Source organism: Herbaspirillum sp. NPDC101396 (assembly GCF_044767365.1).
In the GTDB taxonomy this organism is placed as follows: Bacteria; Pseudomonadota; Gammaproteobacteria; order Burkholderiales; family Burkholderiaceae_D; genus Herbaspirillum.
The window spans coordinates 512,590-627,932 of record NZ_JBIWNT010000001.1; the positions used below are offsets into that span (position 1 = coordinate 512,590).

General features: G+C 62.8%; 87 protein-coding genes (2 of these 87 only partly in view). 59 read left to right on the forward strand and 28 right to left on the reverse strand.

All coding sequences use genetic code 11. From position 1 onward, the window contains the following. Positions 1-64, forward strand: the final stretch of a protein-coding gene (locus tag ACIROY_RS02365; RefSeq protein ID WP_402339318.1) for a PepSY-associated TM helix domain-containing protein. 1,241 nt of this gene lie to the left of the window's left edge; the window shows 64 of its 1,305 coding nt (coding positions 1,242-1,305); its start codon lies beyond the left edge, outside the window; it ends in the stop codon at positions 62-64. A gap of 69 nt (positions 65-133) precedes the next feature. On the opposite strand, the gene ACIROY_RS02370 is transcribed toward ACIROY_RS02365, so the two are convergent. Together ACIROY_RS02370 and ACIROY_RS02375 are read right to left on the reverse strand one after the other, a co-directional pair. Further along, positions 134-571, reverse strand: a complete 438-nt coding sequence (locus ACIROY_RS02370; RefSeq protein ID WP_402271601.1) for a response regulator — start codon at positions 569-571, stop codon at positions 134-136. Positions 572-786: 215 nt separating this feature from the next. Further along, positions 787-1,641 carry an HDOD domain-containing protein gene (locus ACIROY_RS02375; protein WP_402271599.1) on the reverse strand — a complete coding sequence of 285 codons (855 nt, stop codon included), beginning with the start codon at positions 1,639-1,641 and terminating at the stop codon, positions 787-789. Positions 1,642-1,860: 219 nt separating this feature from the next. Here ACIROY_RS02375 and ACIROY_RS02380 point away from each other — a divergent pair, with 219 nt between their 5' ends. Next, positions 1,861-4,260, forward strand: coding sequence for a DUF3141 domain-containing protein (locus ACIROY_RS02380; protein WP_402339320.1), 2,400 nt, complete (start codon positions 1,861-1,863; stop codon positions 4,258-4,260). Between the two features lie 15 nt (positions 4,261-4,275). On the opposite strand, the gene ACIROY_RS02385 is transcribed toward ACIROY_RS02380, so the two are convergent. Further along, positions 4,276-5,394, reverse strand: a complete 1,119-nt coding sequence (locus ACIROY_RS02385; RefSeq protein WP_402339322.1) for a fatty acid desaturase — start codon at positions 5,392-5,394, stop codon at positions 4,276-4,278. A 93-nt stretch (positions 5,395-5,487) separates the two neighbouring features. Further along, the gene (locus ACIROY_RS02390) at positions 5,488-6,114 is read right to left on the reverse strand and encodes an OmpW family protein (RefSeq protein WP_402339324.1); all 627 of its coding nucleotides are present in this window, start codon (positions 6,112-6,114) and stop codon (positions 5,488-5,490) included. Positions 6,115-6,427: 313 nt separating this feature from the next. On the opposite strand from ACIROY_RS02390, the gene hemN reads away from it, so the two are divergent. The 11 genes from hemN (at position 6,428) to ACIROY_RS02445 (ending at position 16,891) form a co-directional block, all read left to right on the forward strand. Beyond that, the gene (gene hemN / locus ACIROY_RS02395; protein WP_402271591.1) at positions 6,428-7,846 is read left to right on the forward strand and encodes an oxygen-independent coproporphyrinogen III oxidase; all 1,419 of its coding nucleotides are present in this window, start codon (positions 6,428-6,430) and stop codon (positions 7,844-7,846) included. A 6-nt stretch (positions 7,847-7,852) separates the two neighbouring features. Then, on the forward strand, positions 7,853-8,644 hold the full coding sequence (locus tag ACIROY_RS02400; protein ID WP_402339326.1) for a sulfite exporter TauE/SafE family protein: 792 nt from the start codon (positions 7,853-7,855) through the stop codon (positions 8,642-8,644). Then, positions 8,641-11,157: a heavy metal translocating P-type ATPase gene (locus ACIROY_RS02405; protein ID WP_402339328.1), complete on the forward strand. Its 2,517-nt coding sequence runs from the start codon at positions 8,641-8,643 to the stop codon at positions 11,155-11,157. Before ACIROY_RS02400 ends, ACIROY_RS02405 begins: the two co-directional genes overlap by 4 nt. A 2-nt stretch (positions 11,158-11,159) precedes the next feature. Continuing rightward, positions 11,160-11,360, forward strand: a complete 201-nt coding sequence (ccoS, locus tag ACIROY_RS02410; protein WP_402271585.1) for a cbb3-type cytochrome oxidase assembly protein CcoS — start codon at positions 11,160-11,162, stop codon at positions 11,358-11,360. 107 nt (positions 11,361-11,467) lie between these two features. After that, positions 11,468-12,895, forward strand: coding sequence for a cytochrome-c oxidase, cbb3-type subunit I (gene ccoN / locus ACIROY_RS02415; RefSeq protein ID WP_402271582.1), 1,428 nt, complete (start codon positions 11,468-11,470; stop codon positions 12,893-12,895). Positions 12,896-12,908: 13 nt separating this feature from the next. Next, the gene (gene ccoO, locus ACIROY_RS02420) at positions 12,909-13,523 is read left to right on the forward strand and encodes a cytochrome-c oxidase, cbb3-type subunit II (protein WP_402271580.1); all 615 of its coding nucleotides are present in this window, start codon (positions 12,909-12,911) and stop codon (positions 13,521-13,523) included. A 9-nt stretch (positions 13,524-13,532) separates the two neighbouring features. Beyond that, entirely contained in the window at positions 13,533-13,727 is a 195-nt protein-coding gene (locus ACIROY_RS02425; protein WP_402271578.1) for a cbb3-type cytochrome oxidase subunit 3, read from the forward strand. Further along, positions 13,720-14,658, forward strand: coding sequence for a cytochrome-c oxidase, cbb3-type subunit III (gene ccoP, locus ACIROY_RS02430; protein WP_402271577.1), 939 nt, complete (start codon positions 13,720-13,722; stop codon positions 14,656-14,658). The genes ACIROY_RS02425 and ccoP overlap by 8 nt, the downstream gene beginning before the upstream one ends. Positions 14,659-14,670: 12 nt before the next feature. Next, entirely contained in the window at positions 14,671-16,059 is a 1,389-nt protein-coding gene (ccoG, locus tag ACIROY_RS02435) for a cytochrome c oxidase accessory protein CcoG (RefSeq protein ID WP_402339330.1), read from the forward strand. 17 nt (positions 16,060-16,076) lie between these two features. Further along, on the forward strand, positions 16,077-16,595 hold the full coding sequence (locus ACIROY_RS02440; protein ID WP_402339332.1) for a FixH family protein: 519 nt from the start codon (positions 16,077-16,079) through the stop codon (positions 16,593-16,595). A 26-nt stretch (positions 16,596-16,621) separates the two neighbouring features. Continuing rightward, positions 16,622-16,891: a hypothetical protein gene (locus ACIROY_RS02445; protein WP_402271570.1), complete on the forward strand. Its 270-nt coding sequence runs from the start codon at positions 16,622-16,624 to the stop codon at positions 16,889-16,891. Here ACIROY_RS02445 and fnr read toward each other — a convergent pair. Beyond that, positions 16,848-17,612, reverse strand: a complete 765-nt coding sequence (gene fnr, locus ACIROY_RS02450) for a fumarate/nitrate reduction transcriptional regulator Fnr (RefSeq protein WP_402271568.1) — start codon at positions 17,610-17,612, stop codon at positions 16,848-16,850. The two genes, ACIROY_RS02445 and fnr, sit on opposite strands and share 44 nt — an antisense overlap. A 214-nt stretch (positions 17,613-17,826) precedes the next feature. Here fnr and ACIROY_RS02455 point away from each other — a divergent pair, with 214 nt between their 5' ends. The 5 genes from ACIROY_RS02455 to ACIROY_RS02475 all read left to right on the forward strand — a co-directional run bounded on the left by ACIROY_RS02455 (position 17,827) and on the right by ACIROY_RS02475 (position 22,103). Then, a complete protein-coding gene (locus ACIROY_RS02455) occupies positions 17,827-18,159 on the forward strand; it encodes an ArsR/SmtB family transcription factor (RefSeq protein WP_402339334.1) in 333 nt (110 codons plus the stop codon). 12 nt (positions 18,160-18,171) lie between these two features. Beyond that, positions 18,172-19,287, forward strand: a complete 1,116-nt coding sequence (gene arsB, locus ACIROY_RS02460; RefSeq protein WP_402339336.1) for an ACR3 family arsenite efflux transporter — start codon at positions 18,172-18,174, stop codon at positions 19,285-19,287. Continuing rightward, entirely contained in the window at positions 19,284-19,709 is a 426-nt protein-coding gene (gene arsC / locus ACIROY_RS02465; protein ID WP_402339338.1) for an arsenate reductase (glutaredoxin), read from the forward strand. Before arsB ends, arsC begins: the two co-directional genes overlap by 4 nt. Continuing rightward, the gene (arsH, locus tag ACIROY_RS02470; RefSeq protein WP_402339340.1) at positions 19,681-20,412 is read left to right on the forward strand and encodes an arsenical resistance protein ArsH; all 732 of its coding nucleotides are present in this window, start codon (positions 19,681-19,683) and stop codon (positions 20,410-20,412) included. Before arsC ends, arsH begins: the two co-directional genes overlap by 29 nt. A 101-nt stretch (positions 20,413-20,513) precedes the next feature. Further along, positions 20,514-22,103: a hypothetical protein gene (locus ACIROY_RS02475; protein WP_402339343.1), complete on the forward strand. Its 1,590-nt coding sequence runs from the start codon at positions 20,514-20,516 to the stop codon at positions 22,101-22,103. Here ACIROY_RS02475 and ACIROY_RS02480 read toward each other — a convergent pair. The 3 genes from ACIROY_RS02480 to ACIROY_RS02490 all read right to left on the reverse strand — a co-directional run bounded on the left by ACIROY_RS02480 (position 22,100) and on the right by ACIROY_RS02490 (position 25,832). Beyond that, positions 22,100-23,059: an alpha/beta hydrolase gene (locus tag ACIROY_RS02480; RefSeq protein WP_402339345.1), complete on the reverse strand. Its 960-nt coding sequence runs from the start codon at positions 23,057-23,059 to the stop codon at positions 22,100-22,102. The genes ACIROY_RS02475 and ACIROY_RS02480 overlap by 4 nt on opposite strands. 17 nt (positions 23,060-23,076) lie before the next feature. Next, the gene (gene dhaK / locus ACIROY_RS02485; RefSeq protein WP_402339348.1) at positions 23,077-24,786 is read right to left on the reverse strand and encodes a dihydroxyacetone kinase subunit DhaK; all 1,710 of its coding nucleotides are present in this window, start codon (positions 24,784-24,786) and stop codon (positions 23,077-23,079) included. An 89-nt stretch (positions 24,787-24,875) separates the two neighbouring features. Beyond that, complete coding sequence (locus ACIROY_RS02490) at positions 24,876-25,832, reverse strand: AraC family transcriptional regulator (RefSeq protein ID WP_402339351.1); 957 nt, start codon at positions 25,830-25,832, stop codon at positions 24,876-24,878. A 141-nt stretch (positions 25,833-25,973) separates the two neighbouring features. Here ACIROY_RS02490 and ACIROY_RS02495 point away from each other — a divergent pair, with 141 nt between their 5' ends. Continuing rightward, entirely contained in the window at positions 25,974-26,342 is a 369-nt protein-coding gene (locus ACIROY_RS02495; protein ID WP_402339354.1) for a hypothetical protein, read from the forward strand. A 10-nt stretch (positions 26,343-26,352) separates the two neighbouring features. Here the strand turns inward: ACIROY_RS02495 and ACIROY_RS02500 are convergent, their stop codons facing one another. After that, positions 26,353-27,237: a LysR substrate-binding domain-containing protein gene (locus ACIROY_RS02500; protein WP_402339357.1), complete on the reverse strand. Its 885-nt coding sequence runs from the start codon at positions 27,235-27,237 to the stop codon at positions 26,353-26,355. 172 nt (positions 27,238-27,409) lie between these two features. Here ACIROY_RS02500 and ACIROY_RS02505 point away from each other — a divergent pair, with 172 nt between their 5' ends. Continuing rightward, positions 27,410-27,697, forward strand: a complete 288-nt coding sequence (locus tag ACIROY_RS02505) for a DUF1330 domain-containing protein (RefSeq protein ID WP_402271548.1) — start codon at positions 27,410-27,412, stop codon at positions 27,695-27,697. Between the two features lie 77 nt (positions 27,698-27,774). Here the strand turns inward: ACIROY_RS02505 and ACIROY_RS02510 are convergent, their stop codons facing one another. Further along, the gene (locus ACIROY_RS02510) at positions 27,775-28,233 is read right to left on the reverse strand and encodes a nuclear transport factor 2 family protein (RefSeq protein WP_116432724.1); all 459 of its coding nucleotides are present in this window, start codon (positions 28,231-28,233) and stop codon (positions 27,775-27,777) included. Between the two features lie 55 nt (positions 28,234-28,288). Then, on the reverse strand, positions 28,289-29,200 hold the full coding sequence (kdgD, locus tag ACIROY_RS02515; protein WP_265213560.1) for a 5-dehydro-4-deoxyglucarate dehydratase: 912 nt from the start codon (positions 29,198-29,200) through the stop codon (positions 28,289-28,291). 500 nt (positions 29,201-29,700) lie between these two features. On the opposite strand from kdgD, the gene ACIROY_RS02520 reads away from it, so the two are divergent. From ACIROY_RS02520 to ACIROY_RS02540, 5 genes are all read left to right on the forward strand, one after another. Then, complete coding sequence (locus ACIROY_RS02520; protein WP_402271545.1) at positions 29,701-30,549, forward strand: NAD-dependent epimerase/dehydratase family protein; 849 nt, start codon at positions 29,701-29,703, stop codon at positions 30,547-30,549. A gap of 539 nt (positions 30,550-31,088) precedes the next feature. Next, a complete protein-coding gene (locus tag ACIROY_RS02525; protein WP_402271542.1) occupies positions 31,089-31,883 on the forward strand; it encodes an amino acid ABC transporter permease in 795 nt (264 codons plus the stop codon). Continuing rightward, positions 31,880-32,533: an amino acid ABC transporter permease gene (locus ACIROY_RS02530; protein ID WP_116432728.1), complete on the forward strand. Its 654-nt coding sequence runs from the start codon at positions 31,880-31,882 to the stop codon at positions 32,531-32,533. The genes ACIROY_RS02525 and ACIROY_RS02530 overlap by 4 nt, the downstream gene beginning before the upstream one ends. Continuing rightward, positions 32,517-33,245, forward strand: a complete 729-nt coding sequence (locus ACIROY_RS02535) for an amino acid ABC transporter ATP-binding protein (RefSeq protein ID WP_402271539.1) — start codon at positions 32,517-32,519, stop codon at positions 33,243-33,245. Before ACIROY_RS02530 ends, ACIROY_RS02535 begins: the two co-directional genes overlap by 17 nt. 48 nt (positions 33,246-33,293) lie before the next feature. Continuing rightward, positions 33,294-34,088 (forward strand): transporter substrate-binding domain-containing protein, encoded by a 795-nt coding sequence (locus ACIROY_RS02540; RefSeq protein ID WP_402271537.1) that lies wholly within the window; start codon positions 33,294-33,296, stop codon positions 34,086-34,088. A 141-nt stretch (positions 34,089-34,229) separates the two neighbouring features. Here ACIROY_RS02540 and ACIROY_RS02545 read toward each other — a convergent pair whose 3' ends face one another. Together ACIROY_RS02545 and ACIROY_RS02550 are read right to left on the reverse strand one after the other, a co-directional pair. Further along, positions 34,230-34,694 (reverse strand): C40 family peptidase, encoded by a 465-nt coding sequence (locus tag ACIROY_RS02545; protein ID WP_402271534.1) that lies wholly within the window; start codon positions 34,692-34,694, stop codon positions 34,230-34,232. Positions 34,695-35,000: 306 nt separating this feature from the next. Continuing rightward, positions 35,001-35,303 carry a hypothetical protein gene (locus ACIROY_RS02550; protein ID WP_402339360.1) on the reverse strand — a complete coding sequence of 101 codons (303 nt, stop codon included), beginning with the start codon at positions 35,301-35,303 and terminating at the stop codon, positions 35,001-35,003. A gap of 355 nt (positions 35,304-35,658) precedes the next feature. On the opposite strand from ACIROY_RS02550, the gene ACIROY_RS02555 reads away from it, so the two are divergent. The 15 genes from ACIROY_RS02555 (at position 35,659) to ACIROY_RS02625 (ending at position 52,160) form a co-directional block, all read left to right on the forward strand. Next, positions 35,659-36,102: a DUF4186 domain-containing protein gene (locus tag ACIROY_RS02555; RefSeq protein ID WP_402339363.1), complete on the forward strand. Its 444-nt coding sequence runs from the start codon at positions 35,659-35,661 to the stop codon at positions 36,100-36,102. A 256-nt stretch (positions 36,103-36,358) separates the two neighbouring features. Further along, the gene (locus tag ACIROY_RS02560) at positions 36,359-38,782 is read left to right on the forward strand and encodes a catalase (protein ID WP_402339366.1); all 2,424 of its coding nucleotides are present in this window, start codon (positions 36,359-36,361) and stop codon (positions 38,780-38,782) included. Continuing rightward, on the forward strand, positions 38,782-39,828 hold the full coding sequence (locus ACIROY_RS02565; RefSeq protein ID WP_402339369.1) for an acyl-CoA dehydrogenase: 1,047 nt from the start codon (positions 38,782-38,784) through the stop codon (positions 39,826-39,828). Before ACIROY_RS02560 ends, ACIROY_RS02565 begins: the two co-directional genes overlap by 1 nt. Continuing rightward, positions 39,816-40,586: a PIG-L deacetylase family protein gene (locus ACIROY_RS02570; protein WP_402339371.1), complete on the forward strand. Its 771-nt coding sequence runs from the start codon at positions 39,816-39,818 to the stop codon at positions 40,584-40,586. The genes ACIROY_RS02565 and ACIROY_RS02570 overlap by 13 nt, the downstream gene beginning before the upstream one ends. 14 nt (positions 40,587-40,600) lie before the next feature. Beyond that, positions 40,601-41,236, forward strand: coding sequence for a methyltransferase domain-containing protein (locus ACIROY_RS02575; protein ID WP_402339374.1), 636 nt, complete (start codon positions 40,601-40,603; stop codon positions 41,234-41,236). Continuing rightward, complete coding sequence (locus ACIROY_RS02580) at positions 41,233-41,913, forward strand: glycosyltransferase (protein WP_402271515.1); 681 nt, start codon at positions 41,233-41,235, stop codon at positions 41,911-41,913. The genes ACIROY_RS02575 and ACIROY_RS02580 overlap by 4 nt, the downstream gene beginning before the upstream one ends. Positions 41,914-42,276: 363 nt before the next feature. After that, complete coding sequence (locus ACIROY_RS02585) at positions 42,277-43,143, forward strand: STAS domain-containing protein (protein ID WP_402271512.1); 867 nt, start codon at positions 42,277-42,279, stop codon at positions 43,141-43,143. Positions 43,144-43,150: 7 nt separating this feature from the next. Next, the gene (locus tag ACIROY_RS02590; RefSeq protein WP_402271509.1) at positions 43,151-43,510 is read left to right on the forward strand and encodes an STAS domain-containing protein; all 360 of its coding nucleotides are present in this window, start codon (positions 43,151-43,153) and stop codon (positions 43,508-43,510) included. Continuing rightward, a complete protein-coding gene (locus ACIROY_RS02595) occupies positions 43,507-43,977 on the forward strand; it encodes an anti-sigma regulatory factor (protein ID WP_402271506.1) in 471 nt (156 codons plus the stop codon). The genes ACIROY_RS02590 and ACIROY_RS02595 overlap by 4 nt, the downstream gene beginning before the upstream one ends. Next, the gene (locus tag ACIROY_RS02600; RefSeq protein ID WP_402339377.1) at positions 43,971-44,981 is read left to right on the forward strand and encodes a SpoIIE family protein phosphatase; all 1,011 of its coding nucleotides are present in this window, start codon (positions 43,971-43,973) and stop codon (positions 44,979-44,981) included. The genes ACIROY_RS02595 and ACIROY_RS02600 overlap by 7 nt, the downstream gene beginning before the upstream one ends. 7 nt (positions 44,982-44,988) lie before the next feature. After that, on the forward strand, positions 44,989-46,407 hold the full coding sequence (locus tag ACIROY_RS02605; protein ID WP_402271502.1) for a sensor histidine kinase: 1,419 nt from the start codon (positions 44,989-44,991) through the stop codon (positions 46,405-46,407). Further along, on the forward strand, positions 46,404-48,323 hold the full coding sequence (locus tag ACIROY_RS02610) for a response regulator (RefSeq protein WP_402339380.1): 1,920 nt from the start codon (positions 46,404-46,406) through the stop codon (positions 48,321-48,323). The genes ACIROY_RS02605 and ACIROY_RS02610 overlap by 4 nt, the downstream gene beginning before the upstream one ends. A 110-nt stretch (positions 48,324-48,433) precedes the next feature. Then, positions 48,434-49,348, forward strand: a complete 915-nt coding sequence (locus ACIROY_RS02615; protein WP_402271496.1) for a Ku protein — start codon at positions 48,434-48,436, stop codon at positions 49,346-49,348. Further along, positions 49,345-51,921: a DNA ligase D gene (gene ligD, locus ACIROY_RS02620; RefSeq protein WP_402339383.1), complete on the forward strand. Its 2,577-nt coding sequence runs from the start codon at positions 49,345-49,347 to the stop codon at positions 51,919-51,921. Before ACIROY_RS02615 ends, ligD begins: the two co-directional genes overlap by 4 nt. Continuing rightward, entirely contained in the window at positions 51,918-52,160 is a 243-nt protein-coding gene (locus ACIROY_RS02625; protein WP_402271492.1) for a hypothetical protein, read from the forward strand. Before ligD ends, ACIROY_RS02625 begins: the two co-directional genes overlap by 4 nt. A gap of 1 nt (position 52,161) precedes the next feature. Here ACIROY_RS02625 and ACIROY_RS02630 read toward each other — a convergent pair whose 3' ends face one another. Both ACIROY_RS02630 and ACIROY_RS02635 read right to left on the reverse strand, forming a co-directional pair. After that, entirely contained in the window at positions 52,162-56,034 is a 3,873-nt protein-coding gene (locus ACIROY_RS02630; RefSeq protein WP_402339386.1) for an ATP-binding protein, read from the reverse strand. 235 nt (positions 56,035-56,269) lie between these two features. Next, complete coding sequence (locus tag ACIROY_RS02635; RefSeq protein WP_402271486.1) at positions 56,270-58,435, reverse strand: putative bifunctional diguanylate cyclase/phosphodiesterase; 2,166 nt, start codon at positions 58,433-58,435, stop codon at positions 56,270-56,272. A gap of 213 nt (positions 58,436-58,648) precedes the next feature. Between ACIROY_RS02635 and ACIROY_RS02640 the strand changes: the two genes are divergently transcribed. Together ACIROY_RS02640 and pip are read left to right on the forward strand one after the other, a co-directional pair. Beyond that, positions 58,649-59,614 carry a threo-3-hydroxy-L-aspartate ammonia-lyase gene (locus ACIROY_RS02640; protein ID WP_402339388.1) on the forward strand — a complete coding sequence of 322 codons (966 nt, stop codon included), beginning with the start codon at positions 58,649-58,651 and terminating at the stop codon, positions 59,612-59,614. Positions 59,615-59,688: 74 nt separating this feature from the next. Then, a complete protein-coding gene (pip, locus tag ACIROY_RS02645; protein WP_402272447.1) occupies positions 59,689-60,621 on the forward strand; it encodes a prolyl aminopeptidase in 933 nt (310 codons plus the stop codon). A 10-nt stretch (positions 60,622-60,631) separates the two neighbouring features. Here pip and clpP read toward each other — a convergent pair whose 3' ends face one another. Continuing rightward, complete coding sequence (gene clpP / locus ACIROY_RS02650; RefSeq protein WP_402271482.1) at positions 60,632-61,249, reverse strand: ATP-dependent Clp endopeptidase proteolytic subunit ClpP; 618 nt, start codon at positions 61,247-61,249, stop codon at positions 60,632-60,634. Between the two features lie 160 nt (positions 61,250-61,409). Here clpP and ACIROY_RS02655 point away from each other — a divergent pair, with 160 nt between their 5' ends. Continuing rightward, complete coding sequence (locus ACIROY_RS02655) at positions 61,410-62,297, forward strand: sigma-70 family RNA polymerase sigma factor (protein ID WP_402271480.1); 888 nt, start codon at positions 61,410-61,412, stop codon at positions 62,295-62,297. A gap of 13 nt (positions 62,298-62,310) precedes the next feature. On the opposite strand, the gene ACIROY_RS02660 is transcribed toward ACIROY_RS02655, so the two are convergent. From ACIROY_RS02660 to ACIROY_RS02670, 3 genes are all read right to left on the reverse strand, one after another. Beyond that, a complete protein-coding gene (locus ACIROY_RS02660) occupies positions 62,311-63,102 on the reverse strand; it encodes an alpha/beta hydrolase (RefSeq protein WP_402339391.1) in 792 nt (263 codons plus the stop codon). A gap of 144 nt (positions 63,103-63,246) precedes the next feature. After that, entirely contained in the window at positions 63,247-64,014 is a 768-nt protein-coding gene (locus tag ACIROY_RS02665; RefSeq protein ID WP_402339394.1) for an anti-sigma factor family protein, read from the reverse strand. Beyond that, positions 64,011-64,526, reverse strand: a complete 516-nt coding sequence (locus ACIROY_RS02670) for a sigma-70 family RNA polymerase sigma factor (protein WP_402339396.1) — start codon at positions 64,524-64,526, stop codon at positions 64,011-64,013. Before ACIROY_RS02670 ends, ACIROY_RS02665 begins: the two co-directional genes overlap by 4 nt. A 210-nt stretch (positions 64,527-64,736) precedes the next feature. On the opposite strand from ACIROY_RS02670, the gene ACIROY_RS02675 reads away from it, so the two are divergent. Then, entirely contained in the window at positions 64,737-65,384 is a 648-nt protein-coding gene (locus ACIROY_RS02675; protein WP_402339399.1) for a DNA-3-methyladenine glycosylase I, read from the forward strand. Positions 65,385-65,449: 65 nt separating this feature from the next. Here the strand turns inward: ACIROY_RS02675 and ACIROY_RS02680 are convergent, their stop codons facing one another. The 7 genes from ACIROY_RS02680 to gabT form a co-directional block, all read right to left on the reverse strand. After that, positions 65,450-66,175 (reverse strand): DUF4088 family protein, encoded by a 726-nt coding sequence (locus tag ACIROY_RS02680; RefSeq protein ID WP_402339402.1) that lies wholly within the window; start codon positions 66,173-66,175, stop codon positions 65,450-65,452. A gap of 245 nt (positions 66,176-66,420) precedes the next feature. Further along, positions 66,421-67,884, reverse strand: coding sequence for an NADP-dependent succinate-semialdehyde dehydrogenase (gene gabD, locus ACIROY_RS02685; RefSeq protein ID WP_402339406.1), 1,464 nt, complete (start codon positions 67,882-67,884; stop codon positions 66,421-66,423). A gap of 11 nt (positions 67,885-67,895) precedes the next feature. Next, positions 67,896-68,756, reverse strand: coding sequence for an ABC transporter permease (locus tag ACIROY_RS02690; RefSeq protein ID WP_402339409.1), 861 nt, complete (start codon positions 68,754-68,756; stop codon positions 67,896-67,898). 76 nt (positions 68,757-68,832) lie between these two features. Next, positions 68,833-70,167 carry an ABC transporter permease gene (locus tag ACIROY_RS02695; protein ID WP_402339412.1) on the reverse strand — a complete coding sequence of 445 codons (1,335 nt, stop codon included), beginning with the start codon at positions 70,165-70,167 and terminating at the stop codon, positions 68,833-68,835. Between the two features lie 109 nt (positions 70,168-70,276). Then, positions 70,277-71,323 (reverse strand): ABC transporter substrate-binding protein, encoded by a 1,047-nt coding sequence (locus ACIROY_RS02700; RefSeq protein WP_402339415.1) that lies wholly within the window; start codon positions 71,321-71,323, stop codon positions 70,277-70,279. 50 nt (positions 71,324-71,373) lie between these two features. Next, positions 71,374-72,501, reverse strand: a complete 1,128-nt coding sequence (locus ACIROY_RS02705; RefSeq protein WP_402339418.1) for an ABC transporter ATP-binding protein — start codon at positions 72,499-72,501, stop codon at positions 71,374-71,376. Positions 72,502-72,560: 59 nt separating this feature from the next. Beyond that, positions 72,561-73,904 carry a 4-aminobutyrate--2-oxoglutarate transaminase gene (gene gabT, locus ACIROY_RS02710; protein ID WP_402339420.1) on the reverse strand — a complete coding sequence of 448 codons (1,344 nt, stop codon included), beginning with the start codon at positions 73,902-73,904 and terminating at the stop codon, positions 72,561-72,563. 104 nt (positions 73,905-74,008) lie between these two features. Here gabT and ACIROY_RS02715 point away from each other — a divergent pair, with 104 nt between their 5' ends. The 14 genes from ACIROY_RS02715 to ACIROY_RS02780 all read left to right on the forward strand — a co-directional run bounded on the left by ACIROY_RS02715 (position 74,009) and on the right by ACIROY_RS02780 (position 113,384). Next, positions 74,009-75,517: a PLP-dependent aminotransferase family protein gene (locus tag ACIROY_RS02715; RefSeq protein WP_402339423.1), complete on the forward strand. Its 1,509-nt coding sequence runs from the start codon at positions 74,009-74,011 to the stop codon at positions 75,515-75,517. A gap of 482 nt (positions 75,518-75,999) precedes the next feature. Continuing rightward, the gene (aspT, locus tag ACIROY_RS02720) at positions 76,000-77,697 is read left to right on the forward strand and encodes an aspartate-alanine antiporter (protein WP_402339426.1); all 1,698 of its coding nucleotides are present in this window, start codon (positions 76,000-76,002) and stop codon (positions 77,695-77,697) included. A gap of 66 nt (positions 77,698-77,763) precedes the next feature. Then, positions 77,764-79,392, forward strand: coding sequence for a bifunctional aspartate transaminase/aspartate 4-decarboxylase (locus tag ACIROY_RS02725; protein ID WP_402271460.1), 1,629 nt, complete (start codon positions 77,764-77,766; stop codon positions 79,390-79,392). 118 nt (positions 79,393-79,510) lie between these two features. Next, positions 79,511-80,071 (forward strand): antibiotic biosynthesis monooxygenase, encoded by a 561-nt coding sequence (locus ACIROY_RS02730; protein WP_402271459.1) that lies wholly within the window; start codon positions 79,511-79,513, stop codon positions 80,069-80,071. Positions 80,072-80,320: 249 nt separating this feature from the next. Further along, positions 80,321-82,531: an autotransporter domain-containing protein gene (locus tag ACIROY_RS02735; protein ID WP_402339429.1), complete on the forward strand. Its 2,211-nt coding sequence runs from the start codon at positions 80,321-80,323 to the stop codon at positions 82,529-82,531. Between the two features lie 171 nt (positions 82,532-82,702). Continuing rightward, positions 82,703-86,707, forward strand: a complete 4,005-nt coding sequence (locus ACIROY_RS02740; RefSeq protein WP_402339431.1) for an SDR family NAD(P)-dependent oxidoreductase — start codon at positions 82,703-82,705, stop codon at positions 86,705-86,707. Beyond that, positions 86,704-97,491, forward strand: a complete 10,788-nt coding sequence (locus ACIROY_RS02745) for an amino acid adenylation domain-containing protein (RefSeq protein ID WP_402339434.1) — start codon at positions 86,704-86,706, stop codon at positions 97,489-97,491. The genes ACIROY_RS02740 and ACIROY_RS02745 overlap by 4 nt, the downstream gene beginning before the upstream one ends. Next, positions 97,488-107,981 carry an amino acid adenylation domain-containing protein gene (locus tag ACIROY_RS02750; RefSeq protein WP_402339437.1) on the forward strand — a complete coding sequence of 3,498 codons (10,494 nt, stop codon included), beginning with the start codon at positions 97,488-97,490 and terminating at the stop codon, positions 107,979-107,981. The genes ACIROY_RS02745 and ACIROY_RS02750 overlap by 4 nt, the downstream gene beginning before the upstream one ends. 323 nt (positions 107,982-108,304) lie before the next feature. Continuing rightward, the gene (locus ACIROY_RS02755) at positions 108,305-108,856 is read left to right on the forward strand and encodes a YcjF family protein (protein ID WP_402339440.1); all 552 of its coding nucleotides are present in this window, start codon (positions 108,305-108,307) and stop codon (positions 108,854-108,856) included. A 102-nt stretch (positions 108,857-108,958) separates the two neighbouring features. Next, entirely contained in the window at positions 108,959-109,735 is a 777-nt protein-coding gene (locus ACIROY_RS02760) for a thioesterase II family protein (RefSeq protein ID WP_402339443.1), read from the forward strand. 13 nt (positions 109,736-109,748) lie between these two features. Then, positions 109,749-110,315: a hypothetical protein gene (locus ACIROY_RS02765; RefSeq protein ID WP_402339445.1), complete on the forward strand. Its 567-nt coding sequence runs from the start codon at positions 109,749-109,751 to the stop codon at positions 110,313-110,315. 15 nt (positions 110,316-110,330) lie between these two features. Then, positions 110,331-110,528: a hypothetical protein gene (locus ACIROY_RS02770; RefSeq protein ID WP_116432771.1), complete on the forward strand. Its 198-nt coding sequence runs from the start codon at positions 110,331-110,333 to the stop codon at positions 110,526-110,528. A gap of 4 nt (positions 110,529-110,532) precedes the next feature. Beyond that, complete coding sequence (locus ACIROY_RS02775) at positions 110,533-112,185, forward strand: cyclic peptide export ABC transporter (RefSeq protein WP_402271442.1); 1,653 nt, start codon at positions 110,533-110,535, stop codon at positions 112,183-112,185. Then, positions 112,182-113,384: a prohibitin family protein gene (locus tag ACIROY_RS02780; RefSeq protein WP_402339447.1), complete on the forward strand. Its 1,203-nt coding sequence runs from the start codon at positions 112,182-112,184 to the stop codon at positions 113,382-113,384. Before ACIROY_RS02775 ends, ACIROY_RS02780 begins: the two co-directional genes overlap by 4 nt. A gap of 18 nt (positions 113,385-113,402) precedes the next feature. Here the strand turns inward: ACIROY_RS02780 and ACIROY_RS02785 are convergent, their stop codons facing one another. Together ACIROY_RS02785 and ACIROY_RS02790 are read right to left on the reverse strand one after the other, a co-directional pair. After that, on the reverse strand, positions 113,403-113,864 hold the full coding sequence (locus ACIROY_RS02785) for a DUF697 domain-containing protein (RefSeq protein ID WP_402339450.1): 462 nt from the start codon (positions 113,862-113,864) through the stop codon (positions 113,403-113,405). 77 nt (positions 113,865-113,941) lie between these two features. After that, positions 113,942-114,715 (reverse strand): 4'-phosphopantetheinyl transferase family protein, encoded by a 774-nt coding sequence (locus ACIROY_RS02790; protein ID WP_402339453.1) that lies wholly within the window; start codon positions 114,713-114,715, stop codon positions 113,942-113,944. A 131-nt stretch (positions 114,716-114,846) separates the two neighbouring features. Between ACIROY_RS02790 and ACIROY_RS02795 the strand changes: the two genes are divergently transcribed. Continuing rightward, positions 114,847-115,343, forward strand: the 5' portion of a protein-coding gene (locus ACIROY_RS02795) for a homoserine O-succinyltransferase (RefSeq protein ID WP_402271433.1). Its footprint extends 475 nt past the window's final position; the window shows 497 of its 972 coding nt (coding positions 1-497); the start codon lies at positions 114,847-114,849; its stop codon lies beyond the right edge, outside the window.

Here is a 115,343-nt window from a genome sequence, read left to right on the forward strand (position 1 = left end):
ACGACCGGCCGTCGCCAAAACGGCAAAGCAAGTGGACGGCCGCGAGAGCACATCCTTGTCGTAACACGATTCAGCTTAAAAAAAGAGCCGCATCAACCTGGTTGAGCGGCTCTTTGTCTTTGCTGGTTCATCTTCATCGCACCGGCAGGTTGCGGGTGGTCCAGTACGACACGGCGTCGACCACGGTATCCATCATCTGGCCTGCATCGGCGGCCTTGTACAGATAGCCGTTGGCGCCCAGCTCGTAGCTCTTGCGGATATCTTCGCGATCGGTTGAGGTCGAGAACATCACCACCGGAATATGTGACGTCGCCTTGTTGCCCTTGAGCATGCGCAGCAGGTCATGGCCGCTCAGGCGCGGCATGTTCAGGTCCAGCAGGATCAGGAACGGATGCAGGTCTCGGCGCGCGGTGTATTCGTGATGGAACAGGAAATCCGACGCCGTCTCGGGATCGTTGAACCAGGTCCATTTTTCAGTAAGCTTCTTGCGCAGGATGGCGAACTTGGTCAGTTCTGCCACTTCGGAGCTGTCGTCCACCAGAAGGATGTCGGATTGTTGTAAGTCTTGCATGCTCATCGCCTTCACAAAATAGGAACTCAACCTGTTGACTGAGTCCATCCACACCGGCAAAGCGCGATACGGCTGGCAACCGCTGCATCTCGTTTACCCGGTGTTCATGAAGCCATTTTGGCACGCACGTACAGAATGGATATCGGGCAATTCCTTAAGACATACTGATCGGTAGGTTTTGTGGGCGTTGTCGTGACGAGAGCACGTGGGCAGGTTTACTCCAGCATCGCATCCAATCCGGCCGTCAACTCCTTCAACGGCGGCATTGCCTTGTCCGGATCGCTCTTGCCGGTGCCTGCGGGGGACCAGCCGGAATCGACGCCAAGGCGCTTGGCCACAGCGGCCGGATAGCTGGCCGCCATGTCTTCGTCACTCAGTTCCAGCACTGCTGCACGTGCGCGCCAGGCGCCCAGGTGGACCCATCCGGCCATCCGGTCGAACGGCGTGGAGGCGAGCGGGGCGGGGATGTCCTTGAGGGCGTTGGAGAGCGTTTCGGGAAAATTCCAGATCTTCGCCAGTTCCGCTGATACGTCGGCGAAGTGGAAGCCCAGTTTCTCTTTTTCGAGTTCGGCGCGGCCTGCGTCGAGCACGTTGAGTTGCTTGTCCAGCGGCGCCACTTCGGCGGCCGCGACGGCATGCAACTGCAACTGGCCGATGCCATGCATCATGCCCAGCGTGAAGGCGGCGTCGCCGTTGTCGCCCTCCCGGTGCGCCAGCCAGCGCGCGGCGCAGGCGGTGTAGAGGTTGTAGCGCCAGAACTGCTGCAGCTCCATGCCCTTGGTGTTCTTGAAGGCGGCCACCATGCCATTGCCCAGCACCAGGTTGCGCACCATCACGAAGCCGAGCATGCGCAGCGCGTCGTCGACCGTGCCGACCGTGCGCGAGACGTGGAAGTAAGCTGAATTGGCCAGGCGCAGCAGCTTGGCCGAGAGCGCCGGGTCGCCGGCGATCAGGTGGGCGATCTCATTGGCGGAGATGTCTTCGGAGTTGAAGCTCTCGATCAGTTGCTGGACGACTTTGGGGACGGTTGGCAGCTTGTTGGGCTGGTCGACGAGGCTCTTGAGTTCCATGCGTTGTTCCCTTGTGTCAATACTGGGTATCGATATTGTGCGTGCGCGGTTCGTACGTGAAGCGTTCCTGCCGATTTCATCAAAACCGAAGCGAGACAGGTCTATGCTTCAATTCAACGAATTGCGGTTTTATTGTCGCAGAGATCAGAGGCTGTGATTGCGTCTTTCTCGGTATGATGTTTCAGAACATTGTATATTCCAACACTCAGGAGCGGACTCATGGCCACGCGCAAGACCCCGGCAGCAACGCGAAAAGACGAAGCAGCTTCATCGCAAGCCGCTCCTGCAGTGGGAATGCCGCAGATGGGCGACGTCAATGCCTACCTGACCGACGCCATGCAGCGCACCTACCTGTTCCTCGACACCTTGCTCGATCGTGGCAACAACTATCTCGAACATCTGGACCAGGGCACGCCTCCGCTGCTGAAGTTCGAGCATGAAGTGGTGATGGATGGCCACGACCTGCCGAACCCCTGCAACTACGCCTTGCTGCGGCTGCAGCCGCCGGCCTCGATGCCGGTCAAGCCCGAAGCGCGGCCGGTGGTGGTGGTCGATCCGCGCGCCGGACACGGTCCCGGCATTGGCGGCTTCAAGTTCGATTCCGAAGTCGGCATGGCCATGCGCGCCGGTCACACGGTGTATTTCGTCACCTTCCGGCCTGAGCCGGAAGACGGCCAGACGCTGCTGACTGTGATGGACACCGAAGCCCTGTTCATCGAAGAAATCATCAAGCGCCATCCGCAATGCCCGGCCAAGCCGGTGGTGATCGGCAACTGCCAGGCCGGCTGGGCCATGATGGCGCTGAACGCACGGCGGCCGGAGCTGTTCGGCCCGCTCATGATCGTCGGCGCGCCGGTGTCGTACTGGGCCGGCAGCTCGACGCTCAATCCGATGCGTTACAGCGGTGCTTCACTGGGAGGATCCTGGCTGGCGTCGATGACCAGCGACCTTGGCGCCGATCGCTTTGACGGCGCCTATCTGGTGGAGAATTTCGAGAAACTCAATCCCGCCAACACCCTGTGGAACAAGTATTACAACCTCTGGGCCGGCGTCGACACCGAAGCCGAGCGCTTCCTTGAGTTCGAGCGGTGGTGGGGCGGCTACTTCCGCATGACCGGCAGCGAGATCGAATCCATCGTCGAGAATCTCTTCGTCGGCAACAAGCTCGCTCGCGGCACCATGATGGCCGGCGACAAGGCTATCGACCTGCGCAACATCACCTCGCCGATCGTGGTGTTCGCCTCCTGGGGCGACAACATCACGCCGCCGCCGCAGGCGCTCAACTGGATCATCGACACCTGGGGCGACGAGCGCGCGATTGCCGCTGCGGGCCGCACCATCATCTACGTGCTGCATGAAAGCGTCGGCCACCTCGGCATCTTCGTCGGCGGCTCGATTGCGCTCAAGGAGCACGATCAACTGGTGACCTCGCTGGACGTCATCGAAAGCCTGCCGCCAGGCCTGTACGAAATGAAACTCGAAGCCAAGGCGGGCAAGGACGAACAACGCTGGGATCAGCTGGAACCGGGCGACTACACGGTGCATTACCAGCACCGCACCATGGACGACATTCGCAAGATCAATCCGGAAGGGCGCGAAGAAGAAGAAATGTTCTCGACCATCGCGCAATGGTCTGAATTCAACGCCAACCTTTACAAGACCTATGTGCGCCCGTGGGTGAAGATGAGCGCCACCCGCGAGATGGCCAACGCCATGGTCAAGATGAACCCTTTGCGCATGCAGCGCCAAATGTTCTCGGACAGCTTCTTCATGGCGCCGTTTATCCGCCAGAAGGCGGCGGAAGCACGCGCTGAGCGAGCTACAGTTCCCGAGGACCATCCGCTGAAGCAGCTGGAAAAGAAAATGGCGCAGCAGATCACCGACGAACTCAACCTGTACCGCGATCGTCGCGACGAGCGCACCGTCAAGATGACGCGGCAACTATTCGGTCCCACGGGACTGGGCGCATGGCTCAAGCCGCACGAGCCGGATGCCGTCGTCGCCCATGAGCGCGCGTTGCGGGAACTCGACGTCTATCGCGAAAAGGCGCTGGCGCACATCGCCGAAGGTGGTTTTGCCGAGGCAGTGTGCCGCATCGTGGTGTCGGGGATGATCTCGATCGGCGCATTTGAACGACGCAGCCTGCGCCTGGCGCGTCTGCTGGCGCAGCTGCCGATGCATGCGAGCGTGTCGCCCAAGACCAACTGGGTGCAATTGCTGAAGGATCAGGCGCGCCTGACGGCCGTGGCGCCGGTGGAGGCGCTCAATGCCCTCGAACAATTATTGCCCGATACGGCTACGCGCGAGCGTGCGCTGGCGGTGTCGGCGGCGGTGATGATGATCGAGCCGACGCTGGCCAATCCGCGCTCGGAAATCATCGAATTCCTGATCGGTACCCTGGGTGTCGATCCGCAACGCGTGATCGGGTTGGCGCGCAAGTTGACGGATGCGCTGGAGAAGCCGGAGGCCAAACCGGCGCCGGCGAAGAAGTCCGCCGTCAAGAAGGCGGTTGCAAAGCCGGCTGCAGCAAAGCCGGCATCGAAAAAAACGACAGCCGTAAAAAAAGCTGCCGCCAAGCCCAAAACAGCAAAGGGCAAGGCGACAGCAAAGGCGGCTTAGCGCCTTCGAAAATTGCTAAGCCGCTTCCACAACTGCTCTTTGCACGACCGCCCTTAACGGTTCGCTGGTCGGACGTCCCTTGAAGTCCGTCCAGCACAGGCGATCGAAGTCATACAGCTTGCAGCGCCGTGCGGTATCGAAATACCAGCGCCACGAAAATTGTTGGATCACGATGCGGCCCGGCAGCATCGTCTCCAGCAGCTTCTGCGCCTTCTTCAGGCGATACAGCGGCACGCTCATGTCGACGTGATGGGCGGTGTGCTCCATGATGTGATGCAGCGCCGCGCCGACGCCATGGCGGAAGGTCAGGTGCACCGTGGTCGAGACGAACGGTTGCGCCGCCGACCATTCCGACTTGTCCTGGTACCAGGCCACGCCGACGTGGGTGTGATGGACGTAGACCACGAAGCCGATCATCGCCTTCCAGAACAGCACCGGCACCACGAACGCCGTCAGCAGCAGTGTCCAGAACGATTGCCCGCCGGCCTGCGCGGCCCAGGCCAGTCCGCCTATCCAGATCGCGGCGGCGAAGGTGACCAGCACGCCGTCCCAGATGAATTCCGCACGGCGCGTCGGCATCTGCTTGCGCGACGGGAAGTACATCTTCTTCCACCACATGTCCACCGTGTAATACAGCCAGGGCGCCCAGCCGCTGCGGTAGAGGCGCTCGAGCTTCTGGCGCCAGCGCGGCAGCGCCCGGAACTCCTGCAGCGAATGCGGCTGCCAGACGAAGTCGAAGCCTTTCAGGTTGGTATAGCCGTGATGCACCACGTTATGCCCGACCGCCCACAGGCTGTATGGCGTCAGCGAAGGCATGAACACCAGCCGGCCGAGCCAGGTGTTGAGCCGGCGGTTGGCGGTGAAACTCTGATGGCAGGCGTCATGCCCGAGAATGAACAGGCGGCCGATGATGAAGCCGGTCAGCATGCCCAGCAAGACTTTTGCGACGAAGCTGTCGACCGCAATCGTCGCCGCCAGCGCCAGGCCGAACAGGCAGAAATCCAGTACCACCAGCGCAATCGCCAGCGGCGTGCTACGCGCGACGATGGGCGCCAGCCAGGAACGGATGACCTTGCGATGCGGCATGGGGACGTGCGGATCGACGGGCGTCAGTGTTGAATCATGATGCTGCATTGGATAAGACCTCAAAACATGGATGAGACGTTTCTTGCCGGTGTCGCATTCGGGCTGACGAGACCGCGTCGCGGCGGCGTCAGCCCGTCAGACTCAGAAGCGATAGCCGACGCCGACGCCGATCAGCCACGGATCGATCTTCACCGTGCTGAGCTTGGTGCCGTTGGCGGCCAGCACATCGCTGCGGATCTGCACTTTCTTGATGTCGAAGTTGATCAGCCAATTGCGATCCAGCTTGACGTCGAAGCCGGCTTGCAGGGCACCGCCGATGCTGTGGTTTTCCAGGCGGGCGCCGCCGTTGAGCAGGTTGACGTCGGAGATGCGCGTGTAGTTGATGCCGGCGCCGACATACGGGCTGAAGGTCGAAGCGGGCGTGAAGTGATACTGCGCCAGCAGGGTCGGCGGCAGGTGTTTGAAGCTGCCGATGTTCTGGCCATCCAGGCGCACGTCATGTTTTTGCGGATAGGTCAGGACCAGTTCGGCAGCCCAGTTGGGCGTGAAGAAATAGCTGATGTCCACTTCCGGGATGGTCTTGGAGCTGACGGTCAGGCGATCCGAGGCGCCGACGCCGCCGACCGGATCGGATTTGTTGTCGGGGCTGATGTTGACGGCGCGCACACGCACCAGCCAGGGGCTTTCTTGCGCTGCAGCGAAGGGAGCGGCGACAGACAAGGTGGCGACGATGGCGACTGGTGCCAGCAGAATTGCGATCTTTTTCATGATGGATTCCCCGCGCCTTCTCTCGATGAAAGCGCATTGTTGTGAATGAAGTTGCGACGCAGCGAAATGTACGCGTGATGACGGCCGCAAGATTTGATGTCGATCAAAAAGAGAAAAAGAAGCGTCTTGGGCGGACTCGCCAATCGGCGGCAATGCCCTGATTCATCAGCGTTTGCGCGCCTCTTGATGTAGGTCAAGGTATATGGGGGTGCGACTCCTTACACTTGCACCGTTTGGGTCGTAGTCCGTCCTATCTCATCTTCAACTCGCTCATTTCATTTTTTCGCTGCGACCAGCCTCTGGAGCTAACAACATGGTGGTATCCGCAATGACGATGGTCGCTGAACCGTCAGTCGAATTCGACGCCCGGCTGATTCGCAAGCTGAGCCAGTCAGGCCCGCGCTACACGTCGTATCCCACCGCAGACCGTTTCAGCGACACGTTCGGTTATCGCGACTACCTGCAGGCGGTGGCGGGGCTGCGCACGCGCGGCAGCCGCAATCCCTTGTCGCTGTATGTGCACATCCCGTTTTGTGAAAACATCTGCTACTACTGCGCCTGCAACAAGATCGTCACCAAGAATCGCGACAAGGCCGGCATCTACCTCAGCTATCTGAAGCATGAGATTGAAATGCAGGGCAAACTCTTCGACGGCATGAACCAGATCGAGCAGTTGCACCTCGGCGGCGGCACACCGACCTATATTTCCGATGCGCAGATGGGCGACCTGATGGCGCATCTGCAGCGCTGGTTCCGTTTTGCTTCGGATGAAGTCGGCGAATACTCGATCGAAGTCGATCCCCGCACGGTCTCGGCCGAGCGCGTCGCCAGCCTGCGCGCGCAGGGCTTCAATCGTCTCAGCCTGGGCGTGCAGGATTTCGATCCGCTGGTGCAGCGCGCCGTCAACCGCGTACAGCCGGAACACCTGACCATCGACATCATCAAGGCCGCGCGCGCACAGCGTTATCGCTCGGTCAGCATCGACCTGATCTACGGCCTGCCGGGACAAAACGTGATCAGCATGGCGCAGACGCTGGCCAAGGTCATCCAGGCCGGGCCCGATCGCATTTCTCTGTACAACTACGCGCATCTGCCGCACCTGTTCAAGCCGCAGCGCCGCATCCTCGAGGCGCAGCTGCCGGGCGCGGAAGCCAAGCTCGACATGCTGGCGCTGGCGATCCGTCGCCTGACCGACGCCGGCTACGTCTACATCGGCATGGATCATTTCGCGCTGCCAACCGACGACCTGGCGATCGCGCAGCAGCAGGGCCGGCTGCATCGCAACTTCCAGGGGTATTCGACGCATGCCGAGTCGGACATGGTGTCCTGCGGCGTGTCGGCCATCAGCGCCGTGGCGTCGACCTACAGCCAGAACGTCAAGACGCTCGACGCCTACTACGACGCCATCGACAAGAACGAACTGCCGATCGTGCGCGGCCTGCGCATGAACATGGACGACGTCCTGCGGCGCCTGATCATCCAGCGCCTGATGTGCAACTTCGAGTTGTCGATCGCCTCCATCGAGACCGCGTATCCGATCACGTTTTCTTCGTACTTCGAGGGGGAGATGGAGGGATTGCGCCGTCTTGAGCTGGATGGGCTGGTGGTGATCGACGAAGAGTGGATCACGGTCACCATGAAGGGGCGCCTGTTGATTCGCAACATCTGCATGGTGTTCGATCGCTATCTGCAATCGCGGCCGGACGAGCAGCGCTATTCGCGCACCATCTGAGTCGCCATGACCGGCCTGAGTCTGATCCCCGTCTTCATGATCGGCCTGCTCGGCAGCGTACATTGCATCGGCATGTGCGGCGGCATCGTCGGCGCGTTCTCGATGGCGCCTGTGACGGTCCGGACGAAGCCGTTTCCCTTGGTGGTCAATGTCATGAAGAGCGAAGCCAACGGCACGCTGCTGTTGCGCACGCTCTCTTATAACCTTGGCCGCATCGGCAGCTATGCCGTCGCCGGGGCACTGGCGGGCAGCGTTGCCGGCGGCGCCCGGCTGCTGGCGGACATGCAGGTATGGCAGGCCGGCGCTTATGCGCTGGCGCACGTGATGCTGGTGGTCCTGGGGCTGTATCTGATGGATGCCTGGCGTGGTCTGGCCAGGGTGGAAGCATTCGGCAACATCCTTTGGAAACGCCTGCGGCCATTGACCGGCTTGCTGCTGCCTCTCGATAGCCCGTTCAAGTTGGTGCTGGCCGGCGGGCTGTGGGGTTGGCTTCCTTGCGGCATGGTCTACAGCGTGTTGCTGACGGCGTTGTTGAGCGGTTCGGCCCTGTCGGGTGCGGCGGTGATGCTGGCGTTCGGTCTCGGGACCTTGCCGGTGCTGCTGGCGGCCGGCATGTTCGGCGCGCAGTTGCGCGGCGTCCTGCAGCGACGCAGTGTCCGCTTGGCCAGCGGCATGGTGGTGTTGCTGTTCGGCGTGTTCGGCCTGCTGCGTGCGCAACATGGCCTCACGCCTGACTGGCTGGCGGCCTTGTGCATCACGCCCACGCATGTCGCGGGATCTGCGGCGGGGCAGCCATGATTGCCGTCGAGCGCGGCGTGAGGGACGTGATTGGCGGGGCCGATGCGGCCGGCACCGCCTGTTTCCACTGCGGCTTGCCGGTGGCTTCGGAAACGGCATGGCGCGTGACGATAGACGGCGCCGAGCGCGCCATGTGCTGCCCCGGATGTGAGGCGGTGGCACGCAGTATTGTCGATAGCGGCTTCTCCGATTACTACGCTTCGCGCACCGGCTTTGCCGCCACGGTCGACGAACGGGAGTTGATGCCGCCTGAACTGCTGCTGTACGACCATGAGTCCGCAGCTGCAAATTCCGCAACTTCGGCAACGGATGCGCATGCCGCAGCGGCGATCTATACGGTGTCCAATATTCGTTGCGCTTCCTGCATTTGCCTCATTGAGCTGCGTCTTGCGCGCGTGCCCGGCGTACTGAGCGCCGAGGTCAATGCGGTGACCGAGCGCCTGCACGTGCGCTGGCGTACCGATGCATGCAAGCCCAGCGACATCCTCGCCGCCATGCGGGCAATCGGATACCCGTCCTATCCCTACGATCCGGTGCGACACGGCGAGCAGTTGGAACGCGCGCGCAAGACGCTGTTCCGGCAACTCTTCATCGCCGGCTTGTCGATGATGCAGGTGATGATGTACGCCGTGCCCGCCTACCTGGCGGGCGAGGGCGGCATGGATGACGACATGGCAAGCCTGATGCGCTGGGCCGCCTTGCTGATGACCGTGCCGGCGCTGGTGTATTCGGCGCAACCGTTCTTCCTCGGCGCCTGGCGCGACATCCGCAACCGCGCGCCGGGCATGGATGTGCCGGTGACGCTGGGCATCATTGCCGCATTTGCTGGCAGTGCGCTGGCGACATGGCGCGGAGCGAGCGGGGGCGAAGTGTACTTCGACTCGGTGACGATGTTCATCTTCCTGCTGCTGTGCAGCCGATACCTGGAGCTGACGGCGCGGCGCAAGGCCGCTTCGGCGCTGGACCGGCTGCAACGGTCGCTGCCGTCATCGGCGCTGCGCGTACTGGCCTATCCGCAGCCGGATGCCGAGCTGGTGGCGGCCGCACGGCTGTGCGCGGGCGACGTCATCCTGGTCAGGCCCGGCGAGGCATTGGCAGCAGATTGCGTCGTGCTCGCAGGATCATCGTCGGTCGATGTGTCCCTGCTGACCGGCGAAAGCCGGCCGGTGCACAAGAAGGTCGGCGACGCCATCCCCGGCGGCGCCGTCAACATCGCACAGGCGCTGACCGCGAAAGTCGTGCGCACCGCCGGCGACAGCACGCTGTCGGCACTGGTCGGCCTGGTCAACCGGGCCGGGCAAGCCAAACCAAAACTGGCGCTGTGGGCCGACCGCGTAGCGGCTTGGTTCGTGGCGGCGCTGTTGCTGCTGGCGGTCGTGGTGTTTTGCGCCTGGTACGTGATCGACCCGGCGCGCGCGTGGCCGGTGGCGATTGCCGTGCTGGTGGTGTCCTGTCCTTGCGCCTTGTCGCTGGCGACGCCGACAGCCCTGGCGGCGGCCACTGATCGCCTGCTGCGGCAAGGCATCCTGGCAGTGCAGCCGCATGTGCTGGAAACGCTGCATCGCGCCACCCACATCGTGTTCGACAAGACCGGCACGCTGACCGTCGGCAAGCCCGCGCTGCGAGAGATTTTGAAGCTGGGCGCCTTGTCCGCGGCTGACTGCCTGCGCATTGCGGCCGCCATGGAGCGCACCAGCGCGCATCCGCTGGCGCAGACCATCCTGCAGGCGGCAGCGGAGCAGCAACTGCACGATATTCCGGAAGCAAGCACGCTACGCCATGCGGCCGGACAGGGTGTGGAAGCGACCGTTGACGGGGTGCTCTGCCGGCTCGGCAATTTCGCGTTCGTACACGCATTGATTCCGACTGCGTCGAGCATGCCGGCAGCCGATGCCGACGAGCAGGCCGAGGCCAGCTACGTGTTCCTGGCGTCGAGCAACGGTTGGCTGGCGCGCTTCGATATCGCCGACGCTCTCCGACCGGAAGCGCAGGCGGTGGTCGCGTATTTCCAGGGGCAAGGCAAGAGCCTGGTGTTGCTGAGCGGCGATCGCCATGAAGTGGCACAACACGTGGCCGACCGGCTCGGCATCCAGACTGCGCTCGGTGACTGCCTGCCTGAAAGCAAGCTGTCCTTCGTGCGAAGGCTGCAGCAGGGCGGCGCCATCGTCGCGATGGTAGGCGACGGCGTCAACGACGCCGCCGTGTTGCGCGCCGCCGATGTCTCCTTCGCGATGGGCAACGGCGCCGCGCTGGCGCAGACCAGCGCCGATTGCGTGCTGCTGTCGGGGCAACTGTCGGCGCTGTGCGAAGCCGATCGCGTCGCCACGAAGACGCTGGCCGTAATCCGCCAGAACCTGGCCTGGGCCACGCTCTACAACGCAGTGGCGATTCCGGCGGCGGCGCTGGGCTGGATCAACCCGTGGCTGTCGGGCGTGGGCATGTCGCTGAGTTCGGTGGTGGTGGTGCTGAACGCGCTGCGTCTGCGCCGGGCCGGGAAAGGGACGGGGAACTGACGATGGAAGCACTCTACCTGCTGGTGCCGCTCAGCATTGCCATCGTGTTCGCGGCGATCTGGCTGTTCTTCCGCATGTCCGACGACGGCCAGTTCGACGACCTGGTGAGTCCGGGCTGGCGCATCCTGCAGGATGACGACAAGGCGCCGCCATCGTCCATGGCGAGTGAAATTCCCCTTGAGGACGACGCCGTCTCCCATTGATGCCGGTCCTTTTGATGCACATCAAGGACAGTGACGGCGGATAAAACTACTCTCTCCCCATCAACATCGCCCATGGTCGACATGGGCGAAAAATTCCGGGAGAGGGTGTGGACAAAGAACTCAATTACAACTACAGGATCGTGAAGCAGTTCACGATCGCCACCGTGGTGTGGGGCGTCATCGGCATGCTGGCCGGCGTCTTCATCGCAGCGCAGCTGGCATGGCCGGCGCTCAACTTCGACATTCCCTGGCTGACCTATGGTCGGCTGCGGCCGCTGCACACCAACGCGGTGATCTTCGCGTTCGGCATTTGCGGACTGTTCGCGACGTCTTACTACGTCGTGCAGCGCACCTGCCAGGTCCGGCTGTTCTCGGACAAGCTGGCCGCCTTCACGTTCTGGGGCTGGCAACTGGTGCTGGTATCAGCTGCAATCACCTTGCCGATGGGATTCACGCGCGGCAAGGAATACGCCGAACTGGAGTGGCCCATCGCCTTGCTGATCACCGTCGTGTGGGTCAGTTACGCGGTGGTGTTCTTCGGCACCCTGATCAAGCGCAAGGTCAAGCACATCTATGTCGCCAACTGGTTCTTCGGCGCCTACATCATCGCGGTGGCGCTGCTGCACGTCGTCAACGGCGCCGCCATGCCGGTGTCGATGTGGAAGTCCTACTCGGCCTATGCCGGTGTCCAGGATGCCATGATCCAGTGGTGGTACGGTCATAATGCGGTCGGCTTCATCCTGACCGCCGGCTACCTCGGCATGGTGTATTACTTCATCCCCAAGCAGGCCGAACGTCCGGTGTACTCTTACCGGCTGTCGATCGTGCACTTCTGGGCGCTGATCTTCACCTACATGTGGGCCGGTCCGCATCACCTGCATTACACCGCGTTGCCGGACTGGACCCAGTCGATCGGCATGGTGTTTTCGCTGATTCTGCTGGCGCCGTCGTGGGGTGGGATGATCAACGGCATCATGACGCTGTCGGGCGCGTGGCACAAACTGCGTTCCGATCCGCTGCTGAAGTTCATGATCGTGTCGCTGTCGTTTTATGGCATGGCCACCTTCGAAGGCCCGATGATGTCGATCAAGACCGTCAACTCCTTGTCGCACTACACCGACTGGGGCATCGCCCACGTCCACTCGGGTGCGTTGGGTTGGGTCGGCTTCATCACCATGGGTTCGATCTATTACCTGATCCCGCGCATGTCCGGCAAGCGCGAGATGTGGAGCGTGCGCCTGGTCGACCTGCATTTCTGGGTGGCCACCATCGGCGTGGTGCTGTACATCGCCTCGATGTGGATCGCCGGCGTGATGCAAGGACTGATGTGGCGCGCGGTCAATGCCGACGGCACGCTGACCTACACCTTCGCGGAAGGCGTCAAGGCGACCTATCCCTACTATGTAGTCCGCTTCACCGGAGGCCTGTTGTATCTGACCGGCATGGTGATGATGGCCTACAACACCTTCATGACCATGCGGGACGGGCAGCCGGTTGAGGCACGCATCCCGGCATTGTCCACCACCCACGCATGAGCAGGAGCATCGAATGAAATTTTCCCATGAATGGATCGAGAAGAATCCCTGGCTTCTGATCGCGCTGGTGGTGCTGGTGGTCAGCGTCGGCGGTCTGGTGGAGATCGTGCCGCTGTTCTTCCAGCGCTCGACCACCGAACCGATTGCCGGTCTGAAGCCGTACTCGCCGCTGCGCCTTGCAGGTCGCGACGTCTACATCCGCGAAGGCTGCTACAACTGCCACTCGCAGATGATCCGGCCGTTCCGCGCCGAGACCGAGCGCTACGGTCACTACTCGGTGGCGGGCGAGTTCGTCTACGACCATCCGTTCCAGTGGGGCTCCAAGCGCACCGGGCCCGACCTGGCGCGCGTCGGTGCACGCTACAGCGACGAATGGCATCGCATCCACCTGAACAATCCGCGCGACGTGGTGCCAGAATCCAACATGCCAGGCTATCCATGGCTGGCCAGGACCAAGCTCGATCCGAAGAGCATCGCGCCCAAGATGCGCGCGCTGCATCGCCTCGGCGTGCCGTACTCGGACGAAGAGATCAACGCCGCATCGGCCGAACTGGTCGACAAGACCGAGGAAGACGCACTGATCGCGTACTTGCAAGGCCTCGGCACGCAAATCAAGACAAGAAACTAGGGGAAACAAATGGCTATCGACAATTTCACGATCCAGGCCAGCAGCGTGATGACGGTCATCAGTCTGACCACGTTCATCGGCATCCTGTGGTGGTCGTTCAGCAAGCGCCGTGACGACGATTTCGCGGAGGCAGAGCGCATCCCGTTTGCCGACGACTTCATGGACGCGCCCTCGGCAGAAGCCTCGGAGAGCCGCCATGTCTGATTTCACGAGCGGGTTCTGGAACATCTACATTACTGGCCTCACCATCATCAGCATCATCGGCTGCGGCGTGCTGCTGTGGTCGCAGTCGAAGGTCAAGGTCGAGAAGAAGCCCGACCAGGATCCCGCGACCGTCGGCACCACCGGCCATGTCTGGGACGGCGACCTGACCGAGCTCAATACACCCATGCCGCGCTGGTGGATGTGGCTGTTCTACCTCACCATCGTGTTTGCACTGGTCTACCTGTACCTGTATCCGGGGCTGGGTACGTACGCCGGCAAGCTCGGGTGGAAGTCCAGCGAGGCCTACCAGGGCGAGTTGAAAAAGGCCGACGCCGACTACGGTCCGCTGTTCAACAAATACCTGCAGCAAGACATCAAGACGGTCGCCGCGGATCCGCAAGCGCATGTGATGGGCGAACGCCTGTTCCTGACCTACTGCGCGCAATGCCATGGTTCGGACGCGCGCGGCAGCAAGGGCTTTCCTAACCTGACCGACAAGGACTGGCTGTACGGTGGCGATCCGGAGGTGATCAAGACCACCATCCTGCACGGCCGCAACGGCCAGATGCCGTCGATGGCGGCGGCGCTGGGTTCGGACAAGGACGTCGAGAACGTTGCGCACTATGTCCTGAGCCTGTCGGATTCGACGCATGATCCGATCAAGGCGGTGTTCGGCAAGTCCAAGTTCGCGGTCTGCGCCGGCTGCCACGGCGCCGGCGGCACCGGCAACCAGGCGCTGGGTGCGCCCAACCTGAGCGACAAGATCTGGCTGTATGGCGGCGGCGTCGAAACCGTCATGGAAACCATCCGCAAGGGCCGCAACAACACCATGCCGGCATTCGAGAGTTTCCTCGGCGAAGCCAAGGTACACGTGCTGGCCTCCTACGTCTGGAGCCTGTCGAACGCGCCGTCCAACGCTGACCAGAAGTAGGGACGCACGACCATGGACAAGCCGCCGCCGGACATTGCCGTCGTCAAGATGTACGCCGCCCGCGAGGACATCTATCCGCGCGAGATCAAGGGGCGATACGCCAGCCTGCGCTGGGTCTGCCTGTGGCTGACCCAGCTGGTGTTCTACGGCGTCCCGTGGCTGCAGTGGAACGGCCGCCAGGCGGTGCTGTTCGATCTTGGCGCGCGCAAGTTCTACATCTTCGGCATCGTGCTGTGGCCGCAGGATTTCATCTACCTGGCGGCGTTGCTGATCATCTGCGCCTACGCGCTGTTCCTGTTTACGGCAGTGGCGGGGCGCGTGTGGTGCGGCTTCTCCTGCCCGCAGACGGTCTACACGGAAATGTTCCTGTGGATAGAGCGGCGCATCGAAGGCACGCGCAGCGCGCGCATGCGGCTGGACCGCCAGCCGTGGGGGGCGGAGAAGTTGTTCCGGAAGGGCTCCAAACACGCAGTGTGGATTGCGTTGTCCTTGTGGACCGGCTTCAGTTTCGTCGGCTATTTCACACCTGTCCACTACCTGATGCACCTTGTCACCTCGCTGTCGCTGGGGCCGTGGGAGACGTTCTGGATTCTGTTCTACAGCTTCGCCACCTATGGCAACGCCGGCTGGATGCGCGAGCAGGTGTGCAAGTACATGTGTCCGTATGCCCGCTTCCAGAGCGCGATGATCGACAAGGACACGCTGATCATCACGTATGACCGCGAGCGCGGCGAACCGCGCGGCGCAAAAACCAAAGCAGCGCAGAAGACCGGCGATTGCATCGACTGCTCGATGTGCGTGCAGGTTTGCCCGACCGGCATCGACATCCGCAACGGCCTGCAATATGAGTGCATTGGCTGCGCCGCCTGCATCGACGCCTGCAACGGCGTCATGGCCAAGGTCGACTTGCCACCCGGGCTGATCCGCTATTCGACCGAGCGCGCGCTGACCTTGCATTTGTCGCTGCAGGAAATGCGCCGGCGCGTTTTGCGGCCGCGCGTGCTCGCTTACACGGCGCTGCTGGTGTTGATCGTGGCCGGATTCTGCACTGCGCTGGCGCTGCGCACGCCGCTCAAGCTCGACATCATCCGCGATCGCGGCATGATGGCGCGCGAAGTCGAAGACGGCATGATCGAGAACGTCTACCGGTTGCAGATCATGAATACCGGCGAGACGCCGCATCGGTTCCGCATCAGCGTGTCCGGCATTGCCGGCATCACCCTGGCAACGCCGGCCGAGATCGACATTGACGGCGCCGCCACACGGGCCGTCCCGGTGCGGGTGCGGGTGCCGCACGGCGCGGGTGAGCACGGCACCAACAAAGTGGCGTTCGAACTGAACGCCGTCGACGATCCGCTGTTGCAGGTGCAGGAAAAAGCAGTCTTCTACGTGCCGCGCTGACAATGAAAAGGAACATCATGCAAGCTACTCCGACAATGCGCCCCTGGTACACGCACCGCTGGCCCTGGCTGCTGATGCTGGGTCCGGCGCTGGTGATCGTGGCCGGCTCCTTCACGATCTGGCTGGCGGTGACGCGCGAGGATGCCATGGTGGTGGGCGACTACTACAAGGAAGGCCGCGCCATCAACCAGGACTTGCGTCGCGACCGTGTGGCGACCTCGCTGGGCGTGGCGCTGCATCTCGCTTATGACGCCGCCTCGGGAAAACTGATCGGCAACGTAAAGACCCATGCCGGACCGCTGCAAGGCAAGCTGCAATTGCACCTGGCGCATCCGACCCGGCCCGAAAAGGACCTGCGCCTGCCCATCGAGACTAACGAGCGCGGCGACTTCAGCGTCGCTTTGCCGATGCTGGAACTGGCGCGCTGGCAGGTGTTGCTGGAGAACGATGCGCGCGAGTGGCGCGTGGCGGGTGTCTGGCACTGGCCGCAGCAGCGCATGCTGGACCTGATCGCGGACCAGCCGGCGGCCGGCTGAAAACGGAATTCACGAAGGAGATTGCCATGCAACGCATCGTGCCGAATATCCTGTGGGCCTCGTTCCTGGCGGCGATCGCAGCGGAGGGGTGTTTCTTTGCCTGGTTCGATCCGAATGAATTGCTGAATCTTGCCGACCAGCGCGAGCGGCTGGCGGCTTATACGGTGGGATTCTTTTTCCTGTGGCTGTTTTGCGCGCTGTCCGCCGGGCTGGCATTCCTGCTCAACCTGCCGGGCCAGCGCGAGTATCTGGTCAGGCCATCGGACAAGTCTCGGTCCCGGCGGCAAGAGCCTTGATGCGGACCGGGTCGAGCAGCTGGATCTCGCGCTTGTCGACGCCGAGCCAGCCGAGCTTGCGGAACTTGGAGACGAGCCGGCTGATGCTTTCGATGGTCAGGCCGAGATAGTTGCCGATGTCTTCGCGCGACATGCGCAGCTGGAAACTGGTGGAAGAATAACCGCGCGCCGCATAGCGCGACGACAGGTTGATCAGGAAAGCGGCGAAGCGCTGTTCCGCGCGCATGTTGCCGAGCAGGAGCATGGCGTTCTGCTCGCGGGTGATTTCCTGGCTCATGATGCGGTGGAAATGGCGCAGCAGCATCGGGATCACGCCAAACAATTCCTCCAGTCGCTGGAACGGAATCTCGCACACTTCGCTGTCTTCCAGCGCGGCGACGTCGCAATGATGCTTGTCGGTGCTGATGGCGTCCATGCCCATGAGTTCGCCGGCCATCTGGAAGCCGGTGATCTGCTGTTCGCCGCCGGCATTAAGCTGGTAGGTCTTGAAATGGCCGAGCCGAATCGCATACAGATTCTTGAACGGGTCGTCCATGCGATACAGGCTCTCGCCGCGCGCCACCCGGCGGCGACGGCCGATGATCTGGTCCAGCCGGTTCATGTCGGAGTCGTCCAGTCCCATTGGCAGGCACAGCTGGTGCATGCTGCAATTGACGCAACTGGTCTTCATCGCGTGGAGGGGCGACGGCAAGGGCCGCTGGATCTGTTGAAGCTCGCTCATGGCAGTGGACGTGTGGACGCCTGTCGTTGTTTTGCCAAATATAGCGCAGGGCGAAGCCCGGGAGACAGCGTACGGCGGGGTTTCTGGACACTCCTTGATCTGGATCAAGCAGCGCGTGGTTAATCGGTCGGGCCCGGATGGCACGATGATCATGTTGCTTGCATCAATCCAATAATTCAATAATAATTGAATTATTGAATTGATCGAGATCGCCATGGACAACAAAACCGCCATCACCGCGCTGGCCGCGCTCGCCCAGGAGTCGCGCCTGGCCGCGTTCCGCCTGTTGGTCCAGGTGGGACCGCAAGGCCTGGCCGCCAGCAAGATCGCCGAGCAGCTGGAGGTGGCGCCGTCGGCGCTGTCCTTCCACATGAAAGAACTGTCGCATGCCGGCCTGGTCACTGCACGCAGCGAAGGGCGCTTCGTCATCTATTCGGCGAATTTCGACCGGATGAACGGCCTGCTTGGCTTCCTCACCGAGAACTGCTGCGGCGGCAATGTGTGTTCGCCGGTGCAGGAATGCCGTCCCGGTGCGGAAGAGAAATAGGGCGGAACAGTCATGAACATCCAATCTGAACTTGCCGCCCCTGAGAAGGCGGCGGTCATCCCGCTGAGCCTGTTCGAACGTTATCTGACGCTCTGGGTGGCGCTGTGCATCGTCATCGGCGTCGTGCTGGGGCAGGCCTTCCCGTCGACCTTCCGGATCATCGGCGGCATGGAAGTGGCCCGCGTGAACTTGCCGGTTGGCGTGTTGATCTGGGTGATGATCATCCCGATGCTGCTCAAGGTCGACTTCAGCGCCTGGCGCCAGATCGCCGGACACGGCCGCGGCATTGCCGTGACGCTGTTCGTCAACTGGGCTGTCAAGCCGTTCTCGATGGCCTTGCTCGGATGGCTGTTCATCCGGCACTGGTTCGCGCCGTATCTGCCCGACACGCAGCTGGATTCCTACATCGCCGGGCTGGTATTGCTGGCGGCGGCGCCGTGTACGGCGATGGTGTTCGTCTGGAGTCGCCTGACTGGCGGCGATCCTTATTTCACCTTGTCGCAGGTGGCGATGAACGATCTGATCATGGTGTTCGCCTTTGCCCCCCTGGTCGGCCTGCTGCTGGGCGTGTCGAGCATTACCGTGCCGTGGGCCACGCTGCTGACCTCGGTCGGACTCTACATCGTCGCGCCCGTCATCATCGCGCAAGTCTGGCGCCGGTCGCTGCTGCGTGGCGGGCAAGCGCGGCTGGATAGCGCGACTGCACGCATACAGCCGTGGTCGGTTGCGGCGTTGCTGGCGATGCTGCTGTTGCTGTTTGCCTTCCAGGGCGACGCCGTGATCAGGCAGCCGCTGGTGATCGCCTTGCTGGCGGTACCTATCCTGATCCAGGTCCTGTTCAATTCCGCTCTGGCGTATTGGCTCAACCGCGCGGTGGGCGAAAAACATGCGGTGGCATGTCCTTCGGCGCTGATCGGCGCTTCCAACTTCTTCGAGCTGGCCGTTGCCACCGCGATCAGCCTGTTCGGCTTCGAATCCGGCGCGGCGCTGGCGACGGTCGTCGGCGTGCTGATCGAGGTGCCGCTGATGCTGCTGGTGGTCGGCGTCGTGAACTGCACGCGGGGCTGGTACGAGGACGGCCCCGGAGCATCTTCGCTTAAACACCATTCAACCCGGGAGCCATTATGACCATACGCATTTATCACAACCCCGCCTGCGGCACCTCGCGCAATACGTTGGCGCTGATACGCAATTCAGGAGAGGAGCCCGAGGTCATCGAGTACCTCCTGCATCCGCCATCGCGCGAAACCCTGCTCGCCCTGATCGGTGACGCGGGCCTCACCGTGCGTGACGCGATCCGCCAGAAGGGGACGCCTTATGCCGAACTCGGCCTCGACAATCCGCAGCTGAGCGACGACCTGCTGCTTGACGCGATGCTGGCGCAGCCGGTGCTGATCAACCGGCCCTTCGTGGTTACGCCAAAAGGCGTGCGTCTGTGCCGCCCCTCGGAGCTGGTGCTGGACATTCTCCCCAATCCGCAGCAAGGTCAGTTCACCAAGGAAGATGGTGAAGTCGTCATCGATGCGGAGGGACGCCGTGTCGCTTCCTGATCTGCCCAACATCGACGCCGCACTGTTCCATACGCCGCAGGCGAGCGACTTCGCTGCAGTCGGTCGCGCCACGCATGCGCCGCGCTTTCTGCTGCTGTACGGATCGCTGCGCGAGCGTTCCTACAGTCGCTTGCTGACGTTGGAAGCGGCGCGTTTGCTGCAAGCCATGGGTGGTGAAACGAAGATTTTCGATCCACATGGTTTGCCATTGCCCGACAGCGAGCCGGAGACCCATCCCAAGGTGCAGGAGTTGCGCGAGCTGGCGCAATGGGCCGAAGGTATGGTGTGGTGCTCGCCCGAACGGCACGGCGCCATGACCGGCGTCATGAAGGCGCAGATCGACTGGATCCCGTTGTCGTCCGGCGCCATCCGGCCGACGCAGGGCAAGACGCTGGCAGTGATGGAAGTCTCCGGCGGATCGCAGTCGTTCAACGCCGTCAACCAGATGCGCATCCTGGGACGCTGGATGCGCATGCTGACCATCCCGAATCAGTCGTCGGTGGCCAAGGCATTCCAGCAATTCGACGAGTCCGGCCGCATGCATCCTTCCGCGTACTACGACCGCGTGGTGGATGTGATGGAAGAGTTGATGAAATTTACTTTGCTGACACGCGACGTCTCGCCAACGCTCGCAAATCGTTACAGCGAGCGGAGGGAGAGTGCGGAGATGTTGAGCAAGCGGGTCAATCAGGGCACCATCTGAAATTGCGAGCATAAAGTTCCAGCAGCATCGACCGTAAAGCAGCTAGCGGATGTCCTGATCCCGGATGTCCATTTACCACTTCTTTGCTGTTACTTGTTGCCATGACAAACTTATCCGCAGTGAGCACCTCGGTGCCGGTCACGCCGGTGACGACGACACGCAACGCCTCGGCTCAGAGCGCGGCGTCGAACCAGAGTCTCGCGCAATCCTATACGTCCGTTACGCTGGGCGGCAGCAATGCGGCCGCGAGCGCGCAACTGTATTCCATGTCCGGCACAGCGCCTTCGACGGACAAGACGCCTTCGTGGCTGAACAAATCCAACGACGCCGTCAGCACCATGATGGCGGGGAATTTTTCTTCGTCATCGCTGGGCGCCCGGTTCAAGGGACTCGGCGCGGCGCTGCTCAATCGCTTCGATAGCGACGCAGGCAATTTCTCGCAATCGGTGGTGGCGCTGCCGGCCGGCACGCCGAAGGGATCGGCGTTGGAAACGACGTTGCGGGCACAGACCGATGCCCAGAGCGACAACAAGATTTCACTGACCATCGTGACGGCTTCCGGCGCGCAGGTCGACCTGACGTTGTCCAATCAGGAAGACGGTCTGTCGGTGCAGGTGCAGGTCAGCAAGGGCAAGCTGACCGACGCCGAACGCGGCGCGCTGCAAAAGCTGTCGGACGGATTCCAGACCGCCATCGACGGCATTGCCGCCAGTCCGCCGAGCCTGAAGCTGGATGGCCTGACCCAGTTCGACACCAGCCTGTTGGCGTCGGTAGACCTGCATGCGAGCGTGCAGGTCGGCGGGCAGTCGCAGACCATCGACTTCCATGCCGACAGCAAGCAGCGCACCGTGAGCGCGGCCGGACCTGCGGGTACGCTCAAAGTCAGCGTCGACCTCAGCAACCTGGCTATTGTCGGCACGGCCAAGCAACAGGGCGAGGCCATCAAACGTTATCTGAAGCAATTCGACGACGCACAGAGCCGCGGTCATGGCGACGCCTCGCTGGTGGCCATGTTCAAGGATGCTTTCAAGGAAATGAACAGCAACGTCACCAACGCAGCGCAACAGGCGCGCGCGCAGTCGCCGGCGGCGATCTGGCTCAACAAGGCCGATCAGAGCATGACCACCGGGCTGGCGGATTTCAGCGCCTCGATGACGCAGGAAGTGACGTCGCCGAACCCGGCGCGTCAGAATGAAAACGACACCTTCTCGTACCAGACTTCACAGAGCAGCAATGTCAGCGGCAATGGTCAACTCAACCGCGCCATCACGCAGCAGCAGGAGTCGCATCTGAGCGCGAGCTACCACGAGTCGCTGTTGGCGGACGTGCCGCTCAGGCTGACCACCGACAAGAATTCGCAGAACTACACGTATCACCAGATCAAGGACGACGCCAGCAGCAAGGCCACCATCGCCTACGACAAGGGCGTGCTGGTCAAGGCCTCGCTGCAGCAGTCGGCCAGCCAGTCGACGCGCGTGCAGAAGTACATCATGGGTGAGATGATCAGCGATCAGACCACACCGCAGAATGCCACGCTGTCGCGTGACTTCCTCGACCTGCTCAAGCCGCTGCAAAAGAAAGAGGGCGCCACCAGCGCAGCCGATATTTCCAAACTCGATCAGGCGCTGGCGACCATCAATAATCTGGTCTATCTGCAACCCGATCCGCTGACACTGCGCAGCGAGCGCTAGTTCGCGTCCGCTGCGGCGGCGATAGTTTGCAGGAAGGCGACGGCGGCCTGTTCCAGTTGGGCGATGCCGGGTTGCTCGATGGGGAAGTGGCCGCAATTGTGGAGCAGGACCAGCTCCTTGCGTCCCTTGATGCGATCGAAGAACGGCCGGCTCGAGGCGATGGTGGTCCATTGATCGGCGGCAGGATGCGCGAGCAGCACGGGACAGGCGTCGAAGTCATCGGGTTCGACGTCCGGTTTCACCGTAAATATCGACGCCATGAATCCGACCGGCACGCGCGCGCCGCCGCCGCAAGGATCGGCCGCCACCAGTCGGGCCAGCGTCCGGTCGTTGGACATGGCGTGCATCTTCGTGAACCATTTGACCGGTAACCGGAGTCTCCCGCCGAGTGCGGCGAATACCGGCATCAGCGGCATCAATCCATGGCGGACCAGCGCATTGCGCGCGAACTGTTCTTTCGTCAATTCCAGACGCGGATCGGCCAGCGTCGTGGCGATGACGCCGGCAATCGCGCCGCGCGGCATTTTCGCTGCACACAAATAAGCCAGATATCCGCCCAGGCTGCCGCCGAACAATACGATGCGACGGCTGCTGCGTTGACGTTCGGTAGCTGCAATGTCGGCCAGCAAATCAACCCAAGCGTCGTAGCGAATCAATTTGGACGGCGCATCGCTGAGTCCGTAGCCGGGCAGGTCGGGTGCAATCACTTCATAACCTGCCTTGTGCAGCAACAGCGCCAGCGGCGCGAACAGGCGACCGTAGCCGCCGCCGCCATGCGCCAGGATCACGGTCAGCGGCGCGTCGTCGCGGCGATAGCGATCCAGGTGGATATCGGCGCCGCGCCAATGCAGCCATTCCTCGTCAGGCGCATTGGCGGCGTCGACGCGGGCGTGCGGCGGAAAGAAGCGCTGATACTGCTGCCAGTAAGTGATCGCGCGATAAGTCTTTTTCTGCATGCGCGTGCCGGTGTCAGTCAGCGCGAAGCAGCCAGCGCGTCGCGCACCGCCGCCAGCCACAGGGCCACGGCATGGGCGCCCGGATCGGCGAAACCCAAGGCACGGTCGCCCAGGTAGCTGGAGCGGCCACGTTTGGGCGTCATCGAGGCGGTCTTTGCGGCGCCGTCAACTGCGGCGTCCACGGCCGCACTGATTGCCGCGTCTTCATTTTTGCCGCTGTCGAGCGCAGCTTGCAGCGCCTGTGCGGCAGGGTGCAGTGCATCGATCATGGTGCGGTCGCCGGGATGTGCGCCGCCCAGCTCCGAAACGCCTTCGACTGCCGCGCTGAAGGCGGCACTCCAGGCGCGCACGTCATTTGTTTTTACATTGTCGAGCGTCGCCGCAGCGCGCATCAGCAGGATGGCGTAAAGCGGGCCGGAGGTGCCGCCGACCACGCGGCGGATGGTCGCCGACATGGCGCGCAGCACCGCGGCCGGATCAGTTTCTGCGGGCCATTCGTCGATTTCGTCACGGATGCCTTGCGCCGCGCGCGTCATGCTGATGCCGAGGTCGCCGTCGCCGACGCGCTGGTCCATGTCGGTCAGTACGGCTTCGGCGCCGGTCAGGCAAGCGCAGACGGCTTCAATGACCCGACGCAAGCGCGCATCGGCGGCCATGCGGTCGCTGCGTTTGGCATGGGGTGCCGCCGGAGCCGGTTTTACCGGCGTTTTTGCCAGATGGCCGCCCAGCGTCGGCCAGGCGCTGGTGAGCGCGGGTGCGTCGAGCAGGCTGAGGAGCTGGTCGTGCACGCGCACGACGGTCAGCGATATGCCGGCCATGTCGAGCGCACTGAGGAAGGTGCCGGCCCAGGCGCGCTCGACTTCGACGCCGCGTGTACGAAGGTCGCGCAGGGCGGCGTCGGCGACGATGTCCAGCTCACTGGCGGGCGTGCCGCCGAGGTTGTTGACCAGCAGCGCAACACGGTCGCCGCGCTGGAGCTTGAGGTCGCCGGCGATCTGTTGCAGCAGGCGCGCTACGATGGCGTCGGCCGGCACCAGCGCGCCGCGTTCGATGCCGGGTTCGCCGTGGATGCCCAAGCCCCATTCGATTTCATTGTCGGCCAGCGTGAAGCCGGGCTTGCCGGCGGCGGGCACGGTACACGGCGTCAGCGCCACGCCCATGGTGGCGAGCGCGGCGATGGTGTCGCGCGCGACCTGGGCTACTTCAACCAGCGATGCGCCTTGGGCGGCAGCGGCGCCGGCGATCTTGTGGACCAGCACCGTGCCGGCCAGGCCACGTCGTCCGGCATGTTGGCCGTGGGCGGAGAGGGCGACGTCGTCGGCCACGATCACCATCTCGACCGGGATGCCTTCGGCGCGAGCGATCTCGGCGGCAAGGCCGAAGTTGAGGCGGTCGCCGGTGTAATTCTTGACGATCAGCAGCACGCCCGCCGGACCGGCCACCGCGCGGATGGCGTCGAGCACGGCATCGGTCGAGGGTGAGGTGAAGACTTCGCCGGCGACAGCCGCGCTCAGCATGCCGGCGCCGACATAGCCGCCATGTGCCGGTTCATGACCGGCGCCGCCGCCCGAGATCAGCGCGACTTCGCCGCGCGACGCCGCCTGCGCCGCATCGGCGCGCACCACGATGGTCTTGCCTTGCAGCAGCGCCAGATGCGGATTGAGCGCGACCAGGCCGTTGAGCATGTCGGGCACTACTTGCGAAACGTCGTTGATGAGCTTTTTCATGGGTCTCCAGTCGGTGAAAGTGGGGCGGCTGTTCTTGTTTTTGCTCGCCTTGGGGATGCAGGGATTCTATGCGATTCGGGACAATCGTTTCAGGAGGCCTCGGCGACAACCTGTTTTGCCTGGCGCCGATAGCGTCCGGGGCTGACGCCGGTGCGGCGCTTGAAGGCCTTGTTGAAGGCGGCCTCGGATTCGTAGCCGACGACTGTGGCGATCGCCGCCAGCGCTTGCTCCGAGTGGCGCAGCATGCCTTGCGCGCGGAACATGCGCCAGTGCGCGAGGTAGTCCAGCGGCGGCCGGCCGACCTTGTCGCGGAAGCGCTGGGCGAACGCCGAACGCGACATCCCTGCGGCTACCGCCATCGACTCGACCGTCCAGCCGGCGGCAAGGTCGCGATGCACCAGCCGCAGCGTGGCGCCGATCTTGTGGTCCGCCAGTGCTGCCAGCCAGCCGGTGGCGCCGTCCGTCGCCAGGGATTGGACATGAGCGCGCACCGCCTGCGCGAACAGGATGTCGGCGAGGCGGCTGACGATCAGCCCGGAACCGAGGCCCGGTTGGCTGGTTTCCAGCGCCAGCAACTGCAGCGAAGACTGCAGCACGCGCGTGCGTGCGTCGTCCATGCGGACATGCAACAGCGGCGGCAATAGTTCGAACAGCGGGCGTGCGCCGTGCGGATCGACGTGGAACCAGCCGCTGAGTACGGTTGCCCGGTCTTTTTCATTCCTGCCCCCTTCGTCTTTATCGCCGATCACGACCACGCCGTCCACGCTGTTGCGCACGGCATCGACGCAATTGATGGTGGGCGAACTGAGCTCGTCCTGCAGCGTATAGGCGGCGCCCTGCGGGATGAAGAAGCAATCGCCCTCGGCCAGTTGCACCGGCTCTGCGCCGTCCATGCTCAGCCAGGCGCGGCCACGCAGCATCAGGCCGAAGCGGGTGGTGCCGTCGATACGGCGCGTATGCAGGCCCCACGGGGCGGTTGCTTCGAGCCGGGCGTGCAGGGCTTGTTCGACGCGCATGGCGGCGAAGACTTCATCGAGCGGATCCATGGCGGACAATGATTTGGACGAACGGACAATAAATATACCCGGTCAGGCATGGTTCGTCTTGTTCCTGCCATTTAGGATGGCGCATCGATCAAGGGTCCGGAAATTCTCCGGTCTCGTCGGCACCTTTTTCAGGACGTCAAGATGACCCTTCAGGCACAAGAACTGGCGGACCGTTATGCGGCCGCATGGAATCAACCGGACGCCACGATCCGCGCCGCCGAAATCCGCGCCTTGTGGACGGAGAACGGCGAACACTATGTCAAGGAGCGCGAAGTCCGCGGCTACGAACAACTGTACGTGCGCGTGGCCGGCTCGTACGAAAAGAACGTGCTCGGTAACGGCTTCCGCTTTCGCGCTGCGCGCGATGCCCGGAAGCTGCGCGACGTGGTGACGTTTCATTGGGAAATGATCCGGCCGCAGACCGGCGAGGTGCTGGCGACGGGACTGGAAGTCTTGCGGCTTGATGCCGACGGAAAAATTCTGGTCGATTACCAGTTCATTGTGGGGTGACCGGAAACGCTCACCCCAGCCGCTCCAGCACGAAGTCGACGAAACTGCGCACCTTGGCGCTGGGACGGTTTTCCGGCCGGCGCACGATGTGCAGTGCCCGGGTCGGCAGTCGCCAGTCGGGCAGCAAGGCTGTCAATCGGCCGGCGGCGATGTGTTCTTCCAGCAGGGTATCGGTCTGAACGAGTACGCCCATGCCGGCCAGCGCCGCCGCCAGCAACGCCTGCCCGTTGTTGCTGGCGAAGCTGCCTTGCACCGGCACGTGGACAGTCTCGGCGTCGCGGCTGAAGCGCCATGTATGGCCGGGTTCCAGCGCGCCGAAGATCAGGCAGTCGCGGCGAGCGAGATCGTCCGGATGTCCCGGCGTACCGCGGCGCGCCAGGTAGGCCGGGCTGGCCGCGATCAGCATGCGCGCCGGTCGCAGCGGCCGCGCGATCAGGCCATCATCGGATAGTGGGCCGGAGCGCACCGCGACGTCGACGGCTTCTTCCGCGAGGTCAACCACGCGGTTGTTGAGCGCCAGATCGATGTGAACCTGCGGATGGATGGCGGCATATTCGCCGATCACCGGCATCAGTCGCTGCAAACCATAGGAAACCGGGGCGCTCACGCGCAGCACCCCCTGCGGCACGGCGCGCAAGGTCTCCGCCACGCGGTCGGCATTGTCCACGCTGGCCAGCACATCGCGGCATAACTCCAGGTAGCGCGCGCCGATTTCGGTCAGGGCCTGTTTGCGGGTGGTGCGCTCCAGCAAGCTCGCCCCCAGTTGCTGCTCAAGCGTTCGTACGTGTTTGCCCACCATGACCGCCGAAATATCGAGTAGTTGCGCCGCGGCGGCAAAGCTCTCTGCCGTCGCCGCCGCCACGAATACTTCCATGCTGCGTAGTTTATCGCTCATTTTTATCGCCCATTTTGTGCTCTTCTCCGCAGTATTCCGAACTAAAAGTTCTGAATGATCGAATAATTATGCCATTTATCGGTTCACGGCTTCTATTGATAATGGCCCCAAGACGATCTCGCCGCCATCCGGCAGGCGGGAAGTACGTCGGTTTTTCGACAGGAGAGCAAGCATGGCTGCCTATGCAATCGGCGCGCTGACAGTGCGCAATACGGACTGGCAAAAGGAATATGGTGAAAAGATGGCGCTGCTGATCAGGAAGTACGACGGCAAGGTTATCGCCAAATCGGCGCCGCAGGTGCTGGAAGCGGTGAATCCCACGCCCGATGCGGTGGTGGTGATCGAGTTTGCCTCGGCTGAGCAGGTGCAAGCTTGGTACGACGATCCGGATCATGCGCCGCTGAAGCAGCTGCGTCGCAGCGGCAGCGACATCGATTTGTTGCTGGTCAAAGGCCTGTAACACAGGCGACGCCCATAAAAAAACCGAAGCCGAAGCTTCGGTTTTTCATTTCAGCATGTCAGCGTTGCAGACCAGGATCAGGTCGGCGCCGCAAACCGCACTGCCTGGCGCGCCAGCAGACGCCATTGGCCGCCGGTCTTTTTCCAGACCATCAGGATCTTCAGCGACACGTTGCCCGGCTTGCCTGAGTCGTTGGTCGCTGCCGTCAGCGTGTGGCGGACCACGGCGACGTTTTCCTGGACGTTGACGGTTTGCGCCGTCAGGTCAATCTTGACGAAGGTCGATTCGCCGCTGACCAGTTGGCCGATGAATTCAGCCTTGGTCTGCACCACGCCGTTCGAGTGGCCGTAGCTCAGTTGCTCTTCGGTCAGCGCATCCAGTGCGCCGCGGTCGATCTGCGACGTCATTGCCACGCGCAGCTTTTCAACCGCTGTCGCCACTGCCTGTTCGTCGGCGCTTGGGGCAGCCGCTGCGCCTTGGGCGATCACCATTGAGCACACCATGGCGCTGGCCAGATACATCCATTTCCTGAACATCTTGTCTCCTTGAGTAGTTGTGGTTGGGTAAGACTGATCATGGCTTGTTGTTCTGTCATTGCGGACCCAGCTTGGCGATCAGCGCGCCGAGTGCTTCGCATTCCGCGGCGTTGAGGTCGGTCAGCGGTGCGCGCACCGGACCGGCATCGTGGCCGACCAGGCGGGCGCCGGCCTTGACGATGCTGACCGCATAGCCTTGCATGCGGTTGCGGATCTCCAGGTAGGGCATGAAGAATTCGCGCAGGAGGTGATGCTGGGTGGCGAGGTCGTCTGCGGCGACGGCGTGGTAGAACTCCATCGCGGTTTTCGGGATGAAGTTGAACACCGCCGACGAATACACCGGCGTGCCCAGCGCCTTGTAGGCCGCAGCATAGACTTCGGCCGTCGGCAGGCCGCCGAGGTAGGCAAAGCGGTCGCCCATCTTCATGTAGATCGAGGACATCAGTTCGATGTCGCCGATGCCGTCCTTGAAGCCGACCAGGTTCGGGCAACGCTCGGCCAGGCGCGCCAGCGTGGCGGGCGTCAGGCGGCATTGGCCGCGGTTGTAGACGATGACGCCGAACTTGACGCTCTTGCACACTGCTTCCACGTGTGCAGCCAGGCCATCCTGGCCGGCTTCGGTGAGGTAGTGGGGCAGCAGCAGGACGCCGTGGGCGCCGGCTTTTTCCGCGGCCTGGGCGCATTCGATGGCGTAGCGGGTCGGGCCGCCGGCGCCGGCGATGATCGGCACCTTGCCGCGGCAGGTGTCCACCGCGGTCTTGATGATGGTCGGGTATTCGTGACCGGTCAGCGAGAAGAACTCACCGGTGCCGCCGGCGGCGAACAGTGCGCTGGCACCGTAGGGAGCCAGCCATTCCAGCCGTTCGGCGTAGCCGCGCGCATTGAAGTCGCCGTTGGCGTCAAAGTCGGTCAGGGGAAACGAAAGCAGGCCGGAGCCCATGATGGTTTTAAGTTCTTGTGGCGTCATGATGGCGTGAAGTTGGCTGAAGAAGTGTCTCGGGAAGGCGTTGTTATTGATGCGTTACTATTATTTGTTATCAGTCATCATACAATGTGAATTCTGAATTTGCCAATGGCTACTTGCAACTATTTTTGAGAACAGTGGGCAGGAGCGGAGGAGGAACGGAAGGCGTTGTGCATCGCGGTGAAGCGGTCCGAGATTACGGATTCATTCATTCTATTTCACTTTATATATCTTCCTCAATGCATTGTATTTAAACGACTATTATTATTTAAAATAGTTAATGTAATTTCTGAAGAGTGCGATTTTTTTGATGCTGTTCTTGGTTATCTTCTGCTGCATTGCGAAACGAATTATTTTTTGAATTTTCAACGACTTCGTTTGACAAGGAAACGAGGCGAAGTCGATAATCCTTGCTTTCGTTATAAGACAACGTATCACGCGGCGCAACATTTCCACCCGTTGGAGCAGCGCGCCGCCACAGACTGATCAATTGGAATACAACCATGGCCGACCAAGCATCACGGGCAGCAGAAGACAAGAATCAACCCAAACTGGGCCGCCTGTTGCTGACCGGCGCTGCCGGCGGCCTCGGCAAGGTACTGCGCCCGCGATTGGCGGCGTTTGCCGACGTGCTGCGGGTATCCGACCTGGGCGCCGCCCTGGGCAACGATGCCGCGCCGCATGAAGAAGTGGTGGCCTGCAACCTGGCCGACCGTGCGGCCATGGATGCCCTGATCGCCGGCTGCGACGCCATCGTCCATCTGGGCGGCGTGTCGGTCGAGCGGCCGTTTGAAGAAATCCTGGAAGCCAATATCAAGGGCGTGTTCCACGTCTATGAAGCGGCGCGCCGCCATGGTGTCAAGCGTGTAGTGTTCGCCAGTTCCAACCATGTCACCGGCTTCTATCGCCAGGATGAGCGCATCGATGTGCGCGACCTGCGCCGTCCGGATGGTTATTACGGCCTGTCGAAGTCCTATGGCGAAGACATGGCGCAATTCAATTACGACCGCTACGGCATCGAGACCGTCAGCATCCGCATCGGCTGGTCGTTCCCGGAACCCAAGGATCGCCGCTCGCTGGCCAGCTGGCTGAGCTACGACGACCTGACCGAACTGATGCGCTGCTGTCTGTTTACGCCGGATGTCGGCCACACCGTCGTATATGGGATGTCGGATAATCCATCGACCTGGTGGGATAACCGCTACGCCGCGCATCTCGGTTTCAAGGCGCGTGACACGTCCGACATCTTCCGCGCCAAGATCGAGGCGCAGCCGCTGCCGCCGGCCGATGATCCGGTGCGGGTCTATCAGGGCGGCATCTTCACGGTTACCGGTCCTTTCGAGCCGAAGTAACAGATATCGGGATTGCAGCAAGGTAACGCGAAAACGCAAAAAAAGTTATCGCGCCCGGTTCTACATTCTGGATTGTATGTTATCGTACATCTATGTTATCTTTGCTGCCGCCTGAAGTTCGGACGCCGCGAAATAGAGTGAATGCAGCCGTGAAAGCCATGGTGCAAACGGGCGCCTGAACAGGTTGCGACAAGAGATGACGGCAATAGCAATAACGAGCAACACAGGCTGGTAACAATACAGCCGCCTTGTCCGGCAACCCGGCGGAGACAGCGCAACGCGCCGGCGTTTGACAAGGTGAAGGGAGACGGTAGTAGTGACGGTGAGCGACAGTAAGCAAAAACAATAACGCACACACCGCAGGCAGCGACGCTATCGCAGAGGGTGCAGCACAGACCTCGCTGATGACGCCGCAAGCTCAGGGAAAAATCGATTAGTTTCGTTCCACGGTGGATCGCCTTGTTGTCGGTCGGCTCCTCGTGTCCTCCACTGTCATTACATCGCCGAACTAAACGCCACGTATAAAGGGCATCATCGGCATGGGTTTTTCACTTAATTTCGCTCCTCTGGCGCCATACTGGCCGGTCTTCCTGACCGGCGCGTGGCTGACGCTGAAGATGACGACGGTCGCCATTGTGGTCGGCGTCTCGATCGGTACGCTGATCGCCTTCCTCAAGCGCGGCAGCAATCCTTATATCGCCAAAGCCTGTTCCGCCTATATCGAGGCGGTCCGCAATACGCCTTTCCTGGTGCAGATTTTCTTGCTGTACTTCGGCCTGGCCAGCCTCGGCATCCACATGCCGACGTTTGCCGCTGCGGTGCTCGCGATGATCATCAACATCGCCGCCTATGCCGCTGAAATCATCCGCGCCGGCCTGGAATCGGTGCCAAAGGGCCAGATCGAAGCAGCCGAATGCCTCGGCCTGTCGCGCTGGCGCATCGCGTGGCACGTGATGCTGCAACCGTCGATCGAGCGCGTCTATCCGGCGCTGACCAGCCAGTTCCTGCTGATGATGCAAGCCTCCGCCATGGCTTCGCAGATCTCGGCCGAAGAACTGACCGCGATCGCCAACACCGTGCAATCCGACACTTTCCGCTCGCTGGAAACCTATATCGTCGTCGCCTTCATGTACCTGGCGCTGTCGATCCTGGTCAAGCTGCTGGCATGGGGCTTCGGCGAGTACCTGTTCAAGCGCCGCCGCATCATCCGCCGCGCCGCGCTGGAAGCCGCTCGCCGCCGTCCGCCTGCGATTCCGCCGTTCAAGCCGGGTGTCGCGACTGCAGCCGCTACAGCTACGAACACGACTAACACCACCAACGGGAGCGCATCATGATCGGCAGTTTCTCCTGGGGACATTTCTTCTATCTGGTGCAGTCGATCTGGTGGACGCTGGTGCTCTCCGGCCTGGCCTTCATCCTCGGCAGCATCGGCGGGTTCGGCGTGATGCTGGCGCGCATTTCGCCGCGCCGCTGGCTGTGGATGCCGACACTGGTGTACATCGAGTGCATTCAGGGCATTCCACTGCTGATCCTGCTGTTCATCGTGTATTTCGGCCTGTCGGTGTACGGTTTCGCCTTGCCGGCTTTGGTGGCCGCGGGTCTGGCGATGATGGTCTACACCAGCGCCTATCTGGGGGACATCTGGCGCGGTTGCGTCGAAGCCATGCCGCGTCCGCAATGGGAAGCCGCCGAATGCCTGTCGCTGACGCGCTGGCAGACGCTGCGCCTGGTGATCATTCCGCAGGCCTTCCGCCTGTCGCTGCCGCCGACCGTGGGTTTCCTGGTGCAGGTCATCAAGATGACTTCGCTGGCGTCCGTAATCGGCTTTATCGAACTGACCCGCGCCGGTCAGATCATCAACAACTCAATTTTTCAGCCTTTCCTGATTTTCAGTCTGGTAGGGGCGTTCTATTTTGTACTGTGCTACCCGCTCTCGCGCTGGAGTGAATCGATGGAGAACAAGCTCAATGTCAGCAATCGTTAAACTAGATCAGATTTACAAGAGCTTCGGCTCCAACCAGGTACTGAAGGGCGTTTCCTTCGAGGTGCAAAAGGGCGAGATGATCGCCATCATCGGCGCCAGCGGCTCCGGCAAGAGCACCGCGCTGCGCTGTATCGACCGCCTCGAGAAGATCGATTCCGGCACCATCGAAGTCTGCGGCATGCGCGTCGACGACCCGGCCATCGACCTGCACAAGCTGCGCCAGGAAGTCGGCATCGTGTTCCAGAGCTACAACCTGTTCCCGCACCTCACGGTGCAGGAAAACATCATGCTGGCCCTGCGCCACGTCAAGCAGCAGCCCAAGGCGCAAGCTTTGACCGTGTCCATGGCGGCGCTGGAGCAGGTCGGCCTGGGCAACAAGGCCGATGCCTATCCCGAGCAACTGTCGGGCGGCCAGCAACAGCGCGTGGCGATTGCCCGCTCGCTGGCGATGTCGCCCAAGGTCATGCTGTTCGACGAAGTCACCTCGGCGCTCGACCCGCAACTGACCGGCGAAGTGCTGCGCGTGATGGAAGACCTCGCCGCCGGCGGCATGACCATGCTACTGGTCACGCACGAAATGGCCTTCGCCAAGCGCGTGGCCGACCGCATCATCTACATGCATCAGGGCACCGTATGGGAAGTCGGCCCGGGCGAGATGCTGGACAACCCCAAGACACCGGAATTGCATGCCTTCCTGAACAACGGCCTGTAATTCCTACGTAGCTTTTCATTGCAACACAATCAAACCAAGGAGACCTGCATGAAACTGAATCACATCTTCGCCCGTACCTGCATCGCTGCACTGCTGACCGCGGGCCTGGCCCACGTCGCCATGGCCGATCAGCTCGACGACATCAAGAAGGCCGGCAAGGTGCGCGTGGCGATTGCCATGGGCACGCCGCTGTTCAGCTTCGCCGACGCCAACCTGCAACCAGCCGGTTCCGACGTCGAAACAGCCGAACAATTCGCCAAGGACCTGGGCGTCAAGCTGGAAATCGTGCCGGTTACCAACGCCGCGCGCATCCCGACATTGCAAGCCAACCGCGCCGACGTCGTCATCGCCGACTTGTCGATCACGCCTGAGCGCGCCAAGGTGGTTGACTTCTCCGTGCCTTACGCCGTCATCACCATCATCGTCGGCGGTCCGAAGAACATCCAGATCAAGGATTACAACGATCTCAACGGCAAGCGCATCGGTCTGACCCGCGCTACCGTCAACGACACGCTGACCACGGCGCAAGCCAAGGGCGCTGAAATCGTGCGCTATGAAGACGACGCCACGCTGATCACCTCGATGGTGACCGGCCAGGTCGAAATCTTCTCCAGCACCCCATCGAACCTGGGTGAAATGATCAAACGTGCACCAGGCAAGAACCTGGAACTGAAATTCGCGCAAAAGGACTTTGACCTGGGCATCGCCTTCAACCAGAACCAGCCGCGCCTGAAGGAATGGATCAATAACTGGGTCCTGACCAACATGCGCAGTGGCAAGCTGGACCAGATCTACGTGAAATTCCACGGCCGTCATCTGCCGGCTTCGGTTGCCAAGCAATAAGCAACAAGAAACAAGCAGTTGCAAACAAGTTATAAGCGATAAAAACAGCCGTACCTTATTGTTCCTGCTTTGGCAGGGACGAACTGAAAGCCGCTCCTCGGAGCGGCTTTTTTATTTGGATCGCGACACGTGGAATCAGGATCAGGATTGCGGCAAGCGTCGCGCTCCCTTGAAGCGGCTCTTCCAGTAAGGCTCGTTGAGCCGGGATTGGTAGATCACGCCATGCTTGCGCGAGGCATGCACGAAGTTTTCGTCGCCGACGTAGATGCCGACATGCGCGATGCCACGCTGCGCATTGCGAAAGAACACCAGGTCGCCCGGCTGCAGGGCGGCGACATCGACGGCGGCGCCGACTTCGCTGATTTCACGGGCGGTGCGCGGCAGCTCGCCGCCGCCGGCGTCCCTGTACAGAAGCGCGATGAAGGCGCTGCAGTCGAGGCCACTGTCGGGATCGGTGCCGCCGAACTTGTAGCGGATGCCGCTGGACAGGCTGCTGACCGCACGGGCGGCAAAGCGCTCCGAAGATGGCGGAGTTTCGCCCGCACAAGCGATGGTATTGATGAGACACAGCAGCGGCAACAGCCATCGGCGTGGAAAAATCGGCATGAGCGAACTCCCGAGCGCAGTCCGTGAGGACGCGACCTGATGAAGATGGATAAGTGGAAGGCGCATGTGCGCCGGACGACGAAGCGAAAAGATGAGACGAAGCGAAGCGAACGACTGCAGGCAGTGTAGGGGGAGGGCGTCCTGCAAACTATAAGAAAACTCTCAAAAGCAGTGGTAAGAAGGCAGGAAAAATACAAACCGCAATAAGAAAGCCGCCCCTGAAGGGCGGCTTCTTGCTTATCCCCGCATGGGATAGGACCTAAGAATAAAACCTAAGAACGTCGAACAGGCAGCGCAGGACTGCGCCTAGGTGTTCCTATGGCTTTGGCGGCCGGAGGCGGCATGTTCCTCGCTGGAGCCGCCGCGCGTGCCGGAACCGGAAGCTGAGCTACCCGAATTCGACCCGCTTGCATTCTTGTGGCCTTGCTGACCTTGACCTGCATGCATCTGCTGGTTGTGCGAACCGCTGCGCGGTGATGGCTGTTGCTGATGTCCGTTGTTCTTGTGACTTTGCTCGCCCGCCCGGACGTGCTGATCTTGGTTACCGCCGCGATTCTGATTGGATTGTGTAGTCATCATGTTTCCTTTTTCAAAAATGGAAAGGCTCATTGAAGCTGTCACCGCCCGGCGTCAGGAAAGCCGAAAACGACGCCGAACGATCATCCCCGGAGGACGCCACGCAAGGAGGAGGGGCCTGCGCCGCGCCGATATCCGGGAATGAGCAACCATGGTAGGCCTTCAGCGTGGCCATGCCTATGTGGCATCCTCCGATTCGGGCGTGGGAGGATGTTGTCGGACCTGACAGAGAGACTCTGTAGCCGATGACGACAATCAGGCCCCGTGGCGGGCCTGGACCTGAAGACTGAGCGAGGAGGCGAAGTCCCACAAGCCAATCAGCGCAGTCCTACTGCGCCAGGCTTCGGCAGGGGATATGATCAAAGTGTCGCCACTCCCACCGGACGCCATGTTTCCACAAGACCTGATTGTCGACCGCCTGCAGCATTCCGCCTTCCGCATGCGCTTTGCGCTGAAGCCGCCGGAGTACCGTTATCTGCAGGAGCACGGTCTGGAAGAAGTATTGCAGCATGCCGAGAGTTTCGTTGCGACGCGTCTCGCGCCTGCGCATCCCGACAAGGACGGCAAGCAGACGCCGTTTCGCGGTCATCCGGTGTTCGTGGCGCAGCATGCGACCGCGACCTGCTGCCGCTTCTGCCTGGAAAAGTGGCATGGCATCGGCATGGGCCAGGCGTTGACGACGCTGCAGACCCAGCACGTCATCGACATGCTGGCGCGCTGGCTGCAAGACCAGAAGGCGCCGGTGGACATCCCGCGTCCTGCGCGCAAGAAAGCCGCAAAGCCATCTCCCCGCAATGCTCTCGCCGACGAACGCCAAGGCGTATTGTTCTGAAGCGGTTCTGAAGCGGTTCTGAAGCGGTTCTGAAGCGGGGCGCGCTTCCCGCATGCAGTTCCGCCCTTCATCTCCTTCCTGCATCCGCTTCCGTATTTCCCTCCGCCGTCTTCAAAAAATCTGACGCCCGAACAGGGCGTCCGCTTATGTCGCCCGCATCGCTTTGTCGCTAGGCTCGTCCTTGGCTAGCGTAGTAGCGCGTCTTCACGGTGTGCATGCGCTGTTTTTCGAGTGCATACATAAAGAGGTTTTCATCATGGCAGTAAAAAAATCAGGTAACGGCGTTAATGAAGCCGCAGGGTCCGTGCTCGGCACCATGTCGGGCGCGGCGGTGGTCAGTTCCAACAGCGGCAAAAAAGTCTTACCGGCGGACTTGCTGAAAAAGGTCGTCGGCGGCGCCGATCTGGCTGCCGCCATCACGCATAACGCCTCCAAGCCGGACGAATTCCTTCGTCCCGGCGACGACACACCGCATATTCCCGACGCCGGCACCATCGCTGCACCCGGCTCGCCGCAGGCCACTGCCGGGACCATCAGCGAAGCCGTCATTTCGGACAAGACGGGTGGCGCTGCGGTCCCCAGTCACAATGCGGTCGGCGGCAACCTGGATCGCGTGCGTGTCGACTCCGGCGCACAGGCCCTGACCACCAACCAGGGCGTCGCCATCGCCGACAACCAGAACTCCCTGAAAGCAGGCGTACGCGGACCGACCGCACTGGAAGATTTCATCCTGCGCGAAAAGATCACCCATTTCGACCATGAGCGCATTCCCGAGCGCGTGGTGCATGCGCGCGGTTCGGGCGCGCATGGTTATTTCGAATGCTACAAGGACCTCAGCGCATTGACCCGTGCCGCGCCGTTCTCCGGCGATGGCAAGCGCACGCCGGTATTTACGCGCTTCTCGACGGTGGCCGGTGGCGCCGGTTCGGCCGACACCGTGCGCGATGTGCGCGGCTTCGCCGTCAAGTTCTACACCGACGAAGGCAACTGGGATCTGGTGGGCAACAACATCCCGGTATTCTTCATCCAGGATGCGATGAAATTCCCGGACCTGGTCCATGCGCTCAAACCGGAACCGCATTTCGGCATGCCGCAGGCCTCCAGCGCGCACGATACCTTCTGGGACTTCGTCTCGCTGATGCCGGAGTCGACCCACATGCTGCTGTGGCAGATGTCGGACCGTGCGATTCCACGCAGCTATCGCATGATGCAGGGGTTCGGCGTGCACACCTTCCGCCTGGTCAACGCCGCCGGTGAGTCGGTGTTCTGCAAATTCCATTGGACCCCGGTGGCCGGTACGCATGCTCTGGCCTGGGATGAAGCGGTCAAGATCGGCGGCGCCGATCCTGATTTCCATCGCCGCGATCTGTGGGAAGCGATCGAATCCGGTCATGCGCCGGAGTGGGAACTGAGCCTTCAGGTTTTTTCGGAAGAGCAGGCCGAGGGTTTCGATTTCGACGTGCTCGACCCGACCAAGCTGGTGCCGGAAGAACTGGTGCCGCTGACGCCGGTGGGCAAGATGGTGCTCAACCGCAATCCCGACAATTTCTTCGCAGAGACCGAACAGATTGCGTTCTGCACCGCGCATATCGTGCCGGGCATCGACTTCAGCAACGATCCCTTGCTGCAAGGACGCATCCATTCCTATCTGGATACCCAGATCAGCCGGCTCGGGGGTGTCAACTTCCACGAGCTGCCGATCAATGCGCCGCTGGCGCCGGTGCACAACAACCAGCGCGACGGCATGCATCGCCAGGCGGTGCACCGCGGCCGCGTCTCGTACGAGCCCAATTCGCTGGGCGGCGGCTGTCCCTTCCAGGCCGGTGCCGCCGGTTTCACCAGCTTTCCGCAGCCGGTGGAGGGCGACAAGGTGCGTGCGAAGCCCGAGAAATTCGCCGAACATTACGCCCAGGCCAAGTTGTTCTGGAGCAGCCAGTCCGCCGCCGAGCAACGCCACATCATCAAGGCTTTTCGCTTTGAGCTGACCCGTGTGCAGACGCCGGCGATCCGACAGCGCGTGGTGTCGCTGCTGGCCAATGTCGACGATCTGCTGGCCGAAAGCGTGGCCGAAGGCCTCGGCTTCAGCGTGCCGGACCCTGCACCCGATGTGGGGCCGGTGGTCAAACCTGTTTATGCGCCGTCACCGGCCCTGTCGCTGACTGCCTATCCGGGCGACGGCAGCATCCGTACGCGCCGCATCGCCATTCTTGCGTCGGACGGCGTTGACGTCGAGGCTCTTTCCAAAATCTGCGATGTGTTGTTGCAACAAGGCGCAGTACCCCGGGTGCTGGGATCAAAGCTCGGCGCAATCAAGGGTGCGGACGGCAAAGCCGCAAGCGGCTGGCAAGCGGACGTCACCATCGAAGCGGCGCCCTCGGCGCTGTACGACGCACTGATCGTTGCGCCGGGTGAAGCCTCTACTATCAGCCTGTGTGAAAACGGCCTGGCAATCGAATTCGTAAAGGACCAGTATCGCCATTGCAAGCCGATTCTCGTGATCGACGGCGGTGCCGATCTGCTCGACCGAGCCGGATTGCCGGCGGTGCTGCCAACCGGCGACCCCGACTTTTCGCTGATCGACGTGGCCCTCGATCAGCTCGATGAAGGGCTGGCGCAATTTATCCAGGCCCTCGGCGGGCCGCGCGAACTGGATCGTGAAACCGATCCGCCGGTGGTCTGATGAATACGTCCGCTAAAGATAGCGTCGACGGCATCCGTCGCTTTCTCGCGGCGTTGCCGGAGCGGCCTGATGCCGGGCAACTGCTGTGCGAGATGGTCGACGCCGGGCTGGATCGCCTTAGCCTGCCGGGCTCGGGACAGACGCTGCAGCGTTGGCGCACGCTGGCGGCAGTGGCGGCTTATGACCTGAGTCTGGTCAAATTGTACGAAGCCCACACCGATGCGCTCGCCATCCTTGCCGAGGCCGACGCCGACATCGCACCGCCGCTCAGTGTCTGGGGCGTGTGGTGCGCCGAACCGCCCAAGGCGCGGCTCGACATCCACGTCGCCTCTGCCGAAGATCCGGGACGCGTCATCGTCGACGGCGTCAAAGCGTGGTGCTCCGGCGCCAATGCACTCAGCCATGCCATCGTCAGCGGCTGGAATCCCGACGGCCATCCTTGCCTGGCGGCGGTCGACCTGGATCAGCCGGGCGTGACGGTGACCGACGAAGGCTGGAACGCCGTCGGCATGGCCGAGACCATGAGTGTCAACGTGCATTTTGACAATGCCCGCGGCACGGCCGTCGGCGGCGCTGATTTCTATACCGACCGGCCCGGTTTCTGGCAGGGCGGGGCCGGCGTCGCGGCATGCTGGCACGGTGCAGCCGCGCAACTGGCAAGTTATCTGCGGCACCAGCTGGCCGGCCGCGACGATGCCCATGCGTTGGCCCATCTAGGGCGTGCCGACGTGGCGCTGAGCGCATCGGCGGCAGGACTGCGCGCCGCAGCAGAAGCCATCGATGCGGCGCCGAGCGCGGACGGCTATCGGCTGGCCATGCGGGTGCGGCTGGCGACCGAGCAGGCCGCCGTCGAGGTCATGCAGGCGGTGGGACGCGCGCTGGGCGCTGCGCCGCTGTGCCGCGACCCCTGGGTCGCCCGCATGATGGCGGACTTGCCGGTGTTCCTGCGCCAGAGCCACGCAGAACGCGACCTGGCGGCGCTGGCGCAATCGACGCTGCAACAGGCCGAACACGAGAACGCGGGAGAAGAAGAATGGCGACTCTGACAGAAGAAACACGCGGCGAGACCGATCTTCCCGCCACCGATGAAGCGCGTTGGCGCGACGACCCGCAACTGGCCAAGGTGCCGCAAGTCCATCCCGAAACCCTGGTATCGCCCGATTCGCGCGCCGTTATCGTTGCGCCCCATCCTGACGACGAGGTGCTCGGCTGCGCCGGCCTGTTGATGCACCTGGCGGGCAGCGGGCATGAGATCCTGCTGATCGCGGTGTCCGACGGCGAGCACAGCCACAGCAACGAGTCGGCGTTCAGCAGCGACTTGCTGTCGCATGTACGCCCGGCCGAAACCAGTGAAGCCCTGACCGCGCTGGGCGTTTCCAATATCACCATCATGCGCGCGCAGCTGCCCGACAGCAGGGTGGGAGAACATCAGCGCAAATTGCAGGACTTGCTCGGCGCCTATCTGCAGCGCGGCGACACCGTCTTCGCCAGCTGGCATCGCGACGGTCATCCGGACCATGAAGCAGTTGGCCTGGCCAGCCGGGACGCCGCGCGCGCCATCGGTTGCCGGCTGATCGAAATCCCGATCTGGATGTGGCATTGGCGCACTCCCGAGCATCACGAAATTCCCTGGCAGCGCGCACGCAAACTGATGCTTGGCCCGGACATGCGGGCCCGCAAGAAGGCGGCGCTGGAATGCTATCGCAGCCAGCTTGAGCCGGATCATTCGACCGGCAACGCCGCGATCCTGCCGCCCGAGGTGCTGGCGCATTTCCATCGGGACTTCGAAATTTACTTCGTCTGAACGGACAGCACGCCATGCGCGCCTCTTCACAAGATTATTTCGACGCGCTCTATGAAAGGAGCGACGATCCCTGGCGCATCGCCGGCAACTGGTACGAGCAGCGCAAGCGCGGCCTGGTCACGGCCGTGCTGCCGCGCTTGCGCTTCCGCCACGCGTTCGAGCCGGCCTGCGGGAGCGGCGAACTCTCGCTCGAGCTGGGGCGGCGTTGCGACCGGCTCCTGTGCAGCGATTTTTCGGCCACGGCGGTGGAAATCGCGCAAGAACGGTGGCAGCAAGCCGGCGCCGGCAGCCGCGGTGCGACCTGTGACGCCCGCTTTGTCCGCATGGCGGTGCCCGAGGAGTGGCCGGAGCAGCTGGGGCCGGCGTTCGACCTGATCATCCTGAGCGAATTCGGCTATTACCTCGCCCCCGACGCCCTGAACACCTTGCCTGCGTTGGCCAATGCTTCGCTGGCGGCCGACGGCGTGCTGGTGGCCTGCCACTGGAAACACGACTTCGCGCAGCGCGTGCACAGTGCGGCGGCCGTGCATGCGCTTTTCGACGCACTGGACGGATTGCACCGCTGTGGGCATTACGAGGACGCCGATTTCCTGCTCGACGCCTGGAGCCGGGAGCCGCGCTCGGTGGCGACCCTGGAGGAATTGACATGATCGGCGTCGTGATTCCCGTGCACAACGAAGAAGATTATCTGCGCGCCTGCCTGGCGTCGGTGCAGTTGGCGATTGCGCATCCGGGTTTGCCTGCCGAAGAGGTGCGCGTCCTGGCGGTGCTGGATGCCTGCAGCGACGGCTCCAGCGGCATCGCGCAGGGGCTGGACATCGATTTCCTCAGCATCGACTCACGCAATGTCGGCCTGGCACGGGCAGCGGGCGCCGCTGCATTGCTGGAGGCGGGCGCGCGCTGGCTGGCATTTACCGACGCCGACAGCGTGGTTGCACCGGCCTGGCTGGCGACCCAGCTCGCCCTGTCGGTACAGGACGCAGCCGATGCTGTCTGCGGCACCGTCGCGGTGGACGACTGGTCGGCGCATGGCGAGCGCGCCCAATTCCTGCGCAAGCACTTCCAGTCGACCTATTTCGACCAGGATGAGCATCGCCATATCCACGGCGCCAACCTGGGCGTGTCGGCGGCGGCATACCGGCTCGCCGGCGGCTTTGCGGCGCTCACCTGCGGCGAGGACGTGGCGCTGGTGCAGGCGCTGCTGGCCTGCGGCGCCCGCATCGCCTGGAGCGCCGCCCCGCGCGTGACCACCAGCAGCCGCATCGCCAGCCACGCGCGGGGCGGCTTCGGCGATACCTTGTCCGCCGTGGCAATGCGCGGCGCATAGGAAGACTTCCGTTTGTCCTACAAGAAAATCGGTGTTCGGCCACCTCCTCAAATCCTGCGGCGATGAGGATACTCGCTGCTTGCGCTTTGCAATTACTTGCGCAAGGAAAACTCCGTCGAAAAATAGTGCCACAGGGTACAAAAATGCGGGCAATCCGTACAGGGGAAGGGGATGCACATCACTATCGAAGCATGGTTTCCGCGCGGCTCCACGCCGGCGCGACCGGGACCTTTCTGCCAAATTCAGATCCTCCGGACGAACACATTCACGCCCCTTTGCGGACGCCATAGGCACGCGTGCAGCTAAAGCACCCGGCAATCCCATTGACTCTTTTCAATTTCATACAAGACCCCAAGGAACAGCATGCCGACCAACAATGACGCCGCACAATTGGCAACGTTGATACAAAAATTCCACGAACCGATCCTTCAGAGCTGGTTCGAGCAACTGAAGTCGAAGGCAATGACCTTCGATTCCGGCGCCGGCGACACCACGCGCAAGCAATGCGCACAGTTGCTGAGTCTGCTCGGCAGCGCCGCCCAGCGCGGCCAGCTGGACAACATCGAAGGGCGCGAATGGGATGAAGTGCGCCAGTTGCTGGCCGAAGTGTCGCAGAATCGCGCCCGCCAGGGCGCCACGCCCAGCGAAACGGCGATCTTCGTGTTTTCGCTCAAGCAGGCGCTATTCCCGTTCCTGCGCAGCGAACTGGAAAAACAGCCGGAGGTGCTGGCCAGCACCACTTGGTCCATCACTGGCTTGCTTGAACAGCTCGGCCTGTACACCGTCCAGGTGTTCCAGGAGAGCCGCGACCGCATCATCGCGCGCCAGCAACAGGAACTGCTGGAGTTATCCACGCCCGTGGTCAAGCTGTGGCAAAACATCCTGGCGCTGCCGCTGATCGGGACGCTCGACAGCGCGCGCACGCAGGTGGTGATGGAAAACCTGCTGCAAAAGATCATCGAGACCGGCGCCGCCATCGCCATCATCGACATTACCGGCGTGCCCACCGTGGACACGCTGGTCGCCCAGCATCTGCTCAAGACCATTGCGGCGGCGCGCCTGATGGGTGCGGACTGCATCATCAGCGGCATTCGTCCGCAGATCGCGCAGACCATCGTCCACCTCGGCGTCAACCTGGAGGATGTGATCACCAAGGCGACGCTGGCCGACGCCTTCCTCATTGCGCTGGAACGCACCGGCGCCAAAATCACAGTGGACAACAAGGGGTAAGCCAGGCATGGAGCGCATTCCCATTCTTCGCATGGGCAACCTGCTGCTGGTCACCATCCAGGTGGACATGCACGACCGGCTTGCCATGACCTTGCAGGACGACTTGACCGACCGCATCGTCAAGGACGAGGCCAAGGGCGTCCTGATCGACATTTCCGCGCTGGATCTGGTGGATTCCTTCATCGGCCGCATGATCAGCAACACTGCGGCAATGGCGCGCGTGCTTGACGCCAGCACGGTGGTGGTCGGCATGCAGCCGGCGGTCGCCATTACGCTGGTCGAACTCGGCCTGACGCTGACCGGCGTCAAAACGGCACTCAACGTTGAGAAGGGCGTGGCGTTGCTGGAAAAGAGCATGCGCAGATGAGCGGCTATGCGGTGCCGGCATTTGAATTTGCCCCCAGCCTGCTCCCCGTCGGCGGAGCGGCGGTCCAGCAATCGCAGAGTTTGCCGCTGCATTCGGACGAGCACGTCGTCATGCTCAGGAAAGTGGTGCGCGAGCGCGCCATCGAACTGCAGTTCGGCCTGGTCGATCAGACCAAGCTGATCACCGCCGCCAGCGAAATTGCGCGCAACACGCTGAAGTACGGCGGCGGCGGTGAAGTGCGCCTGCAAAACCTGGTCACTGGCGCAAAAGTGGGCATATGCCTGACCTTCGTCGACGACGGCCCCGGCATCGTCGACATGGAGCGCGCCATGACCGACGGCTACACCAGCGGCGGCGGCCTGGGACTTGGACTGGGCGGTGCACGCCGGCTGGTCGATGATTTTGAAATATGTACACAACCGGGGAAAGGCACAGCTGTGATTCTGATCAAGTGGAAGCGATGCTGAGCAATGGGCAGCAAGCCTTCACGATTGCCCATTCCAGCGATATCTCCTCGGCGCGCCGCTATGCGGCGCTGCTGAGTTCGTCGCTTGGCTTCGGCGAAGTGCAGGCCGGCCGTCTGGCGATCATCGTCACCGAGGCGGCAACCAATATTCTCAAGCATGCCGGCGACGGACTGATGCTGGTCACGCCGGTGTCCGATGGGGCCCGGCAGTCGATCGAAGTGCTGGCGCTGGACCGCGGCAAGGGCATCGCCAACCTCGGTGAAAGCCTGGCCGACGGCGTCTCCACCAGCGGCACGCAGGGTACGGGACTGGGCGCCATCCGACGACTGTCGCGCACGTTCGACGTCTATTCTGCGCCGGGCAAGGGCAGCGCCTTCTATGCGGTGATTGACCATGTGGAGGCCCAGGCTGCACCGCTGCGGCCGGTCGAACATGCCGCCATTTGCATCCCGATCGCAGGCGAGGACGAGTGCGGCGACGCCTGGGCTGTGGAAATCGACGACACCGGTGTTTCCATGATGGTGGCCGATGGCCTGGGGCACGGGCCTGAAGCGGCGCGTGCATCGGGCACGGCAGTCCAGGAGCTCAAGTCCCGCCCCGGACTGGCCCCGGCGGTCGCCATGGAACACATCCACAAGGCCTTGCGACCCACACGCGGCGCCGCGATCGCCGTAGCGCGCCACGCCTTGGGCAGCGAGGAACTCGTATTCGGCGGCATCGGCAACATTGCGGCCGCCGTGATGGGACCGGAGTCGCGCAAGCAAATGGTCTCGCACAACGGCATCGTCGGGCACAACATGCGCAAGGTGCAGGAATTCGCAGCACCATGGCCGCAGGAAGCGGTCTTCATCATGTGTTCGGACGGCATCACCACGCAATGGGACATCGCCGGCTATCCCGGTTTGTTTGCGCGCCATCCGGCGGTGATTGCAGGCGTGATTTACCGCGATTTTTTGCGCGGTCGCGACGACGCCACCGTGCTCGTCGTCAAAAAAAATGCATAGGCAAGTCATGATCCATCCACTTTTCAGCCTCGGCATCGGCAGCGAGCAGGACATCGTCACCGTCCGCCAGCGCGCGCGCGAAGTATCGGCCATGCTGGAATTCAGCGGACAAGACCAGGTACGCGTGGCGACCGCCGTGTCCGAGCTGGCGCGTACGATTTTTGGATATGCGTCAGGCGGGCAGGTCGAATTTGAAATCGGCAGGGCCGGTTCGCTGCCGGCACTCTACATTCGCATCAAGAGCAGCGGCGGCGGGATTCGCGCGGCCACTGCCGATAGCGCGGCCGCCAGAAACATGCCGTGGCGCCAGGACGAAGCGCTGGACGCCGCACTGGTCAGCGCGCAGCGCCTGATGGACGGGTGCGATATCCGCGAAGAAAGCGGTCGCATGCTGGAAATCGCCTTGCACAAGTACATGCCGTCAAGCGTGGTGCTGACGCCGGAAAAAATCGTGGAAATCGTCCGTCTGGAAGCCCGCCGGCCGGTCACCAACACCTATCAGGAAGTGCAGTTGCAGAATCGCGAGTTGCTCGACACGCTGGCCGAGTTGCGCGTCAAGCAGGACGATCTGCTGTCGCTGACGCAAGAACTGGAAGACACCAACCGCGGCGTGCTGGCCCTGTACGCAGAGATTGAAGAAAAGGCCGAGCGCCTGCGCGAAGCCGACGCCATGAAATCCCGCTTCCTGTCCAACACCAGCCATGAGCTGCGCACGCCGCTCAGTTCCATCCGTGCGCTGTCGCAGATATTGCTTGATCGTATCGACGGCGAACTGACCGGTGAACAGGAAAAGCAGATCCAGTTCATCAACCAGGCGGCCACCAATCTGTCGGATCTGGTCAACGACCTGCTCGATCTGGCCAAGATCGAATCCGGCAAGACCGAGATCAACAGCAGCAGCTTCACCATCGGCAACCTGTTCAGCACCTTGCGCGGCATGCTCCGGCCCCTGTCGGAAAACGCCACTGTGGAACTGTTCTTCGAAGAGCCGGGATCGCTGGAAATGGTCACCGATGAAGGAAAACTGTCGCAGATCCTGCGTAATTTCATTTCGAACGCGCTCAAATTCACCGAGGAAGGTTCGGTGCGCGTCTCCGCAAGTGCGGACGCCGGACTGCAAACCATCCGTTTCAGCGTGGCTGACACCGGCATCGGTATTTCACCCGAGAACCTGCAATTCGTCTTCGAGGAATTCAGCCAGATCGAAAGCCCGCTGCAACGCCGCGTTAAGGGCACCGGCCTCGGCCTGCCGCTGTGCCGCAAGCTGGCCGCATCGCTGGGCGGGCACGTCGAACTGGCCAGCGAACCGGGCAAGGGCTCGGTATTTTCCGCCGTACTGCCGCTGGTATATCGTCCCGCACCGAACGACGGCGCCCGTCGCGCCGAGCCTCTCATCACAGCATCATCCGTAAAAGGCTCACCATGACCTCGCCCACGAACCTGCCGTTTCCGGCACTGATCCTCAACGTCGACGACGACGACGGTGCGCGTTACGCCAAGACGCGCATCCTGCAAGTCGCCGGCTTCAACGTCATCGAAGCCGCCAACGGTGCCGACGCGCTGGCGCTGGTGCAAAGCCGGACGCCCGACCTGGTGTTGCTGGATGTGAAGTTGCCCGATATTAACGGCCTCGAAGTCTGCCGTCGCATCAAGGCCGCGCCGGCTTCGGCCACGGTACTGGTGCTGCAGACCTCGGCCGCGCTGACCGGTCGCGCCGACAAGGTGCGCGGCCTGGAAGGCGGCGCCGACAACTACCTGGCCGCGCCCATCGGCGCCGACGAACTGGTCGCCAACGTCAACGCCTTGCTGCGGTTGCGCCACACCCAGGCGGCGCTCGTGGAGTCGCAGGAACGCTTCCGCGAGCTGGCCGAAAATATCACCGACGTGTTCTGGATATTTTCGCTGGGCGACCACGCCTTGCAGTACGTCAGTCCGGCCTATGAACTGCTGTGGGGGCGCACGCTCGATACGCTTGCGGACGATGCCGGTTCGTGGCTGTCGGCGGTGCATCCGGACGACGTCATTCGCATCCGCAACAGTTTCGACGCCATGTTCAGCGAGCAGCGTTTCGACGAACAGTACCGCATCACGCTGCCGTCCGGCCAGTTGCGCTGGGTGCACGACCGCGGTTTCCCGGTGCGCGACGCCGCCGGCGAGTTCTATCGCATGGCGCGCATCACCAGCGACATCACCGCCACCAAGGAAGCCGAACGGGCGCTGCGCGAAGCCGACTTGCACAAGGACGAATTCATCGCCACGCTGGCGCATGAGCTGCGCAATCCGCTGGGCCCCATCCGCAACGCCATCGCCATCATGCGCCAGGTCGCGCCGCCGGAGATCAAGCCGTTGTCGGCAGCCTATGGCGTGGTGTCGCGACAGGTCGACCACATGGCGCACCTGATCAACGATTTGCTGGACGTGGCCCGCATTTCCCACGGCAAGATCGCGCTCAGGATGGCGCAAATCAGCGTTGATAACATTCTCGATGCAGCGCTGGAGACATCGGCGCCCTTCATTGAAGAACGCGGCCACGTACTGGAAGTGAGCAGGAATCACGGCAACGCCATCCTGCACGGCGATGCCATCCGGCTTGCGCAAGCCGTAGGCAACCTGCTCAACAACGCCGCCAAGTACACGCCTTACGGCGGCTCGATCAAGGTCTCTACCGCCGCGGGTCCTGGCAGCATGGTCAGCATTACCATCACCGACAATGGCATCGGTATCCCGGCCGAGCGCACCACCAGCATCTTCCAGATGTTTGCGCAAGGCGACACGGCGCCCGATCGTGCACAGGACGGGCTCGGTATCGGCCTGCCGCTGGTCAGGCAGATCGCCGAACTGCACAAGGGCGCGGTGCGCGTGGAAAGCCGTGGAACAGGGCAGGGCAGCACCTTCACCCTGGTGTTGCCGGCGGAACATCCGGTGCGCGAGGACAGCCCGGCCGAGAACGCACTTGACGGCGCCAGCGCCGACGCCTCGGTGCGCAAGGTGCTGATCGTTGACGACAATATCGACGCTGCGGAAATGATGGCCATGCTGCTGTCCTCCTATGGACACGAGGTGCAGACGGCCGGCGATGCCGAGTCAACGCTGCGCATCGCCAACGAATTCGTGCCGGATGTGATCCTGCTCGATATCGGCTTGCCGGGCACGGACGGCTATACGATCGCGCGCATCTTGCGGCGCGATCCGCGTTTCCATACCACCACGCTGATTGCCTTGACCGGCTATGGGTCGGCGCGTGATCGCGAGCGCTCGATGGAAGCCGGATTCGACCATCACGTAGTCAAGCCGGCTCAGGTTGACCAACTGCTGTCGATGATCGGGACGCCGGAAGAGTAACGTCGGCGCCTTTCGCGTCAGCGCCCGTCTGACAAGGCATTCAGCCGATTGCTGACTGAATCGGCGGCGACTTTGCGCGATACTTTTTTCCATTACAGGGGAAGGCTATCATGCGACGAGCACTGTGGAAGGGCGCGATCAGCTTCGGGCTGATCAACATACCGGTCGAGCTGTTCACGGCCGAGAAGCATGACGAGCTTGATTTCACCATGCTCGACAAGCGCGATCTGTCGCCGGTCGGCTACAAGCGCATCAGCAAGAAAACCGGCAAGGAAGTGGTCTGGGACAATATCGTCAAAGGCTACGAATATGAAGACGGCAAGTACGTGTTGCTGTCCGACGAAGACTTGCGTCGCGCCAACGTCGAAGCCACTCAGACCATCGACATCGAATCCTTCGTCGATGCGATCCAGATTCCGATCACCTACTACGAACAGCCGTATTACCTGGCGCCCCTGAAAAGCGGCGCCAAAGCCTATGCCTTGCTGCGCGAGACGCTGCGCAAGAGCGGCAAGGTGGCGCTGGCGCGCATCGTCATCCGCACGCGCCAGCACATCGCCGCGCTGACGCCGTTCGACGACATCATCAATCTGATCACTCTGCGCTATCCGGCGGAGCTGCGTGCGCCGGACGACTTGCCGGTGCCTGATGCCAATCCGAAGAAAGCCGGTTTGAGCGCCAGGGAAGTGGAGATGGCGCAATCGTTGGTGGAAAGCATGTCGGGCGACTGGGACCCGGAATCGCTGCGCGACACCTACCGCGACGACATCCTGGCGATGGTGCAAAAGAAGATCAAGAGCCGCCAGACCCACGAGATTGCCGAGCCGGAAGACGATGAAGACAGCAAGCCGCGCAGCAGCGCCAAGGTCATCGACCTGATGGCCTTGCTCAAGCAGAGCATCGACGGCAAGGGCGACGGCAAGAAAAAGCCGGCTGCCCCGGCCGCAAAACGCGCCAAAGCAACAGCCAAGCCTGCCGCCAAGGCCCGCACCCGCACCGCGCCGTCGGCGCGCGCCCGCGCATGAGCCTGGCACGTTACCGCGCCAAGCGTGATTTCAAGATCACGCCCGAGCCGCCGCCTGCCCCGGTTGTGCGCCGGGCCGGCAAGACGCTCAGCTACTTCATCCAGCGCCATCACGCGCGCGCCTTGCACTACGACTTTCGCCTCGAGGTCGGCGGCGTGCTCAAGAGCTGGGCGGTGCCCAAAGGGCCGAGCCTGGATCCGCACGACAAGCGTCTCGCGGTGCACGTGGAAGACCATCCCTACGACTACGGCAGTTTTGAAGGCCGCATCCCGGCGCACCAGTACGGCGCCGGCGAGGTGGTGCTGTGGGATCGCGGCGAATGGCTGCCGCTGGGCGATCCGGTGGCCGGTCTCAAGAAGGGGCACCTGGAATTCGAATTGCGCGGGGCCAAGCTGAACGGGCGCTGGAACTTGGTGCGCATGGGCAAGCCGACGGACAAGGATGGCAAGGCCAAGGAGAACTGGCTGCTGATCAAGGAAAAGGACGACGCCGCACGCGAAGGGAAGCAAGCCGATATCACCAGCTTGCGGCCGGAAAGCGTGGCGAATGCATCGGCGGACACAGCTGAAAAGAGCATTGAGAAGCCTGCCGGATCTACGCCGAAAAAACGCAAAGGCCGTCGCGCCGCGATACCCGACAAGGTCGGCGTACAACTGGCGACCTTGGCCGAGCACGCCCCCGCAGGCGACGAATGGCTCAGCGAAATGAAGTTCGATGGCTATCGCGGTCTGTGCCGGATCGAAGGCGGCAAGGCGCGCATCTTCACGCGCGAACATCTGGACTGGAGCAAGCGCTGGCCGCAACTTACGCAGGCGCTGGCGGCGCTCGAGGTCGATGAAGCCTGGATCGACGGCGAAGTGGTGGCCCTGCTCGATGACGGCAGCATCAGTTTCGAAGCGCTGCAGGATCAGGCCGGCTATGACGGCGTCACGCTGGCGATGTACGTTTTCGACCTGCTGTGGCTGAACGGCGAAGACCTGCGCGACATGCCGCTGCTGGAACGCAAGCGCCTGCTGCGCGAAGTGGTGCCGGGCGTGGATGACAGCGGCCTGATCCGTTTCAGTGAACACATCGTCGGCGATGCCGCTGACGTCTATCGCCACGCCTGCCAGCACGGCATGGAAGGCACCGTAGTCAAACGCGTCGACGCCGCTTATGCAGGACGGCGCGACCGCAGCTGGCTCAAGCTCAAATGCGCCATGCGTCAGGAATTCGTGATCGCCGGCTACACCGATCCGGGCGGCAGCCGGGTCGGCTTCGGCGCGTTGCTGGTGGGCGTGCATGACGCCGCCACCGGGGAGTTGCATTACGCAGGCCGCGTCGGCACCGGTTTCGACGACCGCAAGCTGACACAGTTGCTCAAGCGCTTCAAGACCTTGGAGCGAGATCAACCTGCCTTCGTCGATCCGCCAAGAGGTCGCTTGGCGCATGGCGTGCACTGGCTGGCGCCCAGGATGGTGGCGGAAGTGAAGTTTGCACAATGGACCAAGTCGGGCATCTTGCGCCACGGTGCGTTCGTGGCTTTGCGCGAAGACAAGAAGGCGGAAGAGATCGTGCGTGAAAAGGCGCCCCCGACGTCAAAAACGAAAACAAAAGCGGACGAAAAACAATCGTCTCAAACCGCCTCGAAAACCAAGGCAGCGCGGAAACCGGCTTCCGGCTCCGCCACCGACACCTTCGACGGCACGCGCCTGACGCATCCCGACAAGGTGCTGTTTTCCGATCCCGACCTGACCAAGCGCGACCTCGCGCACTATTACGCAAGCGTCGCCGATTGGTTGCTGCCGCATGTGCAGCGCCGCCCGATGACCATGGTGCGCTGCCCCGACGGCAGCGTCGGCAAGTGCTTCTTCCAGCGCCATATCGGCCAGGGTGTTCCTGCCGCGGTGGAAAAGATCGAGGTGCCGGAAGGCGAGGGCAGCGCCGACTACATGATGGTCAACGACCTCGCCGGGCTGGTCGCCACCGTGCAGATGGGAGTGCTGGAGCTGCATACCTGGGGCGCGCGGGAGGGCAAACTGATGCAGCCCGATCGCGTGACTTTCGATCTCGATCCGGCGCCCGACGTCCCTTGGAGCAAGGTGGTCGACGGCGCCAGGCTGGTGCACGGCCTGCTTGAGGAGATCGGCCTGCGCAGTTTCGTCAAAACCTCCGGCGGCAAAGGCTTGCACGTGGTGGTGCCGATCGTGCCGGAACATGACTGGGACATCGTCAAGGAATGGTCGCGCAGCGTCGCCGAGCATATGGCGCAAGTGCTGCCGGACTATTTCACCGCAAAGATGGCGAAGGCGGCGCGCCATGGCAAGATCTTCATCGACTACCTGCGCAACGCGGCGGGGGCGACCACGGTTGCCGCGTACTCCCCGCGTGCCCGGCCCGGCGCGCCGGTATCGGTGCCGTTGACCTGGGACGAACTGGGCGGCAAGTCACGCGCGGAGAGTTTTACCGTGGCCACCGTGCCGAAGCGGTTGGCTTCGCTCAAGCGCGATCCCTGGCACGACTACGCCGGCACGAAGCAACGTCTCACCAAAAAAATCCTGTCGCTGTTCAAAACCCAAAAGGAGTCATCATGACCGTACCCATCGATCTGCCCGGCGGCGAGTATTTGCCGGAGCTCAGCAGCCCTTCCTTGCAAGCCGGCATTGCGCGTCTCGGCCCGTCGCGCTACCGCGGCATCGTGCTGGTGGACGGCGGCTATCAACCCAGCTATAGCTGCTTGGAAGTGCGCGCCACAGAGATGGCGGCGATCTGCGATGCGCAGGAATTCATTGCCATGCAGGCCGCCGAGACTTGCAAGCAGCGCCGCGCCTGACTCAGGCCGGATCCGCTCCGGCAGGGGTGCCGACCGCCACGCTGCCGGGCAGGTCGGCAGCCGGCGTCGCGGCCGATTCGGCCAGTGTGCTGCGGATCAATTCTTCCACCACATCGATGTCCACCGGCTTGACCAGGTGATGATCGAAGCCGGCCTGCAACGAACGCAGTTTGTCGCTGGCCTGGCCGTAACCCGTCAGCGCGATCAGGCTGATGCCCTGCAGATGCGGCATGGCGCGCAAATGGCCGGCGACTTCGTAACCGTCCATGATCGGCAAACCGATATCCAGCAAGGCGATGCGCGGGGTGAAATGCTTGACGATGTCGAGCGCGGACGGCCCGTCGTAGGCGATGCGGATCTCGTGTCCCTGCATCGTCAGCAACTCGCCGAGGATCTGGGCGGCGTCAAGGTTGTCGTCGACGATCAGGATGGCGCAGCCTTCGTCGACCGGTTGCAGCGCCTGCATGTTCTCGCTGGTCAACGGCAGCAGGATCGGCGTCGCATCGCTGAGCACGGCCGGCAGTCTGATCGTGAAGACGCTGCCTGCACCAGGGCCGGCGCTGAACACGTGCACCGAGCCGCCATGCAGTTCCGTCAGGCTGCGCACGATCGCCAGGCCGAGGCCGAGGCCGCCGCCGGCGCGGTCGATGGCCTGGGTTTCCTGGGCGAACATTTCGAATACGTGCGGCAGCATGTCGGCACGGATACCGATACCGTTGTCGCGCACTTCCACCACGATCTGGTTGTTGTCGAGCATGGCGTCGACACGAATGTGGCCGCGGTTTTCAGTGTACTTGCAGGCATTGGTCAGCAAGTTGGCGAGGACCTGGGTCAGGCGCTCCGGATCGGCATGCACCTGCAGGCCTTGCGCCGACACGTTCAGGGTAAGGCGATGCTGGCGCTCTTCGAGCAGCGGGCTGGCGGTTTCGATGGCCTTCGAAATGATGTCTGCGATCTCGAGTTTCTTTTTCTGCAGGTTGATCTTGCCTTGCGCCACGCGGGACACGTCCAGCAAGTCGTCTACCAGCCGCACCAGGTGGCGCGCCTGGCGTTCGATCACGCTGCATTCCTTTTCCATGCCGCCGCCACCGCGCAGGCGCATCAGATGCACCGCCGTCAGGATCGGCGTGAGGGGATTGCGCAGCTCATGGCCGAGCATGGCGAGGAATTCGTCCTTGGTGCGGTTGGCGACTTCGGCGGTCTGGCGTGCGCGCGTCAGTTCGGTGACTTCGAAGGCGACTACCGCAATGCCTTCGATGCTGCCGTCGGTCTTGAGCATCGGCTGGTAGACGAAATCAAAGAAACGTTCTTCCGCCGCGCCCGGGCTGCGCCGCAGCATCACCCCCTGCGAACGGCCGATGTAGGGCTCGGCGGTACGGTAGACGTTGTCGAGCAGGTCGAGCACGACCTGGCCTTCCAGTTCCGGCAGCGATTCACGTACGGTGCGGCCGATGATGGGGCGATTGCCGACCAGCTCCTGGTAAGGCGCGTTGGCCAGTTCGAAGACATGATTGGGGCCGCGCGTGATGGCGATGGCCACCGGCGCCTGCGCGAAAATCGTCGCCATGCGGTCGGCATGGCGCTTTTCCATGGCGCGGATCTGCGAACGCAGCAGCATGGATTCGATGCGGGCGATCAGCTCGCGGCTGGAAAACGGCTTGACCAGGTAATCGTCGGCGCCGGCGGCCAGTCCCTCAAGCCGCGCCTCTTCGCCGGAGCGTGCGGACAGCAGGAAAAACGGGATGTCCTTGCTCGCATCATCGCTGCGCAGCGCAGTGAGCAGGCCGAAACCGTCGAGCTGCGGCATCATGACATCGGACAGGATCAGGTCGGGCGGATTGGCGCGTACGGACTCCAGCGCCTCGACGCCGTTGCCGACCGCTTCAATGCGCCAGTGCGATTGCAGCAGATTGCACAGGTAGTCGCGCATGTCGGCGTTGTCGTCGGCCACCAGGATGCGGGCGCCCGCGGACAGGGCCTGGTTGGCGCGCGTTGGCTCGGCGGTGATGACTTCATCTGGTTCGGAGGTATTGATCGTCTTCACGCCGCCCCAGCGGTTTGCTTCGGCGGTGTAGGCGTCGGCCAGCGCACTTCTGCTGGAGTTGACCGTTTCGATCGAGTCGACCACACGGTCGGCCGGCAGGTGTTCGCGTCCGGCCGGAATCGTCAGCGTGAACGACGAACCCTGCTGCAGGTTGCTGTCGACCTCGATCAGGCCTCCCTGCAGCGTGACGAGGTCGCGCACCAGCGCCAGCCCGATGCCCGAGCCTTCATGGGTGCGCGACTGAGAACCTTCGATGCGATGGAAACGCTTGAACACCAGCGGCAGTTGCTCGCTGGCGATGCCGACGCCGGTATCGATGACGGTCAGGCTGATGTGGTCGCCATGGCCCCTCAGACGGATGCCGATCTTGCCGGCGAAGGTGAACTTGTAGGCGTTGGAGAGCAGGTTGAGAACGATCTTTTCCCACATGCCGGGGTCGACGTAAGTCGTTTCAGCCAACGGCGGGCAGTCCACCTCGAACGTCAGTCCCGCGCCTTCGATGGTCGAGCGGAAGGTGCTTGCCAGGTCGGCGGTGAACGCCGCCAGGTCGATCTGTACATAGGAGGCCTGCGTACGACCAGCCTGGATGCGCGAAAAATCGAGCAGGGAATTGACCAGGCGCTGCAGGCGCAAGGCGTTGCGCCGGAGCATTACGGCACGCTCCTGCTGCGCCGCCGGCAGGCTGTGTTCCTTGTCGGCCAGCATGTCGTCCAGGGGACCGAGTATCAGCGTGAGCGGCGTGCGGAATTCGTGGCTGACATTGCTGAAAAAAGTAGTCTTGGCCTGGTCCAGTTCGGCCAGCAAGTCGGCGCGCTGCTTTTCGGCTTCGACCGTACGGGCGTTCTGGATGGCCATGCCGACCTGGCCCGCCAGCAAGTCGAAGAAGGTCGCGTAATCCTCATCCAGCGGGCGGGTCGGGTTGACGCCGCAGATCAGCACCCCGAGCGGATGCTCCTGTCCGGGCGTTTGCAGCGGTATCATGACGGCCTGGCGCAGCCGCTGGTCGGCCAGTCCGAGCGGCAGCGTATCGACGCCGCTGACGTCCACCACGATTTTTTCGCCGCTGCTCAGTACCTGATTGAACGGCCAGAACGCGCTGTCGTCGCTGTCGCAAATGTCAGCGCTGTCGGGCGCCACCAGGTTCAGCGGCAAGACGTTCACGCTTTGCTCGCGCAACACCTGGCGGCGACCGCAATCGGTCAGGTACAGCAGCGCGAACGGAATGTCGTCCGGATTATGGGCGAGGATGGCAGCGGCCGTGGCGCAGGCACCGGCGGCGGTTTTTTCGATCAGGGCGCGTTGGGCCAGGTCGGACAAGGTGCGCAGGCGACGCGCATTGAGATGCTTGGACGTCATCTCGGCATTGGTGCAAAACAAGCCGGCGACTTTGCCCGATTCGTCGCGGATCGGGCTGTACGAGAAGGAAAAGTAATTTTCTTCGGGGCCGTAGTCGCGGCGCATGAACAGCCGGATATCGTCCACCAGCGGCGCTTCGGTATGCTTGAACACGCGTTCGGCCAGCGGTCCGCAGATATCCCAGATTTCCGCCCATACCTCGGTGACCGGGCGGCCCAGCGCCCACGGATGCTTGGATTCGCTGAGGATGGCAATGTAGGCGTCGTTGTAAAAGAAGATGGCGTCTTCACCCCAGCCCAGCCACATCGGCTGGCGCGAGTTGATCATCAGGCTGATGGACGTTTTCAGGCTCTGTGGCCAGTTGTCGATCGGGCCCAGCGGCGTGGCGGACCAGTCGTGTTCCAGTATCAGTTGTCCCAGGGTCCCTGTGCCCCGGAGAAAACTGTACTGCGTCAATGTTGCGTCAAGCTTCATGTGCAGCCTCTGTATTCACCTTGGTGGAGCATTTTTTTTGGATTTTGAATAGTGAATCTTCTGACCTGAGGAATCAGTCTCCGGTCGAACGGCTGGTGCGGAAGGTTCGGACAACAGAGGGATTTCTTCGCCTGCTATGTTACGAAGATTTTGAAGAAAAGGGGGAGATCGCCGCGAGCGCAGCGAACTTTCTTACCGGGGATTCAGTGTTTGTCCTACATGAAACGTTGTCATTTCAGACAGTCTTTGCGGCGCGCTCCCATTCACCCAACCAGGCGCCCAGCGCATCAGCCGGCATCGGTCGTGCGATGCCGTAGCCTTGCGCCAGTTCGCAACCGATCTTGAGTAGCTTGGCGGCGTGCTGCTCGGTTTCCACGCCTTCGGCAATGACCTTGCGCCCGAACGCCTTGGCCAGGCCGATCACGCCGCGCACGATGGCCAGGTCTTCGCGGTCGCTCAGCATGTCGCGCACGAAGCTCTGGTCGATCTTCAGCATGCAGGCCGGCAAGCGCTTGAGGTAAGTCAGCGACGAATAGCCGGTGCCGAAGTCGTCGATGGAGAAGTGCACGCCAAGCTGGCGGCACGACTGCATTACGCGCGAGACCGCTTCGATGTCTTTCATGGCGCTGGTTTCGAGGATCTCGAGTTCAAGGTCCCCGGGCGCGACATGCGGATGCCGCGCCAGCAACTCGCGCAACACCGCCGGGAAGCGGGCGTCCTGCAACTGGTTCGGCGCCAGGTTGATGCTGACCGGCATGCGGATGCCGGCCTGACGCCATTGTTCCATCTGCGCCAGCGCGCGGCCGGCCACCCAGATACCGATATCGTCGTTGAGATGATGTCCTTCGATCAGCGGCAGGAACAGCGCCGGCGCCAGCAGGCCGCGCTCCGGATGCTGCCAGCGCAGCAGCGCTTCGACGCCGACCACCGCGCGGGTCTTCATGTTCACCTTGGGCTGGTAATGCAGCACCAGTTCATTGTTCTCTATGGCCTGGGTCAGGCGGCGCACGTAGATATGGCGGCTCTTGTCTTCGGCCTCGCGGAAGGCGTCGAACAGATGGTAGCGATTCTTGCCGGCCTGTTTGGCTTGGTACATGGCGAGATCGGCGTGGCGCATCAGCTGATCTTCGCTGACCTCGTCGTGCGGATAGGTTGTCACGCCGATGCTGGCGGTGACTTCCAGCCGCTTGTCGGCGATATGGACCGGGATGGCGCAGGCCCTGAGAATACGGTCCAGCACGCGTTTGAGCTTTGTATTGCTGTCGATGTCGACCAGCACCGCGACGAACTCGTCGCCGCCGATGCGTGCCAACGTGTCGGTGTCGCGCAGGGTGTCGCCAATGCGTTTTGAAATCGCCATCAGCAATGCATCGCCGACGTCATGACCGTGCTGGTCGTTGATCTGCTTGAAGCCGTCGAGGTCAAGGTATAGCACCGCAAGCGGTTTGCCGCTGCGCTTGCTCAGGGCGATCGCCTGGCGCAAGCGGTCCGACAGCAGCAATCGGTTGGGCAGGTCGGTGAGCGCATCGAAATGCGCCAGGTGTTCGAGCTGTTCCTGATGGCGGCGCAGCATGCTGATGTCGCGCGCGATCTTGGATGCGCCGACAATGTTGCCCTCGCGGTCGCGGATCGGCGAGATGGTCGCCGACACGTGGATGCGATTGCCGTTCTTGTGAATGCGTACGGTTTCAAAGTGTTCGACCTTTTCACCGGCGAGGATTTTGCCGAGGATGAAGCTTTCTTCCTCGATGCGATCCTGGGGAAACAGGCGCAACATGGGCTGGCCCAGCATTTCCTTTTCGGTATAGCCGAAGATGGCTTCAGCGGCACGATTCCAGCTGCTGATGCGGCCCTGCAGGTTTTTCGAGATGATGGCGTCGTCGGAACTGTCGACCAGGGCGCGGAACTGCTCCGCGGCAACTTCGAGATTGACCTGTTTGCTGATGTCACGGGCGATGGTGGAGGCGCCGATGACATCGCCATCCTTGCCGCGCACGGGAGAAATCGACACCGACACATGTACCTGCGAGCCGTCCTTGTGGATGCGCACGGTGTCGAACGGCGCCACATGCTCGCCGTTGAGGAGGCGTTCAAGGATGTAATACTCCTCGTCCAGCCGCTCGATCGGGAACAGGCGTAGCAGCGGCCGGCCCAGCATTTCCTTTTCGGTATAGCCGAACAGGCGCTCGGCGCCTTCGTTCCAGCTGGTGACGATGCCGTTCAAGGTCTTGCCGATGATGGCGTCGCCGGACGATTGCACGATGGCCTGGAAGCGGTCGTCTGCGAGATTGCCGCCGATCGAAACGACCACCGGTTTGAGCCGCAATTTTGGCGGGCGCCGGTGTTGCATGCCGCCGTTGGTCCGGGCTGCAGAGACGCTGTCACACTGATGAGTTTTCATGGAAGCGGTCCTTTGCAAGGCAGTCGGCGTACGGAAGGGGACGGTGTAGAGGACATGGTACGTGCGCATGTCCGGCACCAGTATCGGGATTTTCCTGAACAGGGCGCGCATGCCTGCAAATGCGCCTCCCGGTTGCATCGGCAAAAATGTTTTACTATCTGAAAAGCAACAAAATCGCGCCTACCCGCACATGCAGCCACTTACGGAGACAACATGCCAGAGCTTCCCGATTACAACGACGTGGTCGCCGCCGCCGGACGCATCGCCGGCCATGCCAACAAGACGCCGGTGCTGACGTCGCGCACGGTCGACGCCGAGATCGGCGCTCAGGTGTTCTTCAAGTGTGAAAACTTCCAGCGCATGGGCGCGTTCAAGTTTCGCGGCGCCATGAATGCCTTGGCGCGCTTCACGCCGGAGCAGCGCAACGACGGTGTCGTGACGTTTTCATCCGGCAACCATGCGCAGGCCATCGCCCTGGCCGCTCGCGAACTCGGCATGCCGGCCACCATCGTCATGCCGGAAGACGCGCCCGAAGCCAAGGTCGCCGCCACGCGCGGTTACGGCGGCAAGGTGGTGCGCTTTAATCGCTATACCGAAAACCGCGAAGAGATTTGCGCCGCACTGGCCGAGAAACACGGCCTGACCATGATTCCGCCCTACGACCATCCCGACGTGATTGCCGGGCAGGGCACCGCCGCCAAGGAACTGATCGAAGAAGCCGGGCCGCTGGACGCGCTGTTCGTCTGCCTCGGCGGCGGCGGACTGCTGTCGGGCTCCTTGCTGGCGGCCAAGGCCTTGTCGCCGGATTGCCTGACCTACGGCGTCGAGCCGGAAGCCGGCGACGATGCGCTGCAATCGCTGCGCGCGGGCAAGATCATCCACATCGACACGCCCAAGACCATCGCCGACGGCGCTCAGACCCAGCACGTCGGTCATTACACTTTCGAGATCATCCGCCGCGACGTGGCCGACATCCTGACCGTCAGCGACGACGAGCTGGTGGCGTGCATGCGCTTCTATGCGGAACGCATGAAGATGATCGTCGAGCCGACCGGCTGCCTCAGCTTCGCCGCCGTGCGCAAGATGAAGGACCAGCTCAGGGGCAAGCGCGTCGGCGTGATCGTCAGCGGCGGCAATGTCGACCTGGCCAAGCTGTCGGGCTACTTTGCCGCAGCCTGACGCTTTTCACTATCTTTAGCAGACATCAAGGAACAGGAATAATGAGCAACACCAACGACACCGCATTGCGCACGCTGTATCCACCCATCGCGCCGTATGAGAGCGGCATGCTCGACGTCGGCGACGGCCACAGCGTGTATTGGGAAACCTGCGGCAACCCCAAGGGCAAGCCGGTGGTGTTCCTGCACGGTGGCCCGGGCGGCGGCTGCGGCCCTTCGCACCGGCAACTGTTCAATCCGGAGAAATACCGCATCGTGCTGTTCGATCAGCGCGGTTGCGGCCGCTCGCAGCCGCATGCCAATCTCGACGCCAACACCACCTGGGACCTGGTGGCCGACATCGAGCGCTTGCGTGTGCTGCTGGGTATCGACAAATGGCAGGTGTTCGGCGGCTCATGGGGCAGCACGCTGGCGCTGGCTTATGCCGAGACGCATCCGGAACGCGTCAGCGAACTGGTGCTGCGCGGCATCTTCCTGTTGCGTCAATCCGAGCTGGACTGGTACTACCAGGAAGGCGCGTCATGGCTGGCGCCGGATCGCTGGGACGAGTTCCTGGCGCCGATTCCGGAAGCCGAACGCGGCGACCTCATGAGCGCCTATCGCAAGCGGCTGGTCGGTGACGACGAAGCTGCCAAGCTGGAAGCGGCGCGCACCTGGAGCCGCTGGGAAGCCAGCACCGTGACGCTGGTGCCCAATGAAGGCATGATCGCCGGCTTCAGCGACGCGCACTTTGCATTGGCGTTCGCGCGCATCGAGAACCACTATTTCGTCCATCACGGTTTCATGGAAGAAGGCCGGTTGCTGGCCAACGCCGGCCGCCTGAAGGGTATTCCGGGCGTGATCGTGCAGGGTCGCTACGACATCGTGACGCCGGCCAAGTCGGCATGGGATCTCCACAAGGCCTGGCCGGAGTCGACCCTGCACCTGGTCGGCAGCGCCGGCCATGCCTACAACGAGCCGGGCATCCTTGACCAGTTGATCCGCGCCACCGACGGTTTTGCCGACTGACGAAAATTCTTCATTCCGGACGCGTCTTGTGCGAAACGACTTCGTCGATCAGGCCGTACTCACGAGCACGTTCGGAGGACATGAAGTTGTCGCGCTCAAGGTCGCCGGAGACACGCTCCAACGGCTGTCCAGTGTGATGGGCCAGGATGCTGTTGAGGCGCTCGCGCAGGTAGAGGATTTCGCGCGCCTGGATTTCAACGTCGCTTGCGGTTCCCTGCGAGCCGCCGGACGGCTGGTGCACCATGATGCGGGCGTTGGGCAAGGCCAGCCGCTTGCCGGGCGCGCCGGCCGCCAGCAGGATGGCGCCCATGCTGGCGGCGAAGCCGGTGCACAGCGTCGACACCTGCGGCCGGATGAACTGCATGGTGTCGTAGATCGCAAGCCCGGCATAGACAACGCCGCCGGGCGAATTGATGTAGAGGGAGATGTCCTTGTCTGGATCCTCCGATTCAAGGAACAGCAACTGCGCCACGATCAGGTTGGCCGATTGATCGGTGACCGGACCGACCAGGAAGATGATGCGCTCGCGCAGCAACCTCGAGTAAATGTCGTAGGCGCGTTCGGAGCGTCCCGATTGCTCGACGACCGTGGGGACCAGGTCCAGAGCGCGAGGGGAAAATGCAGGCATGGCGTGTCCTTTTTCGATGAAGAAGTTGATGTAAGGACATGACGGCTGCCGGCGGCCTCCCGTGACGGAATGAAAATATTTTTCGCAAGCTGTCACGTTTCGGCCGGCCCGGACGTCAACAAGGAGCAGTCGCTCGGCGCTGCATACATGGAGAGATCACATGACAAGAACCCCGATCAGCGCCACCGCCACGTTCGAAGCCGCACGGCGACGGCTGCTGTCGATCGCCTATCGCATGCTGGGCAGCGTGGCCGAGGCCGAAGACGTCGTCCAGGAAACCTGGATCCGCTGGCATGAAGCGCAGGAGTTGGCGTTGAAAACACCGGTAGCCTGGCTGACCACGGTCGCCACGCGGCTGGCGATCGACCGCCTGCGGCATCTGCAGTACGAGCGCGCGACCACCGCCGTGCCCTGGCTGCCGGAGCCATGGATGGACGAGCACGCGCCGTCGGCCGAAGATGCCGTGTCGATGTTGTCTGACTTGTCATACGGCGTGCTGCTGATGCTGGAGCGCCTGAGCCCGGACGAGCGCGCGGCCTTGCTGCTGCATGAAGTGTTTGATTGCCAGTACGAGGAAATCGCGCGCACGCTGGACAAGACGCCGGTGCATTGCCGTCAGCTGGTGCGACGGGCGAAGGAACGCGTCCAGTCGGATCGCGTACGCCGGGTCACGGATGAGCAGGCATGTCGCGAGACGGCGCGAGAATTCGTGGCGGCGATCTGCCGTCAGGACAAGCAGGCCATGCTGCAATTGCTGGCGCCGGATGCTGTGGTGATGGGCAATGGCGGCATTGGCGCCCAGGCTGCGAGCAGCTTTGTCGACGGCGTCCTGTCGATGCAGGCGAGCGGCATGCAGGTCGCTTGCGCCGGCATCAACGGCGGCTGGGGTGCGACATTCTTGCAGCACGGAAAAATTGCGCTCGTCCTCAGCTTCGAGATGGACGGACCGGCGATCCGTACGGTGTACGCGATCGCCGGTTCGGGCCGGCATGGACAGAGCTGTCCACCGGCGGCCATGCAATTACTTCAAGAGGCTGTTTTGGCCTGAGGCCGTGTGCGGATCAACGCTTTTGGCCGGCCGCTTCCAGAATGAGGCTGGAGATTTCATCCGGGTGCGACAGCATCGACACGTGGCTCGACGCGATTTCGATGGTCTTGGCCTTCATGCGTTGCGCCAGGAAACGTTCCATTTGCGGCGAGGTGGTGCGATCGTTGGTCGACACGGCGTACCAGGTCGGCTTGCTGCGCCATGCCGCCTGGGTGGTGCGTGAAGCGAACAGCGTTTCCGAGATGCGGCCTTGCACGGCATACATCGCCTTGGCCTTTACCGGATCGATGTCGCCGGCGAAATCACGTACGAAGGCTTCTTCGTTCAACTGGGCATAGCCGCCCGACTTGACCAGTCCGGCGCCGGCCGGCGCAGGCGGGAAGGTCCCGGCCAATGCCGCGTAATCTTCGCCTGCGTCCGGCGCACGCGCTGCCACATACACCAGACCAACCACCTTCGGATCGACGCCGGCTTCACTGATCACGGTGCCGGCCCAGGAATGGCCGACCAGGATGGTCGGGCCGTCCTGCAGCGCCAGGATGCGGCGTGTGGCGTCGACGTCGTCGGCCAGCGACGATAGCGGGTTCTGTACCGAGGTGACGTGCAGGCCGGCTTTTTGCAGGCGCACGATGACTTCCGACCAGCTGGAGCCGTCGGCGTAGGCGCCGTGCACGAGGACCACATTTTTTACCGGAGCGGCGACAGGTTTGATGACTTCCTGTGCGCTGGCGGCGTGAGCAAGCAGCACGGCAAGCGAAGCAGCGCCGGCCAGGGTGGAGCGGATGAAGTTGCGTTTGTTGAGCATGGTGTTCCTCAGTGGTGGATGAATAAGTAAATGAACAAAGGCGAGCGGCGAATTCATGCGACGTGCCGCTGCCTGGTCGAAAAGCAGCACGCACGTCTCCATCCGCTCCGGTCAGCGGTTGTGTTTTACAACGGGGAAGTCAGATCAGGACTGTGGTCGGTTCGGTTCTACCGCGCGTTGCACCGGCAGCGCCGACGGTGAATCGGCCGGGCTGACCACGGCGTAGAAGTAACGCCCCTGGCGCCAGTACTGCGTCAGCAGGTTGCCGTCCTGGCGATTGCCGGCGCCGAAGTTGAACAGTTCGCCGGGCGGGCGCACGTAATACACGATGGCCTGGCCCTGGTCGTTCACGTACGTCACCATCGCCGCGGCACCCTTGTCGCTGGCCATCAGGCGTCCGCCCACAGGACGGAAACCATAGGCGCTGAAGTCCGGCATCGGCGCCGCCTGGACGAAGTGATGGTTGAGCCAGGATTGCAGCTGCGCCGGCTGGTCAGTCTTCATGTCGACCTTTTGCGCCATGTCGCCGATGGCGAACAGGCGATAAGCCTGGGTGGCATCGGCCATCGGCAGGTACGTTTTGCGCATCGACATGTCGCGCAACTGCCAGCCGCCCAGCGTGCCCAGGCTCAAGGTCAGCACCAGCGACGCGGCGATTGCCATGCGTCGCTGTGAGCGCGCACGCAACTCGCGACGGATGCGAAACGGATCGAGGCGGGCCGGTGTTTCCGTGGCGGGGATGTTGTCGAGCGCAGCGCGCAGACGCTGGCTTTCCTGGCGCAGCAGTTCGACTTCACGCGCCGCTTCGGGATGGGACTCCAGATACAGCGCGATCTGGCGGCGCAGCGTCTCGTCGACCTGACCGTCGGCATAGGCCTGCAGATCGTATTCGGAAGGAGAGAAGGCGTTCATTTCAAAATCCGTAGTGGAGGAGTGACAGGCTTGCCATCATTGAATCCACGCAGCGCCTTGCGGGCGCGCGACAGGCGCGACATTACGGTGCCGAGCGGGATGTCGAGGGCGTCGGCGGCTTCCTGGTAGCTGAGTCCTTCGACCGATACCAGCAACAGCAGCGCGCGCTGCTCGGCCGTCAGCTTGCCGAAATCCTGCAGCGCGGCGCGCGACATGGCGACGTCTTCGGCTGAGGGCGCCAACTCTTCTTCGCGGCCGGCGAACAGCGACAGCAAGCCGGCATAGCGTTTGGCGCGGCGCTCGCCGTCGAGGAAGCGGCGGTACATGATCTGGAACAGCCACGCCCGCAAGTCGCCGTCTTTGCGACGCCGGTCGCTGTGCGAGAGCGCACGTTCCAGGCAGGACTGCACCAGGTCGTCGGCGCTGTTTTCATGGCGCGTCAGCGACAGCGCAAAGCGCCGCAGCCGGGGCAGCAGTTCGCGCAAGTCGTTGTCGTTGAAATCGGTGCTCATGTGCAAATGTTGTCAGTGGCGGTCAAGCGCGTCATATCGTTCGTGCACAGTAAGACGAACGGGCTCCGGGCTTATTCCCTTGCCGTGCAATTATTTTTTGAGCAGCGACAGACGAGCAATGGATTAGCAATAAATTAGCAAGAAGCGCCGTGCGCGCCGGCTTGCTTTGTCGCATCATAGCGGCTTGCCAGCGGCGTTCCTATTATTGACATGACAACAAACACCAGCAGCGACGTGCCCGGACTGATCACGACGGAAGATGGAACAACATATTGCGCCTGGCATGCAGCCATGCCCGAGTACCACGGCGGCGAATGGGGCAGGCCGGTGGCTGACGATGTGCGACTGTTCGAGAAAATCTGCCTGGAAGGATTCCAGTCGGGCCTGGCGTGGATCACCATCCTGCGCAAGCGCGAGAATTTCCGTGCGGCGTTCGACGGTTTCGATTTCCACCGGGTGGCGCGTTATACCGAGGCAGACATTGAACGCCTGCTCGGCGACGCCGGCATCATCCGCAACCGCGCCAAGATCGTCTCGGCCATCAACAATGCCCGCCGCGCCATCGAACTGATCGACGAAGCCGGTTCGCTGGCCGCCTGGTTCTGGCAATTCGAACCCGCCGCCAAAGATCGGCCCAAGACGCTCACGCTCGATTACTGGCAGGCCAATCCCACCTCGGAAGCTTCGGTGGCACTATCGAAGGCGCTCAAGAAACGCGGCTGGACTTTCGTCGGCCCGACCACCATCTACGCCTTCATGCAGGCGATGGGGCTGGTCAACGATCACCTGACCGGCTGTGCCTGCCGCACCATCGTCGAAGCGGAACGCAAGGCGTTCCAACGGCCGAAAGCCCTTTAAATGCAAAGAAAAAGGCCCGTGGAGCATGCAGCGCCAAGGGCCCGGAGAACAACATTCCCGAAGGATCAGGCGAATACGCTGCGATACCAGGCGAGGGCGCGGCCGAGGAAGCCATCGGCATCCTCTTCAAACAGATAGGGTTTCTTGGCGCGCAGGCGGTCGAGGATTTCCTTCTCATCTTTTTCCTTGACCGTGCCGTAGGCGATGCCGAGCGTCAGCAGCGTACGCAGTGAGCCCAGTTTTTCCTTGGCGACTGAGCCGCGTGCATGTTCGACGGCGATCTTGGCGTCGTGCAGTTGCTGCGCCCATGAACGCGCCAGGCGCCATGCCGGTGTCTTCAATGCTTCTTCGGCCTTGGCGATGCTGATGGCCGCCGACTTGATTTGCGCGGCGAGGACGTCGATCTGCGATTCGTCGCCCTTGGCTTGCTTGACGATGGATGTCGCCCAGGCCTTCGACGCCGCGGTCAGTTCGTCAACGGTCCAGTCGTGCTGTACGGCGATATGGAAACCGAAGTTGGAAGCCTGTGAAATCAGGATCGCGACCACGTCGGGAAAGTCTTTGTCGAGCGCGCGCTTGGCCCACGCATATTGACCTGAGAGCATCAGGTGCTGCACGGCGGCTTCGGTCAGGAAGGTGGTGTTGTCCGAGAGTTTCGCCAGCATGAAGCTTTCGAAGGTGGGCGAGACAAATCCGGGGTCGCACTTCAGCGAGAGGCGATTGAAGTTTTTGTAATCGCGGTCCAGCAATTCATAAACCTCATCCTTGAGGTTGAGATTGAGTTTTTTCATGTTGTTCCCTGGTGCCCTGGCGTGTTGTCGGATCGACATGCATGTCGTTGTCGAACACCGAAATTCTAATCGCAAATCAGCCGCTGCATGGAATTCGCAGCGACAGGGCGTAGATGCATGAGGGGTTAACGGCAGGAATCGGGAAAACTTTTCCCTGGGCAATAACACGGCAGACAAGACATCGGCGACCGGTCGCCGAAGCGCAGCGCGAGGCGTTCAGGCGGCCGGCTTCAGCGATCAGGCAATCAGATCCCGCCCATGCACAGATACTTGATGACCAGGTAATCGTCGATGCCGTAGTGCGATCCTTCGCGACCCAGTCCGGATTGCTTGACGCCGCCGAACGGGGCGACTTCATTGGAGATCAGGCCGGTATTGATGCCGACCATGCCGCTTTCGAGGCCTTCAGCGACGCGCCAGATGCGGCCGATGTCGCGCGAATAGAAGTAGGCGGCCAGTCCGAACTCGGTGTCGTTGGCCATGGCAATGGCGTCTTCATCGGTGATGAAGCGGAACAGCGGCGCCATCGGGCCGAAGGTTTCTTCCCTGGCGATGATCATCTGCGAGGTCACGTCGGCAATCACGGTCGGCTCGAAAAAGCTGTGACCGAGTGCGTGGCGCTTGCCGCCGATGAGTACGCGACCGCCTTTGTCGCGGGCGTCGGCGATGTGCTGCTCCACCTTCTTGACGGCTTTGTCGTCAATCAGCGGGCCTTGCGTGACGCCGTTCTCGATGCCGTTGCCGACCTTCAGCTTGCCGACGGCGGCCACCAGTTTTTCGGCGAAGGCGTCGTACACGCCATCCTGCACATAGATGCGGTTGGCGCACACGCAGGTCTGGCCGGCGTTGCGGAACTTGGACGCGATCGCGCCTTCGACCGCGGCATCGAGGTCGGCGTCGTCAAACACGATGAAGGGCGCATTGCCGCCCAGTTCCAGCGACAGTTTCTTGACGCTGGACGCGCATTGTTCCATCAACAGCTTGCCGATCGCGGTGGAACCGGTGAAGCTCAGCTTGCGCACCAGCGGATTGCTGGTCATCTCGCCGCCGATCAGCTTGGCGGAGCCGGTGACCACGCTGAACACGCCGGACGGCACGCCTGCGCGCTCCGCCAGCACCGCCAGCGCCAGCGCCGAGAACGGCGTCGCTTCGGCCGGCTTCAATACCATCGGACAGCCGGCCGCCAGCGCCGGACCGGCCTTGCGCGTGATCATCGCCGCCGGGAAATTCCACGGCGTGATTGCCGCACAGACGCCGATCGGCTCCTTGGTGACGATGATGCGGCTGCTCGGCGACGGCGATGGAATGGTGTCGCCATAGGTGCGCTTGGCTTCTTCACCGAACCATTCGATGAAGGACGCGGCATAGGCGATCTCGCCCTTGGATTCGGCCAGCGGCTTGCCTTGCTCGGTGGTCATGATCAGCGCCAGGTCGTCGGCGTTGGCCAGCATGAGGTCGTTCCATTTGCGCAGGATGACGCTGCGTTCCCGGGCGGTTTTCTTGCGCCAGCCGGCCCAGGCGGTTTGTGCCGCCTCAATGGCGCGGCGCGTTTCGGCGGCGCCCATGTCGGGAATGGTGCCGATCTTGTCGCCGGTGGCGGGATTGTGCACGTCGTGCGTGCCGCCGTTGTCGGCATTGCACCAGGCGCCGTTGATGTAGGCTTGCTGGCGCAACAGGGTCGGATCTTTGAGGTGTTCGGATAACAGCATGGAGTTTTTCCTTAAAATTTGGCCGCCGCCTTATTGCGACCACGTAACCACTCCAGCACCAGCAACAGGCAGGTGGAGAAAATGATCAATATGGTCGCCAGCGCAGCGATGGTGGGGCTGATGTTGTCCTTGATGCCGGCGAACATCTGGCGCGGCAAGGTGGCCTGGTTGGGGCCGGCAACGAACAGCGTCAGCACGACTTCGTCGAAAGAGGTGGTGAAAGCGAACAGTGCGCCCGAGATCAGGCCCGGCGCAATCACCGGCAAGGTAATGCGGAAGAAGGTGCGCAACGGGCTGGCGCCCAGGCTCAGGCTGGCCCGCACCAGGTTGTGATTGAACCCCTGCAGTGTCGCCAGCACGGTCGTGACCACAAACGGCGCACCCAGCGCCGCATGCGCCAGGATCAGCCCGGTGTAGCCGTCCGACAAGCCGATTTGCGCGAAGAACAGATAGACTCCGACGCCGACCACCACCACCGGCACGATCATCGGCGAAATCAGGATCGCCATCAGGATGCCTTTGCCGCGGAAGTCGGCCTTATTCAGGCCCACGGCAGCGAGCGTGCCCAGCACGGTGGCGATCACGGTCGCGGCGGGCGCAACAATGAAGCTGTTACGGGCGGCGCGCATCCAGTCGTCCGACGCGAACAGGTTCTGGTACCAGCGCAGCGAGAAGCCCTTGATCGGATACATCAGGAAGCTGCTGTCGCTGAACGACAGCGGGATCATCACCAGTATCGGCAGGATCAGGAAGACCAGGATCAACACGTTCAGACTGCGCGAGACGAAGAACCACGCGCGCTCAGGCAGCGACATGTAAGGTGGGAAGGCCGGCAAAAGCGAGGAGACCCGCAGTGATGACATGTTGATCATGGCGTTATCCGATAACCAGTGTGATGTTGTTGTGCGCGTTAAGTTGCATGACAATGTGACAAGGCGACGGTGCTTGTTAGGCAATGCCGACGTCGATCCTGGCGAAGCGCCGGTAGACGCCGTACAGGATCAGCGTTCCCGTCAGCAGCAATCCGCCCAGTGCGCACGCCATGCCCCAGTTGATGGTGGTATTGATGAAATAGGCGATGAAGTAGCTCACCATTTGTTCATTCGGCCCGCCCAGCAGGGCCGGCGTGATGTAGTAACCGCCCGCCATGATGAACACCAGCAACACGCCGGCGCCGATGCCCGGATAGGTCTGCGGGACATAGACGCGCCAGAACGCCGCAAACGGATGGCTGCCGAGTGAAATGGCCGCCTTGAGATAAGTCGGCGGTACCGATTTCATGACGCTGTAGAGCGGCAGGATCATGAACGGCAGCAGGATGTGCGTCATCGAGATGTACACGCCGATGCGGTTGAACACCAGTTCCAGCGGCGCATGGATCACACCGCTCAGCATCAGCGCGGTGTTGACCAGCCCTTCGGATTGCAGCAGCACGATCCACGCCGCCACGCGCACCAGGATTGAGGTCCAGAACGGGATCAGCACCAGGATCATCAGCAGGTTGGCGCGGCGCTCAGGCATGGTCGAGAGCCAGTAGGCCAGCGGATACGCCAGCAGCAGGGTGAACAAGGTAACGGCCGCACTCATCCACAAGGTGCGGCCGAAGATGGCGCGGTAGATGGAAGCGTCCGGATCGACCTGGACGATGTCGCCGACGGCGTTCTGCTTGAGATCCAGCGAGGCCAGCAGGTAATAGGGAGAGTAGATCGAGCCGTTGCGGGCGATCACTTGCCAGCTATCGAGCTCGGCCCACTGCGGGTTCAGCGCGATCATGGCTTCCCTGATCCGGGCAGCCTGCGCCGGTTGTGACGGTTGCAACTCCTTGCCGTCGGCATCGTGCAAAGGCAAGGCGCGGGCGGTTCCCATGATCAGCGAGCGCGCGCCGGAAAGTTCGGTATTGATGCGGCGGGCCAGCGGGCCGGCGGTACTGTCTTTTTTCGCTTGCAGCAGGTCGGTTGCAATCGCGGCATAGGCCTGGTCCGGCGGCGGGCTCTTGCGATCCCATTTGGCGAGCGCGGTAATGGTGTTGGGCAAGGTCGAAGCGATCTCGGGGTTTTCCACCGCGCGCACCAGCAACACCACGATCGGCGCCACGAAGGTCATCAGCAAAAAGAGGGCAAGCGGCGCAATCAGTCCCAGTGCGGCGAGACGCTTTCGCGTTTCCGCCTTGCGCAGATCGCGCTTGAGCTGCTGCGGCGTCGGATCTGCAAGCATGGAATTCCTGGCTTCGGCGTCTGTAGCGGTAGGCATGACTGCGCTCGGACTGGTGGCGAGAGTATTCATCGTGACTCTTGATTCTGAATGCTGCCTGACAATGGAAAACGGAAATCGGATGCGCAGACAACTGTCGCCTGCGCATCCTGGCTAGGTGACTAGCCGGCGAGCGTCGGCCTTACTTGGCAACCCAGGCGGCAAAGCGTTGTTCCAGCTCTTCGCCGTGGTCGGTCCAGAATTGCTGGCTCAACTGGATCGCATCCTTGGCGTTGGCCGCGGAAGTCGGCAAGTTGGACAAGGTCTTCGCGTTGAGCAGTTTCAGCGTGTTCTTGTTGACCGGACCATAGGCGATGTTGTTGGCATAGACCTTCTGGTTCTCGGCAGTCGTCGCAAAGCTGATGAATTTTTCTCCCAGCGCCTTGTTCGGCGAACCCTTTGGAATCACCCAGTAATCCAGGGTATAGACGCTGCCGGCCCAGACCACCTTGAGGTTCTTGCCTTCGCGCTGCGCCGCGTCGATGCGGCCGTTGAAGGCGGTCGACATCACGACGTCGCCGGACACCAGGAACTGCGCCGGCAATGCACCTGCTTCCCACCACTGGATATTCGGCTTGAGCTGGTCGAGCTTCTTGAAGGCGCGATCCACGCCGCCCTTGGTGCTCAGCACCTTGTAGACGTCCTTGGTCGCCACGCCGTCGGCCATCAAGGCGAACTCCAGGGTGTACTGGGCGCCTTTCTTCATGGCGCGCTTGCCGGGAAATTTCTTGGTATCCCAAAAGTCCGCCCATCCTTGCGGCGCAGTCTTGAGCTTGTCGCCGTTGTAAGCCAGTACAGTCGACCAGACGAAGGCGCCCATGCCGCACTCACTGTTGAGCGACTCCGGAATGTAGTCGTCCTTCTTGATGGTCTTGATCAGGTCGAGCTTTTCGATCAAGCCGTCTTCACAGGCGCGCGCCAAGTCGCCGCCATCGATTTCCACCACGTCCCAGGTGACTTTCCTGGCTTCGACCATGGCCTTGACCTTGGCCAGCTCGCCGTTGAACTCGGCGGTGACTATCTTGGTGCCGGTGCTTTTCTGAAACGGTTCGACGTAGGCGACCTTTTGCGCGTTGGCATTGGCGCCGCCGAAATTGACCACGGTCAGTTCAGCTGCCTGGCTGATACCGGCTGAGAACAGCAGACCTAAAGCAAGCGGGGAGAGCAGAGCGAGAGTGTGGCGTTTCATGTGTTCCTCTTTGGTTGTGGTTCTTGGTGACGAAAATGAAAAAACGAAATTCAGGCAAATACGCGCAGGCGTTCAGGTGCGATCTGCAGACCGACGTTGCTGCCTTCGGCGAGGTCGGCCAGCGCCGGGTCGCTCAGCGACAGCTTGACGAAGCAATCGTCCTGTCCGCTGACCACGCAGCGCACGCGCACGTGATCGCCGAAATAGATCAGGCCGGCGACGCTAGCCTTGATCAGGTTGCCGCCGTCCTGCGAAGACAAGGGCTGCAAGCGGATGCGCTCCGGGCGCACGCAGGCAACCACGCCTTGTCCGGCCTGCGCACGATGCACGTTCAGCCCGGAGAGTGTTGCGCCGTCAGGCAGGCGGATCGTGCAACGCTCGCCATTGATCGCTTCGACGCTCGCCTTGAAACGGTTGTTGTCGCCGATGAAGCCGGCCACAAACAGGTTTTCCGGAAATTCGTACAGGTCTTCCACCGGCGCCAGTTGCTGGATCACGCCCTGGTCGAACACGGCGACGCGGTCCGACATGGTCAGGGCCTCGCTCTGGTCGTGGGTCACGTAGACGAAGGTTACGCCCAGGTGCTTGTGCAATGCCTTCAGTTCCAGCTGCATGTGCTCGCGCAATTGCTTGTCGAGCGCACCGAGCGGCTCATCCATCAGCACCAGTTGCGGATCGAACACCAGCGTGCGCGCCAGGGCGACGCGCTGCTGCTGGCCGCCCGACAACTGCGTCGGATAGCGATCGCCGAACTTGCCCATCTGCACCATGTCCAGCGCCTGCTTGACCTTGGCCGCACGCGTGACGCTGTCCATCTTGCGCACGGAGAGCGGATAGGCGACGTTCTGGGCAATCGTCATGTGCGGGAACAGCGCGTAGTTCTGGAACACCATGCCGATGTTGCGCTTGTGCGGAGGCACGCGGTTGAGCAGCTGGCCGTCCAGCCGGATCTCGCCGCTGGTCGGATACTCGAAGCCGGCCAGCATCATCAGGCAGGTGGTCTTGCCCGAGCCGGACGGCCCCAGCAAGGTCAGGAACTCGCCGCGGCGAATCTCCAGGTCGAGGTTCTTGACGATCAGGTTTTCACCGTCGTAGGTTTTCTTGACGCCGCAGAACTGCACCAGCGTGTCGGCCGCTTGCAGATGCTGCGGCGCTGTCTCCATCGCATTTGTTCTCATGCTTGCTCTTTCCGGTTGTGTTTCCGTTGCCTTGATCGGATGCCGTGACGAAAGCGAAATCAGGCGCGGGTGTCGTGGATCGCCTTCTCCAGGATGACCAGCGCTTCGTCCATGACGGTATCCGGAATCGTCAACGGAAACAAGAAGCGGATTACGTTGCCGTAGCTGCCGCAGGTCAGCAGCAGCAAACCGTTTTTCAGCGCATTGGCCTGCACGCGCTTGGCGAACTCCGCATCCGGTTTGTCGCTGCCGGGCTGGACGAATTCCACCGCGACCATTGCGCCGAGGCCGCGTACTTCACCGATGGCCGGGGTGGTGGCGCCCAGGCCGATCAGGAAGTCCTTGAGCGCTGAACCCAAGCGCGCGCCGCGCACCACAAGGTTTTCTTCCGCGATCACGTCGAGCACCGCCAGCGCCGAGGCAACCGCCAACGGATTGCCGGCATAGGTGCCGCCCAGGCCGCCGGGCGCCGGGGCGTCCATGACTTCCGCGCGCCCGCACACCGCCGCCAGCGGCATGCCGCCCGCCAGGCTCTTGGCCATGGTCATCAGGTCGGGCAGGACGTCGTAATGTTCCATTGCAAATAATTTACCGGTGCGGGCGAAACCGGTCTGCACTTCATCGGCGATCAGCAGGATGCCGTGCTCGTCGCAGATTTTGCGCAGGCCGCGCATGAAATCGGCCGGTGCTGCGTAGAAGCCGCCTTCGCCTTGCACAGGTTCGAGGATGATGGCTGCCACGCGCTTCGGGTCGACATCGCTCTTGAACAAGCCGTTGACGGCCGCCAGCGCATCGTCGCTGCTCACGCCGTGCAGCGCCGTCGGGAAGGGCGCGTGATACACCTCGCCGGGGAAAGGACCGAAGCCCAGCTTGTAAGGCGCAACCTTGCCGGTCAGCGCCATGCCCATCATCGTGCGGCCATGGAATCCACCGGAAAAGGCGATGACGGCGGCGCGGCCGGTCGCGGCGCGGGCAATCTTGATGGCGTTTTCCACCGCCTCGGCGCCGGTGCTGAACAGCGCGGTCTTCTTGGCGTGCTCGCCCGGCGTGATGGCGTTGATGCGCTCGGCCAGCTCGACATAGCTCGCATAGGGAACGATCTGGTAGGCCGTATGGGTGAAGCGTTCCATCTGGGCGCGGATCGCTTCCATCAGTCTGGGATGGCGATGGCCGGTATTCAATACCGCAATGCCGGCGGCGAAGTCGATGTAGCGGCGTCCTTCGACGTCCCACAGTTCCGCATTCAGGGCGCGTTCGGCATAGAAGTCGCACATCACGCCGACGCCGCGCGGGGTGGCGGCGTTCTTGCGGGCTTGCAGTTCAGCGTTGGAGGGGACGTTCGCCGAAATGGCAGCGTTAATTGATGTGATGGGGGCGACGCTCTTGAGTGCATTGGATGTCATTGCTTGCTCCGGTATCCGCTTTGGAAAAATCTGGGTTGGAGCAATACTAAATCTGCAATGGACCTGTAATATAGAGCCAATTGAGAATATTTGATGGAGCCACTTTGCGCATCGCCTCCTTGTCGGATTATTTGCTGCTACGCGTCAATCGCGCTCCTGCAAGCCAGGAAAGTGCTCGCATCCCGCGCACGCCCGTCAATCGTCAGATTTATCAGCTGATCCGAGAAGCGATCCTTGCACAAACGCTGCCGGTCGGCCTGCAGTTGCCATCCTCGCGCGACCTTGCCGGCGAACTCGGCCTGTCGCGCAACACGGTCACTTACGCTTACGAGCAATTGCTGGCCGAGGGCTACCTCGAAAGCCGCGCCGGCGCCGGCACCTTCGTCGCCGACACGGCGCCCGACCAGATTCCGGAAACGGTCGAACGCAACGTCCCGCTCACCGATCCCTCCGGCAAGTCCGAACTGTCTGCACGCGGCGCCATGCTCACGCGTCAGGCCGGCGTCAGCGACAAGCAGTGGGGCGCTTTCATGCCGGGCATTCCCGACGTCACCGAATTCCCCAGCAAGGTCTGGAGCCGCCTGCAAAACAAGCACTGGCGCCGCTCGCAGGCAGAGATGCTGACATACGGCCCGGGTGCCGGCTATGCGCCGCTGCGGGAAGCCATCGCCGAGTACCTGCGCATCTCGCGCTCGGTCAACTGCAATGCCGGCCAGGTCCTGATCACCACCGGCATCCATCAATCGCTCGACACCGTCGTCAAACTGCTGGGCGAACACGGCGACGCCGCCTGGATCGAAGACCCGTGCTACTGGGGTACGCGCAGCGTGTTGAACTCGCTCGGCATCGAATCCGTACCGATCCCGGTCGACCAGGAAGGCATGCGCATGCGCCTGGCCAACCTGCGCCGTCCGCCGCGCTTCATCTGCACCACACCCTCGCATCAATATCCGCTCGGCATGGTCATGAGCCTGTCGCGCCGGCGCATGCTGCTGGAGTACGCCGCCGCGCACAAAGTCTGGATCATCGAAGACGACTACGACAGCGAGTTCCGCTACGGCGGCCGTCCGCTGGCGTCGCTGCAGGGCATGGACACGCACAACCGCGTGCTCTACATGGGCACCTTCAGCAAGATCATGTTTCCGGGATTGCGCATCGGTTTTCTGGTGGTGCCGGAGGCGCTGGCGCCGGCGTTCAGCACGGGCATGGCCGAACTCTACCGGTCCGGCCAGGTATTCCTGCAGGCGACACTGGCCGACTTCATGGCGGAAGGGCATTTTTCGTCGCACATTCGCAAGATGCGCGTGCTGTACGCCGAACGACTGCGCCTGCTGCAGCAAGCGATCCATCGCAACTTCGGCGACGAGATGAACATCACCGGCGGTGAAGCCGGTTTGCACCTCACCGTCTCGCTGCCGCCCGAATGCAATGACAAGCTGGTATGCGAAGACGCGCGCAAGGAAGGCATCATCGTGCGGCCCCTGTCGACCTACTACATGTCACCCAAGACCGCGCGCAGCGGGCTCCTGCTCGGATACGCCAGTGTGCCGGACGAGGCGATCGGTCCGGCTTTCGACAAGCTGGCGAAAGTGATTCGCCAACACGTCTCGTAAATCGATTGAGCGAGTCTCGAATTTCGTGATGCCGCGTATCACGCATCAAACATTGATCCAGCGCATTGACGACGATCTTTTTATCGCGCATCCTAGCGACTCCACATAGCCATGCGGCAATATTTTCTTGGATGAGTCAGGGATCTCATCCGGCACCTTTGATCTACCTGCCCTAGCAAGTAACGCGGACACCATCACTGCAAGTCAACGCATCGAGACCGGCAACGGTCGTCGATGCGAACAACATCTTGTCATGGGGCGCTTATGCTGACTGCAGTTTCTGGTTGTTTCACACTATTCATCTTCATCTCCGGTGCCGTGGTCGGCTCCGGAAAATCTCCGGTCCGTCACACGGCATCTTGCATCGCTATCCACCGATACATCGGCAGGTTTTTGCGGCATCGCGCCCATGCGCTTGCGCAAAGTGCCGTATCGGCATTTGTCTTCGTTTAACACGCTCTTCGCACTGAAAGGTGAACATCATGGAATGGCTGCATCACTTGTTCGCGCGCTCTCCCGAGATCGCATTGTTTCTCTCGCTGGCGGTCGGCTACTACGTTGGCAAGATCCAGTTCGGCAAATTCCAGCTCGGCGGCGTCGCCGGCTCGTTGCTGGTGGCGGTATTGGTCAGCCAGGTCGGCGTGACCGTCGACCCCGGCGTGAAGTCGGTGCTGTTCGCGCTCTTCATCTACGCGGTCGGCTATGAGAGCGGCCCGCAATTCTTCAACTCGCTGGGCAAGCAATCGATACGCGAAATCATCCTGGCCGCCGTGCTCGCCATCACCGGCCTCGCAACCGTGGTCATCATGGCCAAACTGTTCGGGCTGGACAAGGGACTGGCGGCAGGAGTCGCCGCCGGCGGCCTGACGCAATCGGCGATCATCGGCACCGCCGGCGACGCCATCACCAAGCTGGGGCTGGCAGCCGATGAAGTCAAGCGCCTGCAGGGCAATGTCGCAGTCGGGTACGCCGTGACCTATGTGTTCGGTTCGTTCGGTGCGATCCTGGTGTGCGTGAACCTGTTGCCGAGGCTGATGGGGCGCAGCATCAAGGAAGACGCCGTACGCGCCGAAGCCGCCATGCAGCAGGGCGTGCAGGTGCTGGCGCCGGGCCAGCTGGACGCCGCGCCGGACCTGGTCGGACGGATCTACCAGATCGGCGGCGGCACAGGCGCCGCCGGCCTCACCGTCAACAAGCTCGAACATGAGCACGCCGCCCATGGCATCACCATCGAACGCGTCAAGCGCGCCGGCAAGATCATCGAAGTCACGCCCGAACTGGAACTGCAAGCGGACGACATCGTGCTGGCGGTCGGGCGGCGGCAGGCGATGGTCAGTATCGCACCGGTTTTCAGCAAGGAGCTGTACGCCGTCGAAGGCATGGAACTGACCATGGAACGGCGCGACATCGTGCTCTCCAACAAGGAATATCAAAATCGCACGATCGCCGATATCCGCACCAACACCTCGCAGCAGGTGCGCCACGGCATCTATGTCGTGCAGCTGATGCGCATGGGAAAGGTCCTGCCGATGCAGGAAAAAACCATCGTACAGATCGGCGACGTGGTGTCGGTATTCGGTTCCGAGCAGGACGTCAAGCGCGTCTCCTCGCTGATCGGCTACGTGATCGTGCCGAGCGCCAAGACCGACTTCGTCTATCTCGGCGCCGGCCTGGTGGTGGGTTTGCTGGTCGGGCTGCTGACGGCGCGCGTCGGTTCGATCCCGCTGACGCTGGGCAGCGGCGGCGGGGCGCTGCTGTCGGGCCTGCTGTTCGGCTGGCTGCGCGCCAAGCGCCAGACCTTCGGTGCGATGCCCGGCGCTGCGGTGCAGATATTGAAGGACCTCGGGCTGGCCGGCTTTGTCGTCGTGGTCGGTTTGTCGTCCGGCCTGCAGGCGGTGCAGACCGTCAAGGCACAGGGACTGACCCTGTTCGGCGTCGGCGTGGTCGTCACGATCTTGCCGCTGGTGTTGACCATGCTGATCGGCCGCTATGTTTTGCGCTATGAAAACACGGCTGTTTTTGCAGGTGCGCTGAGCGGTTCACGCAGCGCCAATCCGGCCTTCGGTGAAGTGCTCGACAAGGCCGAAAACGCCATTCCCACGGTTCCCTTCGCGATCACCTATGCGCTGGCCAACGTTTTCCTGACCTTGCTGGGGCCGCTGATCGTGGCACTGGTGTAGCGCCATAACGGAAGAGCGGAACGATTCATTTTTACTTTGCATGTTCATCAATAAAGGAGCAACACCATGGATTTCAGCGACCCGGAAAAACTCGCCCTGCTAAGCCCCTTCGAGCTCAAGGACGCACTCATACAGAGCGCGCTGAAGAATAACAAACTCATGCTCAACGCCGGCCGCGGCAATCCCAATTTCCTGGCCACCACGCCGCGCCATGGCTTCTTCCAGTTCGGCCTGTTCGCCATGAGCGAGGCCGAACGTTCCTATATCTATATGGACGGCGTGGGCGGCTTCCCGCAGCGCGACGGCATCGAGGCGCGCTTCGAACTGTTCGCCAAGAACCACGCCGGCGTGCCCGGCATCCGGTTCATCGAAGCAGCGGTTTCGTATGTCCGGGACCAGCTGGGCATGTCGGCCGGCGACTTCATCTATGAGATGTGCGAAGCCATCCTCGGCTGCAACTATCCGGTGCCGGACCGCATGCTGCGCATGACCGAGCGCATCGTCGGCAACTATCTGCACAAGGAGATGATCGGCACGCATCCCTTCGTCGGCCATTTCGACATGTATGCAGTGGAGGGCGGCACCGCCGCGATGACCTACCTGTTCGGCAGCCTGAAGGCCAATCACGTCATCAAGGAAGGCGATACCATCGCGCTGGGCATGCCGATCTTCACGCCGTATATCGAGATCCCGCATCTGGCAGAATTCAACCTGGTCGAGCTGGTCATCGACGCACCGCAATCGAACAACTGGCAGTACACCAAAAAGGAACTCGACAAGCTGCTCGATCCCAAGGTCAAAGCCTTCTTCCTGGTCAACCCGAGCAATCCGCCTTCGGTCAAGATCGACGACAAGACGCTGGCCTACATCGCCGAGATCGTCAAGAAGCGGCCGGACCTGATCATCCTCACCGATGACGTCTACGCCACCTTTGCCGACAACTTCACCTCGCTGTTTGCAATCTGCCCATACAACACCATCCTGGTGTATTCGTTTTCCAAATACTTCGGTGCGACCGGCTGGCGCATGGGCGTGGTCGCCACGCACAAGCACAACGTCATCGACGAGCTGATTTCAAAATTGCCGGAAAAGACCGCTCGCCAGCTCGACGAGCGTTACAGCTCCATCACCACCGCGCCGCGCACGATCAAGTTCATCGACCGGCTGGTGGCCGACAGCCGCACCGTGGCACTGAACCACACCGCCGGCTTGTCGACGCCGATCCAGGCACAGATGAGCCTGTTCTCGCTGTTCTCGCTGATGGACGAAGCGGGCAGCTACAAGGCCTCCATGAAGCGCATCGTCCTGCGTCGCAAGGAAGCGCTGTATCGCGAGCTCGGCCTGCCCATGCCTCACGATCCCAACTCGGTGCGCTACTACCATTTGCTGGACATGGAATCGCTGTCCGCGCAAATGCATGGCGTCGAGTTTTCAAAATGGCTGCTGAAGCGTCTGAAACCGAATGAGGCGCTGTTCCGGCTAGCCGAGGAAACCGGCGTCATCCTGCTGCCGGGACGAGGCTTCGGCGCCGCGCATCCATCCGGTCGTGTCTCGCTCGCCAACCTCAACGAGTACGATTACGCCAACATCGGGCGCGCGATCAGGAAGATGGCGTCAGAGTACTTTGAATTGTTTGAAAAAGAGAAGGGCGGGGGGAAGGCCAAGACCGCCAAAACGACGAAGAGCAAGCGCTGAACGTGGCTTGATCCACTCCTGACGGCAAAAAGAAAAAGCCCGGCGAGACCGGGCTTTTCGCATGCATTGGCGAGGCTTTCCCTTAAAATACGCTCACTCAGGATCGAAAGCACACAATATGAACAACAAGCCGCAACCCGATATGGTCACCATCGTGATCCAGCACGACATCCGCGCCGGCGCCCATGCCAGGTATGAGGAATGGCTGAAGCACATCGTGCCGCGCGGTGCATGCGCGCCGGGCCATCGCGGCGTCAACGTGATCAAGCCCTCCGACGGCGGCAACCGCTATACCATCACGCTGCGTTTCGACAGCCTGGAATATGCCGAGCAATGGCTAGGCTCCGCCGCCCGGCGCGAACTGATCAGCGACGTGTTGCCGATGCTCGAACAGGAAGAAAAAATCGACACCGTCACCGGCATGGAATTCTGGTTCACGCCGCAGGGACAAGCGCAGAAGCGCGCCAAGCCGTACAAGCAATTCCTGCTGACGCTCTCCGTCATCTACCCGCTGACGCTGATCCTGCCGTGGATCCTGGCGCCGCTGTTCGACGCGGCGCCGGTGCTGCAGCACCACCTTCTCAGCCGCCTGATTGTGGCGGCAATCATCGTCGGCCTGATGACTTACGTGATCATGCCGCGCTATTCCAAACTGGCGCAGAAGTGGCTGTATAGCTGAACTGCCGCCGTCACACCACAAAAAATGCCGATTGGTCTGTAGCGCAAACGTGCTACAGCGCCGCGGCGCAAGCCGATTGACTTGTCGGGACCGGAAATGGAGACTGATCGGCTTCGGCAGATCCCGCCCAATTGCCGGCTTTTAAAAAAATAAACGGAAAGTGAGACAGGCGGTCAAGCCCGTGAAGAAACATCCATTATCCTGACGACAAAATCACCAGACACGTCGTACAAGGAACCAGCGGGCAGCATGAGCAAACAAGAACAACGGCGGCAGGCGGTCAGCAGCGGGCGTCTGACGCTCCTGAAACCGCTGACACTCCTGGCGCTGGCATTGTCAGCGGCGCTCGCGACGATGAGCGAGGGGCGCGCCCAGAACGTCGGCAATGCGGGCAACGTCAACTCCAGCTCCCTGTGGCTCGACAACGGTTCCGGCGCGATCACCAGCGTAACCAATAGCGGCACCGTCGTCGCGCGCCTTGGCGTCATCGCCAACGGCGGTACGATCGGCAGCGTGGACAACAGCGGCACCCTCGCCACGTATGGAAGAAGTACCGCCATCCTCAACACCGGGTCGATCGGCAGCATCACCAACAGCGGCAGCATCAGCGGCGACTATGTCTTTGCCAGCTTCGGCAGCACCGGCATCTCCAACAGCGGCACCATCGGCAATCTGAACAACAGCGGCGAGCTCCGGGGAACCACGGCGCTCTATCTGGCGCCGGGCAGCACGCTGACGTCGTTTACCAATTCCGGCACGATTTACGGCGCCATACTCAACAGTTCGGCAGCGCCGCTCACCATCAACGGCGGCACCGGCGCCAGTGTCGGTACGTTGACGGGAAACTCCCGCGACGGCCGCGAGGTGGGTCGCATCAACAGCGAAGCGGGCGTTATCTTCGCCAGCGGCAATCATCTGCTCAACGACATCATTGACGCTGGGTCGGGTACCGTCACCAACGCCGCCACGTTGCAAATCAATAATCCGATCGCCATCTACGGCAACTTTGTTCAGAATGCGGGCGCGACGCTGATTTTCGGCGGCGGCGATTCGTACGGTTTCGGCAGTGTGCTGGTGAATGGCAACGCGACCTTCGCCGCCGGCTCCACCATCAGCCTCAAGCCGCTCAACTACCATTTTGCCCAAGGCCAGCGCTACGTCGTGGTCACCGCAAGCGGGACCGTGACCGTCAATGGCGTCACCTATTCGGCGCCCGGTTTCAGTGTCAGCGGCGCGGTCCAGGACAATTCGCTGGTGCTGACGCTGGGGCGCTTCGGGCTGGGCAGCGGCGGCAGCGTCCCCGTCAACAGCGCCACCAACGACGATGCGGCGTCCTCGTTGCACGGACTGTTCAATTACAGCGGGACGAATACGTCCCTGTTGGCCTTGTTCAATCCGGCGGCGGCACTGGATACGGCGGATGCCGCCAACAAGGCGGGCGAGATGTTGAGCCCCGCGTCGATCAAGGGCGCCGCCAACGATGCCCAGGGAGTACTCAACCAGGTCATCGGCAACGTGGCGAATGATCACATGGACGGCTTGCGCGTGGCCCAGGGCAACGGCAATAGCAGCAATAGCGGCGTCGCCACCGGCGAGGCCGTTCGCGACTTTACGCTGTGGGGGCAAGTGTTCGGCGGCGGCGCTTCACAGGGGCTGCGCGACAACATCTCGGGATATCACGCCAATTACCGCGGCTTGCTGATCGGCGGCGACAGCATGGTCAGCGATACGCTGCGCATCGGTGCGCTGGTCAATGCCGCCAAGACCTCGCTGGCCAGCGACGGCGACAATACCGGCAGTTCGGTCAATATCAACAACTACGGAGTGACTGCGTACGCCAGCTACAGCGGCTCGCCGTGGTACGTCAACACGCAGGCCGGTTTTGCCCATCAGCAGTACAGCACCACGCGCGTCATCAATTACACCGGCTTCAACGGCGTCGCCAGCGGCAGCTTCAATGGCCGTCAATACATGACTTCGGTGCAGGCCGGCTATCCGCTCGCCCTGGATGCCTGGCTATCGGACGCTACCCTGACGCCGATTGCCGGCTTGAGCTACAGCACGCTGCGTCAGGATGGCTATGTCGAAACCGGCGGCAACGGCGCAGCGTTGAAGGTCGACGCATCGTCGGTCAATTCGCTCAAGAGCGAACTGGGAGCCAAGCTGGAGCGCGGTTTCGAGACCTCGTCCGGCAAACTGGCGCCGTCGCTGCAACTCGGCTGGCGGCACGAGTACCGGGGTGGCCGGACACATGCCGGCGCCAGTTTTGCCGCCGACAGTACCGGCTCAACGGCTTTTGTCACGCAAGGCGCCGCGCCGGTTGCCGATATCGGCGTGCTCACGCTCGGGATGACGCTACTGCAGGGAAAGCAGCTGAATCTGACCGCCCGGTACACGCTGGAATCCGGCGGCGGCTACAAGGCGCAGACCGGCAGCCTGCAGGCGCGCTGGCAGTATTGATATTTGCAGCACCATTCGGGTTGCAATAAGGAAATTTTTTTCAGGCTACGCAGCGTGGCGCGCCAATCCCCAGGATTATTTTGAAAATGTGAGACAAGATGTCAATTCCGGATGCCATTCAATGGCACTATGGCAAGCAGAAAATCGCCTCGTTTTTTTAACAGGGAAAAGATGAAAAGCGCAGCAATGCTGGCCATGACCGGCAGCGCTCAGGGGAGTGGGATGCTGGAACGTACGACGCCGGAAAACACGATCATTGCGACACTCAGGACACAACTGCTGGCGGTGCCTGCGGTCGCGGCCGTTCACCTCGTCGCAACTGCGGCGCAGGCCGGTGCCAACGCTACTGTCTATGTGGTCGGCGGCCAGCGCAAGGCGCTGGAGACCGTCATTGCCGAGGCCGGCTATCCGGGCCGGATCGCATTGGTGCGCGTGCACGCCTTGCCGTTGCGATCTGACGGCGCTGTGGATGAAGAAGCCCTGGCCGCATTGCCGGCATGGGATGATGCATCACTACCGATGACGGCGGTTTACCGTCCGATCGCACCATTGCGCCCGCGCGTGCATCTGGCCGATATGCTGCCGGATTACCCCTTGCTGACCTCCACGGTGCAGGAGATTGCCGTTGTCAGGACTCCCATGGCCGGTGCGGCAAGCACACCGGCCGTTTCCGTTCTCAAACCGCTTCCTGCACAACCCTGGATGCCGGCCAGCCTGGCCGCAGCGTTGGAACGCGCGGCGCAGCAACCGGAACTCGGCATCGTCCATGTCGCCGCCGACATGAGCGAAACCCGCGTCAGCTACGCAGAACTGTTCGATCAGGCGCGCCGGATGCTGGGCGGTCTGCGCTCGCAAGGCCTGCGTGACGGCGATCCGGTCATGGTCGATGCCGGCGACAGCCGCAGCTTGTTGCCGCTGTTCTGGGCCTGCCTGCTCGGCGGCATGGTGCCGGCGCCGTTCAAGGTGGCTGCCGCAGCGGCCGGCGGTGCGGCGTTGAAACGTCTGCGCGACTCATGGGAAGTCTTGGGACGGCCGCTGATTGCCGCCGACCCGGTGAGTTTGCAGGCCTTGGTGCCGCTGGGCGCGGAGGCGCTGGAGGGAATGACATTCCTGGATGCCGGCTTGCTGGTTGAGAACGAATACGTCACGCCCGCGCCGGCCGCCGACCTGCAGGCCCTGGCCATGATATTCATGACCTCCGGCAGCACCGGTCTTCCCAAAGGTGTCATGCTGAGCCAGGCTAATGTGCTGGCGATGATAGGCGGTGCCGCGGAGCGCGGGAAAGCATTGACGCCGGGAGCAACCAGCATGAACTGGATGCCGCTCGATCATGTCGGCGGCCTCGGTTTCCTGTCGATCTTGCCGCTGGCGCTCGGCATGAACCAGATCCAGGTGGATACCGCGACCGTGCTGGCGGCGCCCACACGCTGGCTCGACCTGGCGCACCGGCATCGCGTCTGCATGGTCTGGACGCCCAATTTCGCATTCGACGTATTGCTGCAGGCAGCATCTGCGCCGGGTGCTGCGCGCGACTGGGATCTGTCGAGCCTGCGCATGATCCTCAACGGTGGCGAGGCGATTTCCGACAGCGTATTGACCGCATTCGCTGCACGCTTCGCAGAAAACCAATTACCCGCCGGCGCGATCTGGCCTTCGTTCGGCATGACGGAAACCGTCAGCGGATTTTCCATGTCGCAGTGGGCGCCCGGCCATGGCGAAGTAGTTTCCCTCGGGACGCCGATTTGCGGCGCTGCGCAGCGTATTGTCGATCAGCACGGCGAGGTGGTGCCGGAAGGTCTTGTCGGCGCCGTCGAGTTGTCCGGCGCGTCCCTGTTCATGGGCTATTTCGGCCGCGACGACCTGACCGCCGAAGTGAGGCACGGCGAGTGGTTCCGCACCGGCGACATGGGCGTCATCCGCAATGGCGAGCTGTTCGTGGTCGGCCGCATCAAGGAAATGATCATCGTCAACGGCGCCAATTTCTACAGCAGTGAAATTGAAGAAGTCGTGGCGCAGACCGACGGCGTCGAACGCCTGAGTGTGGCCGCCATCGGCGTGCGCGCACTTGCTGCGCGCACGGACCAGTTGGCCTTGTTCTTCGATGCTCCCGCTGCGCACGACGACGTTGCGCTCAGGCGTGTCATGCAGGACATGCGCATGCGCCTGGGCAAGCAGTTGTCGCTGATGCCGGCGTATTTCATCCACGTGCCGGCCGATCGGTTGCCGCGCACCAATTCGGGCAAGGTCCAGCGCCTGGAACTCAGGCGTCTGCTGGAAGCCGGTTCGTTCGACGCCGAAATCAAGCGGGCAGCCTGCCTGCTGGAGACGGCGGACACTATTCCCGGGTGGTTCTCCGAACCGTACTGGAAGCCTTGCGCCATCGCCGCAAATGAGCCTCGGCGCGGGCAAAGCGTCGCGGTCCTGGGAGATGCCTCGCCCGGCGACGCCGCCATCCGGAGGACGCTTGCCGATGCCGCGGTCGATATCGACTGGCGACAGTTCGTGCTTGAACAGGATGATCCGGATGGCGTCGTTCATGCGATGGCGCAGCAGGGAAGACCGGACGTGATTCTCGTATTGCCCGGCTGGGCTCGCTTGCCGCGGCTGTTGCTGTTGTGCCAGTCGCTGGCGACGACTCCGCGCGCCAACCGGCCTGCACGGCTGATCGTGGGCGGCGCTGTGGAAGATGCCGCCGAGCACGCAGCCGCCGCGGCTTTTTTGCGCACCTCGGCAGCGGAGCTCGACGGCGTGCATTGCATGCATATCCAGTTTTCCGGTAAAGGCCTTGGCAGCGACGCCGGCATGATTCTCGGCGAGCTGCGGGGCTTGACGCGCGAAACCGAAGTGGCGTACATCGACGGCCGGCGTCATCTGCGCCGCTGGCGCAACGTCGGGTTGTCGAAGCCGGATGCCCGCGCATTGCGTTGCGGCGGCCTGTACCTGATCAGCGGCGGGCTCGGCGGCGTCGGACTGGTGCTGGCGCGCTATCTGCTCGACCGTCATGAAGCAAAATTGTTGATCGTCGGCCGTACGGCGCAGTCGCAACTCGACGACGCGCGCGCCAGGGCGCTCGGTGAACTGGAGCGCAGCGGCCGTGTGCTGTACGCCGGCGCCGACGTCGCCGATGGCAATGCCTTGCGCATTGCCGTTAACCAGGCGCATGCGCGCTGGCAATGCAATCTGGATGGCATCCTGCATCTGGCAGGAGAGGGCCGGCAAACTGAATTGATCCATGAAACTGCGGCAACGCTGGCGCAGATGCTGCACGCAAAAGTAGCCGGAAGTCTCGCACTGCATGCACTGCTCGGAGAGCATCCCGAGGCGTGGTTTGTTCTGGTCGGCTCCTTGGCCGGCATGGTGGCGGGCCGGCAGGACGCCGCCTATGCTGCGGCGAACGCTTATCAGGCGGCGTTGGCCGAACAACTGACGGCATCCGGCAAATTACGTTGCCGCTACCTGGGATTTTCATCCTGGCGCGACACCGGCATCAGCAAGCATGGCGCAGCAGTGTCAGCCGTGGAAGCGGCAGGATACTTTTCGCTGCAGCCGGACAATGCCGTCGCCAGCTTCGAGATCGCGCTATCCGCATCCCGGCCGGTCGTGGCAATCGGGCTCGATCTGCAGCACGCGCGCCAGGCTGCGCTGCAAGACACAGCCATTGCCGTGGATGAACCGGTGGTGTTTCAAACGGACGACGCTGTCGACGGGTGCATGATTTTGCACGACCACTTCGGCCGCCGCTTGCCGGTTCCCGTGATGACTGTGGATGCAATACCCCACGATCCCTCGGGCGCAATCGATCACGATCAACTGTCCCGGCTGGCCGGAGGATTCCTGCATGCGGGAAGACCGGGCAGCGAATTCGAGGGTTACATGGCGCAACTGTGGCGACGGATACTTGACTTGCCCACTTGCGGCGTGCACGACGACTTCTTTGCGCTCGGCGGCAATTCGCTGCGCGCCGCGCAAATCGCGGCAGCCACGCGCGAGCGCTTTCGCCTCGACGCGGCCATGCCCGATCTCCTGCAACATCCCACCGTGGCGGGATTCTGTGCGCATGTGCGGCGCGGCGAAAGCAAGCCCGGCATCACCGAAGCCATCGCCCGTCGCTGGCTTGAGATCGAACAAATGACAACCGAACAAAAAGCGGCACGTGTTGCTGCGAGGACTGTATGACAACACCCGACATGTCGGCGATGGATGACGGACTGGATGCGGCGCTGCTTGCCGAGTTGCTGGCTGAAGACGGATTCGAATTGCCGTCGGAAGGACCGGCGATTGCTCGTCGCGCTGCCTCTGCACGCGTGCTCGCCACGCCTGCCCAGCAGCGCCTGTGGACGGTGGAACGCATCGACGGCGTGACCGGCGAATTCAATCTCGGCCTGGATATCCGCTTCAATGCACCGGTCGATGTGGCCGCGCTGGAGCGCGCCTTGCTGGCGCTGCTGCAGCGTCACGAAGGCTTGCGCGTCCGCTTTTCCGATCAGGATGACGGCGTCATCGAGCAGAACTTCACGCAGGTCAACAGCATTTCCTTGCCGCAGCATGCCGTAGCCGTCGCGCTGTGGCCATCGCATTTGCGCGACACCGTGGCGCAGCCTTTCGACCTGGCTGCCGACCTGTTGCTGCGTGCGCAGGTGCTGCACGACGATAAGTCAGGTGAAAGCGCCTTGTTGCTGACCTTCCACCACAACATCATCGACCTGTGGTCGGGACAACTATTGCTGCGCGAACTGGTCACGCTGTATGCGCGCGAACTCGGTGAAACGGCGGCGCTGCCCGAGCCGGTGCAGTTCGGCGACTACGCGGTCTGGTTGCGCGAGCCGCAGCAAGTCGCCGCGCGCGAACAGTTGCACGCTTACTGGCGGAAGCGCCTGGCGCAATTGCCGGTAGCGCTCGAGATACCGTTTTCCGGTCCACGCGGACAAGCCGGGTCAGCATTGTGCGAACGCATTCCGGTATTGTTGCCGGCATCGCTCACGGCGGCCGTCAAACGCTTTGCCGAGGCGGTGGGGACCACGCCGTTTGTGGTCGTACTGTCTGCGTTCCATGCCGTACTGGCGCGCTATTCCGGCATGGACGACATCGCCATCGGCGTGTCGGTGGTCAACCGTGCGCAGCAACAGACCCAGGCCATCGTCGGCTTCCTGGCCGAGAACATGGTGTCGCGCAACGTCTCGGAAGGCAGCCAGAGCTTCCAGGCCCTGACCGAACAGGTACGCGATCACATGCTGGAAGACATGCGTCACCAGGAACTGCCGTTCGACGAGGTCGTCAATCTCGTCAATCCGGAGCGACGCAAAGGTCTGGCGCCATTGTTCCAGGCGATGCTGGTGTTCCAGACCATGGCGCCGCTCGAAGCGCAAGCCGGTGCAGTACACGCGCACGCCATGCCGGTTCCGCTGCCTGCCGCCCGGGCCGATCTGGTGCTGGAACTGGATGCCGGCGCAGAAGAGATCGCCGGCGGACTCGAATATCGCTGCAATTTCGTCGATCCCCGGCTTGCCGCCGCGATGGCGGCGTCGCTGGAGGTCTTGCTGGAAGCCGGGATGGCCGATCCGCAGCTGCCTCTGTCGCAATTGCCGCTGCAACGCCAGGCCGAAGCGCGCGATATGCTGGCCAAACTGAATCCGCCGTTGCCGGCGGCGTCGCCGCGCACAGTGAGCGCCTGGTTCGTGGAGCAGGCGGCGCAGATGCCGGAGGCCGTAGCGCTGATTGAGAATGACCGGGAAGTCACCTACGCCGAACTCGATCTGCGCTCTGCCGCGTTGGCGGCGCATCTGTCGCAGCTGGGCGTCGCTGCAGAAACGCCGGTCGCAATTTGCCTGCCGCGTTCGGTCGACCTGGCCGTGGCCATCCTGGCGACCATCCGCGCCGGCGGCGCCTTCGTCCCGATGGATCCCGAATTTCCGACCGAGCGTTTGCTCTACATGCTCGGCGCCAGCAGCGCAACGGTGCTGATTACTGCAGGAGCGGGAGAATGGCTTCCGGCCGACTCGGCCGTGAGACTGGTCGATCCTGCGCAGGCATTGCCGCAAGTGTCAGCGCCACAGGACCTCAATCACGCAGACAGCCTGCTGTACATTCTTTTTACGTCCGGATCGACAGGGCGGCCGAAAGCCGTGATGGGCTTGCATCAAGGCGCAGTAAATCGTATTGCCTGGATGTTGGAGCGCTATCCATTCGAGCCGACTGACCGCTATTGCCAGAAAACCACGCCGACTTTCGTCGACTTTGTCTGGGAGTTGTTTGGCCCGTTGCTGGGCGGCGTGCCATCCGTGATTTTGTCGGCAGCCCAGGTGCGCGATCCGCGTGCGCTGGCGTCGGCGATTCAGCGTCACGGGGTCACGCGCCTGACGTTGGTGCCATCGTTGTTGAAATCGCTGCTCGATCATGTTCCCGATGTCGGCAACGTCCTCGGCGGACTGCGTCATTGCATCTGCAGCAGCGAGACTTTTCCGGGCGATCTGGCGCGCCGCTTCCGGCGCTGGTTGCCTGACTGCCAGCTGCTCAATCTCTACGGCTCTTCGGAAGCATCGGCGGATTCAACCTGCCATGAAGTAGATGTCGCTGACGGAGCGCAGGTGCACATAGGCCTGCCCATTCCGGGAAATCTTCTGGCGATTCTCGATCCGGCCGGCAATGTGCTTCCCATGGGCGCCGCGGGCGAGATCGTGATCGGCGGCATCGGCCTTGCGCGCGGTTATCTCAATCAAAACGACGGCGAACCGCGCTTCATCAACTTGCCGGCGGACGTCGCCGGCGGGCGGGCATTCCGTTCAGGCGACATCGGACGCTGGCGTCCTGACGGCAACATCGATTACCTGGGCCGGCGCGACCGTCAGGTCAAGATTCGCGGTGTGCGCATCGATCCGGAAGAAGTCAGGGCGGCATTGCGCCGATGCCCCGGCGTGACGGACGCGGTTGTGGTGGCGCGCGAAATCGGTGGCGACCTGATTTTGATGGCCTATGTCGTGGCGAAAGAAACCGTGGAGGCGGCCATGCGACGATGCCTCCAGGATATCTTGCCGACCGCGCTGCAGCCTTCACGCTACGTGTTCATGCCGGCCTTGCCGCATAACACCAATGGAAAAATCGATTTCCTGAGCTTGCCCGCCCTCGATTCGGAATCACCTCAGCCGGCGCAGGAGCAGCAGCAAGAGATCGCTCTGACGCTGGAAGAAAGCCTGCTGGCCGATATCTGGCGTCAGATCATCGGCCATCGGCCGCGACAAGCCGATGCCAATTTCTTCCAGTCGGGCGGACACTCGTTGAGCGCAATACGCCTGGTCGTCGCAATTGAAAAGAATCTCGGCGTACGCTTGCCGGTGACGGCCGTCTTTGACGCGCCGACCTTGCGCGCCATGGCGCTGGAAGTGCACCGCGCGCAACCCGGGGCCGACGTGCCGGAGCCGGTGGCCGGCGGTCCGCACCGGCGCGCGCGGGCGTCGTTCAATCAGGAGCGCCTCTGGCTCATCGAACAATCCGGGCAACAACGCGGCGCCTACAACCAGGCGGTGGCTTACCGCTTGCGCGGCCGCCTCGATATCGCACGCCTCGAACTGGCGTTCCGGTGCGTGATGCAACGCCATGAAGCGCTGCGTACGCGGCTGGTCCTTGCCGATGGCGACTTATGGCAGGAGGTGGACGCCTCTCCCGAATTTATCCTCAAACGAATCGACGCCGACATTGATGCGGCCGAACGGCAGATGAAGGAATTCAGCGAACGAATTTTCTCGCTGTCGGACGACCTGCCGTTGCGGGCACAGCTGATCCGGCTCGGGCCTGACGATCATTTACTGGCAATCGTGGTCCATCACACGGCCTTCGACGGCGGTTCAGGACGCGTGATCGTCGAAGAACTGGGGCAGGCTTACGGCGGCACGTTGGATGCCGCACCTGCAGCATTGCAGCAGATCGATTTTTCGACATGGCAGCGGGATTGTGATGAACAGGGCGCTTTCGAAGCGCAAGGCAATTACTGGCGCGATCAGCTGGCCGGCGCTCCCGCCGTCCTCGGCCTGGCGTTGAGCCGGATGCCGGAGCAACGCGACTTCCGCCTTGGACGCGCACCGCTGGCGCTGGGACGGGAGCGCAGCCAGCGTTTGCAGCAGGCGGCCAACGCTGCCGGAGTGAGCACGTTCGCGCTGTTGCTCGGCGTATGGGGATTGACGCTGGCGCGCTTCGGTGACGAGCACGAGGTTGTCGTCGGTATTCCGGTAGCCGCTCGCAGTCGTACCGGGCTGGACGGTGTGGTCGGCTTTCTTGCCAATACCTTGCCGATGCGCCTGGATTGCCGGGCCGCCAACCTTGCTGAATTCGGACGGCGTGTGCAGCAGCGTGTCGCCGGGGGATTGCAGCATCAGGATATTTCCTTCAGCCGTATCGTCGAAGCCGCCGGCGTCGAGCGCGTGCCTCAGCGCCCGCCGTTGCTGCAGGCGATGTTCGTGCTGGCCGATCTGCGCCAGTGGCAATTGCAGCTGGACGATATCGACGCAGTGGCCCAGCCGGGGTCGGCGCCGCTGGCGCGTACGGATCTCAGCATGGCCTTGCAGGAGGACGAACAAGGCATCGCTGGCGAGATGGAATATGCGGCTGACATCATTGCGCCCGCACTGGCCGAACGTATCGCGGCGGGCTTCGTGCATTTGCTGGACGCCTTGCTGGCGCAGCCCGACGCACCGCCTTTGTCACACTCGCTGCTGGATGCACAGGCGCGCACTTTGCTGATGCAGTTCGGGCGCGCGCGCCGCGTCTTGCCGCCGGCAACCCGGCCCTTGCGGTTGCACGACCTGTTGCGCGCCAGTGCACAGCGCAACGGCGATGCAGCGGCGCTGGCGACACCCGAGGGCGAGGTCAGCTATCGGCAACTGGATGATCTTGCCGGCGCCTTTGCGCAGAGTCTGCGTGCGGCAGGCCTGAATCCGGGTGCGCGCATCGCGCTGATCGGGGAGCGGTCCGTCGGCCTGATCGCCGCGTTGCTGGGCATCTCCAAAGCCGGCTGCATCTTCGTACCGATTGATCCTACTTATCCGGCGCCGCGTATTGAACAGATGCTGCTGGATGCCGAAGTTGCGTTGGTGGTCGGTGATTGTCCCGCTGCGTGGGACGAGGCGCGGTGGATGCGCCTGCCTGCACTGCGAGACTTGCCGTCTGCGCAGGAACCTGATGAGGCCGGGCATGGCGATATTGCCGACACGGACTTCGCGGCAACCGCGTGCATCATCTTCACGTCCGGCTCTACCGGTCGTCCCAAAGGGGTGGCGCTGGCGCATCATGCCTTGTGCCGCCTGGCGTCGAGTGCCGTGGAAGAGTTTTCGGTGCGGCAGGACAGCCGCATCCTGCAACTGGCTGCCTTCGGTTTCGACGTCGCAGTGTCCGACATCGTGTTTGCGCTGGCGGCCGGCGCCTGCCTGTGCCTGGCGCCGCGCGAGCGTCTCTTGCCCGGGTCGCCGCTGGTGCAGACGCTGGACGCAATGAACATCAGCCACCTGCAGATTCCGGCGTCGTTGCTGGCGGCAATGCCTGCCGCGCCGCTACCTTTGTTGCGCACGCTGATCGTGGGCGGGGAGTTGTGTCCGGCGTCGGTGGCGGCACAGTGGGGGCAAGGCCGTGACCTGTTCATCGCCTACGGCCCGACGGAAACCACCGTGACCGTGACCGCCGGTCGTTACCTCGGTCCGGATGCGCCTTTGCAGATCGGCCGTCCGGTGGGCGACGCCCGCATCTACGTACTGGACGGGCAGGGCGCACCGGCGCCGGTCGGCGTCGTGGGCGAATTGTGCATCGGCGGATCCGGCGTGAGCATCGGCTACCTCAACAATCCGGTCTTGACGCAAGAGCGATTCGTACCTGATCCGTTTTCCGATGATCCCCAGGCCCGCATGTACCGCAGCGGCGACCGGGCGCGCTGGCGTGAAGACGGGACGCTGGACTTCCTCGGCCGCAGCGACCGCGAGTTCAAGCTGCGCGGCTTCCGTATCGCACCGGCTGAAATCGAAGCCGCTTTGTCGCAGCAGGCCGGCGTGACGCAGGCCCTGGCGATGCTGCGTCCCGATGGCGCCGGACAGACCCGCCTGGTGGCATACGTGGTCGGCACCGACGTGAATGCAGCGGCGCTGCGCGCAGCATTGCGACATGCCTTGCCATCCTTCATGGTGCCTGATTTCATCTCTGTCCTGGACCGCATGCCGCTCACAGGCAACGGCAAGATCGACCTGAACGCCTTGCCGCCGCCGGTGTTCGGACGCGAGGGAGGCGCAGTTGCTCCGGGTCGCGATGCAGGCGATTGTCTGACGCGCGTTACCGGCCTGTGGCTTCAGGTGCTCAACCTCAGCGACGTCGATCCGGACGCCAACTTCTTCGACGTCGGCGGGCATTCGCTGCTGCTGGTCCGGCTATACGACATGGCCGTCGCCGAGTTTGGCGCGGTGCTGTCGATCAGCGATCTGTTCCGTTTTTCCACGATCCGCAGTCTCGCCGCGCATTTGTCCAGTCGTGGCGAGATAGCCAAGCCCGTGCAGCCGGCGCAAGCGCCTCTGCCTGTTCAAGCGGAAATTGCCGTTATCGGCATGGCGTGCCGTTTTCCGGGGGCGCCGGATGTCGACGCGTTCTGGCAGCTTCTGGTCGAAGGCCGGGAAGGCATCAGCCGCCACGATGCGGCGTCGCTGGCAGCCGCAGGGCGGCCCGGCAACGTGCTTGACCACGCCAACTTCGTCGCCGCCGGCGGCGAGATCGATCACGCCGACTGCTTCGACGCCGACTTCTTCGGCCTCGGTCCGCGCGATGCCGTGACGCTGGATCCGCAGCATCGGGTGGCGCTGGAATGCGCCTGGCACGCGCTCGAGCACGCCGGTTACGCCGCGCCGGAGTCGCGCGGCGATGTCGGCGTATTCGTAGGGGTGGGCGTCAATACTTATCTGCAGGGACAGTTGTTCGCCGCCGGGCCGATGCCCGAAGGCGCCGACAGTTATCACGCGATGTCCGGCAACGACAAGGATTTCGGGGCCACGCGGATTGCCTATCACCTTGATCTCAAGGGGCCGGCGCTGGCCGTGCAGACCGCATGCTCGTCCTCCCTGACGGCTCTCGACATGGCCTGCCGCTCGCTGCGCAGCGGTGCTGCGACCATGGCGCTGGCGGGCGGCGTGGCGATCCGTTTCCCGCAGGGCGGCGGCTATTTCCATGAACCGGGCATGATCCTGTCGCCGGATGGACATTGCAGACCGTTCTCGGCCGATGCGCGCGGCACCGTCCCCAGCGGGGGCGTCGGCATGGTGCTGCTCAAGCCGCTGGCGCAGGCACAGGCCGACGGCGACAACGTGCTGGCGGTGATCCGCGGCAGCGCCGTCAACAACGATGGCGGCCGCAAGGTCGGCTACGCCGCTCCCGGCGTCGACGGCCAGGCCTCCGTGATTGCCTCCGCATTGCGCCAGGCGGGACTGGAGCCGGCCGATATCGATTATGTCGAAGCGCACGGCACCGGCACCGAGCTGGGCGATCCTGTGGAAGTCGCGGCATTGACGCGCGTCTTCGGGGGACGGCAACGACCGCTGGCGCTGGGCTCGGTCAAGAGCAACATTGGCCACGCCGATGCCGCCGCCGGCGTGGCCGGCCTGATCAAGACCATCCTGGCGTTGCAACACGGTGTATTGCCGCCCAGTCTGCATTTTTCCGAACCCAATCCGCACGTCGATTTCACGACGGCGTCGATCAGCGTTGTCGGTGCGGCGCAAGCCTGGCCGGATCATGGCGATGCGCGTCCGCGCCGCGCCGGCGTCAGCGCCTTCGGCATCGGCGGCACCAATGTGCACGTGGTGCTGGAGCAGGCGCCTGCGCGCGTTCAAGCTGTTTCCGTAACGGCCTCGCCGCAGATCCTGCCGCTTTCCGCGCGTACGCCGGAAAGCTTGCGCAGCAGCATGCTGGCGCTGGCCGAAGCCCTGCAGCGTCAGCCGCAACTGTCATTGCGCGACGCCGCCTTTACCTTGCAAGAGGGACGCGCCGTCTTCGGCTCCCGCCATGCCGTGGTTGCGTCCACGGTTGAAGAAGCCGTCGCGGCTTTACGCACGGCGACGCAACCGGTGGCGGTCGCAGGAACAGGCAAGGTGGCCTTCCTGTTCCCCGGCCAGGGCAGTCAATATCCGCGCATGGCGCAGGCGATGTACGAGGGCGACCCCGACTATCGATTCTGGTTCGACCGCTGCGCCGTCGCGCTGTTGCCGCATCTGCAGCTGGATCTCCGCAGCGTGCTCTATGGCGCCGATGTTGACGAATCCGCCGCCGCAATCGCGCTCAGGCAGACCGCGCTGGCACAGCCGGCGCTGTTCGCCGTGATGTATTCGCTGGCGCGCAGCCTGGAAGCGCGCGGCGTCGAAGCCGTCGCCATGCTGGGACACAGCCTCGGCGAGTACGTCGCGGCGTGCCTGGCCGGTGTGTTCGGGCTGGAGGATGCGCTGGCGCTGGTGGCTGCACGCGGTCGCCTGATGCAAGCCCTGCCGGGCGGCGCCATGCTGGCGGTGCAGGCGGATGAAGCGCAGGCGCACGAACTGATCCGTAGCAGCAATGGCGCTGTCAGTCTGGCCGCCGTGAATGGACCGGGCCAGTGCGTGCTGGCCGGTGCGACCGGGGCAATTGATGCATTGCAGGCAGGCCTGGATGCAATCAACGTGGCGGCCGTGCGTCTCGACACCTCGCATGCTTTCCATTCGTCCTCCATGGATGCGGTGCTGCCGGCTTTCGTCGCCGAGTTTGACCGGATTACCCTGAGTCCGCCGCAACGTCGCTTCATCTCCAACGTCACGGGCACATGGATCAGCGACGCCGATGCCGTCGATCCCGCCTATTGGGCGCGCCATTTGCGCCAGGCCGTGCGTTTCGGCGACGGTCTCGGCACCTTGCAGCGCGAGGGTATCGATTTGTTGCTGGAAGTGGGCCCCGGCAGTGCTCTGCAAAAGCTGGCGCGTACCAGCGGCTGGTCTGCGCAGCAACTGGTTGCGCTGGGGCTGAGCCGGCAACAACCGCAACAAGCGCCGGCGCTGGCCGCCAGCGTGGCGCAACTGTGGACGCGCGGTGCGACGATAGCCTGGCGCAAGACAAGCCGTCCGGAGCATGCCGAGGAACCTGCGCCGTCGCGTATCGCATTGCCCGGTTACGTGTTTGAGCGCAAGCGTCATTGGCCCGCGACACCCGTGCCCTCTATGGTGCAAGAGAATTCCCCGGTACGGCGTGCAGAGATCGCCGACTGGTTCTACCTGCCGGGCTGGCAGCGCGCACCGCAACTGCCACCGGTCTCTTTGGCCGCGGCATCGACCGATGTCTGGCTGTTGCTGGGTTCCGAAACCGATGCCGGCCGCACCCTGGCCGCAAGCCTGCGCGCGCTGGGCAGGCAGGTCGTTGAAGTCAGGGCCGGAGCCGGATTCGAGATGTTCTCTGCGCAGGACTACGCCATCGACCCGACCCGCGAGGGGGACTATCGCCGCTTGTTGGACAGCACCGCAGCGACGCACGTTGTGCATCTGTGGAGCAGCGAAAGGCAGCCCTTCGTGACGGCGCTGGAACGCGGCTTTGACAGCGTCATGCTGCTGGCGCAGGCATTCGGCGCACGCTCGCAGGCGCGTCCGCTGCAACTCGACATCGTCACCTGCGGCGGCGCCGACGTCACCGGCGACGAGCCGTTGGCGGCGTCGCTTGGCACGCTGCTCGGCCTTGCCAAGATAATTCCTGTGGAATACCGCAGCCTGGCCTGCCGTGTCATCGATGTCGAGGCCGGCGACTCCGGCGCCATGCTGCTGAGTGAACTCCTGCACGGCCAAGCCGCGGCCCAGGTTGCCTTGCGTCGTCGCCATCGCTGGATTCCGCAGGTGCAGCGGGTACCGATCGCCGCTCCGGTGACGGGTGGCGATCGCCTGCGCGAGCAGGGTTGCTACCTGATCACCGGCGCGTTCGGCGGCATGGGCGCGAGCATTGCCCGCGATCTCGCCGCGCGTTGCCGCGCACGACTGGTATTGCTGGGACGTCATGTCGATCACGGCCTGGTTGGCGAGCTCGAAAAGGCCGGAGCCGACGTCCTCGCAAGCGCCTGCGACGTTGCCGACTCGGTCGCGCTGACGCAAGCGATTGCGGCGGCGCACGCGCGCTTCGGCATCATCCATGGCGTATTCCATTGCGCCGGCGTGGCGGATCTCGGCGGCATCATCCAGAACCGCAGCGTCGCCTCCATGTATCAGGTGATGGCCGCAAAAGTGCACGGTACGGTGTGGCTGGATCGCTTGCTGGAAGACGATGCACTTGATTTCATGGTGCTGTTCTCGACGCTGGGCAACCTGCTGCCGCAGGCCAAATTCGGGCAAGCCGCCTATGCCGCCGCCAACGAGTTCCTCGATCTGTTCGCGCAGGAACGCAATGCACGCGGCGGCTTCACCATCGCACTCAATTGGGACGACTGGAGCGAAGCCGGCATGACCGTCGAAGCGGGCCGACGGCGCGGCCTCGCAGCTCCCGACAGCAGCGAGGCAATGCGCTCGGAAGAGGGCGTCGAGGTCTTGCGCAGGGTCTTGTCGGCGCCGCATGCGCGGGTCGCCGTCTCAATACGCGACCTGCCGGGCCTGCTGGCGCGCGCAGACACGTTGCTGGACAAGCTGTCGATGCCGTTGGCGGCAGCGAGTGCCGGGACGTCGCCATTACCGTCATCGGCTGCTGCAGGCATGACCGACACGGAAGCAAAACTGGCCGCCACCTGGCGCAGCATCCTGGGCGTTGCCGACATCACGCGCGAAGCGAATTTCTTCGAATTGGGCGGACATTCGCTGATCGGCATGCGCCTGCTGGCGTTTGTACGGGAGAGCTTCGGCGTCGATCTGAACATCGCTGCGATTTTCGAGTACGCCACGCTTGCCGCGCTGGCCGGCCATATTGATGCATGCCGCTCCACGGACGACGGCATAGAGGAGTTTACGATTTGAACAGCGTTGAACAGTTGATCGTACAACTGGCGGAGCTCGGCGTGACGCTGGCGTGCTCCGGCAATGATTTGCGCGTGCGCGGCCCGGCAGGCGCCTTGTCGCCTGCGCTGCGCGCCGAGCTCGGCGCGAGGAAAGCCGAACTGGTCGCGCATTTGCAGTCGTCGTCGATCCCAGCTGCAACGTCGTCGTTCCCGGAACTGGCGCGCAGCGCGGTGCAGCGTACGACCGCGCCGCTGTCGTTCAACCAGCGCCGCCTGTGGTTCCTCGACCGGCTCGAAGGCGGCGGCAGCGCTTTTGTCATCATGGCCGGATGGCGGTTGCAGGGCACGCTCGACCTGCCGGCGCTGGAACGTGCATTCGGCGCGCTGACGGGGCGTCATGAGCTGCTGCGCAGTGTGATCCGCGATGACGGCGTCGAGCCCGAGCTGCACATTCTTCCCATCGTACCGTTCTCCCTGCGCGTCGAATTCCCTGCGCCCGGCAGCCGCCCCGACGCGGCCGATCAGGCGTTGCTTGCCCGAGAAGCTGCACTGCCTTTCGATCTGACCGTCGCGCCGCCGTTGCGCGTGAGCCTGTTACAGCTGACGTCGCGCGACCACGTGCTGACGCTGGCAATGCATCACATCGTGTCCGATCACTGGTCCATGGGCGTATTGATCAATGAACTGGGAATGCTGTACGCGCTCGAAACCGATGCATCTTCACTGCAGCCGACCGCACTGGCGATCCAGTATTCCGACTATGCGGTATGGCAACGCGCCATGTTCAGCGAGGAACGACTGGCGCCCCATCTGCGTTATTGGCGCGAACAACTGGACGGGGTCGTCACCGAGCTGGCCTTGCCGCTGGACCGGCCGCGTCCCGCTGAACGCGGCAACGCCGGCGCCATGCATCAGCTGCGACTGGCGCCAGGCACGGTGCAGAAAGTGCAGGCCATCGGCTTGCGCACCGGCGCGACGCCATTCATGGTGCTGCTGGCTGTCTACGCGCAAGTCTTGTCGCGCTGGTCGGGGCAAGATGAAGTGGTGATCGGCTGTCCGGTCGGCAACCGCGATCGCAGCGAGACGCATGGACTGGTCGGCTTCTTTGTCGACACCATGCCGTTGCGGATCAGCTTGCACGGCGACCCGGATCTCGCCGAATTGATCCGACGCGTTCGCACCACCTGCCTGGAGGCGTTTGAACACCAGCAGGCGCCGTTCGAGCGCATCGTCCAGGCCGTACGGCCTGAGCGCGCGTTGAACAAGGCGCCGCTGTTCCAGACCATGTTCGTACAGCAAAGCGGCGCGAGCCCGCAGCTGGCGCTCGCGGGACTGCAGGTGGAAGCGGTGCCGCCGGCAGCGGGCGCCCCGGAGCTGGACCTCAATTTTTTCGTGCATCTCGATGGCGACGACTATCGCTGCGTGATGGAGTACGACACCGACTTGTTCGATCAGCACACCATCGCCGGATTCTGCGAGCAATTCGCCTATGTACTGCAGCACGCGACCGTCGACGAGTCGACGCCGTTGTCTTGTGTGCAACTGGCGCTGCCTTCTGCGCCGACGCTGCCAGACGTCGAACCGGAACCGTGGCTGCCGCAAATGATCACCGCCGGCGCGCTGCGTCATCCGGACCGGGCGGCCGTAGAGGAGGGCGCAACAAGCCTTTCCTATCGCGACCTGATGCTCCAGGCCGACTTGCTGGCGCGACGCCTTGTCGCCGCCGGAGTCCAGTCCGGGGCAGTAGTCGGGCTCGGATTCTCCTCCTCCGTTGGATTGGTGGCGGCAATGCTGGCGACCTGGCGCGCCGGCGCGGCTTACGTGGTCCTGAGTCCGCAGCAACCGGCGGCGCGGCGCGCGCAGATGATCGCCACGGCAGGTATTGCACTGGTGGTTACGACCGCCTCGGAACAGGACGGCTGGCCGGTGCCGGTCTTGTTGTCGGATGTGCGCGAAACCTCACCGCGGTTGCCGGCGCTGCCTGCCGTCGCGGAACATGCCGCGGCATTGGCCTACATCTGCTTTACCTCCGGCTCGTCCGGTACGCCCAAGGGCGTCGCCGTGACACACGCCAATCTCGCCAATCATGCGCGCGCAGTGGTGCAGGATTTTGGGCTGAGCGAGAGCGACCGGGTCATGCAATTTGCAGCAGCAGATTTTGACGTCGCAGCGGAGGAAATCTTCCCTGCGTTGATGGCCGGCGCTTGCGTGGTGATCCGCGCCGAGGGCGTCACCGACAGCATTGACGCTTTCCAGGAGCACGTGCAGCAAGCAGGCCTGACCGTACTGAATCTGCCGGCGGCGTTCTGGCATGAGTGGGTGCGTGCGCTTGGCCATGCACGTCGTGCGCCGCCGGCTTGTCTGCGTCTGGTCGTGACCGGCAGCGACCGGGTATTCGCCCGTCGCTGGCGCGAGTGGCAGGCCCTGTGTGCGCATCCGATTGCTTTTCGCAGCGGCTATGGTCCGACCGAAGCGACTATCACGTCTTCCTTCTTCAATCCCGCCGCACAGGCGCTGCCATCGGCCGCCGACGTCTTGCCGGTCGGCCGGGCGATTGCCGGCGTCGTGCTGGAAGTCGTGGATGGCCGCGGTCTTCCGGTGCCGCCGGGCGTCATCGGCGAAATCCTGATCAGCGGTGCCGGCGTCGCGCAAGGCTACGTGGGCCAGCCCGGCCAAACCGCCGCCGTCTTCCAGGCACATCCGCTGGTTCCTGCGTTGCGCAGTTACCGCAGCGGTGATCTGGGACGCCGTCGTGTTGATGGCACGCTGGAGTTCATCGGCCGCAAAGACCAGCAAGCCAAGGTGCGCGGTTACCGGATCGAACTGGCAGAAATCGAGGCGGCGCTGATGGCGCATCCGCAGGTACACGAAGCGGTCGTACTGATGCGGGCGGACAGTGCAGACAGCGCAGGTGCGGGCCAATTGCTGGCCGCGGCAGGCTGCGATGCGAAACTGGAATCAGGCTCGTTGCGGGCGTGGCTGGGTGAACGTCTGCCGGCTTACATGGTGCCGGCGCTGTGCATCACGCTGCCTCGATTGCCCCGCACCGCATCGGGCAAGACAGACCGGCGCGCATTGCTGGAGATGGACGTCACACGCGATCTCCCGTCTCTGCACGATGTTGCTGTCGTAGCCGCCTCGGCGGCCGAAGCGCCGCTCGCGGCATTGTTTGCCGAGGTGCTGGACCGGCCTTCGGTCGGACCTTGCGACAATTTCTTCGAGCTGGGCATCGATTCGATCCGCAGCCTGCAGGTCGTTTCGCGCGCACGGCAGTTGCAGCTGAGCCTGACGGTGCGTGACATTTTCCGGTTCCAGACGGTGCGCGACCTGATGCGCGCGCTGGAGTCGCGCGGGCAAGCCATGTCCGGCTACAAGCCGCCTGAGATCGCTGACGGTGAATTGCAGGCAACGCCGATTCAGGCCTGGTTCTTCGAGCAGGCGGGAGAACATCGCGGCCACTACAACCAGTCGGTCGTGCTGCAGACGCCGGCGCAGGTCGATGCGGCTGCACTGGAACGTGCTTTGCAGGCGGTGGCGGCGCGCCATCCAATGTTGCGCCTGCAGGTCGAGGGAGAGGAATTGCACGTTGCCGTCGCTGCGCCGGGGACGATCCTGCGCGTGCTGGACGGCGTTGAGGCCGAATTGCCGGCGCGCACAGCCGCCTATGAGCAGGCGCAGTGCAACATGGATTTGCGCAGCGGCCGGGTGCTGCAGGCGGTGCTGGCAAAGCCGGCTGCGCGGCTGATGATCGCGGTGCATCATCTGGCGATCGATGCCTATTCATGGTCGGTCTTGCTGGATGACCTGAGCCTTGCCTACGACCAGGCGTTGCGTGGCGAGATTGTGTTGCCGGCGGCGACCACCTCGTATCGCACCTGGTCGCGCAAGCTGCGCGAACTGGCCGCCACGCCGGCGGCGCAGTCGTCGGTAGAGTATTTTGTCGAACGCTTCGCCGATCGCGGGCTTTCCGTGTTGCCCGCGGATTTGCCGGCCGGCGCCGCAGGCGCTTCAGAGACCATGTCGCTGTCGCTCGACAGCGAGACCACGACCATCCTTTTGCAATTGGCGCCGGGCGTTTTCAACGCCCGCGTCGATGAAATGCTCATGGCGGCATTGTTCATCGGAGCCGGCCGCATCGGCCTCAAGGGAGCTTTGCAGATCGATCTGGAGCGCAATGGCCGCGTCGACCTGTTTGACGACGTCGATCTCTCGGGCACGGTCGGCTGGTTTACGGCGGTGCAACCGGTGCTGTTGCAATGGCCGGAAGCAGGACCGACTCCATCCGAAGCAGTGGCGCACGTGTGCGAGCGGGTACGGGAATCGCCGTGCCAAGGACTGGCGATGGGCGTCATGCGCTACCTGTCGGCAGATCCCGCACAGCGCGCCGCGTTGCAAGGGTTGCCTGGCGCCGGGGTCCTGCTGAACTACCTCGGCAGGCTCGATATCGGCGCTGCCGGAGGCGAGGGTTTTGCCGCCGTCGATGAAGACAGCGGGCAAGGGCAGAGCGCGGCATTTACGCGCAGCCACGTCATCGAAATCAATGCCGGCATCCGTGCCGGCTGCCTCAGCGGCGCAATCAGCTTCCCGGCCGGCGCAGCGCAGCGCGAACGCGTCGGCGCGTGGCTGCACGAAGTGACGGCGGCATTGCACGAGATCGCCGCGGACGCACAGCGACGTGCTGCTTCACCGCAGGACAGCATTGAGGAAGAACTGCCGCTGACGCCGTTGCAGCAAGGCATTGTGTTCCATAGCTTGCGTGACCCGGATATTTACTGCAACCAGCTGCGCCTGACGCTGGACGGTGAACTCAACACCGAGGCCTTGCGGCGCGCATGGGAGCAGGCGCAACAACGTCACAGCATGCTGCGCACCAGTTTCCACTGGCGCGACATACCTGCGATGCGCCAGTGCGTGCATGCTCATGTCGCATTGTCGTGGAGCGTAGCCGACTGGCGCGGCCTCGATGAAGCCGGCCGCGTGGCGGCGCTGGATCAATTGATGCGCGCCGAGGTTGCGCGCGGCTTCGAACTTGAGCAGGCGCCGCTGCAGCGTTTGCAACTGGTACGCGTCGCGGAGCAGCGCCATGAGCTGGTCTGGAGTTCGCATCATTTGCTGCTGGACGGCTGGTCGGTGTCGCTGCTGCTGGCCGACATCTTCGCGCTGTACCGCCAGGCGCAGGGCGACGCCTCGGTGCGGCTCAAGATTGCGCCGCGTTTTAGCGACTATGTGCGCTGGAGTGAGCGACGTGATGACGCTGGGCGCAAGGACGACATCGCCTTCTGGCAGCGGTCGTTGCAAGGAATAACAGAGCCGACCTCGCTGGCGTTCGCCACGCAGGCGGGCGATGCCGTCTCGGGAGACGCGGCGGTGCACACGATGGAATTGTCGTCGTCGCGCACGCAAGCAGTACAAAAACTGGCGCAACGCGCCCGCACCACGTTCGGTACGGTGTTGCAGGCGGCCTGGGGGTTATTGCTGGCGCGCTGCAGCGCAAGCCGCGACGTGGTCTTCGGCGTAACCGTCTCCGGCCGGCCGGCGGAACTCGATGGCGTCGAAGAAATGATCGGCATGCTTATCGCTACAGTGCCGGCGCGCGTGACGATCCCTTCTGCGACGCCATTGTCGGATTGGCTGGCGCAATTGCAGGAGCAGCATCTGGAACGCGAGCAGCATGCCGGCGCGTCGCTGATTGAAATCCGCCAGGCCGCGGCCTTGCCCGGCAGCCAGGAATTGTTCCAGAGCTTGCTGCTGGTGCAGAATTATCCGAAGGCGCAGTCCCTGTCCGGCGGCGGCCTGCGCCTGGCCGGTGTGGAAGTGAGGGAGCGCACCAACTATCCGCTGACGCTGGCTTGCAGCGCCGGTGAAACCCTGAGCCTGGCATTGCACCGCGACGGCAGCATTCCCGCAGCAGCAGCCGAACGCCTGCTGGCGCAACTTGGACGCTTGCTCGATAGCATGGCCGCGCATCCCGACTGGCCGGCGGCACGTCTGCTGGCGCTGGACGATATCGATGCGCAGTCGGCATTGGCGGCGGGTCGCGGTCCCGTTGAGGCGATTGCGCCGGCATACTTGCCCCGGCAGATTGACGCCTGGGCAGAGCGATCACCGGATGCGCCGGCCCTGACCGATCAGGAACGGGCTCTGAGTTACGAGGCCTTGCGTACCGAATCAATACTGCTCGCGCGACGCCTGCAGGCGCTCGGCGTCGGCGTCGAAACCAAGGTCGCGCTCTGTTTGCCGCGCTCGGCTCGCTATGTGATTGCGGTGATTGCCATCCTGCGTTGCGGCGCAGCCTTCGTTCCCCTCGATCCCGCCTATCCGGTCGCGCGCAGACGCTTCATGCTGGAAGACAGCGGAGCGTCCTTGCTGATTGCCGATCGCGCGTGCGCCGAAGCCTTGCAGGCGCAGGCAATCGCGCAGGATCCGGATGTCTTGTTTGCAACGTCGACTGCTGAAGAAGCCGACGACGCCGATGCGATCGCCGCTGTCGACCTTCAGCAGCCGCATCCGCAGTCGCTGGCTTACGTGATCTACACATCCGGTTCGACCGGCACCCCCAAGGGCGTCGGCAACACCCATGCCGGCCTGCGTTCACTGGCGCATGCCCAGCGCAGCACATTCGGCCTGCAGCCGGATGCACGCGTCTTGCAGTTTGCGTCGCTGTCATTCGATGCCTCGATCTGGGAAATGACGATGGCTTTCGGCGCCGGTGCGGCGCTGATCGTGCCCGGCGCGGATACCGCCCGGGTCGGTGAAGGACTGGAGCAATTCATGCAACACCAGCGCATCAGTGCGGCGACCTTGCCGCCGACTGCACTGGCGACGCTGGATGAACGTCGTCTGCCAGGTTTGCAAACACTGGTGGTCGCAGGCGAAAGCTGCGCGCCCGAACTGGTCCTGCGCTGGGGACCTGGGCGCAAGTTCTATAACGGTTACGGCCCGTCCGAAGCATCGGTGGCCGTCAGTGTCGAAGCCTGGTCCGCCTCCAAGGACAGCTCCGGACAACTGCCACTCGGCCGGCCGCTGCCGAACATGCAGCTGCATGTGCTGGACGCCGATATGCAACTGCTGCCGCCCGGCGTGGTCGGCGAGCTGTACATCGGCGGAGCAGGGCTGGCGCGCGGCTATCTGAACCGTCCCGATCTGACGGCGGCGAGTTTCTTGCGGGATCCCTACGGAGCTCCCGGCTCGCGCCTGTATAAAACCGGCGATCGCGGCTATCGCCTCGCCGATGGCAGGGTGCAGTTCGTCGGACGCAACGACCATCAGGTCAAGCTGCGCGGTTTCCGCATCGAGCTGAGCGAGATCGAGGCGGCGCTGATGCGACATGCCGACGTGCGTCACGCCGCCGTGCTGGTGCGTAGCCACGGCTCGGATGATCGCCGCCTGACGGCCTATCTTGAGACACGCGTTCCGGTGGCAACTGACGGCTTGCGGGCCTTCCTCGGCGAACAGTTGCCGCCGCATATGGTGCCGGCGTATTTCGTTACATTGGAATCGATGCCGCTGACCGTCAACGGCAAGATCGACCGCAAGGCGCTGGAGATGCTCGAGACCATGCCGGAGCAGCCGCCGGCGGCCATCGTGATCGACTATGCCGGCGAGACCGAGCGCCAATTGGCGGCCATCTGGGCGCAAGTGCTCAATGTGGCGCAGGTGCTGCCGGGGCACAACTTCTTTGAACTCGGCGGCGACTCGATCCTGGCGATCCAGGTAGTGTCCAAAGCCAACCGCCAGGGCATTGCGCTGACGCTCAATCAGATCATGGATCCGGATGCGGCGACCTTGGCGGCGCTGGCGGCACAGGTTGACGCCGGGGTGGGGCAGAGCGCACAACGTGCGCCGATGCCGATGCTGACCAGCGGCCCCGTACCGCTGACGCCGATCCAGCACTGGTTCCTGCAGCAGAATCCACCGGACCTGCATCACTACAACCAGAGCTTCTTGCTCGAGGTGCCGGCCGAACTGGATGCGCAGGCATTGCAACGCGCACTCGACGCCGTTTGCGCGCGCCATGATGCGTTGCGGCTGCGGTTCGAACAAATCGACGGCGTCTGGCATCAGCATCTGAACGAGCATATCAGCGAGCATGTTGCGGCACTGCTGGAGATCGTGCCGCCGCCGGCAGACCCGGCCGGATGGCATGCCTTGCTTGAACAAGGCGCAGCAGACAATCAGACGCGCCTCGACATCGAACAAGGTCCCTTGCTGCGGCTGGTGCTGTACGCACCGCCGGCAGCATCAACAGAATCAGCGACAGCGCGACTGCATGTCGTTGCACATCATCTGATCATCGATGCCGTGTCCTGGCGCGCGTTGTTGGAAGACCTGTTCGACGCCTATGCGCAAGCGCGGACATCCGCGACCATCAGCCTGCCGCTTGCGCGTGCTTCCTTCGCGCAATGGGCTGCTGCGGTGGAGCGGCATGCAGTGTCTGCACAAGCACGCAACGAACTTGGCTACTGGCTGGACCAGCCGCGCAACATGGTGCGACTGCCGCTGCTGCGTACCGACATCGCCGCTACCGCAGGTGCCGCGCACACCATGGGGTTCACATTGGATGAAGCCGTCACCGGCATGCTGGTGCGGGAGCTGCCGCGCAGCCGTGGGGTGCAAGTACAGGAAATTCTGCTGACGGCATTGAGCGTGGCGTTGGGCGAACTGATCGATGACGCAGGCCGGCGCGGGATCGGTAGCGAGATCGGCAGCGAGATCGGCATTGCACTCGAGTCCCACGGCCGCGACGTCGTGCTGGAAGGCGTCGACGTTGGCGGCATGCCGGGTTGGTTCACCGTGCTGGCGCCGTGGAGCATGCCGCTGGGCGAGCAGCGTATCGACAAGGTGCGCGAGAAACTCAAGGCAATGCCGCGGCACGGATTCAGCTTCGGCGTTCTGCGTTTCCTCTCTCCCGATCCCGCCGTGCGCGAAGCGCTGGCGGCGTTGCCGGTTCCGGAGATCGCGTTCAATTATCTTGGCCAATGGGATACGGCGTGGCCCGACAGCCTGCCGGTCCGGCCTGCGCCGGAAGCCGACGGCGCCGGCTTTGCCGCGTCGACGCCGCGTCCTTATGTGCTGGAAGTCAACGCCATGATCGCCGGCGGGCGTCTGCAGCTGGACCTGACTTTCGATCCGCGCGTGCTGCCGCAGGACTTCGCCGGGCGCTTGAGCGACGGGATGCGCAACTGGCTGCAGGCGTTGGCAGGGAGTACGCAACAGGAAGAGGCGCGGCGTTACCCATTGGCGCCACAACAGGTCGCCATGCTGGAACACGCCGTTGCGTATCCGGAGTCCCCCGCCTACGTGGTGCAATTCACGGCGCGTCTGCCGGCGCAACTGGAGGTCGACGATTTCATCGCCGCATGGCGGGCGGTGTTGTCGCGTCATTTGGCATTGCGCGCCGGTTTTGCGATCGGGGAGAGCGGCGAGGCCGGTCAATATTTCGGCGAACCATCGACACTGGTCTGGCAGCGCGAAGACTGGAGCGGCTTGCCGGAAGCAGAGGCCAGCGCCGCTGTAGACGCCTATTGCAGACAAGACCGGCAGCGCAGCTTCGACCTGGCCAAGCCGCCGCTGATGCGCTTCGCGCTGCTGACTACCGGGACCGGCTGGCATTTCGTCTGGACTTATCACCACATCCTGGTCGACGGCTGGTCGATGCCGGTGTTGCTCGGCGAGGTCATGGCTGCGTATGCCAAGCAGCTGACCGCTGCACCGGCGCCGGACTTCCGGGTTTTCCTTGATTGGCTGGAACGCCAGGACGGGGTGGCCGCACGCAGCTTCTGGCGCGGTGAGCTGGCCGACATGAAGCCGTCGCGCTGGCCTGCCGGGCCGGACACCTCATGCAGCGGCAACTTTGCGGAAATCAGCGTGCAGCCGCAAGCGGGAACCGGCGCGCGCCTGAGTACGTTTGCACGCAAGCATCGCCTGTCCGCGCCCAGTATTTTCATGCTGGCATGGGCACTGGTGCTGGCGCGTCACAGCAGTGCGCACGAGGTCTGTTTCGGCGTCACCACGGTATTGCGTCCGGCTGACGTCGACGGTATCGAATCCATGGTGGGCAACCTGATCAACACGCCGCCGTTGCGATGCGAGATCGATCCGGCCGCAGACTTCGTTGCCGCCTGCCTGCAGATTCAGCGCAAGCGGACCGCCACAACCGCGCACGCCACGCTGGCCTTGTCGGACATCGCAGAGTGCATCGGCCTGTCGGACGGCGACGCTTTGTTTGGGACGGCGCTGCGCATCCAGAATTATCCGCTGGGCGAGGTCGGACAAGGCAATGCCGCGCTGCAAGTCAGCGATGTCGCCATTTGTGACCAGTGGCATTACCCGTTCAATGTGGAAGTCACGCCGGGAGAGCAACTGAGCCTGATCGCGGTCTATGACGCCGGCCTGGTTTCAGCGGCACAAGCCGAGGCCATGTTGCGCTCCTACGCCGGGCTGCTGGATGTGCTCGGTGTGCCGGATGAATCGACGCTGGGAATCCTGATGGCGGGCATGCATGGTTGACGCCCTTTATTCCCTGCGATACGGCGTTAAACCGGGCATTTTTCCAACCGGTCAGTACGGAGGGGCCGGCATATGAGATGAATCAAGAAAGTAATCAGGTTTTTTGTTGGGAATTTGTTGAATATATTGGCTGTATGCCCAATAATTTCTGCGGTCTGCGTATATTGACGGTGAGTTGACGATGAGTTGACGCGTTGGCCTCATATTCGACGATTTCCCGATAGTGACGCTCTGTCGAACGCGGCAGAGTCTTTTTCCCCCGCCTTGAGTCATGCAGCAAGCCTCATGTGCGTCAGGGCGTTTAATTGATGAAGGAGATTTCCATGAGCACTACGGATCAAGCAGAACAAACCATCGCCGCAGAAGAACCGATCGCAGAGCAGGCGGCCGAGTTGACCCCGGAAGAGCGCCAGAACGAAGCGCTGCATTCCATCAAGAACCATGCAATGACCGCCATGGGTGTCGGCATCCTGCCGATCCCGGGCCTCGACCTGATCGCCCTGACCGGTGTGCAACTGAGCCTGCTGCGCAAGCTCGGCGGCCTGTACGGTTTTACGCTGTCCGACGAAACCGGCAAGAAACTGCTCGGCTCCGTGCTCAGCGGCTATCTGCCGTTGCTCATCGCTGGTCCCGTCGGCAGCATCCTGAAATTCATCCCGGGCGTGGGCATCGCCGCAGGCGTACTGGCGCAATCGACGCTGGCGGGCGCCACCACCTATGCGATCGGCAAGCTGTTCCTGCAGCACTTTGAATCGGGCGGCACCTTCCTCGACGTCAAGACCAAGGAAATGGGGCAGAAGCTCAAGCAGCAGGTTCAGGAAGGCAAAGACTTCCTGAAGAAGCACGTTCCCGGCGGCAAGAAGGACGCGGTCTGATCCTTGCCTGCACAAGCTGCGGGCAAGGCATACCGGGAGTCAATGCGCTTCCGGTATTTTTTTACGCGTCCCGACGGTGACTGCTGACATGAACGTCCTTCAATGAGTCCGCTGCAAGAATCACGCGCCTGGTTTCCTTTCGGGCTGGGCCGGGAAGACGCGCATATGCGCCTGTTCTGCCTGCCGTTTGCGGGCGGTGGGGCATCCAATTTCCTTTCCTGGCGCACGCGTCTGGAAGATGCCGGGGTGGCCGTGGCGCCGCTCCAGTATCCGGGGCACGAGACGCGCCTGGGCGAAGCGCCGCTGCACGCATGGGATGACATGCTGACGGCCTTGCAGGAAACGATCATGCCTCTGCTGGATCGCCCGTATGTCTTGTTCGGCTACAGCATGGGCGCGCGTCTGGCATCCGCGCTGGCGGCCAGGCTGGCGAACGCCGGTTGGCCGCCGATGCAGCTGATCGTCGCGGCGCATGTGCCCCCGGACTTGCCGTCGCCGGCATTACGGGCGATCGGCCTGGACGACGACGCATTCAAGGCACTGTTATTGCAGTACGGTGGGATCCCTGTCGAGATGTCGCACGAGCCGGCCTTCTGGGAGATGGTGCTGCCGGTGATGCGGGCCGACTTTGCGCTGGCCGCAGCGCCATTCGCGGCCGCGCCTGCCGCATATCCGATCACGGCGTATGCCGGTGCCGACGACAGGCATGCCGATGCAGAAAGCATGGCCGGGTGGCAGCGTTTTACCACAGCAGATTTCGTGCTGAAAGAATTCGCAGGCGATCATTTTTTCCTCCGTAGCGCGGATGTCTGCGCGGCGTTGAACACCGACCTTGCACGTGTGCGGTCGGCCGATTTACACCCACTTGTCTCCGCCTGAGCGGAGCTGCCTCATGAACATCAAAAGAATATTGCCGAAGGTCGTCGCACGTACAGTCACAGGGACAGGCTGCGTACTGCTGCTGTCGGCGCTGAGCGGCGTGCTGCCGGCCCGAGCCAATGCGCAGGACGCCAGCCATCATCTGGGCGCAGGCGCCTTCGTTTCCGATCAGCCGCTGCAGGAGCTGCTCAAGAAGCGTCGCCCGAAAGGCCTGATCTATCTTGCGGTGCCGCAGGCGATCATGGTCGCCAACGAGGGCGGGACCAAGAAGACCAGTTGCTCGCCGCAAATCCAGCTGACCAATTCGTCCAACCAGACGCTGGAAGAACTGGTTGTCGGCATCCGTTACAAGAAAGCCGGCAAGACCATCGGCAGCACCTTGTCGCGCTTCTATCTGATCAAGACCGGCAAGCAGGACATGCATTTCTTCCCCAGCGTGCTCGACACTTCCAGCTGCGAAGAAACCATCGGTGAAGCGGAAGTCATCCAATGCCTGTACGACACCGGCGAGAGCTGCGCCCAGGACGTGCGTGCGTTGGAATACGGCGCCGTGCCATTGAAAATCCAAGACAAGAAATAACAAGGAGTCAACATCATGCCTATCGCATTCTTAATCTATCTGGTGCTGTGCGTTCTGGTCGCCTTCGTCGCGCGCAGGAGCCGGCTGGGATCCCTGCGCACGCTGTTGCTGGCGTTCCTGCTGACACCGCTGGTGGCGTTTATCTATGTGCTGCTGTTTGCCGCCATCGACGACAAGAGCAAGGTGTTCTACAACGGTCCGGCCGAGCGATGATCTGATGCGTCTGACCGAACTTCTTATTCGCGATTCAAAGACGTCGCTGCAACGTCTCGGATTGATGGCCCTCCTGGCCGGCGGCGCCAGTACCGGGATACTGGCGGTGGTCAACTCGGCCGCCACCACGCAGGCCAGCGGCGGCAACCAGCTTATTCCCATCCTGCTCTACGGCCTGGCCTTGCTGGTGTACATTTTCAGCCAGCGCTACGTTTTGCAGACCACCACCGACGAGGTCGAGCGCATTGTCGACGAGCGTCGCCGCAGCCTGATCCGCAAGCTGGCCGACTGCGAACTGCTCGGGGTGGAAAAGATCGGCCACGGCGCCATCTTTTCCGCGATCAACACCGACACGCAGACCATCTCGCAGACTGCCGGAAGCCTGATCCTCGGCGTTCAGGCGGTGATGATGATCTTCTGGACCACCATTTACATCGCTACCTTGTCGATTCCGGCGCTGGCGCTGGTGGTCGTGGTTCTGCTGGTGGCCGCGCGGCTGTATCGCAAGCGCGGCGAGCGTGCCAGTATCGACTTGCGGCGCGCACACGATGAAGTGGTGTCCCTGCACGAAATGGTCGAAGGGCTGCTGGCCGGCTTCAAGGAAGTGAAGCTGTCGAGCCGGCGCGCTGCGGAGTTGTTGCAGGATGCCGTCATGGTGTCCGGACGGACGGCGTTCTTTCGTTCATTGGCGCAGCGCGCGCTGGGCGTCAATTTCGTCTTTTCACAAGTCGCCATTTTCATCTTGCTGGGCACGCTGGTCTTCATCTTGCCCGCGCTCAGCACCACCTTCGCCGACAGCACGGTGAAGGTGCTGACAGCCGTACTGTTCCTGGTCGGCCCGGTATCGGGCGTGATCTCGGCGGCGCCGCAGATTACGGTGGCCAATGCCGCCGCCGAGAATCTGCTGAAGCTGGAAAAACTGTTCGATGAAAACGTGGAACAAGGCATTCCCTCCGGCGACCAGCGCGAGGCCGCAGCGCCGACGGCTGCCTTCGCGGACTTCAATACCCTTGAATTGCGACATCTGACGTTTGCGCGAGGCGAGGGCAGTGAGCGCTTCTCCGTCGGCCCGGTTGACCTGAGCATCCAGCGCGGCGAGACCCTGTTCATCACAGGCGGCAACGGTTCCGGCAAGACCACGTTCATCAAGATGCTGACCGGGCTTTATCCTGCAGACTCCGGCGAGATATTGGTCGACGGCCGGCTGGTGGTCAGGGCCGACATGCAGCGTTATCGCGACATGTTCGGCGCGGTGTTTTCCGATTTTCACCTGTTCCCCACGCTGTACGGCGTCGAGCGCATCGACCGCGAACGTGCGGCCGGCCTGATCGACGAGATGGAAGTCGAGAACAAGGCGCATCTCGACGGTCGCCGCTTCTCCACCGTCGACTTGTCGACCGGCCAGCGCAAGCGGCTGGCCCTGGTGGCGACGCAACTGGAAAACCCGCCGATCATGGTGCTCGACGAATGGGCCGCCGATCAGGACCCGCACTTCCGCGCCAAGTTCTACCAGCTTGTGCTGCCGCGTCTGCGCGCCGACGGCATCACCGTCATCGCCATCACCCACGACGATAAATATTTCCACCACGCAGACCGCCGCCTCCATTTCGAGGAAGGCCGCGTTACCAGTATCTCCAGCAAGGGAGCCGCAACATGAGCACCACAGAAGCATTCCACGCCCCGGCAGTCACCGTCTGGGAGCGATTGTGTCGGCGCCTGAAGTTTTTCAGCAACGACCTGATGATCGTCGCGGTGATCCTCGTGGTGATGATCGCGTTCTTGCTGCCGTCGATGATCGTCACGATTCCGGCCGGCCACCTGGGCGTGTTGTGGAAGCGCTTTGGCGGCGGCACGGTGATCGATCACGTGGAGACGGAAGGCACGCATCTGATGATGCCGTGGGACGTCATGTACGTCTACGACGCGCGACTGCAGAGCGTGGAACGCGAATTCGAAGTGCTGTCCTCGGACGGCCTCAAGCTGATGGCGACGCTGGCCTGGCGCTTCCGCGTGATTCCCGAACACCTCGGCGAGCTGCACAAATATGCCGGTCCGGAGTACGCCGAGACGCTGCTCGGTCAATCGGTCGGCGCGCGTGCACGCGACGTGATTGCGATCTATCGTCCGGAAGACATCTACACCAGCCATCGCCTGGAAATCCAGAATCAGATCTCCGAGTCGGTGCGTTATGACATCAAGAACCGCTTCAATACGGAGCTCCGTTCCGGCCAGAACTGGATCCTGATCGAAGACGTGCTGGTCAAGCGCATCGTGCTGCCGGACGGCGTGGAAGACGCCATCGTGCGCAAGAACGTGGCGCGCCATGAGGTCGAGCAATATGCACTGATCGTCGAGAAGGAACAGCAGGAGAGCGAACGCAAGCGCGTGGAAGCGCTCGGCATCCGCAACTTCCAGGAAATCATCAGCGGCGGCATGTCGGATGCCTATCTGCGCTGGCGCGGCATCGAGGCGACGCTGGAACTGGCGCGTTCCGAGAACGCCAAGGTGGTGGTGATCGGCAACGACAAGACGGGCGGCCTGCCCTTGATTTCCATCAACGGCGACGGCGTGCCACAGAAGAAGGACGCCAAGGATAAAGCGAACGCTCCGCGCGCAGACATCGGCAGGGGCGACACCACGCTTGAGCTGAAATCAGGCGCACGCAACAGCAAGAATGCGGGTGCCGACCCGGTTCCTTCAGAGAAGAGCGCAACGGCAAAAGCGGCCGCCGCTGCCGCTGCCCTCAAACCGGCGGATTCCGCTCGCGATCTCCAGGCACGTGAAGCACACCGGGAACAACGGCCTTTGCGCGACCACCCGCCGATGCCGATGCCGATGCCGCCGCCTTTGCGCTAGATCGGCAGAGGGCTTGAATCAGGCGTGCGCTTCGGCCAATTCCGGCGAAGCCGACGACTGGCGTTCGCCGATTTCTCCCGGCGAGGGCAGGTCAATGCGTCCGTTCGCAATCAGTCGGCCCATAAGCAGTTCTCCGAGCACGTAAGTGTAGGCGGCGCTGAGGCCGGCCGAGGGCAGGGTGCCGGCAAAATAACTGGCGAACGACAGATAGCGCAACGCGGTGGCGCTGAGGCTGCCCGGCGACAAGCCGCCCAGGATTCCCGTGATGACGTCGCGCGCGGCAGTGCGATTGAATTCGGCGTCGTACAGCGCGCATAGCTTTTTCGCCATGCGCACTTGTATCGACAAGGCCGCGGCCATGTCGAGCAAGGGCACGGGAATGGCCATGCTGGCGCCGGCCATGGAGGTATGCCGGATGATCACGTCCTGCGCGTGCAAACGGCGTAACGCGGCGCGGGTGAGCGGGGCGGGCGCAGTCATGTTTTCTCCTGGATGTTCGGGGGGAGGGTATCGATGGACAACCTGCTTGATGGAGTACTTATTCTAGCCTGCTGCGATCATGCAGGTGAGGTTTCAATCTTCAGTTGCCAGGTTGAAATCCGCCGGCAATCTCCGTAAGCGGCAACGGCCCCGACATAATCCGCTGCCCGCGGAAGATCGGCGCAACGCCAGTCGGCAAGCCGGGTTCCGGCCGGCGCATGCGTGAGCCAATCCATCGCGCCGACACGGATGTCGACCGCGTAGCTATCCAGCGCAAGGGACAGTCCGCGTCCCATTGCCTTTGCCACCGCCTCCTTGCGGCTCCAGCAGCGCATCATCGCGTGCGGCGAATCGGGGGCCTCTCGTATCGACCGCAGTTCCTGCGGATGAAATGCGGACGCAATATCGATAAAGTCAGCAGGCGCTTGCACGGACTCGATATCGATCCCCACGTCGCAGTCGCGCCCCAGCACCAGCCACACCTGCGTTCCCGAGTGACTGATGTTGCCCTGCAACGCAGCGCCCGGCAGCATCGGCTTGCCCCACGGATTGACGTCGAATTCTTGTACGCCTGACATGACGCCGCAAGCAATCGCGGCGCGACGCAGCAGGGCGCGTCCATACAAATGCCGGACCGCATCGGCAGCGTGCAGAAAGCGTGCGGCGCGATCCTGTTCCGATGCTGAAGTGTATGGAAGGCAGCAGGCAGTAATGGCGGCGAACCGGTCCGGCGCAAGCGTGACGCCGATGCACAGCGCGCTATGCGACGGCAGCGCCGGGAGGGCAATGTCGAGCGCGGCCTCGGCTGAAAGTACGGCCGCAGGAATTGTCAGCAAGTCAGGTGCAGCCATGGCGAGTCGTCCGGATCATGCGTCATTGCGTCGTGGAATGTTGTCGGTATTTTATGCGCCAAACTCTGGCCCGAAGGCTTTTTTTGAAATGTGAGACGCACGGTATAGTCGCCGAAAGTGCCGGTGCTACCATGGCCGGCAAAGCAGACCGGAAGCCTATGCCAATCAAAATTCCAAGCCGTTTGCCCGCACGAGCCACGCTCAGGGCCGAAGGCGTCATGGTGGTGGATGACCAGAGCGCATGGCCTCGGCACCAGCGATCGCTACGCATCGGCTTGCTTAACCTCATGCCGGACAAGATCAATACGGAAACCCAGATTGCCCGCTTGCTCGGCGCTACCCCCTTGCTGGTCGACCTGACACTGGTGAAGATGACGAACCATGTGCCCAGGAACACGCCGGGCGAACACATGGCGTCGTTTTACCGGAACTGGTCGGACATCAAGGGGCAGAACTTCGACGGCTTCATCATCACCGGCGCACCGATAGAAACGATCCCGTTTGAGGAGGTGCGCTATTGGAATGAGCTCACCGATATCTTTCGCTGGACGCAAACCAACGTCCACAGCAGCTTCAACATCTGCTGGGCGGCACAGGCGGCGTTGCATTATTTTCATGGCATGCCGCG

Bases quoted from the DNA above. Each gene is read 5' to 3' on its own strand.
- ACIROY_RS02370 (WP_402271601.1), bottom strand. From the start codon at position 571: ATGCAAGACTTACAACAATCCGACATCCTTCTGGTGGACGACAGCTCC.
- ACIROY_RS02375 (WP_402271599.1), bottom strand. From the start codon at position 1,641: ATGGAACTCAAGAGCCTCGTCGACCAGCCCAACAAGCTGCCAACCGTC.
- ACIROY_RS02380 (WP_402339320.1), top strand. From the start codon at position 1,861: ATGGCCACGCGCAAGACCCCGGCAGCAACGCGAAAAGACGAAGCAGCT.
- ACIROY_RS02385 (WP_402339322.1), bottom strand. From the start codon at position 5,394: ATGCAGCATCATGATTCAACACTGACGCCCGTCGATCCGCACGTCCCC.
- ACIROY_RS02390 (WP_402339324.1), bottom strand. From the start codon at position 6,114: ATGAAAAAGATCGCAATTCTGCTGGCACCAGTCGCCATCGTCGCCACC.
- hemN (WP_402271591.1), top strand. From the start codon at position 6,428: ATGGTGGTATCCGCAATGACGATGGTCGCTGAACCGTCAGTCGAATTC.
- ACIROY_RS02400 (WP_402339326.1), top strand. From the start codon at position 7,853: ATGACCGGCCTGAGTCTGATCCCCGTCTTCATGATCGGCCTGCTCGGC.
- ACIROY_RS02405 (WP_402339328.1), top strand. From the start codon at position 8,641: ATGATTGCCGTCGAGCGCGGCGTGAGGGACGTGATTGGCGGGGCCGAT.
- ccoS (WP_402271585.1), top strand. From the start codon at position 11,160: ATGGAAGCACTCTACCTGCTGGTGCCGCTCAGCATTGCCATCGTGTTC.
- ccoO (WP_402271580.1), top strand. From the start codon at position 12,909: ATGAAATTTTCCCATGAATGGATCGAGAAGAATCCCTGGCTTCTGATC.
- ACIROY_RS02425 (WP_402271578.1), top strand. From the start codon at position 13,533: ATGGCTATCGACAATTTCACGATCCAGGCCAGCAGCGTGATGACGGTC.
- ccoP (WP_402271577.1), top strand. From the start codon at position 13,720: ATGTCTGATTTCACGAGCGGGTTCTGGAACATCTACATTACTGGCCTC.
- ccoG (WP_402339330.1), top strand. From the start codon at position 14,671: ATGGACAAGCCGCCGCCGGACATTGCCGTCGTCAAGATGTACGCCGCC.
- ACIROY_RS02440 (WP_402339332.1), top strand. From the start codon at position 16,077: ATGCAAGCTACTCCGACAATGCGCCCCTGGTACACGCACCGCTGGCCC.
- ACIROY_RS02445 (WP_402271570.1), top strand. From the start codon at position 16,622: ATGCAACGCATCGTGCCGAATATCCTGTGGGCCTCGTTCCTGGCGGCG.
- fnr (WP_402271568.1), bottom strand. From the start codon at position 17,612: ATGAGCGAGCTTCAACAGATCCAGCGGCCCTTGCCGTCGCCCCTCCAC.
- ACIROY_RS02455 (WP_402339334.1), top strand. From the start codon at position 17,827: ATGGACAACAAAACCGCCATCACCGCGCTGGCCGCGCTCGCCCAGGAG.
- arsB (WP_402339336.1), top strand. From the start codon at position 18,172: ATGAACATCCAATCTGAACTTGCCGCCCCTGAGAAGGCGGCGGTCATC.
- arsC (WP_402339338.1), top strand. From the start codon at position 19,284: ATGACCATACGCATTTATCACAACCCCGCCTGCGGCACCTCGCGCAAT.
- arsH (WP_402339340.1), top strand. From the start codon at position 19,681: ATGCGGAGGGACGCCGTGTCGCTTCCTGATCTGCCCAACATCGACGCC.
- ACIROY_RS02475 (WP_402339343.1), top strand. From the start codon at position 20,514: ATGACAAACTTATCCGCAGTGAGCACCTCGGTGCCGGTCACGCCGGTG.
- ACIROY_RS02480 (WP_402339345.1), bottom strand. From the start codon at position 23,059: ATGCAGAAAAAGACTTATCGCGCGATCACTTACTGGCAGCAGTATCAG.
- dhaK (WP_402339348.1), bottom strand. From the start codon at position 24,786: ATGAAAAAGCTCATCAACGACGTTTCGCAAGTAGTGCCCGACATGCTC.
- ACIROY_RS02490 (WP_402339351.1), bottom strand. From the start codon at position 25,832: ATGGATCCGCTCGATGAAGTCTTCGCCGCCATGCGCGTCGAACAAGCC.
- ACIROY_RS02495 (WP_402339354.1), top strand. From the start codon at position 25,974: ATGACCCTTCAGGCACAAGAACTGGCGGACCGTTATGCGGCCGCATGG.
- ACIROY_RS02500 (WP_402339357.1), bottom strand. From the start codon at position 27,237: ATGAGCGATAAACTACGCAGCATGGAAGTATTCGTGGCGGCGGCGACG.
- ACIROY_RS02505 (WP_402271548.1), top strand. From the start codon at position 27,410: ATGGCTGCCTATGCAATCGGCGCGCTGACAGTGCGCAATACGGACTGG.
- ACIROY_RS02510 (WP_116432724.1), bottom strand. From the start codon at position 28,233: ATGTTCAGGAAATGGATGTATCTGGCCAGCGCCATGGTGTGCTCAATG.
- kdgD (WP_265213560.1), bottom strand. From the start codon at position 29,200: ATGACGCCACAAGAACTTAAAACCATCATGGGCTCCGGCCTGCTTTCG.
- ACIROY_RS02520 (WP_402271545.1), top strand. From the start codon at position 29,701: ATGGCCGACCAAGCATCACGGGCAGCAGAAGACAAGAATCAACCCAAA.
- ACIROY_RS02525 (WP_402271542.1), top strand. From the start codon at position 31,089: ATGGGTTTTTCACTTAATTTCGCTCCTCTGGCGCCATACTGGCCGGTC.
- ACIROY_RS02530 (WP_116432728.1), top strand. From the start codon at position 31,880: ATGATCGGCAGTTTCTCCTGGGGACATTTCTTCTATCTGGTGCAGTCG.
- ACIROY_RS02535 (WP_402271539.1), top strand. From the start codon at position 32,517: ATGTCAGCAATCGTTAAACTAGATCAGATTTACAAGAGCTTCGGCTCC.
- ACIROY_RS02540 (WP_402271537.1), top strand. From the start codon at position 33,294: ATGAAACTGAATCACATCTTCGCCCGTACCTGCATCGCTGCACTGCTG.
- ACIROY_RS02545 (WP_402271534.1), bottom strand. From the start codon at position 34,694: ATGCCGATTTTTCCACGCCGATGGCTGTTGCCGCTGCTGTGTCTCATC.
- ACIROY_RS02550 (WP_402339360.1), bottom strand. From the start codon at position 35,303: ATGAGCCTTTCCATTTTTGAAAAAGGAAACATGATGACTACACAATCC.
- ACIROY_RS02555 (WP_402339363.1), top strand. From the start codon at position 35,659: ATGTTTCCACAAGACCTGATTGTCGACCGCCTGCAGCATTCCGCCTTC.
- ACIROY_RS02560 (WP_402339366.1), top strand. From the start codon at position 36,359: ATGGCAGTAAAAAAATCAGGTAACGGCGTTAATGAAGCCGCAGGGTCC.
- ACIROY_RS02565 (WP_402339369.1), top strand. From the start codon at position 38,782: ATGAATACGTCCGCTAAAGATAGCGTCGACGGCATCCGTCGCTTTCTC.
- ACIROY_RS02570 (WP_402339371.1), top strand. From the start codon at position 39,816: ATGGCGACTCTGACAGAAGAAACACGCGGCGAGACCGATCTTCCCGCC.
- ACIROY_RS02575 (WP_402339374.1), top strand. From the start codon at position 40,601: ATGCGCGCCTCTTCACAAGATTATTTCGACGCGCTCTATGAAAGGAGC.
- ACIROY_RS02580 (WP_402271515.1), top strand. From the start codon at position 41,233: ATGATCGGCGTCGTGATTCCCGTGCACAACGAAGAAGATTATCTGCGC.
- ACIROY_RS02585 (WP_402271512.1), top strand. From the start codon at position 42,277: ATGCCGACCAACAATGACGCCGCACAATTGGCAACGTTGATACAAAAA.
- ACIROY_RS02590 (WP_402271509.1), top strand. From the start codon at position 43,151: ATGGAGCGCATTCCCATTCTTCGCATGGGCAACCTGCTGCTGGTCACC.
- ACIROY_RS02595 (WP_402271506.1), top strand. From the start codon at position 43,507: ATGAGCGGCTATGCGGTGCCGGCATTTGAATTTGCCCCCAGCCTGCTC.
- ACIROY_RS02600 (WP_402339377.1), top strand. From the start codon at position 43,971: ATGCTGAGCAATGGGCAGCAAGCCTTCACGATTGCCCATTCCAGCGAT.
- ACIROY_RS02605 (WP_402271502.1), top strand. From the start codon at position 44,989: ATGATCCATCCACTTTTCAGCCTCGGCATCGGCAGCGAGCAGGACATC.
- ACIROY_RS02610 (WP_402339380.1), top strand. From the start codon at position 46,404: ATGACCTCGCCCACGAACCTGCCGTTTCCGGCACTGATCCTCAACGTC.
- ACIROY_RS02615 (WP_402271496.1), top strand. From the start codon at position 48,434: ATGCGACGAGCACTGTGGAAGGGCGCGATCAGCTTCGGGCTGATCAAC.
- ligD (WP_402339383.1), top strand. From the start codon at position 49,345: ATGAGCCTGGCACGTTACCGCGCCAAGCGTGATTTCAAGATCACGCCC.
- ACIROY_RS02625 (WP_402271492.1), top strand. From the start codon at position 51,918: ATGACCGTACCCATCGATCTGCCCGGCGGCGAGTATTTGCCGGAGCTC.
- ACIROY_RS02630 (WP_402339386.1), bottom strand. From the start codon at position 56,034: ATGAAGCTTGACGCAACATTGACGCAGTACAGTTTTCTCCGGGGCACA.
- ACIROY_RS02635 (WP_402271486.1), bottom strand. From the start codon at position 58,435: ATGAAAACTCATCAGTGTGACAGCGTCTCTGCAGCCCGGACCAACGGC.
- ACIROY_RS02640 (WP_402339388.1), top strand. From the start codon at position 58,649: ATGCCAGAGCTTCCCGATTACAACGACGTGGTCGCCGCCGCCGGACGC.
- clpP (WP_402271482.1), bottom strand. From the start codon at position 61,249: ATGCCTGCATTTTCCCCTCGCGCTCTGGACCTGGTCCCCACGGTCGTC.
- ACIROY_RS02655 (WP_402271480.1), top strand. From the start codon at position 61,410: ATGACAAGAACCCCGATCAGCGCCACCGCCACGTTCGAAGCCGCACGG.
- ACIROY_RS02660 (WP_402339391.1), bottom strand. From the start codon at position 63,102: ATGCTCAACAAACGCAACTTCATCCGCTCCACCCTGGCCGGCGCTGCT.
- ACIROY_RS02665 (WP_402339394.1), bottom strand. From the start codon at position 64,014: ATGAACGCCTTCTCTCCTTCCGAATACGATCTGCAGGCCTATGCCGAC.
- ACIROY_RS02670 (WP_402339396.1), bottom strand. From the start codon at position 64,526: ATGAGCACCGATTTCAACGACAACGACTTGCGCGAACTGCTGCCCCGG.
- ACIROY_RS02675 (WP_402339399.1), top strand. From the start codon at position 64,737: ATGACAACAAACACCAGCAGCGACGTGCCCGGACTGATCACGACGGAA.
- ACIROY_RS02680 (WP_402339402.1), bottom strand. From the start codon at position 66,175: ATGAAAAAACTCAATCTCAACCTCAAGGATGAGGTTTATGAATTGCTG.
- gabD (WP_402339406.1), bottom strand. From the start codon at position 67,884: ATGCTGTTATCCGAACACCTCAAAGATCCGACCCTGTTGCGCCAGCAA.
- ACIROY_RS02690 (WP_402339409.1), bottom strand. From the start codon at position 68,756: ATGATCAACATGTCATCACTGCGGGTCTCCTCGCTTTTGCCGGCCTTC.
- ACIROY_RS02695 (WP_402339412.1), bottom strand. From the start codon at position 70,167: ATGAATACTCTCGCCACCAGTCCGAGCGCAGTCATGCCTACCGCTACA.
- ACIROY_RS02700 (WP_402339415.1), bottom strand. From the start codon at position 71,323: ATGAAACGCCACACTCTCGCTCTGCTCTCCCCGCTTGCTTTAGGTCTG.
- ACIROY_RS02705 (WP_402339418.1), bottom strand. From the start codon at position 72,501: ATGAGAACAAATGCGATGGAGACAGCGCCGCAGCATCTGCAAGCGGCC.
- gabT (WP_402339420.1), bottom strand. From the start codon at position 73,904: ATGACATCCAATGCACTCAAGAGCGTCGCCCCCATCACATCAATTAAC.
- aspT (WP_402339426.1), top strand. From the start codon at position 76,000: ATGGAATGGCTGCATCACTTGTTCGCGCGCTCTCCCGAGATCGCATTG.
- ACIROY_RS02725 (WP_402271460.1), top strand. From the start codon at position 77,764: ATGGATTTCAGCGACCCGGAAAAACTCGCCCTGCTAAGCCCCTTCGAG.
- ACIROY_RS02730 (WP_402271459.1), top strand. From the start codon at position 79,511: ATGAACAACAAGCCGCAACCCGATATGGTCACCATCGTGATCCAGCAC.
- ACIROY_RS02735 (WP_402339429.1), top strand. From the start codon at position 80,321: ATGAGCAAACAAGAACAACGGCGGCAGGCGGTCAGCAGCGGGCGTCTG.
- ACIROY_RS02740 (WP_402339431.1), top strand. From the start codon at position 82,703: ATGAAAAGCGCAGCAATGCTGGCCATGACCGGCAGCGCTCAGGGGAGT.
- ACIROY_RS02745 (WP_402339434.1), top strand. From the start codon at position 86,704: ATGACAACACCCGACATGTCGGCGATGGATGACGGACTGGATGCGGCG.
- ACIROY_RS02755 (WP_402339440.1), top strand. From the start codon at position 108,305: ATGAGCACTACGGATCAAGCAGAACAAACCATCGCCGCAGAAGAACCG.
- ACIROY_RS02760 (WP_402339443.1), top strand. From the start codon at position 108,959: ATGAGTCCGCTGCAAGAATCACGCGCCTGGTTTCCTTTCGGGCTGGGC.
- ACIROY_RS02765 (WP_402339445.1), top strand. From the start codon at position 109,749: ATGAACATCAAAAGAATATTGCCGAAGGTCGTCGCACGTACAGTCACA.
- ACIROY_RS02770 (WP_116432771.1), top strand. From the start codon at position 110,331: ATGCCTATCGCATTCTTAATCTATCTGGTGCTGTGCGTTCTGGTCGCC.
- ACIROY_RS02775 (WP_402271442.1), top strand. From the start codon at position 110,533: ATGCGTCTGACCGAACTTCTTATTCGCGATTCAAAGACGTCGCTGCAA.
- ACIROY_RS02780 (WP_402339447.1), top strand. From the start codon at position 112,182: ATGAGCACCACAGAAGCATTCCACGCCCCGGCAGTCACCGTCTGGGAG.
- ACIROY_RS02785 (WP_402339450.1), bottom strand. From the start codon at position 113,864: ATGACTGCGCCCGCCCCGCTCACCCGCGCCGCGTTACGCCGTTTGCAC.
- ACIROY_RS02790 (WP_402339453.1), bottom strand. From the start codon at position 114,715: ATGGCTGCACCTGACTTGCTGACAATTCCTGCGGCCGTACTTTCAGCC.